The organism is Balneola vulgaris DSM 17893, from assembly GCF_000375465.1.
Classification (GTDB): domain Bacteria; phylum Bacteroidota; class Rhodothermia; order Balneolales; family Balneolaceae; genus Balneola; species Balneola vulgaris.
Genome location: NZ_AQXH01000001.1, coordinates 1,095,757 through 1,211,099, shown reverse-complemented (window position 1 = coordinate 1,211,099; position 115,343 = coordinate 1,095,757). Strand labels below are relative to the sequence as shown.

95 protein-coding genes (2 of these 95 only partly in view) are annotated in these 115,343 nt (G+C 38.7%); 49 read left to right on the top strand and 46 right to left on the bottom strand.

Annotated features, from left to right (window positions below; all coding sequences use genetic code 11):
* Positions 1 to 1,014: the 3' portion of a sodium:solute symporter gene (locus B155_RS0105205; RefSeq protein ID WP_018127190.1), read on the top strand. Its footprint begins 543 nt before the window's first position; 1,014 of the gene's 1,557 nt are visible here — the last part of the coding sequence; the start codon falls outside the window, past its left edge; the stop codon is at positions 1,012 to 1,014.
* A gap of 55 nt (positions 1,015 to 1,069) precedes the next feature.
* On the opposite strand, the gene clpB is transcribed toward B155_RS0105205, so the two are convergent.
* Positions 1,070 to 3,715 (bottom strand): ATP-dependent chaperone ClpB, encoded by a 2,646-nt coding sequence (clpB, locus tag B155_RS0105200; protein ID WP_018127189.1) that lies wholly within the window; start codon positions 3,713 to 3,715, stop codon positions 1,070 to 1,072.
* Between the two features lie 170 nt (positions 3,716 to 3,885).
* On the opposite strand from clpB, the gene B155_RS0105195 reads away from it, so the two are divergent.
* Positions 3,886 to 5,313, top strand: a complete 1,428-nt coding sequence (locus B155_RS0105195; RefSeq protein ID WP_018127188.1) for a hypothetical protein — start codon at positions 3,886 to 3,888, stop codon at positions 5,311 to 5,313.
* 342 nt (positions 5,314 to 5,655) lie between these two features.
* Here the strand turns inward: B155_RS0105195 and B155_RS0105190 are convergent, their stop codons facing one another.
* The 3 genes from B155_RS0105190 to B155_RS0105180 form a co-directional block, all read right to left on the bottom strand.
* The gene (locus B155_RS0105190; protein ID WP_040368243.1) at positions 5,656 to 7,140 is read right to left on the bottom strand and encodes a Do family serine endopeptidase; all 1,485 of its coding nucleotides are present in this window, start codon (positions 7,138 to 7,140) and stop codon (positions 5,656 to 5,658) included.
* Positions 7,141 to 7,290: 150 nt separating this feature from the next.
* Positions 7,291 to 7,719: an Hsp20/alpha crystallin family protein gene (locus tag B155_RS0105185; protein ID WP_018127186.1), complete on the bottom strand. Its 429-nt coding sequence runs from the start codon at positions 7,717 to 7,719 to the stop codon at positions 7,291 to 7,293.
* Between the two features lie 264 nt (positions 7,720 to 7,983).
* The gene (locus B155_RS0105180; RefSeq protein ID WP_018127185.1) at positions 7,984 to 9,342 is read right to left on the bottom strand and encodes a 3-deoxy-7-phosphoheptulonate synthase class II; all 1,359 of its coding nucleotides are present in this window, start codon (positions 9,340 to 9,342) and stop codon (positions 7,984 to 7,986) included.
* 123 nt (positions 9,343 to 9,465) lie between these two features.
* Here B155_RS0105180 and B155_RS0105175 point away from each other — a divergent pair, with 123 nt between their 5' ends.
* The 8 genes from B155_RS0105175 to B155_RS0105140 all read left to right on the top strand — a co-directional run bounded on the left by B155_RS0105175 (position 9,466) and on the right by B155_RS0105140 (position 20,695).
* On the top strand, positions 9,466 to 10,770 hold the full coding sequence (locus B155_RS0105175; protein ID WP_018127184.1) for an adenylate/guanylate cyclase domain-containing protein: 1,305 nt from the start codon (positions 9,466 to 9,468) through the stop codon (positions 10,768 to 10,770).
* A 76-nt stretch (positions 10,771 to 10,846) separates the two neighbouring features.
* The gene (gene uvrA / locus B155_RS0105170; RefSeq protein WP_018127183.1) at positions 10,847 to 13,699 is read left to right on the top strand and encodes an excinuclease ABC subunit UvrA; all 2,853 of its coding nucleotides are present in this window, start codon (positions 10,847 to 10,849) and stop codon (positions 13,697 to 13,699) included.
* A gap of 69 nt (positions 13,700 to 13,768) precedes the next feature.
* Positions 13,769 to 14,314: a hypothetical protein gene (locus B155_RS0105165; RefSeq protein ID WP_018127182.1), complete on the top strand. Its 546-nt coding sequence runs from the start codon at positions 13,769 to 13,771 to the stop codon at positions 14,312 to 14,314.
* A 67-nt stretch (positions 14,315 to 14,381) separates the two neighbouring features.
* Positions 14,382 to 16,259, top strand: coding sequence for a protein translocase subunit SecD (gene secD / locus B155_RS0105160; RefSeq protein ID WP_240386248.1), 1,878 nt, complete (start codon positions 14,382 to 14,384; stop codon positions 16,257 to 16,259).
* A gap of 36 nt (positions 16,260 to 16,295) precedes the next feature.
* Entirely contained in the window at positions 16,296 to 17,204 is a 909-nt protein-coding gene (gene secF, locus B155_RS0105155) for a protein translocase subunit SecF (RefSeq protein ID WP_018127180.1), read from the top strand.
* Positions 17,205 to 17,225: 21 nt separating this feature from the next.
* Complete coding sequence (locus tag B155_RS0105150) at positions 17,226 to 17,570, top strand: STAS domain-containing protein (protein WP_018127179.1); 345 nt, start codon at positions 17,226 to 17,228, stop codon at positions 17,568 to 17,570.
* 78 nt (positions 17,571 to 17,648) lie between these two features.
* Positions 17,649 to 18,923, top strand: a complete 1,275-nt coding sequence (locus B155_RS0105145; protein WP_018127178.1) for an adenylosuccinate synthase — start codon at positions 17,649 to 17,651, stop codon at positions 18,921 to 18,923.
* A gap of 158 nt (positions 18,924 to 19,081) precedes the next feature.
* A complete protein-coding gene (locus B155_RS0105140) occupies positions 19,082 to 20,695 on the top strand; it encodes a M14 family metallopeptidase (protein WP_169331275.1) in 1,614 nt (537 codons plus the stop codon).
* Positions 20,696 to 20,743: 48 nt separating this feature from the next.
* Here the strand turns inward: B155_RS0105140 and B155_RS0105135 are convergent, their stop codons facing one another.
* From B155_RS0105135 to B155_RS0105110, 6 genes are all read right to left on the bottom strand, one after another.
* Positions 20,744 to 21,172: a VOC family protein gene (locus B155_RS0105135; protein WP_018127176.1), complete on the bottom strand. Its 429-nt coding sequence runs from the start codon at positions 21,170 to 21,172 to the stop codon at positions 20,744 to 20,746.
* A gap of 16 nt (positions 21,173 to 21,188) precedes the next feature.
* Positions 21,189 to 21,533: a VOC family protein gene (locus tag B155_RS0105130; protein WP_018127175.1), complete on the bottom strand. Its 345-nt coding sequence runs from the start codon at positions 21,531 to 21,533 to the stop codon at positions 21,189 to 21,191.
* Between the two features lie 2 nt (positions 21,534 to 21,535).
* Positions 21,536 to 22,075 carry a DUF4199 domain-containing protein gene (locus B155_RS0105125; protein WP_018127174.1) on the bottom strand — a complete coding sequence of 180 codons (540 nt, stop codon included), beginning with the start codon at positions 22,073 to 22,075 and terminating at the stop codon, positions 21,536 to 21,538.
* A gap of 115 nt (positions 22,076 to 22,190) precedes the next feature.
* Positions 22,191 to 22,607, bottom strand: a complete 417-nt coding sequence (locus B155_RS0105120; RefSeq protein WP_018127173.1) for a response regulator transcription factor — start codon at positions 22,605 to 22,607, stop codon at positions 22,191 to 22,193.
* A 73-nt stretch (positions 22,608 to 22,680) separates the two neighbouring features.
* Positions 22,681 to 23,781, bottom strand: coding sequence for an aminopeptidase (locus tag B155_RS0105115; protein ID WP_018127172.1), 1,101 nt, complete (start codon positions 23,779 to 23,781; stop codon positions 22,681 to 22,683).
* Between the two features lie 99 nt (positions 23,782 to 23,880).
* Entirely contained in the window at positions 23,881 to 24,495 is a 615-nt protein-coding gene (locus tag B155_RS0105110; protein WP_018127171.1) for an ABC transporter ATP-binding protein, read from the bottom strand.
* 107 nt (positions 24,496 to 24,602) lie between these two features.
* Here B155_RS0105110 and B155_RS0105105 point away from each other — a divergent pair, with 107 nt between their 5' ends.
* Together B155_RS0105105 and B155_RS0105100 are read left to right on the top strand one after the other, a co-directional pair.
* Positions 24,603 to 26,498 carry a hypothetical protein gene (locus B155_RS0105105; protein WP_018127170.1) on the top strand — a complete coding sequence of 632 codons (1,896 nt, stop codon included), beginning with the start codon at positions 24,603 to 24,605 and terminating at the stop codon, positions 26,496 to 26,498.
* A 7-nt stretch (positions 26,499 to 26,505) separates the two neighbouring features.
* Complete coding sequence (locus B155_RS0105100; RefSeq protein WP_018127169.1) at positions 26,506 to 28,056, top strand: acyl-CoA carboxylase subunit beta; 1,551 nt, start codon at positions 26,506 to 26,508, stop codon at positions 28,054 to 28,056.
* A 74-nt stretch (positions 28,057 to 28,130) separates the two neighbouring features.
* Here B155_RS0105100 and B155_RS0105095 read toward each other — a convergent pair whose 3' ends face one another.
* The 14 genes from B155_RS0105095 to B155_RS0105030 form a co-directional block, all read right to left on the bottom strand.
* Entirely contained in the window at positions 28,131 to 28,967 is an 837-nt protein-coding gene (locus tag B155_RS0105095) for a purine-nucleoside phosphorylase (RefSeq protein ID WP_240386247.1), read from the bottom strand.
* Complete coding sequence (locus tag B155_RS0105090; protein WP_018127167.1) at positions 28,912 to 29,721, bottom strand: MBL fold metallo-hydrolase; 810 nt, start codon at positions 29,719 to 29,721, stop codon at positions 28,912 to 28,914. Before B155_RS0105090 ends, B155_RS0105095 begins: the two co-directional genes overlap by 56 nt.
* Positions 29,722 to 29,747: 26 nt before the next feature.
* Positions 29,748 to 30,734 carry a PhoH family protein gene (locus B155_RS0105085; protein WP_040368054.1) on the bottom strand — a complete coding sequence of 329 codons (987 nt, stop codon included), beginning with the start codon at positions 30,732 to 30,734 and terminating at the stop codon, positions 29,748 to 29,750.
* A gap of 65 nt (positions 30,735 to 30,799) precedes the next feature.
* The gene (gene rpe / locus B155_RS0105080) at positions 30,800 to 31,468 is read right to left on the bottom strand and encodes a ribulose-phosphate 3-epimerase (protein WP_018127165.1); all 669 of its coding nucleotides are present in this window, start codon (positions 31,466 to 31,468) and stop codon (positions 30,800 to 30,802) included.
* Positions 31,468 to 32,292 carry a PASTA domain-containing protein gene (locus B155_RS0105075; protein ID WP_018127164.1) on the bottom strand — a complete coding sequence of 275 codons (825 nt, stop codon included), beginning with the start codon at positions 32,290 to 32,292 and terminating at the stop codon, positions 31,468 to 31,470. The genes rpe and B155_RS0105075 overlap by 1 nt, the downstream gene beginning before the upstream one ends.
* 29 nt (positions 32,293 to 32,321) lie before the next feature.
* Positions 32,322 to 33,095, bottom strand: coding sequence for a hypothetical protein (locus B155_RS0105070; protein ID WP_169331274.1), 774 nt, complete (start codon positions 33,093 to 33,095; stop codon positions 32,322 to 32,324).
* A 176-nt stretch (positions 33,096 to 33,271) separates the two neighbouring features.
* A complete protein-coding gene (locus tag B155_RS0105065) occupies positions 33,272 to 36,616 on the bottom strand; it encodes an LpqB family beta-propeller domain-containing protein (RefSeq protein WP_018127162.1) in 3,345 nt (1,114 codons plus the stop codon).
* Positions 36,616 to 39,744, bottom strand: a complete 3,129-nt coding sequence (locus B155_RS0105060) for a T9SS-dependent M6-like inactivated metalloprotease (RefSeq protein ID WP_018127161.1) — start codon at positions 39,742 to 39,744, stop codon at positions 36,616 to 36,618. The genes B155_RS0105065 and B155_RS0105060 overlap by 1 nt, the downstream gene beginning before the upstream one ends.
* Positions 39,745 to 39,782: 38 nt before the next feature.
* Complete coding sequence (porV, locus tag B155_RS0105055; protein WP_018127160.1) at positions 39,783 to 40,931, bottom strand: type IX secretion system outer membrane channel protein PorV; 1,149 nt, start codon at positions 40,929 to 40,931, stop codon at positions 39,783 to 39,785.
* A gap of 53 nt (positions 40,932 to 40,984) precedes the next feature.
* Positions 40,985 to 44,911 (bottom strand): type IX secretion system sortase PorU, encoded by a 3,927-nt coding sequence (porU, locus tag B155_RS0105050; protein ID WP_018127159.1) that lies wholly within the window; start codon positions 44,909 to 44,911, stop codon positions 40,985 to 40,987.
* Between the two features lie 276 nt (positions 44,912 to 45,187).
* Positions 45,188 to 46,366 (bottom strand): acetyl-CoA C-acyltransferase, encoded by a 1,179-nt coding sequence (locus B155_RS0105045; protein WP_018127158.1) that lies wholly within the window; start codon positions 46,364 to 46,366, stop codon positions 45,188 to 45,190.
* A gap of 75 nt (positions 46,367 to 46,441) precedes the next feature.
* Entirely contained in the window at positions 46,442 to 47,578 is a 1,137-nt protein-coding gene (locus B155_RS0105040) for a cystathionine gamma-synthase (RefSeq protein ID WP_018127157.1), read from the bottom strand.
* Complete coding sequence (locus B155_RS0105035) at positions 47,578 to 48,756, bottom strand: tetratricopeptide repeat protein (RefSeq protein ID WP_018127156.1); 1,179 nt, start codon at positions 48,754 to 48,756, stop codon at positions 47,578 to 47,580. Before B155_RS0105035 ends, B155_RS0105040 begins: the two co-directional genes overlap by 1 nt.
* Positions 48,757 to 48,774: 18 nt before the next feature.
* Positions 48,775 to 50,094 (bottom strand): tetratricopeptide repeat protein, encoded by a 1,320-nt coding sequence (locus B155_RS0105030; protein WP_169331273.1) that lies wholly within the window; start codon positions 50,092 to 50,094, stop codon positions 48,775 to 48,777.
* A 134-nt stretch (positions 50,095 to 50,228) separates the two neighbouring features.
* Here B155_RS0105030 and B155_RS0105025 point away from each other — a divergent pair, with 134 nt between their 5' ends.
* Positions 50,229 to 50,606 carry a RidA family protein gene (locus B155_RS0105025; protein WP_018127154.1) on the top strand — a complete coding sequence of 126 codons (378 nt, stop codon included), beginning with the start codon at positions 50,229 to 50,231 and terminating at the stop codon, positions 50,604 to 50,606.
* On the opposite strand, the gene B155_RS0105020 is transcribed toward B155_RS0105025, so the two are convergent.
* From B155_RS0105020 to rplU, 4 genes are all read right to left on the bottom strand, one after another.
* Positions 50,603 to 52,384: a M23 family metallopeptidase gene (locus tag B155_RS0105020; protein ID WP_018127153.1), complete on the bottom strand. Its 1,782-nt coding sequence runs from the start codon at positions 52,382 to 52,384 to the stop codon at positions 50,603 to 50,605. The two genes, B155_RS0105025 and B155_RS0105020, sit on opposite strands and share 4 nt — an antisense overlap.
* Positions 52,385 to 52,387: 3 nt before the next feature.
* Positions 52,388 to 53,038: a fumarylacetoacetate hydrolase family protein gene (locus B155_RS0105015; RefSeq protein WP_018127152.1), complete on the bottom strand. Its 651-nt coding sequence runs from the start codon at positions 53,036 to 53,038 to the stop codon at positions 52,388 to 52,390.
* Between the two features lie 64 nt (positions 53,039 to 53,102).
* The gene (rpmA, locus tag B155_RS0105010) at positions 53,103 to 53,360 is read right to left on the bottom strand and encodes a 50S ribosomal protein L27 (protein ID WP_018127151.1); all 258 of its coding nucleotides are present in this window, start codon (positions 53,358 to 53,360) and stop codon (positions 53,103 to 53,105) included.
* A 25-nt stretch (positions 53,361 to 53,385) separates the two neighbouring features.
* Entirely contained in the window at positions 53,386 to 53,880 is a 495-nt protein-coding gene (gene rplU, locus B155_RS0105005) for a 50S ribosomal protein L21 (RefSeq protein ID WP_018127150.1), read from the bottom strand.
* Positions 53,881 to 54,018: 138 nt separating this feature from the next.
* Between rplU and B155_RS13865 the strand changes: the two genes are divergently transcribed.
* Together B155_RS13865 and B155_RS0104995 are read left to right on the top strand one after the other, a co-directional pair.
* Positions 54,019 to 54,177, top strand: coding sequence for a hypothetical protein (locus tag B155_RS13865; RefSeq protein ID WP_018127149.1), 159 nt, complete (start codon positions 54,019 to 54,021; stop codon positions 54,175 to 54,177).
* A 1-nt stretch (position 54,178) separates the two neighbouring features.
* Positions 54,179 to 54,703 (top strand): hypothetical protein, encoded by a 525-nt coding sequence (locus B155_RS0104995; RefSeq protein ID WP_040368053.1) that lies wholly within the window; start codon positions 54,179 to 54,181, stop codon positions 54,701 to 54,703.
* A gap of 7 nt (positions 54,704 to 54,710) precedes the next feature.
* Here the strand turns inward: B155_RS0104995 and B155_RS0104990 are convergent, their stop codons facing one another.
* Together B155_RS0104990 and lexA are read right to left on the bottom strand one after the other, a co-directional pair.
* On the bottom strand, positions 54,711 to 55,265 hold the full coding sequence (locus tag B155_RS0104990; protein ID WP_018127147.1) for a dihydrofolate reductase family protein: 555 nt from the start codon (positions 55,263 to 55,265) through the stop codon (positions 54,711 to 54,713).
* A 9-nt stretch (positions 55,266 to 55,274) separates the two neighbouring features.
* Positions 55,275 to 55,934, bottom strand: a complete 660-nt coding sequence (lexA, locus tag B155_RS0104985; protein ID WP_018127146.1) for a transcriptional repressor LexA — start codon at positions 55,932 to 55,934, stop codon at positions 55,275 to 55,277.
* A 48-nt stretch (positions 55,935 to 55,982) separates the two neighbouring features.
* Between lexA and B155_RS13815 the strand changes: the two genes are divergently transcribed.
* Complete coding sequence (locus B155_RS13815; protein WP_169331272.1) at positions 55,983 to 58,007, top strand: peptidylprolyl isomerase; 2,025 nt, start codon at positions 55,983 to 55,985, stop codon at positions 58,005 to 58,007.
* 3 nt (positions 58,008 to 58,010) lie between these two features.
* Here B155_RS13815 and B155_RS0104975 read toward each other — a convergent pair whose 3' ends face one another.
* The 7 genes from B155_RS0104975 to B155_RS0104945 all read right to left on the bottom strand — a co-directional run bounded on the left by B155_RS0104975 (position 58,011) and on the right by B155_RS0104945 (position 64,612).
* A complete protein-coding gene (locus tag B155_RS0104975) occupies positions 58,011 to 58,910 on the bottom strand; it encodes a carbon-nitrogen hydrolase family protein (protein ID WP_018127144.1) in 900 nt (299 codons plus the stop codon).
* A gap of 28 nt (positions 58,911 to 58,938) precedes the next feature.
* Positions 58,939 to 59,475: a GNAT family N-acetyltransferase gene (locus tag B155_RS0104970; RefSeq protein ID WP_018127143.1), complete on the bottom strand. Its 537-nt coding sequence runs from the start codon at positions 59,473 to 59,475 to the stop codon at positions 58,939 to 58,941.
* A 132-nt stretch (positions 59,476 to 59,607) separates the two neighbouring features.
* A complete protein-coding gene (locus tag B155_RS0104965) occupies positions 59,608 to 60,552 on the bottom strand; it encodes an alpha/beta hydrolase family protein (protein WP_018127142.1) in 945 nt (314 codons plus the stop codon).
* A gap of 83 nt (positions 60,553 to 60,635) precedes the next feature.
* A complete protein-coding gene (locus B155_RS0104960) occupies positions 60,636 to 61,127 on the bottom strand; it encodes a DinB family protein (protein ID WP_169331271.1) in 492 nt (163 codons plus the stop codon).
* Between the two features lie 336 nt (positions 61,128 to 61,463).
* Positions 61,464 to 61,943 (bottom strand): heme-binding domain-containing protein, encoded by a 480-nt coding sequence (locus B155_RS13005; RefSeq protein WP_040368238.1) that lies wholly within the window; start codon positions 61,941 to 61,943, stop codon positions 61,464 to 61,466.
* Positions 61,944 to 62,013: 70 nt separating this feature from the next.
* Entirely contained in the window at positions 62,014 to 63,216 is a 1,203-nt protein-coding gene (locus B155_RS0104950; protein WP_018127139.1) for an acyl-CoA dehydrogenase, read from the bottom strand.
* 223 nt (positions 63,217 to 63,439) lie between these two features.
* On the bottom strand, positions 63,440 to 64,612 hold the full coding sequence (locus B155_RS0104945; protein ID WP_018127138.1) for an acyl-CoA dehydrogenase family protein: 1,173 nt from the start codon (positions 64,610 to 64,612) through the stop codon (positions 63,440 to 63,442).
* A 272-nt stretch (positions 64,613 to 64,884) separates the two neighbouring features.
* On the opposite strand from B155_RS0104945, the gene B155_RS0104940 reads away from it, so the two are divergent.
* Entirely contained in the window at positions 64,885 to 65,271 is a 387-nt protein-coding gene (locus B155_RS0104940) for a carboxypeptidase-like regulatory domain-containing protein (protein WP_018127137.1), read from the top strand.
* Positions 65,272 to 65,335: 64 nt separating this feature from the next.
* Here B155_RS0104940 and B155_RS0104935 read toward each other — a convergent pair whose 3' ends face one another.
* The 5 genes from B155_RS0104935 to porD form a co-directional block, all read right to left on the bottom strand.
* Positions 65,336 to 65,638 carry a ferredoxin family protein gene (locus B155_RS0104935; RefSeq protein WP_018127136.1) on the bottom strand — a complete coding sequence of 101 codons (303 nt, stop codon included), beginning with the start codon at positions 65,636 to 65,638 and terminating at the stop codon, positions 65,336 to 65,338.
* A gap of 83 nt (positions 65,639 to 65,721) precedes the next feature.
* The gene (locus B155_RS0104930) at positions 65,722 to 67,047 is read right to left on the bottom strand and encodes an FAD-dependent oxidoreductase (protein WP_018127135.1); all 1,326 of its coding nucleotides are present in this window, start codon (positions 67,045 to 67,047) and stop codon (positions 65,722 to 65,724) included.
* Between the two features lie 82 nt (positions 67,048 to 67,129).
* Positions 67,130 to 68,104 (bottom strand): electron transfer flavoprotein subunit alpha/FixB family protein, encoded by a 975-nt coding sequence (locus B155_RS0104925; RefSeq protein ID WP_018127134.1) that lies wholly within the window; start codon positions 68,102 to 68,104, stop codon positions 67,130 to 67,132.
* Between the two features lie 61 nt (positions 68,105 to 68,165).
* Complete coding sequence (locus B155_RS0104920; protein ID WP_040368051.1) at positions 68,166 to 68,936, bottom strand: electron transfer flavoprotein subunit beta/FixA family protein; 771 nt, start codon at positions 68,934 to 68,936, stop codon at positions 68,166 to 68,168.
* 80 nt (positions 68,937 to 69,016) lie between these two features.
* Positions 69,017 to 69,916 carry a type IX secretion system protein PorD gene (gene porD, locus B155_RS0104915; RefSeq protein WP_018127132.1) on the bottom strand — a complete coding sequence of 300 codons (900 nt, stop codon included), beginning with the start codon at positions 69,914 to 69,916 and terminating at the stop codon, positions 69,017 to 69,019.
* Positions 69,917 to 70,118: 202 nt separating this feature from the next.
* Between porD and B155_RS0104910 the strand changes: the two genes are divergently transcribed.
* The 27 genes from B155_RS0104910 (at position 70,119) to B155_RS0104775 (ending at position 103,569) form a co-directional block, all read left to right on the top strand.
* Entirely contained in the window at positions 70,119 to 70,982 is an 864-nt protein-coding gene (locus B155_RS0104910; protein WP_018127131.1) for an N-acetylneuraminate synthase family protein, read from the top strand.
* A gap of 3 nt (positions 70,983 to 70,985) precedes the next feature.
* Positions 70,986 to 72,158: an N-acylneuraminate cytidylyltransferase gene (locus B155_RS0104905; protein ID WP_026167204.1), complete on the top strand. Its 1,173-nt coding sequence runs from the start codon at positions 70,986 to 70,988 to the stop codon at positions 72,156 to 72,158.
* Between the two features lie 109 nt (positions 72,159 to 72,267).
* A complete protein-coding gene (locus B155_RS0104900) occupies positions 72,268 to 73,092 on the top strand; it encodes a PorV/PorQ family protein (RefSeq protein ID WP_018127129.1) in 825 nt (274 codons plus the stop codon).
* 50 nt (positions 73,093 to 73,142) lie between these two features.
* Entirely contained in the window at positions 73,143 to 75,158 is a 2,016-nt protein-coding gene (locus tag B155_RS0104895) for a ComEA family DNA-binding protein (RefSeq protein ID WP_018127128.1), read from the top strand.
* A gap of 103 nt (positions 75,159 to 75,261) precedes the next feature.
* Positions 75,262 to 77,718: an SLBB domain-containing protein gene (locus B155_RS0104890; protein WP_018127127.1), complete on the top strand. Its 2,457-nt coding sequence runs from the start codon at positions 75,262 to 75,264 to the stop codon at positions 77,716 to 77,718.
* 68 nt (positions 77,719 to 77,786) lie between these two features.
* Entirely contained in the window at positions 77,787 to 78,965 is a 1,179-nt protein-coding gene (locus B155_RS0104885) for a Wzz/FepE/Etk N-terminal domain-containing protein (protein WP_018127126.1), read from the top strand.
* Position 78,966: 1 nt separating this feature from the next.
* Positions 78,967 to 80,268 carry a phosphoenolpyruvate mutase gene (gene aepX, locus B155_RS0104880; RefSeq protein WP_018127125.1) on the top strand — a complete coding sequence of 434 codons (1,302 nt, stop codon included), beginning with the start codon at positions 78,967 to 78,969 and terminating at the stop codon, positions 80,266 to 80,268.
* Positions 80,268 to 81,392 carry a phosphonopyruvate decarboxylase gene (gene aepY, locus B155_RS0104875; protein ID WP_018127124.1) on the top strand — a complete coding sequence of 375 codons (1,125 nt, stop codon included), beginning with the start codon at positions 80,268 to 80,270 and terminating at the stop codon, positions 81,390 to 81,392. Before aepX ends, aepY begins: the two co-directional genes overlap by 1 nt.
* Before the next feature lie 2 nt (positions 81,393 to 81,394).
* Complete coding sequence (locus B155_RS13000) at positions 81,395 to 82,513, top strand: phosphonoacetaldehyde reductase (RefSeq protein ID WP_018127123.1); 1,119 nt, start codon at positions 81,395 to 81,397, stop codon at positions 82,511 to 82,513.
* A complete protein-coding gene (locus B155_RS0104865) occupies positions 82,510 to 83,517 on the top strand; it encodes a Gfo/Idh/MocA family protein (RefSeq protein ID WP_018127122.1) in 1,008 nt (335 codons plus the stop codon). The genes B155_RS13000 and B155_RS0104865 overlap by 4 nt, the downstream gene beginning before the upstream one ends.
* Positions 83,518 to 83,522: 5 nt before the next feature.
* A complete protein-coding gene (locus B155_RS0104860) occupies positions 83,523 to 83,978 on the top strand; it encodes an acyltransferase (RefSeq protein ID WP_018127121.1) in 456 nt (151 codons plus the stop codon).
* 1 nt (position 83,979) lies between these two features.
* A complete protein-coding gene (locus B155_RS0104855) occupies positions 83,980 to 85,083 on the top strand; it encodes a DegT/DnrJ/EryC1/StrS family aminotransferase (protein ID WP_018127120.1) in 1,104 nt (367 codons plus the stop codon).
* Entirely contained in the window at positions 85,080 to 86,579 is a 1,500-nt protein-coding gene (locus B155_RS0104850; RefSeq protein WP_018127119.1) for a lipopolysaccharide biosynthesis protein, read from the top strand. The genes B155_RS0104855 and B155_RS0104850 overlap by 4 nt, the downstream gene beginning before the upstream one ends.
* Entirely contained in the window at positions 86,572 to 87,558 is a 987-nt protein-coding gene (locus B155_RS0104845; RefSeq protein WP_018127118.1) for a hypothetical protein, read from the top strand. The genes B155_RS0104850 and B155_RS0104845 overlap by 8 nt, the downstream gene beginning before the upstream one ends.
* Positions 87,555 to 88,442: a glycosyltransferase family 2 protein gene (locus B155_RS0104840; RefSeq protein ID WP_018127117.1), complete on the top strand. Its 888-nt coding sequence runs from the start codon at positions 87,555 to 87,557 to the stop codon at positions 88,440 to 88,442. Before B155_RS0104845 ends, B155_RS0104840 begins: the two co-directional genes overlap by 4 nt.
* A gap of 3 nt (positions 88,443 to 88,445) precedes the next feature.
* On the top strand, positions 88,446 to 89,615 hold the full coding sequence (locus B155_RS0104835; protein ID WP_083902102.1) for an O-antigen ligase family protein: 1,170 nt from the start codon (positions 88,446 to 88,448) through the stop codon (positions 89,613 to 89,615).
* 484 nt (positions 89,616 to 90,099) lie between these two features.
* The gene (locus B155_RS0104825) at positions 90,100 to 91,245 is read left to right on the top strand and encodes an N-acetyl sugar amidotransferase (RefSeq protein ID WP_026167201.1); all 1,146 of its coding nucleotides are present in this window, start codon (positions 90,100 to 90,102) and stop codon (positions 91,243 to 91,245) included.
* Positions 91,242 to 91,856 carry an imidazole glycerol phosphate synthase subunit HisH gene (gene hisH / locus B155_RS0104820; RefSeq protein ID WP_018127114.1) on the top strand — a complete coding sequence of 205 codons (615 nt, stop codon included), beginning with the start codon at positions 91,242 to 91,244 and terminating at the stop codon, positions 91,854 to 91,856. Before B155_RS0104825 ends, hisH begins: the two co-directional genes overlap by 4 nt.
* Before the next feature lies 1 nt (position 91,857).
* A complete protein-coding gene (locus B155_RS0104815) occupies positions 91,858 to 92,631 on the top strand; it encodes an AglZ/HisF2 family acetamidino modification protein (protein WP_018127113.1) in 774 nt (257 codons plus the stop codon).
* A 25-nt stretch (positions 92,632 to 92,656) separates the two neighbouring features.
* A complete protein-coding gene (locus B155_RS0104810) occupies positions 92,657 to 93,769 on the top strand; it encodes a Gfo/Idh/MocA family oxidoreductase (RefSeq protein WP_018127112.1) in 1,113 nt (370 codons plus the stop codon).
* Positions 93,770 to 95,896, top strand: a complete 2,127-nt coding sequence (locus B155_RS0104805) for a bi-domain-containing oxidoreductase (RefSeq protein WP_018127111.1) — start codon at positions 93,770 to 93,772, stop codon at positions 95,894 to 95,896. It abuts the gene before it with no gap.
* Complete coding sequence (gene wecB, locus B155_RS0104800) at positions 95,877 to 96,989, top strand: non-hydrolyzing UDP-N-acetylglucosamine 2-epimerase (RefSeq protein WP_018127110.1); 1,113 nt, start codon at positions 95,877 to 95,879, stop codon at positions 96,987 to 96,989. Before B155_RS0104805 ends, wecB begins: the two co-directional genes overlap by 20 nt.
* A gap of 231 nt (positions 96,990 to 97,220) precedes the next feature.
* Entirely contained in the window at positions 97,221 to 98,585 is a 1,365-nt protein-coding gene (locus B155_RS0104795; RefSeq protein ID WP_157464728.1) for a heparinase II/III family protein, read from the top strand.
* Positions 98,578 to 99,789, top strand: coding sequence for a glycosyltransferase family 4 protein (locus B155_RS0104790; RefSeq protein WP_018127108.1), 1,212 nt, complete (start codon positions 98,578 to 98,580; stop codon positions 99,787 to 99,789). The genes B155_RS0104795 and B155_RS0104790 overlap by 8 nt, the downstream gene beginning before the upstream one ends.
* A gap of 1 nt (position 99,790) precedes the next feature.
* On the top strand, positions 99,791 to 101,107 hold the full coding sequence (locus tag B155_RS0104785; RefSeq protein ID WP_018127107.1) for a nucleotide sugar dehydrogenase: 1,317 nt from the start codon (positions 99,791 to 99,793) through the stop codon (positions 101,105 to 101,107).
* Positions 101,095 to 102,369 (top strand): MraY family glycosyltransferase, encoded by a 1,275-nt coding sequence (locus B155_RS12995; RefSeq protein ID WP_018127106.1) that lies wholly within the window; start codon positions 101,095 to 101,097, stop codon positions 102,367 to 102,369. The genes B155_RS0104785 and B155_RS12995 overlap by 13 nt, the downstream gene beginning before the upstream one ends.
* Positions 102,370 to 102,396: 27 nt before the next feature.
* Positions 102,397 to 103,569 (top strand): nucleotide sugar dehydrogenase, encoded by a 1,173-nt coding sequence (locus tag B155_RS0104775; RefSeq protein WP_018127105.1) that lies wholly within the window; start codon positions 102,397 to 102,399, stop codon positions 103,567 to 103,569.
* Positions 103,570 to 103,881: 312 nt separating this feature from the next.
* Here the strand turns inward: B155_RS0104775 and B155_RS0104770 are convergent, their stop codons facing one another.
* The 3 genes from B155_RS0104770 to B155_RS0104755 form a co-directional block, all read right to left on the bottom strand.
* A complete protein-coding gene (locus B155_RS0104770) occupies positions 103,882 to 104,553 on the bottom strand; it encodes a hypothetical protein (protein ID WP_018127103.1) in 672 nt (223 codons plus the stop codon).
* Positions 104,554 to 105,456: 903 nt separating this feature from the next.
* Positions 105,457 to 105,675, bottom strand: coding sequence for a hypothetical protein (locus B155_RS13905; RefSeq protein ID WP_018127101.1), 219 nt, complete (start codon positions 105,673 to 105,675; stop codon positions 105,457 to 105,459).
* 699 nt (positions 105,676 to 106,374) lie between these two features.
* Positions 106,375 to 108,738, bottom strand: a complete 2,364-nt coding sequence (locus B155_RS0104755) for a polysaccharide biosynthesis/export family protein (RefSeq protein ID WP_018127100.1) — start codon at positions 108,736 to 108,738, stop codon at positions 106,375 to 106,377.
* Positions 108,739 to 108,838: 100 nt separating this feature from the next.
* Between B155_RS0104755 and xrtX the strand changes: the two genes are divergently transcribed.
* The 5 genes from xrtX to B155_RS0104730 all read left to right on the top strand — a co-directional run bounded on the left by xrtX (position 108,839) and on the right by B155_RS0104730 (position 112,967).
* On the top strand, positions 108,839 to 109,345 hold the full coding sequence (gene xrtX / locus B155_RS0104750; RefSeq protein WP_018127099.1) for an exosortase X: 507 nt from the start codon (positions 108,839 to 108,841) through the stop codon (positions 109,343 to 109,345).
* The gene (locus tag B155_RS0104745) at positions 109,338 to 109,835 is read left to right on the top strand and encodes a hypothetical protein (RefSeq protein ID WP_018127098.1); all 498 of its coding nucleotides are present in this window, start codon (positions 109,338 to 109,340) and stop codon (positions 109,833 to 109,835) included. The genes xrtX and B155_RS0104745 overlap by 8 nt, the downstream gene beginning before the upstream one ends.
* On the top strand, positions 109,807 to 111,090 hold the full coding sequence (locus tag B155_RS0104740; protein ID WP_018127097.1) for a glycerate kinase type-2 family protein: 1,284 nt from the start codon (positions 109,807 to 109,809) through the stop codon (positions 111,088 to 111,090). The genes B155_RS0104745 and B155_RS0104740 overlap by 29 nt, the downstream gene beginning before the upstream one ends.
* 112 nt (positions 111,091 to 111,202) lie before the next feature.
* Complete coding sequence (locus B155_RS12990) at positions 111,203 to 112,228, top strand: vWA domain-containing protein (RefSeq protein WP_051069960.1); 1,026 nt, start codon at positions 111,203 to 111,205, stop codon at positions 112,226 to 112,228.
* Complete coding sequence (locus B155_RS0104730; protein WP_018127096.1) at positions 112,221 to 112,967, top strand: HAD hydrolase family protein; 747 nt, start codon at positions 112,221 to 112,223, stop codon at positions 112,965 to 112,967. Before B155_RS12990 ends, B155_RS0104730 begins: the two co-directional genes overlap by 8 nt.
* A gap of 22 nt (positions 112,968 to 112,989) precedes the next feature.
* Here B155_RS0104730 and B155_RS0104725 read toward each other — a convergent pair whose 3' ends face one another.
* Positions 112,990 to 115,343, bottom strand: partial view of a hypothetical protein gene (locus tag B155_RS0104725; RefSeq protein ID WP_018127095.1) — the 3' portion only. Its footprint extends 1,000 nt past the window's final position; only the last 2,354 of its 3,354 coding nucleotides appear in the window; the start codon falls outside the window, past its right edge — the gene reads right to left on this strand; it ends in the stop codon at positions 112,990 to 112,992.

Sequence of the window (115,343 nt, the reverse complement as noted above, 5' to 3'; positions counted from 1 at the left end):
TTTGGGGGAATTAAAGCAGTTGTATGGATGGATGTAGTTCAGATGGGAATATACTTAGGGGGTGCAGTAATCGCGATGTTTGTGTTACTCAATAAACTACCTGATGGTTGGAATACCGTAAGTGCCTTCGCAGAGGAAGGGAATAAATTCCAGATTTTTAGAACCGGCTTTGACTTAAGTTTTGCCGATTTCATCGCGCAGCCATATACGATAATAACGGCTGTGATAGGGGGCGCGGTGTTCTCGTTAGCTTCGCATGGAACCGATCAGTTATTAGTTCAGCGATTACTGGCGACGGGTAATTTAAAGTCAGGCCAAAAGGCATTGATGTGGAGCGGATTGGTAGTGATGTTTCAATTTGCGCTATTTTTAGTAGTAGGTTTAATGCTATTCGCTTTCTATGAAGGCGTGACATTTACCGAGCTTGGCTTGGCTACCAATGATGAGATTTTCGCGAAATTTATAGTAGAGCAGCTTCCCGCAGGTATTTCTGGCTTAATCGTAGCGGCACTCTTTGCTGCAGCCATGAGTAGCCTTAGTTCATCGTTAAATTCGTTAGCATCTGCAACTACCTACGACCTGTATAAGCCGTACTTCGGTAAACAGAACACCGATGCGGATGATTTAAAGACGTCTCGTATTATCACATTAGTTTGGGGCGTAATCTTAACAGGTTCTGCATTTCTATTTGCGGTACTTCAACTGCAAGCGGGTGAGAGGCCAACGGTAGTTGAGCTCGGGTTAGGTATTGCTTCGTACACCTATGGTGGGTTATTAGGAGCTTTTGGTTTAGGGATGCTGTCCTCAAAAGCTAACTCGAAAGATGCTGTGATTGGTTTTTTTACTGGCTTAGTGGTGCTACTCTTCTTAGTAAAAGGGCCAGTACAGAATATTCTTCCAGGCGAAGGTCTCGCAATCGCATGGCCTCTATATACCCTAGTAGGAAGTTTGGTTGTAATTGGGGTAGGGATGACTTCTTCTAAGTTATTTGGGCAATCATCGACAAAAAAATAGGGATAGAAACGAAATTTCTATCCCTTTAAAGCTTTACTCAAAGTAAAATATCAGCTCATTTTGATTTTTCTTCTGCCCACTTCTCCGGATCATTCACCACTTCTGCGAAATCAATTCCGTCTTTTGCCGCATTAATGGTAGCTTCATATTCTATGGGTTCATCTGAATCACGCATAATTAGCTGTGTGGCTAGTTTATTGGTGATGTTCTGTTGAATCACACGTTTTAGAGGACGAGCACCGTATACAGGATCGTAACCTCTTATAGCTAACCAATCCTTTACCCCTTCAGGTATATGAAGCGTCACTTTATTCTTGGCTAAAAGTTGATGCACACGTCTTAATTGTATGTCTACAATTGATCGAATATGCGACTTTCCAAGGGGGTGGAATACAATCGTATCATCCACACGGTTTAGGAACTCTGGACGTATAGTTTTCTTGAGTTGGTCTATTAACTGCTCTTGTAGTTTTGCATACTGTTCCTCATCAAGCTCACCACCTGATTTCTCCATTTCATTCACAATGAGATGTGAACCGATATTACTAGTCATGATGATTATAGTATTCTTGAAGTCGACCGTAACGCCTTTGTTGTCGGTTAATCGGCCTTCATCTAATACTTGTAGTAGGATGTTAAACACATCTGGATGTGCCTTTTCAATTTCATCAAGTAGCACAACAGAATATGGATGACGGCGCACAGCTTCGGTTAACTGTCCACCTTCATCATAGCCTACATAGCCTGGAGGCGCTCCAACCAATCGGCTTACACTATGCTTTTCCATGTATTCACTCATATCGATGCGAATCATCGCATTCTGATCATTGAATAAGAATTCTGCTAATGAACGGGCTAACTCAGTTTTACCAACACCTGTAGATCCCAAGAAAAAGAAAGAGCCTATGGGTCGTTCTTCATCTTGTAAACCAGCGCGTGAGCGGCGCACGGCGTTTGATACTGCTTCAATAGCGTTATCTTGGCCTATTACTCGTTTGTGTAACTCTTCTTCAAGAAGGAGTAATTTTTGGCGTTCACTTTGAAGCATGCGTTTAACTGGGATACCCGTCCAGCGTGCCACGATGTCTGCGATATCTTCAGCATCTACCTCTTCTTTGAGTAGTGCTTTGGAATTTTGCATTTCGTCGAGCTTTGCTTTGGTTTGCTCGAGGTCTTTTTCCAATTGTGTGATGGTGCCATATCGTAACTCAGCTACTTTTTCATAATTGCCTTGGCGTTCCGCTTTATCGGCTTCGTTACGGCTGGTTTCGATGGCTTGCTTAAGTTCACGTGCTCTTTGAATAGTATCTCTTTCCTGTTCCCATTGAACACGCATAGTACTTCGTTGCTCTTCAAGGTCCGCAAGCTCTTTCTCAATCCCTTTAATTTTGCCCTTATCTTTTTCACGCTTTAAAGCCTCACGCTCAATTTCGAGCTGCCTAATTTGGCGTTCGATGCCATCTAGCTCTTCAGGAAGAGAATCAATTTGCAGCCTTAACCGTGATGCTGATTCGTCTATTAAATCGATAGCTTTATCGGGTAAAAAACGATCAGCTATATATCGATGAGAGAGTTCAGCAGCAGCTACAATAGCGGAATCAGTAATACGAACCCCATGATGAACTTCGTAGCGCTCTTGAAGTCCACGAAGAATAGAAACGGTGTCTTCAATGGAAGGCTCACCAACTAAAACGGTTTGTAAGCGGCGTTCAAGAGCTTTGTCTTTCTCAATGTACTTTCGATACTCATCTAAGGTAGTAGCACCGATGGCATGCATTTCTCCACGAGCAAGAGCTGGCTTTAGAATATTAGCCGCATCCATGGCACCTTCTGTAGCACCTGCACCAACTAAGGTGTGAATCTCGTCAATAAAGAGAATGAGTTCACCATCCGAATCAGTGACTTCCTTTACTACTGCTTTGAGTCGCTCTTCAAATTCGCCTCTAAACTTTGTTCCTGCCACCAACGCGCCCATATCTAAGGCTACAATTCGTTTAGATTTTAAGCCTTCAGGTACATCTCCTCGTACAATTCGCAACGCCATACCTTCGGCAATTGCTGTTTTACCAACACCAGGTTCACCAATTAAAACCGGGTTATTCTTTGTGCGGCGAGTAAGAATTTGCATCACTCTCCGTATTTCTTGGTCGCGACCAATTACAGGGTCTAATTTGTTCTTTTCAGCCAGTTCGTTTAAATCACGAGCATATTTTTTTAGAGCAGCATATCTACTTTCAGCGTTGGGATCATCTACGGTCTGATTTCCCCTAACTTCTTTTAGAACCTTCAGGATGTTTTCTTTTGTACAGCCTTGGTCTTTTAAGAGCGAGCCAATAGCTGATTTTGTCTCAGACATCCCTATTAGAATGTGTTCAGAGCTAATATATTCATCGCCTAATGCTGTAGCTTCTTTTTGAGCTTTATCAAAAGCTTCTTTAGAAGTAACTGATAAGTACTGCCCTGATACTGATGCACCTTGAACTTTGGGAAGTCGTTGTAACTCAGCATCTACAACTTGCTCCACGCTAGTTACATTAGCTCCTAGCTTATTTAGAAGTGTAACCACAACATTGTCGTTGTCTACCAAAAAGGCTTTTAAAATATGAGCCGGTTCGAGGGCTTGATTATTCAAAGATTGAGCAAGTTCCAAGGCTTGCTGAATAGTCTCTTGAGCTTTTAATGTGTATTTGTTCAAATTCATAATCCGTCCTTTATATTAATTCCATAAGGCTTAAGTCCAAAATCGTGCCAAAAAAATGGGCTGACTTAATAGCAGATGGGGAAGGATTTTTATCACATTGATATGCTATAAAATGTTAGAACGTGTAAAATCATATTTGTTTAAATCGTTAATAAAAGGGGACACATAGCATGTATAAAAAGCTACTATCAATCATTGGGTTAGTAATTATAAGTTCAATTCCAATCAAAGCTCAAGTAAGTACGGGCTTTACAAATCCGGATGACTTTCAATATTTGCTGGATTATAGGCTTCCAGATTGGGGGTATACAAATTTTTCTATTAGAACGGGTAGTATAGGCACAAATGGAAGGTATAGTTGGAGCAAGGAAATAAATGATAATCCTACCATTTCAAATAATGAGAATGATGTTTCAAATCGAATTTTCAACCTCAATGTAATTCCAACTTTCCAACTCTATAAAGAAAGTGAACAAAGAGTCTTTTCGCTAAATACATTTACAGAGCTTTCTCGCAATACGTTAAGGTATAAGCAAGAAAGTGAGAATATGAGCGGTGGCATAGAGCAAAGCCGTTTAAACAAAAATAACGCTATAAGAACGGTATTAGCTGCTGAAAATAATTATTACCTATCAAGTAATTCGTTTCTAATCACTAATCTATATTCAGAAATCCAATGGTCTAAACAAGTTCAAGATATAGACAGCAACGGTAGTTCAACTATTGATGAGGAAGAGTTAAATAGAACTATCATAGTAAGGCCACAAATAGGAATTGGCGTTGGAAGAATTCGAAATGTAACACCCGTAATTCGAGCCTTAAGGATGAATGAAAGGTTTAAAGCGTTGGGTAATGAATCATTTGCTCGAGAAGAGATTTTAAATTCAGCGGAATACTTCGCAAGGTTTCAAGGGTATCAGGTTACAAAAGATCGCTTTCTGAAATCATTTTGGGGTGACATGAATAGAGCAACTAATGGGAAGCTCGATCAAGTAGGGGCATTCGATATATTTTATCTAAATGATGTATTTAATGAGAGTTTAGGCAATCGTTTCGAAGGATATGAAGCATATTTAAGTCTTGATTACTCTTATATGAATCAACTATCCAAAGAAAATGATGAGATAGCTAATATTGAAAATAGGGTGTCTACTACAAGTCGTTCAGCTTCAGTAAATCTAAATTATGATTGGTATAAAAACCTCGATTTATATCATCAATTCGCCTTACATGCAAAGAATGTATGGATGTTTCCCTTAGAGGAATCTGATGTATATAACTGGATGAATGAAACAGCCGTTGAAGCAGAATGGCTTTGGAATTTCGCCGATAGATTTCAGCTTAATTCATCATTAGTGAATAGCGTGACTTTGGCAAACCAAAAGGATACTAGTGTGAACAAAGATTATATTTATGCTTCACGACTTAATTCCAATTTCTATTATTTCATTGAGAATAAAGTGGCCTTAAATGTGGGGGTGTCTCTGTTGTATAGAAATGATAATACTGATTATGACACTCGTGAGTTATCCCTGAAAAATTTTAATTGGGGTATCAATGCAGGGATAAGCTATTATTTCAATCAGAATTTGTTTTAATAAAAAAACCCAGGCCGTATCAGGGACTGGGTTTTGGTTTTTCGGGGTACAATAATTGGGTCATTCTTTTATAGTTCATCGGGTTTTATTTGTTTCCGATTCTTATAAAAAACTCCAATTCACTATTACTACTATATGCCTTATTAGGCGACATAGCTCTCAAAAACTTGTACTAAAGAGCATATTAAACTTCAGTAATTACTCTTTTCGTTGTAATGATTTGTAAAGAGAAGGGTTTTAGTGTTTTTTTAAGCATAAGGTTCTGAAATAGTTAAAAAATAAAGCCTCTTTTATTCCTAAAAGAGGCTTTATGGTATGGAGTTATATTAGAGTTAGGGGATCTTACAGTTCAAAGGCTATATACTGCTTAACACCTCTTTGCATAACTGTGAGTAGCACAACTTCGTCGCCACTTTTCGAGATCTTCTCTAACTCATCAAAGAATTCAGTTTCCGTTTTAACTTTGTTTCTCTTTACAGCAGTAATAACGTCTCCTTTTCGGAGTCCACGCTCATATGCGTTACTACTTTGTTTGATATTAGTAACCACAATTCCATCAACATCTGAATCTAATTGGAGCTGACGACGGAAGTTGTCTGTTAGGTCGCTAACATTAAACCCAATTTTTTCTTCCATCGACTCAACCTTTGCAGGCTCAGTAGTTGCAAACATCTCTTCTTCACGTTCACCAAGAGTAACTTGAATAGTTTTGGAATCTTCATCACGAAGGATGCCTAGTTCTACTTTCTCACCTGGTTTCATAGTTCCAATTTTGGATCTAAACATGGTCCAGTTGGTTACTTTCTCACCGTCTATTGAAACCACTACGTCTTGCTCTTGTAATCCAGCTTTTGCTGCAGGGCCGTCTTCTTCTACTCGAGCTACAATAAACCCGCGAGCGTCATCGATGCCAAGTGCTTTTGCCATGGTGCGATCAACTTCGCCACCAAAGTATAATCCTAGGTAACCTCTTGATACTTCACCGTCATCAACAAGATCATCCATAATTCGTTTGGCTAAATTAATTGGGATGGCGAAGCCGATACCGTCGTTTCCACCAGATCGTGAGGCTATAGCAGAATTTATGCCGACAAGCTCTCCATTCATATCAATGAGTGCACCACCAGAATTCCCAGGGTTGATAGCTGCATCTGTTTGAATGAAATCTTCAAAGCCAGTGCCTTGTCCAATTAAACCAATGGAACGTTGTTTCGCAGATACAATTCCAAATGAAACGGTATGAGCTAGGTTTTCACTCAGTGGGCTACCAATTGCCAACACAAATGAACCAACTTTTAAGTCATCGCTATTTCCAAGTTTAACGGTGGGCAAATTTTCTATATCAACCTTTAAAACAGCGATATCGGTTGCCGGATCAGCTCCCACAAGTTCTGCCTTTATAGATTCACCATTATAAAGTTGTACCTCTATTTCATCTACATCGGCAATTACATGGTTGTTGGTGATGATATAGCCCTCATCAGATACAATCACACCAGAACCTAGCCCGCGTTGAGTGTATTCACGAGTCTCTGAATCTCCACCATAGGGGTTCCCAAAGAATTGTGAAAATGGGTTTTGCATAACTCTTCGCTGCTGCACCTTTTCAGTGGTTATCATCACAACAGCAGGGTTGGTCTTCTCAGCGATGTCCACAATTGCATCGTTGAAATCTTTAAATGAGTTAACCGGGCGGTTTTCTGCAGAAGTGACATCGGTATCATAACTGGGTAGCTTTATGGTATTACTGTCGGTGATCTCATTAACTCCAAGCATCACCAATATGGCGGCTGCTACTCCAAAAATGTTTCTTATTGTATTATTCATAGGTCTATTCTTGATGTTCGATTGAATTACTGTTGCTACAACGAAAGCAGCTTTGAATATTGTATGTTGATACAATTTGGAATTAAAAAAGCCGGAGTTGCTTTCACACAACTCCGACATCACTAACTAATATTTATGGGATTTGAAGGGTTAGTTTATTTGAATCTTCTTCTTAACCTTTTCTTCTTTTTTCTCGATGGTGATATTTAATAAGCCATCTTCATATTGGGCATTAATGCTCTCTTCGTTTATACTATCTGGGAGATAGAATGAACGGGAGAACTTGCCGTATTTGGTTTCTACACGGTGGTAGTTTTTAGCGTTTTCTTCATTCTGAAATTTACGCTCACCGCTTATGGTTAAACGACCATTATCTAATTCGATATTTATATCATCTTTCTTAATACCTGGTAGTTCAGCTGAAATTTCAAACGAAGCGTCATTTTCAGCTACATCAACATTAGGCATGAATGAATCAGATTTATAGTTCAAACTTCCGTTGAACATTTCATCTACGATGTCATTAAAGTTTTTGGAGAATAGATCTGTGTTTGGTCTCTGATATTTAATAAGTGCCATAATTGGAACCTCTCTGATTTGATTTTGTTTATTTGATCATCAATTTCAGTTCCATTTTTACAAGCTTAATGCCAATTGAATTTTTGCGAAAGTATCTGTCAGCTTTGCAAAAGTAGCGTGAATTTTTTTCAGCCTGTTATGAATGTGGCATTAAGAATGACAGAGCAGAGTTGACGAGGAGTCAGAGCCGTTGACAAAATTGACAGATAAAAAAAAGCCCCATACAATTGTAAGGGGCTTTGATCAAAATATGGATGGTGAAAATCAGAAATAACTTTGTTTCCACTCTTTGGCAATAAGAAATGCGAGCTCTAAACTCTGCTCATAATTCAAACGAGGATCACAGAATGTTTCGTAGTTCGTAGATAGTCCAGATTCATTCAAACCTTTGGCTCCTCCTACACATTCAGTTACATTATCCCCTGTCATTTCTAAATGAACTCCACCTAAGTAGCTTCCCTCTGCACGGTGAATGGCAAAGGCCGACTTAATCTCTTCAAGAATATGGTCAAAGTTGCGAGTTTTTAGAGATGTATCCGTAGCGAAAGTATTTCCATGCATAGGATCAGAACTCCAAACCACTGGGAGTCCTTCTTTTCGAACGGCTTGAATAAGTGGAGGAAGTCCATTTTCAATCTCTTCTTTTCCAAAACGGGTAATAAGAACAATCTTACCACTTTCATGGGTAGGGTTTAAGGTCTCGATTAACCTGATGGTTTCATCAACTTCGAATGGAGTCCCTACCTTGATGCCAATTGGATTTTGAATGCCTCGTAGATATTCCACATGAGCCCCTTCAAGTTCACGCGTTCGGTTACCCACCCAAACCATATGTGCACTCAGATTAAAGAATCCCGTTTTTCTAGGAACTTCACGCGTTTGAGCAGCATCGTAATATAAGTTCAATGCTTCATGTGAAGTGTAAAAATCAGCTTTTTGCAAGCTATTTACGCGAGTTGGGGCTATCGATTCCATAAAACGCACAGCTTTTGTAATCGATTCTACCATAGCCTCGTATTCAGCGTAATATTTATTATTCAGCATGAAATCGAGTTCCCATTGCTCTGGATGGCGTAAATCAGCAAAGCCTTCATCGGCAAGAGCACGCAAGAAATTTATAGTAAGCCCTGCTTTATGATATCCTTCTATTAAGCGTTCTGGGTCTGGGATTCGGGCTTCTTCAGTAGCTTCGTAACGGTTGATAAGATCCCCACGGTAACTGTATATCTTTTTGTCGCCTACTTGCTCAAAATCGCTTGATCGGGGCTTAGCATACTGCCCGGCAATACGTCCAATTCTATGTACAGGCACTCCCATCTCATGAATCAATATGAAACTCATCTGGAGCATCACCTTCAACATGTTCACAATTTTAGGGGAGGTAGTAGCATCAAAACTCTCTGCACAATCTCCACCTTGGAGTAAAAAGCTTTTACCCATTGAGACTTCAGCTAACTTGCTCTTAAGGGCCTCAATTTCCCATGAAGTTACAAGAGGGGGGAGTTTTGTTAGCTTATTATAACTTTCGGTTAAGTGTTCCTGATTAGGGTATTCAGGAAGTTGCTTAATCGGCTTGTCTTTCCAAGAAGTTGGGTTCCAGTGCTGTTTCAAAGTGTTTTGCATGCTATGAGAGTTTGAGGCGGCATAAGTTATAAGAATTTATGGGAGGATGCTCTCTAAAAATTCCCTAATTATAGGATATATAATATATAGGTATATTAGCAGCGCAATAAATCAGTAGACAATATGCTTGGTACAAAATCAAAAATTTTGGTGGTCGATGATTACCCTGCATTGGTTACTCTTACCCGCCATAAGTTGATACATAAAGGGTTTGATGTTATCACGGCACCAAATGGAGAGGAAGCCCTATCATTAGTTCGTTCTGAATATCCCGATCTTGTGATTAGTGATGTTGAGATGCCACTAATGGATGGCTATGAGCTGTGTAGTAAAATCAAGAATGACAGCCGTTTACACCAGATTCCAGTGATTTTGGTTACCTCTATGGTTACCACCGATTCTTTAATGAAAGGAATATCGGCTGGAGCTGATAACTATCTTACCAAGCCCTATGATGATGAAACGTTATTTAGCAAAATTGATGAATTGCTAAATAACCCAGTAAAGCCCTTTACTGACCGAGAAATGATCAATGTAGCCATTGATAATAAAAATTATAACATCAAGGCTGATTACACGCATTTAGTTAATTTATTAGTATCCACCTACAAAAATACTTTAGCACAAAACAGAGAACTTGAGAATATTAAGCAGCAGCTTAGATCTATAAATCAAGAATTGGAGCTCTCGAAAAACGAGCATGAAGATCTGCTTCAAAATGTATTTCCGAAAAAGATTGCGGATAGTTTATTAGCCTATGGTACGGTTACGCCAGAGCGATATGAAGATGTAACTATAATGTTCACTGATTTTGACGGCTTCAGTAAAGTAGTACCAGATTTAAGTCCTGAAAAATTGATCAATAGCTTAACACATTACTTTGATCAATTCGATAATTATGCGGAAGAGCACAATTTGATTAAGATTAAGACCATTGGCGATAGCTATATGGCGGTAGGGGGACTTCCTGATCGTAATGAAACCCATCCTATTGATGTTGTTCTAGCTGCTTTGAAGATGAAATACTTTATGGATAATGCGAAGCATAGTCTCAATTCATCAATTCCTCATTTCCCACTTCGTATTGGTATTCATACTGGTGAGTCGGTAGTTGGTGTGATTGGTAAGAAAAGATTCGCATACGACATCTGGGGTTCAGCCGTAAATTTAGCTTCCAGAATGGAGCAAAATGCAGATACTAATTACATCAATATTTCTGAAGCTACATACGAGCGTGTGAAAGAATTCTTTGAATGCGAAACGCGTGGTGAAATTGAAGCTAAGAACATGGGCAAAGTACCTATGTATTACCTAAAGAGAATTAAGGAAGAATATTCTGAAGATGTAGATGGCGTATTCCCTAATCGTTTATTCGTTCGCCAATATAATATGATGACTAGAACTAGCAACTCTCAGGTTGGTTCGTAGAATTAATTTGAATGAAGGTTTTGTGTAATCTGTTGCTTATACTTTAAGTTGGCTTGAACCTCAAATAAACAGACCATTGCAGCAGAATATTGTAGTTCGTGGCGCTCGAGAACACAACCTCAAAAACTTTGATATAGATATACCTCGTGATGAATTAGTGGTTATCACAGGCTTATCAGGTTCGGGAAAATCCTCATTAGCATTCGATACTATTTACGCTGAAGGCCAACGCCGTTTTTTGGAGTCCCTTTCGGCCTATGCTCGCCAGTTCCTTGGAATGATGGAACGACCAGCCGTTGATTTCATCGATGGACTCTCACCTGTTATTTCCATTGATCAAAAAACCACCAATCGAAATCCACGTTCTACGGTTGGAACCGTTACTGAAATCTATGACTTCCTTCGATTGCTCTATGCACGTGTAGGTGTGCCATACTCGTATGTTTCGGGAAATGTGATGGAGAAACAATCGGCGGAACAAGTGGTAGCTGCCGTAATGGCCATGCCTGAAGGAACCAAAGCATACTGTTTAGCCCCGGTAGTAAGAGGTAGAAAAGGGCATTACCGCGAGTTATTTGAGCAAACTATAAAGCAAGGCTTTTTAAGTGCGCGTGTTGACGGAGAGCTAGTTGAGCTTGAAAAAGGGATGAAACTAGATCGATATAAAACCCACAATATAGAAGTGGTGGTAGATCGATTCGTGATTTCACCGAAAAGTGAGAAGAGAATTTCAGAAAGTATTCGCTTAGCGCTTGAAATGGCGGATGGAAATGTAATACTCGCCGTTAAAGACAAAGAAGGATTTAACGATCGGCTATTCTCTCAAAAGTTATTTGATGCTGAAAGTGGGTTAGCCTACGAAGACCCTGCACCCAATCTTTTTTCTTTCAACTCACCATATGGTGCCTGTTCTAGTTGTGATGGTTTAGGCCATACGTATGATGTGAGTTGGGACCTCCTAGTTCCAAATCGGGATCAATCGGTTGCAGAAGGCGGAATTCGGTTTCTTGGAGCACCCCGTGATGTATTCGTATTCAAGCAATTGAAAGCAGTTCTAGAATCAGTTAATCTAGACTTTGAAACTCCTCTAAAAAAATACCCCGAGGAAGTATTTGACTTACTGATGAATGGTGGTGGTGATACCAAATTCTCAGTGAGCTACGATTTTAAAGACAATAGTGTAACCTATAAACATAAGTTTGAAGGTTTGCGCAAAATGATTGTCGATCAATACGAGAATAGTAAGTCGCCCAAGCAACGGGAGAAAGCAAAAGCATACATGAGTAAAGTAGTATGCCCTAGTTGCAATGGTGGTAGGTTAAATAAAGAAGCTCTTTCCTACAAAATTGATGATTACAATATCCATGACCTAGTGAAAATGGACATTGATGGGCTTCGAAATACCCTATACAATATCAATTTAACAGAGCGTCAGCAGCTTATTGGTAGCCAAGTATTAAAAGAAGTACGAGACCGTCTCGACTTTTTGCTGAATGTGGGGCTTGATTACCTGAATTTAGATCGAGAAGCACAGACATTGAGTGGTGGAGAAGCGCAACGTATTCGATTAGCTACTCAAATTGGTACACAGCTAGTAGGCGTACTTTACATTTTAGATGAACCAAGTATAGGGCTGCATCAGCGAGATAATATTAAGCTCATCAAATCACTGGAAATGCTTCGTGACTTAGGCAACAGTGTATTGGTAGTGGAGCATGATAGAGAAACCATTGAGCATGCTGATTTTGTGATTGATTTAGGGCCTGGAGCTGGTGTTAACGGAGGTCATATTGTATCAGCTGGGAAGCCAGAAGAATTGACTGAAGATTCAATGACGGCTCGTTTCTTGAAGGACTTGGAACTCATTGAAGTTCCAAATGAATACAGAAAAGGAAGTGGTAAGAAGCTAAGTATTAAGAATGCTCGAGGTCATAATCTGAAGAATGTAGATCTTGAGATTCCATTGGGTACATTCATTTCAGTAACAGGTGTAAGTGGTAGCGGCAAGAGTTCACTTATCAATCAAACGTTGGTGCCAACGCTATCGAATCATTTCTATAAATCGAAAAGTGTACCACTTCCATTCGACACGATTGAAGGTTTAGATAACATAGATAAGATTATTTCAATTGATCAGAGTCCTATTGGTAGAACTCCTCGTTCAAATCCAGGGACCTATACTAAAGTGTTTGATCACATAAGAAGATTGTTTGCCGAACTACCGGAGGCAAAGATTCGTGGATATGATCAAGGTCGTTTTTCGTTTAATGTGAAAGGCGGTAGGTGTGAGACCTGCCAAGGCGATGGTGTTCGTAAAATTGAAATGAATTTCTTGCCAGATGTTTATGTGACGTGTGAAACTTGTAATGGGAAGCGCTATAACCGTGAAACTCTGGAAATCTATTACAAGAGTAAAAACATTTCAGATGTACTTGAAATGCCTGTGTCTGATGCTGCTGAATTCTTCAGTGCACAACCAACTATTAGTCGAATATTAAAAACATTAACCTCTGTAGGCTTAGGGTATTTAACCTTAGGGCAGTCGAGTACGACCTTAAGTGGTGGGGAAGCACAGCGCATTAAGTTAGCTAGAGAGTTATCAAAAATTGGTACAGGAGATACACTGTATGTAATGGATGAGCCTACTACAGGGCTTCATTTCCAAGATGTTCGAATGTTGGTGAATGTGATACAACAGCTTGTGGATAAGGGAAACACCGTGATGGTGATAGAGCATAACTTAGACCTTATTAAAGCCTCAGACTGGGTAATTGATTTAGGTCCTGAAGGAGGCCGAGGTGGTGGTGAAATCATCGCGGAAGGTACTCCTAAAGAGGTGTCGAACATTGAGCATTCTCACACAGGAAGGTTCTTAAAGCAAGAATTCGATCGTTTAGAAAAAGCGAGTGAGCTTGTAGAGACGGATTAAAAGTCTGCATTTGTTAGAATGCAAAACTTAATTGATTGAGTAGATCATAGTTTTATATATTGATGCTCTGTGAAATCATTCAGAATCCATATTACTCAAGTATATACCATAGCAATTCTGCTATTAAGTATATCTCTTCACCTCGTTGAGCCTATTCAGCAGAAGGAGATGCATAATGTATTTACTTCATGGCTAGATGCTAAGGTTATTAGCGAGCAGAATAGTGACGTAAAAAGATTAATTGGTGACCTAAGTTCTGATACTTCAGAGCTCGAAGAAGTAATTCGTAAAGCATCTGAGATTATTTCTGAAAACCCAGATGATTTTGAATTTCCACTCTCGGATGATTCACATTCTGATATCTTTGATGTACTTATCAAAGAATGGGAAGACTATCAGAATTCAAACGCAGGCATGGGTAAGGCCGTATTGTTGGAGCCAGCCAAAACTGGAGCTATTCAGCAATCAGAGGCTAAAAACCTATCTAAGTCTGTTAAAACGGTAGCCGCTTCATGCTTAAATAACTTAGTTAAAGTTGAAGCAGGATGGGAAACATTTACCTCTACCACTTCCCAAACTCCTCATCTCTCAGGGGTAGCTATAAACGCACCCTAGGTTTAATAAACCATTGTAAGCCAATCATTTTCAGGCTTTAATACTTCAAAAGTTTTTTTAAAAAAAGTTGAGTGCTCGCCTGGCGAACACACTCATTCCATTAATATTCAACACTTATAATCTTACAACCATGCAAGGAAACGGATTAAAAATCGGTCTCATAGCTGCTTTTTTAGCAATGACGCTTTGGTACCTATTTCCAACCATCCAGTACAATCTGGAGCAAAAACAAATTAGCGAGTTATCTCCATCTGATAGTCTTCAGTATGTAGATGAAAACCGCGAAAAATTAGCCAGTATAAAAGAACGTACTCTAAACTTAGGTCTTGACCTCCAAGGTGGAATGTACGTTATGCTAGAAGTGGGAACTCCACAGTTGATTCTAGAATTAGCGGGCGAAAATTTAGATGAAAATCTAGAGCAAGTAGTAGCTACAGCGCGTGAGCGTGCTTTAGAAAACGACACTGATTTCATCGATGAAATGCAGGCTGAGTTTGAAGCTACTGCTGAAGGTGCTCGTTTAAGCAGATATTTCAGAAACGATGCTGCTGACATCACTCGCCGCTCTACAAACCAAGAAATTGTGACTTTCCTAAAAGCACAAAGAACGGAAGCTTTAGACAGAGCTATCGAAATTATCCGTACTCGTGTGGATAGATTCGGTGTAACGGAGCCTTCTATCATCAAACAGGGAACCGACCGTATTGTAGTTGAGCTTCCTGGTGTAGACGACAAACAGCGTGTTAGAAACCTTCTGAAGGGAACTGCTCGCCTTGAATTTAGAGTGGCGGCAAATGCCAACGAGTTTAGCTCATTCATTCAGCAGGTATACAACTACTTCGATGAGAAAGCCGCTGGAGATGAAGGTGATAGCTTAAATACTATTCAGCCTAATGCACTTCTTGAAGTTCTTAGCCCTGGTCAAAGTCCTTATGTTCTTGGGTACGCAGCCGAGCAAGACACTGCAGAAGTAAACGCATTACTAGCAGACGAAAACATCCAGCGCATGATGCCTCGTAACACTACTGTGTTATGGAGTGCAAACTCACTTCCATTTGGAGTGAATGGTGAAGAAGTATTCTCGCTATACGGTGTTAAAGAAGATGTTGAGTTAACAGGTGAAGTTATTGAAGAAGCTACGGTTCAATTCGACCCAGCTACAAACATCCCTGAAGTTTCAATGACTATGAACGCTGAAGGCGCTAGAGATTGGGCTCGTATTACAGGTGCTAATATCAATAAGCCGGTAGCTATCGTACTCGACGGTTATGTATATACCTTCCCTAATGTAATTAGTAAAATTAGCAACGGTCGTTCTTCTATTACGGGCGTTGAAAATGTTGGCGAAGCCGATGACTTAGTGAACATTCTACTTTCTGGTGCATTACCTGCTCCACTTGAGATTGTTGAAGAGCGTACGGTTGGGGCTTCTCTTGGACAAGCTTCTATTGATGCGAGTTTAAATTCTGTACTTATCGGTTTAGGAATCGTTGCCATCTTTATGATTGTATACTACCGAACAGGTGGTGCAGTAGCAGATTTAGCACTACTACTAAACATTATATTTATTCTTGGAATTTTAGCTGGTTTCAAAGCAACACTTACACTGCCTGGTATGGCGGGTATCGTGTTAACCATAGGTATGGCCGTGGATGCCAATGTTCTGATCTTTGATCGTATTCGTGAAGAGCAAAGAACGGGTAAAACTATCAAAGCAGCTATTTCAGCAGGTTACTCTAACGCAATGAGTGCCATTATTGATGCCAACATCACTACTGGATTTGTTGCTTTAGTACTATTGAGTTTTGGTGTTGGACCGATTAAAGGTTTCGCAGTAACTCTATTAGCAGGTATCTGTTGTTCGCTATTTAGTGCGATCATTATCACACGTGTTGTGATTGATTACCTGACTCGTGCTAAGTCTGATTCAGTAAACTTTGGATAATCCACACAAAAATTTTAAGAGAAAAAGGAAAACATTATGAGATGGTTTGAAACACCAAATTTTGATTTCGTTTCAAAACGAAAAGTGGCCTATGTGATCTCTGGTATTCTATTGGTTTTATCCATTGCTACCATTTTCACGAAAGGTCTTCAGTATGGCATCGACTTTAAAGGCGGTAAGGAATTCGTTTTAAAGTTTGAGCAACCTGTAAATGTATCGGAACTAAGAAGTGCCTTAACCGATCCTCTAGGATCAAGCCCAGAAGTAAAGCTTTTTGGTTCTGAAACTGAGATTCTAGTTCGTACCGATAATGAAAGTGCAATCAACGATGTAGAAAACATCATCACTTCAACGGTAAGCCAAACGTACCCATCAAACAGCGCATTTGTTGAGAAATCGGACAGTGTAGGTCCAAGAGTAGCCGAAGATTTAAAATCTGGTGGACTTCAGTCTATCATTTACTCTATGGCTATTATCTTCGTTTATATTCTGATTCGTTTTAGAAGATGGACATTCTCTGCTGGGGCCGTTGCCGCATTATTCCATGATGTAATTATTACTTTAGGTATTTTTACATTGATGAATGATTGGGTAAACTTTAGCTTATTGATTGATCAAAATATTATCGCAGCATTCTTAACCATTGTTGGTTATTCATTGAATGATACTGTGGTTGTATTTGACCGTATTCGTGAGAATAGCATTGTTCATAAAGGCATGGAATACATCCCTATGGTGAACAAAAGTTTGAACGATACATTAAGCCGAACAGTAATCACTTCAATTACGACCTTGTTTGTGGTTGTTGTGCTGTTTATTTTCGGCGGTGAAGTGTTAAAAGGATTTTCTTTTGCACTATTAATTGGTATTGTGTTAGGTACGTACAGTTCGCTGTTTGTAGCTAGTGCTTTGGTGGTTGAACTGGAAGCCAAAACCAAAAAATAAAAAGTTTAAAATAGAGTAGTTATGAGCTTTAATACATCAGAACGCTACAATAGCGTAGTTATCGAATTTAAGGGTAACGTAATGGGTGGACCCGATGCGGTTAGCCTGAACGAAAAACTTCATGAGCTAATTGACGCAGGGAAAAACAATATTGTAGTAGACCTTGGTAAAGTAAAGTTCATGAACTCTTCGGGTCTAGGTATGCTAATTGGCGGCCTAACCACTATGCGCAAAGCTGGTGGAGACCTTCGCATTGCTAACGCAACCGATAAAATTGAAAGTTTGTTAATCGTGACGAAATTGATCACGGTGTTCAAACACTACAAATCGGTTGAAGAAGCGGCAGAATCTTTCAACGAAGGATAGTTGAAAACTGTATTCAAATAGAACTCAAAAGGGGTGTAGATTACTACACCCCTTTTTTATTGCAAATCATTTTTAAATATGTCAGTTAGAGTAGTTATTGGAGCCCAGTGGGGTGATGAAGGTAAAGGTAAGATCGTTGATCTTTTGAGCGATAAGGCCGAATACGTAGTTCGGTACCAAGGAGGGGCAAATGCAGGGCATACCCTTAAGTTCGATGATAAAACGGTTGTACTTCACCTTATTCCATCAGGTATATTCAACGGAGATGCCCATTGTGTAATAGGCAACGGTGTTGTTATTGATCCAATAGCATTAGTAAAAGAAATTGAAGGCGTGAAGGAAATGGGCTTCCAACTTGAAGGTCGATTTCACATCAGTCAAACAGCTCATGTTATTCTACCTTACCATAAATTGCTCGACCAACTCAAGGAAAAGCGTAGAGCAGGCAACGCAATTGGTACAACAGGCCGTGGTATTGGTCCGGCTTATGTAAGTAAAGTATCACGCGTAGGCATTAGAATGGTAGACCTTCTAGATAAAGAAGTGCTTAAATCTAAGATTGAACAGAATATTGCTGATATCAACTTTGCATTAGAGAACTTATACAAAGAGCCTACACTTTCAGCAGATGATTTAATGGCTGAACTTGATGACTCAATCAATACACTCTCTCCATTTATTTGTAACACCACAAATATGTTACATGAAGGACTTGAAGCTAATAAGTCGATTCTATTGGAAGGAGCACAAGGTAGTTTACTTGATGTAGATCATGGTACCTATCCTTATGTAACTTCTTCGTCACCAACATCGGGTGGTGCTTGTACTGGATCTGGAGTGCCTCCAACGGCGCTTACCCATGTGATGGGAATCACTAAAGCGTATTGTACTCGCGTAGGTAATGGTCCATTTCCAACCGAGCTTCACGACGATATGGGTGAAGAGCTTCGTAAAAAAGGGCATGAGTTTGGTGCTACCACAGGTCGCCCACGTAGATGTGGTTGGTTAGATTTAGTAGCATTGAAATATGCATGCAGAATCAATGGTATCAATGAACTTACCCTCACAAAAATGGATGTGATGGATGGTTTCGATGAAATCCAAGTGTGCACGAGCTATATAATTGACGGCAAGGAAACCAAAGTATTTCCACTTTCCTTGACTGAAATTGAAAAAATTGAGCCCGTATATACTGCACTTCCAGGTTGGGATAAAGATATCTCTGGGATGACGAAATGGGATGAACTTCCAGAAGCAGCTAAATCTTACATTAATTATGTAGAAGAATATTTAGGTGTGAAATTCACAATCATTTCAACGGGCCCAAAAAGAACTGAAACTATCATCAGATAGTGTTCGGCTTCTAAATATTTTCAAACCGCCTTTCTATCTAGAATGGCGGTTTTTTTATGGCTTTGAATCAAGCTGTAATAACACGAAAAAATTGCATTCGAAATATGGTTGAATGCATGGTTTTGCCTATTATCTACTTCAATAAAATTTCAGGATTTATGAAAAGAACATTTCTACTACTTACTCTATTAACGATATCAAATGTGGCTTGGGCACAATGGGATCAAGCACTCATAACCACACCAGAAAAAACGAATTACCAAGCTACATCTACTTATGCGGATGTGATGGCTTTTATAAACACCATCCAAAGTAAAAGTGACTTAGTTCATTTAGAGTATATGGGTACGAGTTTAGAAGGCAAAGATATTCCTGTAGTGGTTCTCGCAAACCCAGCAGTTAGCAGTGTACAGGAAGCAAAGGAATCAGGTAAAGCCATCGTATACTTTCAAGGCAATATCCACTCGGGTGAAGTAGAAGGCAAAGAAGTACTTCAGATCTTAATGAGAGAAATTCTTTTAGGGGATAAAAAGTATTTATTAGATAATCAGATTATTGTTTTCGCTCCTATCTACAATTCCGATTCAAATGATAAGATGAAGCAAGGTCGTCGTCCTTCACAAGAAGACAGCCCAGTGGAAGTTGGTTTACGACCAAATAGTCAAGGTTGGGATTTAAACCGTGATGGTATTAAAATGGATGCCATCGAAACCGCAGCCTTGATGGAGAATGTGATTTTAAAGTGGGATCCAGAGGTATTTGTGGATCTACATACAACGAATGGTACATGGCATGGCTATTCACTTACGTGGGCGCCAAGTTATCATTATGCAGGTGAGAAAGCGCCTTACGACTTAACTTGGAATGAATTACTTCCAGAGGTTACACGAAAGGTAAAAGAGAAATATGGTATCTACTTAGGACCTTACGGTGGGTATAGCCTACGTCAAGGATGGCCGCCAAAAGCGATTTATACATATAATCACCACCCACGATATCTTGTAAATCAGATGGGACTTAGAAATAAGATTGGGATTCTAAGTGAAGCATTTGCTCATGAGCGTTTCTATCAGCGTATAAACTCTACCAAGGCTTTTGTTGAAGAAATTCTTGAGTACACCAATAAGAATGGTGATAAGATTATGGCAACGAATGCAGCGGCTGAAAAAGCAGCAATTGAGAATGTGTTGGAAAATGCTGGTGAAGTGAAGAAAGGGGTTCGCTATAAAATGATTCCAACGGATGAGAATTTTACGTTGAGAACATACAACTACATTCCATATAAAGACGATGAAGGCCGTGAGCGATATGTTCGATCAGGCGAGATTATCGATGTACCTAATGTTCAAAACTACAGCAAGTTTGAAGCTACAGTTGAAGCAACACTACCAAGAGCATATATCATCCCAAAAGAGATGAAGCATATTGTAGACCACCTAGAAAAGCAGGGTGTAATTGTTGAAGAACTCGGTAGAAGAAAGAAATATAGCGGTGAAGTTTTCACAGTAACCAACTTTACGCAAAACGAACGTGCGTTTGAGAAGCATAATATGGTTCAAATAGAAGGTGATTTTAAATCTGCTTCAAAGCGCTACGGTAAAGGAGATTACTATGTGGATATGGCCCAGCCATTAACTAATCTCATATTCTATATGTTAGAACCACAGTCGGATGATGGCTTAGTTACATGGAATTTCTTCGATGAATATTTTAAATCGAATGGGGTAGACAGCAAGCCAGTTGAATATCCAATATTTAAAGTATTGAAATAAATGGGAAGAGAGATGTAGCTCCAGCGAAGGAGCTACATCAACTCCACTTTAATTCATTTGGTTGAGAGCGTCGTCGGTACTCAGCTTTTCATACTCTTCATCGTTAGGCTCCCAAAGTTCGATTTTATATCCATTTGGGTCCATAATCCAACCAAATTTTCCATATTCAAAGGATTCCATTTCACCGATTACCTCAACGCCTTCCTCCTTTAAGGTTTTCAGTAAACTTTCTAAATCTTCCACTCTATAATTTATCATAGCATCTTTAGTGCTAGGATTAGTGTACTCGGTATCACTTTTAAAAATACTCCAAGCGGTATAGCCATTTTGAGAAGGGTTATTTGATTTCTTCCATTGGAAGGTGCCACCCCATTGTCCCGATTTAATGCCAAGGTGTTTCTTATACCATTCGCTTGTTGCTTTAGGGTCGTCGGCTTTTAGAAATACGCCGCCAATGCCTTTTACTCGATTCTTCATTGTAGTGCTTTATAAATTAAAATTGATCAAATAGAATTTGGTTGCCGTCTGGATCTGCAATGCAAAAATGACAAGGACCTTCTTTTTCTTGAATACTCTCTGACTCCATTAAAAAAGGAATGTCTTTATTCTTTAAATCTTTATAGATACTTCTTGCATCCTGTGGGTTAAAGGTGATGATGTTTTCTTCAAACATGTCTTGGAATAAACCAATTTTGGTGCTCCCATTCTGCATGATCAACCATTTATCTGAAATGGACCCAGCTCCGTTAACGGCTTTAAATCCTAATTTTTCATAAAACGACACAGAGGCTTTGATGTCTTTTACAGCTAATGAAAGTGAGTGTGAACGAATATCCATAATTATGAGCTTTCAGTGTTTAAGAAGGAGGTGTTTTTTAATAAGGCAGCACTAAGTAAACTGATGAGTAAGGCAACGGGTAGTATTTCAGAATAAGTAATGAGAATTCTAAAAAACACATTGGAATACATTTCTTTATAGTATTCGTTTTTCTCCATTTGTTCAGTTAATTTAGCTTCACTTGCGCCATTTTCTTTCATCTGTTCCATTACACTGCTCTGGTAATTTTCGATGAAAGCATCACTGCCTGATGTCTGCATATATACTTCCCAGTTCGCAACATAAACCGTAGACGCTACAATCGAGATATATAGACCTAGTAAGAAGGCGGTTTTAAATTTAATGACCCCACCCAGTTTTTTGTCGCGATACTGTTTAACTGCCACAAAAATAATTGAAAGCGAAAGTATCATGATCAGATACCCGAAAATCTCATTATTCAAATGAGAGAAGGCATCTCCTAAGCCCACAAATATAAATGCGGCTAAACCAATGTTGAGGCCTCCAGCAATTAAGCCATAAATCAGAGCGTATTTTTTCATAGTAACAAAGAGTGAGTTGAGTTTTGATGTGCCTCAAGCTTAAGCAATAAACAGAAACATGGAATCACCCGAAAGTATGAATGTAGTAGTTTGGTACTTTTGGATGAGGTTTGGTTTAAGAAATGATATTCAATTCTTTCGCTTTCATGATTGCTTCTGTTCTGCGCTTCACCTCTAACTTCTCATATACATTAGAGAGATGTGTTTTTACAGTATGAATGGAAAGAAATAAAGATTCGGCAATCTGTTGGTTGGATTTACCGGTCGCTGCTTCTTGAAGTACTTCGAGTTCACGATCACTAAGCTGAAGATGTGCAATGGCGGCATGATTGATTTCATGACTGTTGGTGGGGAGTGAAGGGGTGGTAAGTTTTCTGCCCAGCCAAACACCAAATATTAGAAACCCGATAGCTACAATAGTCACGAATATTTCGGTTGAAGCATCTTTAATGAGTAATTGATACTCAATAGCTTTTAAAGCAAAAGCGAGCAGAGCCAACGAGAGTGCATAAATAGCAACGGTTTTCTTCATGCTCGAATATAGTAGAATTCAAAAAAAATGCGGAACTGAATTAGCCCCGCATTAAAATCATAGCTTTAACAGCTTATCGAAGGTTTTCGGGGTTTAACCCTTTCAAGTCATCAACAACAAACTCACGTCCTTTTCTGATGAGCTCACCGTCGAGATACACATCGGCACCTATGCACACTAAGTCCCAGTGGATGTTACTTGAATTGCCATTGGGTGCAATTTCGTAATCCTTACCAAGGGTTAAGTGGTTAGACCCATATATCTTCTCATCAAAAAGGATGTCGTACATAGGACTTTCAATAACTGGATTCGTACCAAAACTGAATTCACCAAACCTGCGAGCTCCTTTATCGGTATCAAGGATGTCTTTTAGCGCATCATTGTTTGAAGAGTCGAAATCTACAACAACTCCGTTTTCAACCACTAGCTTCACAAACTCAAATGGCTTGCCTTGATATACAGATGGAGCATATGTGATATGACCATTTACAGAATCAAGAATAGGGGAAGTGAATATTTCACCGTCAGGGATGTTATGAGCTCCATAGCAAGGCACCCAATTCTGACCCTTCACCGAGAATTGAATATCCGTTCCTTCACCTTTTAAGTGAATAATATCTGTTTTTCTAAGGCGAGCCTCGAGTGGCTCCATCGCTTTTTTGAGTTTGGCATAATCTACCAAACAAGCGTCATAATAAAATTCGGTGAACTCACGAGTTGGTAATTTTGCATTCATAGCAAATGCAGGAGAAGGATAACGCATAATACACCACTTGGTGTTATTTACACGTTCTTCAAAGTGTACTGGGTGTAAGAAATGTTCACTATAGGCTTTGTTCGCGTCTTTAGTAGCCTGCGAGTTTTCATAAATATTTTCTGAGGCACGAATACCAATGAATACATCCATCTGTTTCATGAGAGGAAGTTGATCAACGCTTGCCTGATTCTTCCAAAAATTCTCATCCCCATTCTCAATGAGTAATCGTTGGGTTTCAGTGTCTTCAATTTGAACAAAAGGATGTGCTCCATGCTCTCTTATTTGTTCTACTAATGCTCTCAGCAAATTTATACCATTCAGCCCAATTAGTTGGACCATGACGTTTTCATCTTTCTGTAATTGAGTGCTATGCTCAAGGATTAGCGTGGCTAATTTTTGGTCGTTTTGTGAAATCACGGTATGGTATTTATAAGTTCAAAATGGAGGTGAAACATACTTAGAACTAAAGGCAAAGTCACCCATTCCCTAATTCTCAGCCATAGATTTTAAAGATGATTAGGATAGGGATATGACTTGATTACATAAAGCCATTTCAGTGGCATCGTTCGAGGCAATGATCACTAGAGTATCATTCTGCACTTCTGATTGAACCAAATCGGCAACCAGCTGATGTCCATCTTTGTCTAAGTTCGAGCCGGGTTCATCTAATAACAATATTGAAGGTTCTTTTACTAGAGAGGCGGCCAATTTAACACGTTGCCGTTGCCCTGTAGATAAAGTCTTGAAGAGCTTGTTTTGAAGTTCTAGAATATGAGTTCGGCTTAATAGCTCTTGAATAGAATCGTGAGTTCGTAAAGGATTACTCAGGTTGGCTAAAAACTCAATATTCTCAAAAACGGTGAGTTCATCATACAAGTTTAAGTAAGGAGCTGCATAACCTAACTGCTTTATCACTTCAGATTGATCAAGTTCTTCACCTTGATCAACCCAGCGTATTGCTCCATCAGTAGGTTTTAAAAGCTTAGCTAAACATTTTAGTAAAGTTGATTTACCACTGCCATTGGCCCCTGAAATACCTAATATTCCTTGGCTATGTGAAAAGCTGAGTGCTTTTAGGACTGTTTTTCCTGTATACTTTTTAGATAAATTTTCGACTTCTAGGCTAATCATATCAGAAGGTAGAAAGTATAAAGCAAAAATATACTATCAGAGTAAGATTCGTGTTGTAATGCCAGCCCTAAGGCATTATTTTCGTATTCTAAACTTCATCGGATTACATGCAAAAGGTCATTGACCAAATTACGGATCATCTGGTTGGGTTAATAAAGAACGATCAACCCTCGTATACTCCTAAAGAGTTATTGAAGGCCGGAATACCCCTATATATAGTGGAGCGAATACGTCTCACACTAGAAGATCGTATTGCCGATGATTTACGAAAACCAGACTCTAAATGGTTCTCATTTGAAAATGAATTGGTACAGCATTCCTGGGATGATTTTGTAATCTCTGCAACCAGTAGTTCTACCGTACCCCATGATCAATTATATAATGTGCTGCATCATGTAATTGGTGAAATCATATCAGTCTTTTTAGAGCCACGAAAAAAAATGGCGTCTTATCTTTTTCGAGAAGACCGAGTTTTAGATGTTGAAGAAGCTACAAAGCGAAGTGCTCGACTTACAATTTATAAGCACTTTGGGAAAGCGCTGCCTTTATATATGCAGAAGAAAGGCTTGCAGGAAATTAGCATTGAGCGTTGCGAACAACTCATCAAGAATTTAGATGAGCGATTAGTGGCTAACTATACAGCAGAAGATTGGGCTCAGAAACTAGAGTTATTATTTACTTTATTTGGGGGGAAAGTAGAGCCCTATCTGCTCAGAATCTTTTTCGAGGATAAAGGCCTTTATAAAGCAGCTGAAGCTTTTTCTCATATTGACGTGCCACTTACAAAAAGCACCTTTATAGAAATTTTGTCTTCTAAAGACTTGGTAGATTTAACCGGCTCTGCTCCTAAGAAAAGTACATCCGAATCTTCTTCAGTTCCAAAAACATCAAAGCCTGCTAAGAAGTCTGCGGCGAAAAGCTCAAAAGCGAAGGGAAAGAAAGAGGAAGTAGAAGAAGAGCGCCCCATGAATTTGGCTGATATTTATGCGACGGAAGCAGGTATTAGTGATGACGAAATGAATGATATCCTAAGCGATATTGCGTTAGGGGGAGTGATTGAAGTAGATAATATTGAACAAGCTGAATCACTCAATGCATTGTTCGAATCTACGGAGTCAGAAACAGAATCTGAGGAAGTTGAGTCTACGGAATCGGGTGTTCAAAATGAGGAGATGAAGGAATTCCGAGATAACCTCACGTTGATACTCGATCAAGCAAAGCATTCATTCGAGAATGTAGTTAATGATTCATCCGAAGAAGAAGATGAAGAAGGGATTGATGTTTCGGTTACTGATGATGACATTTTTGGGGATGAGGAAAAGCTATTTGATCCTGCTCAGGTTGAGACTGCTCCGGATAATGAAGTTGAAGAGGATAAGTCTGCAGAAATAGAGGAAGAGTCGAAAACGGGGGGCGAAGGGGAAGAAAAACCAATGTGGGCTCAGTTCTTAAACGAAGATCAGATGGCCGTATTGATGGGCAAGCGATCAGGTGCAGAAGAAGAAGAAAGTGGCGAGAGCAACGGAAAAGATAAAGCCGAAACACCAGAAGTAAAGGAAGAAAAGGAAAAGCCTAAGCCTGCTAAGAAAACGACAGCAACAAAAAAGGATAAGCCTGCTACAAAAGCACCGAAAAAAGTTGCTAAAAAGGAAGTTGTTGAAGAGGAGGATGAAGGCTTATTAGTTGAGGATGAAGACGATGAGTTATTTATGGATCCATCGGATTCAATTTTAGATAGATTCGCCGAATCTCGTTCTTCCTATGTATCTTTACCCGATTTCTTAGAACCGAGGTTCAAGGAATGGAAAAAAGAAATTTTTAAGGGGTCGAAATCTAAGCTCGAAAAAGCCTTAAACCAACTAGAAGAAATGAACACATGGGATGAAGCGAGTGCGTTTCTCCAAAATGATGTGTTTGAAAAAAATAGTGTAGATATGTTTTCAGAAATAGCGATCGACTTTACAGATCGCTTACATACCTACTTTAAAGAGTACAAATCTTAACATAACTATGGAAAAAAACGACAAAATTAAACGTTTAGAAAAACTACGCGAAGAAGCTTTACAAGGTGGAGGAAAGGCGCGCATTGAAAAACAGCATGAGAAAGGAAAGCTGAGTGCACGTGAGCGCATTGATCTACTTTTAGATAAAGGTTCATTTGAAGAAATTGATGCTTTCGTAACTCATAGAAGTACCGCTTTTGGGCTAGATAAGCAGAAGTTCTTAGGTGACGGCGTAGTAACTGGTTATGGTAAGATTCACGGCAAACCAGTGTACGTTTTTAGTCAAGATTTCACCGTGTTTGGTGGTTCACTATCCGAAACACACGCAGAAAAAATCTGCAAGATTATGGATTTGGCTATAAAGAATGGCGTGCCTGTAATTGGCTTGAACGACTCGGGTGGAGCACGTATTCAAGAAGGTGTTTCTTCTTTAGGGGGCTATGCAGAAGTATTCTGGAGAAATAGTATGGCTTCAGGTGTGGTGCCTCAGATTTCAGCAATTATGGGGCCATGTGCAGGTGGAGCGGTTTATTCGCCAGCACTTACCGATTTCATTTTTATGGTTGAAAATACAAGCTACATGTTTGTAACCGGACCAAATGTTGTAAAGACGGTTACTCATGAAGAAGTGACTTCCGAAGAGTTAGGTGGAGCGATGACTCATAACTCTAAATCAGGTGTAGCGCACTTTGCTACTCCTAATGATGCAGTTTGTTTGCAAGATATCAGAACTTTGATGTCGTATGTGCCTCAAAACTGTGAGGAAAAAGTGCCAATGATTGAGTCGAAAGAACCTGACTCTGCAAAAGCTAAAGCTCTTGAAAATATCGTGCCTTTGAATCCTAACAAGCCTTATGATATTAAGGATGTAATTGAAGGTGTAGTAGATAAAGAGTCGTTTTTTGAAGTACACAAAGAGTATGCAGAAAATATTGTGGTAGGCTTTGCTCGTTTGGGTGGCCGTAGTGTAGGTATTGTAGCTAATCAGCCGCTATCGATGGCAGGGGTGTTAGATATTCGCTCTTCTAAAAAAGGAGCGCGTTTCGTTCGTTTCTGTGATGCATTCAATATTCCTCTTGTGGTATTTGAAGATGTGCCAGGCTTCTTACCAGGTACAGACCAAGAGTGGGGCGGAATCATCAAAGATGGTGCTAAGCTATTATATGCTTTCTGTGAAGCTACTGTACCTAAGATGACGGTTATCACTAGAAAAGCTTACGGTGGTGCTTATGACGTAATGAACTCAAAGCATATCCGTGCCGATTACAACGTAGCTTGGCCAACAGCTGAAATCGCAGTGATGGGTTCTAAAGGTGCTGTAGAAATTATCTTTAGAAAGGAAATTGCTAATGCTGACGATCCTGAAGCGAAGCAGAAAGAATTAGAAGCACAATATGCAGAAGAATTCGCACATCCATACCGTGCCGCAGCTCGTGGATTTATCGACAATGTGATTCTTCCATCAGAAACACGTGAGAAGCTTATAAAAGCTTTAGAAATTGCTGAGCACAAAGTAGATACAGTGCCAAAGAAAAAGCATGATAACTTACCGCTGTAATAAAGTTGCTGTAAGTAGATATTTAAAGCCTGAATTATTCTATAGTTCAGGCTTTTTTTATAGTTGAGAGGAGCTTAAAAAGCTTGAATGAGGCCTTTAACTAATTGGGCGAATTCATTCTTTTTCATCTCAGCGGCTTCTTTAACTTCCGCATGATCGAGCTTCTGGTCGGTTACACCAGCCGCGGCATTGGTTATGAGCGAAATTGCAGCCGATTTTACGCCTAGTCGAGCGGCTTCCATAAGTTCAGGAACCGTACTCATACCAACTGCATCGCCACCCATTATTCTAAAAGCCTTGATCTCCGCTTTAGTCTCGTAATTAGGCCCCTTAACATATAAGTAGGTACCTCGTTTGGTATTTACCCCCACGGATGTGGCTATATTTTGAACTTGATCAGCAATTGGGTTGAGATCTAAACTCCATAACCCTTTCGATGGGGCTGCTTTTAGATCAAAATTTTGGCGAATGATATCTTCAATAACCATTAAATCGCCTACTCTAAAATCTAGATTGATTCCACCGGCAGCATTTGACACAATCAATTTTTCTGAATCGAATGCCTTTGCTAAATGCACAGGTATTACTGTAGTTGAAAAATCATAGCCTTCATAAAAGTGGAATCGGCCCGAAAAAGCGAGCGTCTTTTTCCCATCTACATGTCCACATATAAGTGCTCCAGAATGCCCTTGAACGGTCGATTGAGGGAAGTTTGGGATGTGACCATAGGGAATAGTAATAGCGTCCTCTATCTGGCTTCCAAAGTCGCCTAAGCCAGACCCGAGAATGACAGTAGCATCAAGCTTTTCTGGAAAACCCTGATCTAGTAAAAAGTCCCTAATTTCTAATATATACTCAGGAAGCGCCATTGCCTTCGACTGCTTCTGTGATGTATCCAGTTCTGTCGTCATATCCCGTTAGTTTTATGATAGGCGTGCTATCATCATGATACCCTAATATTGTATATCCTTCATCGAAAGCAAGTTTAGCTAATCGTTCTCGTTGCTTCTGACTTTCTTTCGGATCAAAATCATATTTAGCGGCAAACTTTCTATTCACCTGCCCACGTGTAGCGATGACATCTCCAGCCATCATAAATTTATAAGCCCCATCATTATATAACAATACTTGATGAAATTCTGTATGTCCACCAATTTTTTCAACCTTTAATTCTGCATATGGCTGATCTTCTTGTTCTAGAAAATGGAGGTCAGCTTTTGCATCGATGAAAGATATGAATTCAGTTTTTTCTTCATCATACCACACCTTTTTACTCATCACCTTTTCCCATCCTTTCTTGGAGACCCAAATTTTAGCGTCAGGAAAGGTTAGCTCCCAGTATCCATTCTCTTTATGGGCGAGTCCACCGATATGGTCATAATGTAGGTGGCTACATACAACATCGGTTATATCGAATTCAGTGAGGTCGAATCGTTCTAAGTTTTCACGAATGAAATGAGGTCCAGTATCTTCACCAAATTCGCCAATGCCACAATCAAAAAGATAATTGCGTTCTTCATTGGCAATTAAAAAGGGATTGAGCGAAATTTTAAGCGCTCCTTTAGCAGGCTTGTCCTCTCGGGATATGCGATTAAATTTTTTATCGAGCCCTACGGAGAATGTGCCCTCATATAGTGCGGCACAAATCGTGTTAGTTTTAGTCATGGAATGGATTACAGAAGTATGTTGGGTTACTTCGTCTCTTCAAATTTTTCGTATGCTTTAATGATGTCTTTCACCAATTTATGACGCACTACATCTTCTTCACTTAAATACACAAAGTCGATACCATCTACATCTTTAAGAATATTTTGAACTGTGATAAGTCCAGATTCTTGTTTTCGAGGTAAGTCAGTTTGTGTAACGTCACCGGTAATAATGGCTCTACTGTTGAAGCCAATACGAGTTAAAAACATCTTCATCTGTGCATTCGTTGCATTCTGCGCTTCATCCAGAATTACGAAAGCATTATTCAATGTACGCCCACGCATATAAGCCAATGGAGCAATCTCAATGATGTTCTTTGTTAAGTATAGTTCAAGTTTATCTGGCTCTATCATGTCCTCTAAGGCATCGTATAGCGGGCGTAGATAAGGGTCAATTTTCTCTTTTAAGTCGCCAGGAAGAAATCCTAAACTTTCACCCGCTTCCACAGCTGGCCGAGCTAAGATAATCTTTTTAACACGTCGCTCTTTTAAGGCTTTTACCGCAAGGGCAACCGATGTATAGGTTTTACCTGTTCCAGCTGGACCAACAGAGAATAAAATATCATTTTGATTGGAAGCAGTGATGATACGCTTCTGGCCTGGAGTCTTGGCGTAGATAGCTTCACCATCATGGGTATAGATGATGATTTCGCCATCCCCTACGTTCATTGGGCGGGGTTCACGAGCTCTTTGTTCTCCACTTTTTAGGGTGATAAGAGTTTTGACTTCATTTTCTGAAATGGAACCTTTGCGAACAGCCACCTCAATCATCCCTTCAATAATCTTTTGTACTAGGGCTACTTGCCTACTAGGCCCTGTAACTTTTACACGGTCGCCACGAGCATTAATTCGAGTTTCAGGAAATGCCTTATCTAAAACTTGGATATTCTTATCGTGTAAACCGAATAGTGAAATTGGGTCGGTTTCGGAAATATTGATGACTTGCTCTAAAAGCGTGCGTTCGTCTTCGATAGCGATATTAAATTGAATTCAAAATTACGGCCTAAAGATACGCAAATAATGGCGAAAGAGATACCTTACTGTAGCTTGTCTGTAAGTTCTTTAACTCGAGCGGTGATATCCTCAGCACTGAATACACTACTTCCAGCAACTAAAATATCTGCACCAGCTTCAGCAACTGCTTCAATGTTTTTTAAGCTTACCCCACCATCTATTTCAATCAGGAAACTATGGTCGCCCGCTTCTCTTAGATCAGCCAACTCGCGGAGCTTGTCATAGCTACTTTCGATGAAGCTTTGGCCACCGAAGCCTGGATTTACGCTCATGATGAGTACAAGATCAACATACTCTAGGATAGGCTCTATGTTGTACAAAGAAGTGGCGGGGTTTACTACTACACCGGCCATTGCGCCGTGTTTCTTTATGTTCTGAATTGAGCGATGTAAGTGTGGACAAGCTTCATAATGCACAGAAATTAAATCGGCCCCTGCATTGATGTAATCTTCCACATACTTGTCTGGATCTTCAATCATTAAGTGAACATCCATAAAAGCTTCGGGAGCGGATTTTTTTGCTGCTTTTACAATACTTGGACCATAGCTAATGTTTGGTACAAAGTGCCCGTCCATAATATCACAATGGATCCAAGTAACACCTCCTTCAATACAGTCATTAATGTCTTTACCGAGTTGAGTGAAATCGGCGGCTAAAATTGAAGGTGCTAGAATCGGTAGTTGGAAATCCATTACTTATTATTGGGTATAATTGGTTTTTTACTTTTGTTTCCAGTTGAATCGATGTTAACGACTCCACCTTCCACTTGCTCAATGGCGTCAAAACGTTCTGAGATTACAAGGTCTAAGCTTTCGCCTTCTATGATTTCAGTAACTTTCGGGGTAAAATCTAATACGGTATTCGGCACTACTTCTTTTGATGGTCTAAATAGAATCTCGCCGATGTTAAGACCTGCTTCTCTAAGCTTTAACTGTGCTTGTGGAAGTCGTAATCCTATGATTTCTGGTATCTGAACAATCTTATCACCAAGGCCATCACTCACCACTAAGTCTACTAATGTACCCTTGGACACGGTAGTCCCTTCAGGGATTGATTGACGGAGTACAGAGTTTTTAAACCTAGATGATTCATAGCTCACAGAACCTACATCTAAGCCATAATTTTGTAGCTGAATCTTAGCATTACGGAATGAAAGACTCGTTACGTTAGGTACAATAACCTGTGGTTTTACCTCAGTGTTTACTGTGAGATAGATTTTACGATTGGGCTTAACAATGGTGGTTGCAGCAGGCTGTTGGTCGATTACATAGTTCGCTGGAAAGGCAGAATTAGCTCGGCGATCAGCCACTTCATATCGAAGTCCAATATTAGTGAGTTTAACCTCTGCTTCCTCTAAAGAAACACGTGTTAAATCAGGTACAGTAACCCCTTCATAATAATTGGTGTAGGATGGCATGATCACTTTATCGAGTAACAATAAAGAGCAGGCCCCAAATAGGATTACACCTAGAATGGTGAGGTAGAATTTTTTACTTGTCAGAATTCGCTTGAGCATACTCGAAAAATACGGCATGTAGCAGGATGTTAAAAGTGTAAGATTACAGAAAAAGTCTCGGCACCTAACAAATCAGTTCGGGCTTCCAAACGGCTATTATTGAGCTTTACAGTAAATAAACCATCAATAGCAGAGACTACATGGTTTATAACTAAAAGATTCAAAATGTTCCCTGCGCGTCTGTAGTTGTTATTAAATGCTTTGGCATCATTTGCTCCTTCAATAAAAAGTGGGGAGGCAAAGGAGCCATTCAAATCATACTGGTAATTATAGTTGGGGTTATTCTGTGCTACATTCTGTTGATAGAAATCAGCCCAACCTGCTTCAAATTGGTAGTATTTACTAATCAGTTCGTAGTACTGTTGGGAGCCATATGCCGGCAAAGTATGAGAGAAATTTCCCGGACTACAAGTTCCACATACAAGAGGCGTTTCTTTTTCAATTTGTTGAAGTAAGCGAATATCAACTACCGACCAGTCTGCTTGAGTATTCCCAAAATTTGGGTCTTGGCCAGCAACCATATTCCTGAGCTCATCAATTCTTGGGTTTGAAATGCCTGCGTTGTTATCATAATAACCAACTAACCATTGCGCATAGGCAACCACACTCCATTTGCTATTCGCCATTTTCTGATAATTACGTTCTTGACGCTTAGCTGTATTATTGCGGTCGATGTAATACAGAATGCTAAATAATTCAGTGGCAAAATAGGCCCCAGCACGAACCCACTTCCCATTAGCAGCTTGAGCAGTACCCGGTAAAATAGCCGAGGATAGGAAAGCTAAGCCAGCGTGCCTTTGCAATATATTTCTTTGATCTATTGATGTATTAGATGCTTGATACTCAAACTTTTGAAAGTGCAGCGGGATTTGAGTCTCAGTTGGAAGCTTTATGATAGCCCCTTGAAAATCGTTTTTAACCTGCGACCTAGCTATAGTAGGCACCAAAATGTAGACACAAACTGTAAGAATCAGCGCTTTCATAGAAGTTCAAAGTCGAAGGTTAGTCCAAAGTGGAAGATAAACTCTCTTCCGTATGTTACTCTATTTGATTGAGAACCGGTTACAAATTCTGGAGGTAAAGTAATATCAAATTCGTTTAAACCGTATGAGGTACTAATAAAGAATTTCAAAGGAAATAAGTAATACCCATTCATCGCTAAACGTAACTCTGCACCAACGCCCGACTTCAATGAACTATTGTCGCTGAAGGGGGAGTTCCACACATTTCCAGTTTCAAAAAAGAGACGCGCGTATAATTTATCTATGGTATACGGCCCTGCTTGCTTAGTAATATTTTTAATAAGTGGTGCAAAATAGGATAGAGAGGTAAACACCGTTCTATCGCCACCTAATGCAAAATATGGATAACTCCTCATCCCCATAAAGCCGCCAATATAATCGGTATAGAATGAGTCTTCTGGGGTATTGAAATAAGCGAAGCCTCGAGTTCGAGCTTGGAATGCTTGCCCTGATGCTAACTTGAAACCATAGCGAAGATGGAGTTCCGCAGAATGGTTTTTTGTAGTAGAGTAAATAGGGAGTAGTGCACCGTCTTTGATCTCGTACTCATCCAAAAGCTTACTAGGCTGATACTGGTAGCGTAAATATCCCTTTAAGCCTACAGGAGCAATATCAGCATCAGTGGTGAACTCGTAGTAATTAAAAGTATAGGCAGCGGATAGGGTAGTTCCTTTGAAATACTGAGACGAACTACCGCTTACTAGTGCATTTAATTCTTTAGAAAAGAAGTTGTCCGTTTCAACGGTATATGGGCTATAGCCTATCCCGAATTCAAGCAATGAACGCCTACTAAGTTTACTTCTGAGAAATAAATTGGCTTCCCAAATTTGGTAAGCGATGTCGACATTCGACGTATCTTTTTGAACACAGGATGTGCATTTGAATTCTTCTATTTGAAGTCCATTCGACACATTACGGCGTAAATTGTACAGCTCAATAGAAACAGTGGGAGACCAACTAGCTTCGATAAATGGTAATCCACGATGTTCTGCAATTAGAAATAAATCCCTATCCAGCTCAAGAATGCGGTCGGGTTTAAAGAACCCACCGATACTTTCGGCAGGTCGAGATGCCACTCCAAGCATAGCTCCACCGAAGATGGTGAGTTTGTCGAGTACATCACGAGTACTGAAATAAAAACCCGGTTTGAAATCACGTAATAGGTTTTCACCTAAATCACCAACTCGACCTTCTTTAAGCAAAGTACCATTGTTGCCATTTTTCTTGGTGTAGTTATCAAAGCGGATGACGGGGAAGAAAGAGAAATCGGTAAAGGTGTCTTCATATTTCCGAATAGTTGCCGATTCATTTGAAGCCTTGGCAGAATTAAATGTTAATTCCATAGGCTCTCTTTTCAATTGAGAAAGGGTTGAATCGGATATGGGGCTCAAGTCACGATCATCAAATTCATTTAAACGCTGAATATCTTCTGCAGGTGGAGCATAGGCTAAAGCAGTTGACGTAAACTGAGGTTGGTAACCCGAGCTTTGTGTTGGAGTAAGATCAGTACGTTTAATTTTATATCCATCGGCTTCATACTCAGCGTAAAGCAGGTGATTGCCCCCAAGGATATTTGGCATAAAAGCGCCCCCAAGTACATTGGTAATCTGTTCACTGCTACCTTTTTCAAAGTGATATCTATAGATATTGAAGATGCCATCTTCATCCGCCGCATAGTATAAATACTGCCCATCAGGGGAAGTTTGAGGATCTCTAAAGTCTATATCCACGTGTTTTAAAACAGACCGAATATCTCCTGTTGCGACGTCCATCACATAAATGGATCTATTACCGTGATCAGCCTTCGCAAAGTAAATCTGTTCACCATCAGGATGCCAACTAGGAGTGTAAATAGTCTCGCCATTTTGGAAGTCGGTAAGGGGTGTGATTTCTGAATTATCTGGATTAATAAATACAAGATTTTGTGTGCCTTTATGGTATTGCACAGCGGCTATAAGCTTACCGTTTGGCGACCAAGCAGGAGATTCTATTCTCGCTCCCTTCGTGAGTCGTTTCGTTTCATCCGTGTTCAAGTTGTAAGTAAATAAATCACGGAAAGACTCGCCATATTTTGTGGCTTTGTTAACAGAATAAACGATTTGTGAGCCATCAGGCGAGAATGATAAAGAGGTGCCTAAGTACGCTATAACTGGGTTTTCGAAGAGTGCGGTATGATCCCATGCTGGAATATCTGGGATACGTGCAACCATGCCTAATTCTTTAAGCTCATCACGGTGTTTAATATACAGTGAAACAAGGCTGTGGTCGCGCCCTTTATTAGATAAGTAAGCAATGGTATTTCCGTCTGCGGTACTTTTAGGGTAGAAGTTGAAAAAGCCCTCACTTTCAATGTAGGAAGATGGGGAAGGGGTAAGTTTAGACGTTGCTTCGGTATAAAAGGCTGTGCGGTCACGAATCCAATCCTCAAAAACAACATGACCATCAATGCCCGTTGCACTTTCAATAGCAGTGGCCACATCGTAGGTGCCTTTGTTCGCTAATGCTTCTGATATGCTTCTTAACACGTCTTCGCCAAAACGGTTAACTAGATATATAACGAAGGCATAGCCTTGATTGTAGACGGTTTCTCGTTCCAATGAGTTCTTAGAAGAAAAGGTACCCATTTCAGTGAGCGAGAAATATGAATCAGAGAGAATTCGAGTACGCAGTATCATATCTCGGTGAGCATCCCAGGTTTCGTAGTATAGCCCCGTTCGTTGATATTGCGCTGTACCTTCCGCTAACCAAGCTGGTACGTTTATAGAGACAAATGGATGAGTAATGATACCATTTGGGAAACCGTATAGAACATCAGGCCGACGAACATCTTCATAAGAGAGCCATTGAAAATAGGTAACAGGAAACGAACGGTCTCTTTTCATGGCCGTTTGAATCTGCACGATATGTGTAAATTCGTGCGTAATTACATTTCGAAGCCAATTATGAGTACCCCTTAAAGGAGAGTCTAAAGCGGGTAGCCAAATATCAATTTTATTATCAAAGAAGTAAGCAGCACCATTACTGTAATCCTCACGGTCTTTGAGCACTATACTCACTTTGCCATCCGGTTCGTATTGATAAAGGTCAGTGATGGGGGTATAAATTTCTTCTGCAACGCGAGCGGTTACTTGAGCTGAACGGCTGTTTCCTTCTTGAAAGTGAATGAGGAAGTGTGTGGTTTCAATAGTGAACCACTTTAAGTGATTTTGGGGGTAATCATAGAATTGAGGGTCAGTTTGCGCTTGAACAGTTTGAACAAAACCAAAGCACCCCAATAGTAAGAATAGATAATATAAACGCATCAGTGAATCACCGCTATTTTGATGAGTTTCGATTCCTTCTTACCGTTCACGGTAGCCTGCACCATAGCATAGTACGCACCGTTTCCCCAACTAGAGGTATTAATTTCTATTTCTTCGGGAGCCCCACCAAGCGTTTTTATTTTTTGTGAAAAAACACGTTGCCCAGTTTGGTTGATGATGTTGATTTCCACTTCACCCATATCTTTGGTTTCATATCGGATATGAGTGAATTCATTAGCTGGATTTGGCCAGTTATACGTTTCAGCTTTGTTCAGAACATTAAATACAGTGCTCGGTTCATCTGAAATGGTAGCCGTAGCGGAGACTTTATTAAAGCGATTCTTACCATACATAGATGACCATTCTGAGGTAGTTAACGAAGTAAACTCCCATCCTTTAATATCACCATCTTCACTTATGGCATATAGTGTATTGTCAACTATGATAGGATGGAGAGGTGTTTGTTTAGAATTAATTTCTCCTACATATAATGGAAATCCTTCGAGCATATCTCCAGATTTTGAGTAGGCTAGAATATTCAATGAATAATCATCAGTAGCTGTTACTAACAACTCTTGTTCATTATCTCCATTCAGGTCTGCAAGTAATGGGGTACCTGTAAATTTAAAGGTCTTCGGCGCAGTGATGGGGAAGTGATCTAAAATGGCACCATTCTTATTTATTCCAATCAATGCATTGGATTGTTGATCAACAAGAAAAAATTCGAGGTCTTCACTGATGGCAGGCCAATTGATTGTATCAGATTCAAAAATGGATACGAAGGGATCCGATAACAAAGGATTCACCAAGGTTAATCGCTCGTCGGTTAAGATGTAATAGAAATTACTGCCGTTTGTTTTGATAGTACCAACATAATTCCGGTTGATGCCATTGTGTAAATAGGTTGGCAGGGCTGGGCTACTGAAACGTACCTCAGGTCCCTGAATAAAAGCATACTCATTTTGGTGAACTTCAGACTTGAAAGTAGGTGATACACTATTACTTAGAATGCTACCATCATTGAAATCGAAGGCATTGGAAGTGAAATCTAAAAAGAGTGAGTCTCCGTTCTGGCTACTCATGAATCCAAAATTTGGTGCAGATGTATTTGTCCAAACTTCATCAAATGATGGGGTTATCGGATTCCAATCATAAGCGGATATTGAAATAGGCGAAAAGAGGGAGGGGTCTTGTGCTACAATAAGCTGTTGCCCAGTTAAAACCTGCTGAGTGGAACCAATTGGTATGGAATATACCTCTTGGTTTACATCATTCAGATGAAGTAACTCTATTGATGAGGTACTATTCAGTACAAGAAATGAATCGGTTTGAGTAATATATAGGCTTACGCTTAATGGATATGATTCGGTATGTAGGGAACGCTTTGCTCTAAAATTCGCGTCGATTTGTGGGAGTTCTAAATGAGTATATAAAAGGTCATCGAGGTTTTGCTCTTCAATGTGGAAGGTGGCAATAGCTTGGTTCTCGGAAAAGTTAGTGAGTTTAAATGGCTGAATAGCCCCAGTGTTGCTTGCATTACTAGGTGTACTCGTTCGGCTAAATTCATTTTTATACAGCTGAATGGTATTTCCTTGATTGACGACTCGTGCATCATTTCCATCCCACCAAAAATCAAATGGGGAACCAAACGCAGCACTATTATCGAGGGCTCCATCTAAAGGCTTACCAATATCTTGCGAACCATCTGCTTCTTCTAAATCAACACCTCTACGACTGTCATTTTGGTTTACACCAAGGTCTTGTGCTAAATTTGTATTCAATACGGCTTCATCGATATGCCAAATAAGTATCCCACCATTGAGGTTTCGATCATCTGCAGTTCCTGCTTCATTATCGCTGCCAATGTCTAAACCTCCAGGTAATGCCCAGTCAAAATTGTCAACATCAATCACTACCCCTGATTCAAATTGGGCGTCAAATTCGGAGGTCTGAAATACAAAGTCTTCATTTTGGTTGGTAAAGCTTTGTTGAATGATGGCACCGGAGGGCTTTTGGATAGTTATAACTACGCCATCCTCTTCGGGGTCACGGTGTCGGTTTTCAACTAAGAAGTATTCAGAAGAGGAAAGTTCAAGTTTAGCAATACTGTTTGGTTGAGCTAAACTTGCAGCTGGAAGTGAAATGGGATTTGGGGTTGACGTATTAATTAGAAATGGAGTTTCCCATCCTAAATATGTTTTTTCCCAAGCGGATGGTGCAGGAGGAAAAAGACCATTGTAGGCAAAAATGCTTGCACCGTCCATTAAGCCAAAACGACCAATTCCAGATTCCCCATTTTCAATGTTGAATAAATCGGGTAGCCCAAGATGACTTCCAATGGATGCACATAACAACCCATTTATTGACAGTGGTAGCACTACTTCGTTCTCTTGAATGTCTTCACCTCGGCGTGATTCAGTACGGGGTAGAATAAGTGAGTTGGTGATTCTAAAGGAACCTCCATTTACAGGAATGCCCTCGAAATTTGGGTCATCAAAAAGTTGCCCTAAGTCTTCTTTACGTAGGGTGATAGAAGGGATGTCTTGTGGTGTGATATCTAGGGAAGTTCCAATAAGTTCAATATCACGACCTACACCAGCATGGAATATGATAAATGCGGTTTCATCAGGATCTAAACCTGTAGCATCAAATCCACCTTCTGCTTCAACAGCATTCCAAGTGTCTAAGGTAAGCTGAGCTAATTTGTGATAAGTAAATGTCTCACCGGTCGGTGAATACTCTTCCATTTTCTTATCCAATGTGTAGACTTGAGGAAGTACCTGGTAGTTAATCGAAAGCTGCCCATCTGATACACGATTAAAGTAGTTGGCCGCAAAAGCGAGATGAGCCTCAAAATAGGATTGATTATGGGGAAGGGGATCAATATTTGTTGGGCTACTTTCTAAATAGGGGATTCCACCCGGCCCAAAAGTTCCAATTCCCGAGGTCAATTCGTTGGAGTCGGGCTGAAATTCAACCATCACAGCAACTACGTTTAAGGTGCCTGTAGTAGGGATTGATGTAGTGGCTGGTTTAGAAAATGGTTGTAATGAATGACTTCGTTGAATAGAAGAATTCTGCCCCACAGTAGATGCAGTAAATAAAAAGAGCATGCCTATTACTAACATGCTCCTATTAAAAATTCTCCTATAAGTGGCCATATAGATTAATAATTCAAGAGTACACTAAAGCGAAGTGTGTTTGCCAAAGGATGTTCAGATTCAAGGGTTTTTATATAACTGAAATCGACCCCAAATTTATTAATCCTTAAACCAGCACCAAAGGTGATATACTCACGATCACCATTGTTTGGATCTTCGTAGTAGTAACCACCTCGGAGTGAGAAACGCTTATCATACCAGTACTCCATCCCAGCACCAATCATAAACTGCTGAAGTAAAGTAACCGTAGTAGTTTGCCCCGAATTAGGATCAATTGGTTTGTACGTACTCCATGATTCAACTAGTGCTTTTAAAGGACCAACAGAGCGGTATTCCGTTACTGTCGAATCTCCACTTTGTACTTCATAAGCCTCTTTTCGAGCCATTACTTTCGTGATATCAACTGCTACGGTTATCTCGTTAATACGGTCTTCGTCTAGTCCAATATTTATGGCAGGTCCGAAGCGCAACAGTGTTGGAATTGGATCCTTTTGAGCGTTGTCGGAGTACTGAATTCCAGGGCCTAAATTTGAAAGGTTGATACCGAAACTTGCAATGGCATCAGAAGACCCTAAATCAAATGGGTTTGACTTATAGAGCATGGCAATGTCTACACCCACACTAGAACCTGGATTCACTTCTTGTTGAGAAACCGTGGTTCCACTGGCTAAACTTGAATAAATGAGGCGTAAACTACCTCCTAACGCAAGGTTTTTATTTACCTCAGTACCATAAGAGAGGCCTAATGCGAGTTCATAACTGTTGAATCGAGAAATCACATCAGGACTTTCACCAGTTTGAGCTTGTTCACCTAAGTTCAAATAGGTTAGATGAGCACCTATGGTTCCGATTCCTTCTACATACTGCTTAACTACTACATAATCGTAGAAGAGATCGCTTACGTTAAAATTTGCGAGCCAATTTGAGTGAGTGATGCTTGCTTGGTTATCACGTTGAAAGGCGAGTCCTGCTGGGTTCCAGAAAAGAGCGGCTGCATTATCAGCAATACCCACTCCTGTGTTACCCATACCAGCACCTCTTGAATCGGGTTCAATTTGAAGAAAGGGAACCCCTGTGATACCTACTTGTGAAAAAACAGTAGCTGGAAATATTACCAACAGGGCTACTGCTAATCCGATTAAAGTCTTTTTCATATAACGTCCGTTTTTTGAATGAATATAAAGTATAAAATTGTATTAAAGCTTGCCTACCTAATGATTACAAGCTTTTCGATTTTTTCGATTGATTTTCTTCCTTGAGGGGTGTCTGCCGTAACTTTAAGCACATAAATATAAGTACCGTTACCCAGGCGATCATAATCCCTGTCAAGGCCATTCCATGGAATACTGGCATAAGAACTGGATGTAATAATTGATTCTTGCTGGATATGCTGTACTGGGCGCCCACTAAGGGTGTAAATTTTTATGGATACATCCATTGGCGTTCCAGGAGCATTATGTTCGAACGTAAACAAGGTTTTATTATTCATCGGATTCGGATAGTTGTATACGTTCCTAACCGATAGAATATTTTGAGAGGCTACCTCAAAGAAAATTTCCTTTTCATTTGAGTTGTTATGCACATCCCAAGCTCGAACTTTAAGTGTGTAATTACCTTCTGGAAGTTCATCCAAAGGGTACTCGATACGTCCCCCAGTGAAATCATCTAAGTTCCCTTCGTAAAATTCGTTGAGAACTATAGTTTGTTCGGGATTAGTATCGATAGTAGCAATTATTTCATGTCCTACTCCTGTTCCTGTAGTATTTATTCCTGATTCATCTTCAAGTTCAATAATAAGTGTAGGGCTATCATTGACTAGATTTCCATTTACAAATTTCTCATCGTTGAGATAAACATCTAATTCTGGACCCTTGCCATCATTTACAGCATTAGGGTTTTCACCCATAAGCTTAATGGAAGTAAAAGCCCCACCCGCGTAACTATTCTCATTTTCATGTTGAGTATAAAGCACAAGGCGCCCAGCTGAGTCGGCATTACTGATATCCTTAGGGATAATCATCGATATATTTAATAGGCCATTGCTCACTGTCGATTTACCTTTGAATAACAGGTCTCTCTCTACTTCATAGCTACAATCAGAATTCAATGTGCAATTCCATTCACGTTCAGGTAGTTGAACTTTGCGTGGTGCATCAAATATTGAAACCGTGCTAATTCCATTGTAATTGCTGTCGATATTTCCATTTTCATCATAAACAGCCCCAGTAATTGAAACTTGATCAAGAGCCCTTAAAGTGATGGTTGTATCATTAGATACGACATCAACCCCATTTACGGATTGGGCAACAGCTTTCTTCGATGGCAGTTTGAAAGGGATGGCTGGGTCACCTAGTAATACAAATTTTTTGTTATTGAGTGATGACCCAATGCGTGAGCCTCCTGAGCTAAGAACAGAATTCTTAGTTTGAGCCATCAAATCTCCCAGTCTTTTTGGGCTTCCGTCTACATTCCGTTCAGCCATTCGTTGCGAGAGTGCAATATTTAATCCAAAGTTATTTGATGAACTGATTGTTGAGCTGGTATATACAATTCGGGTAGTTGTAAAGGCGGCTATAGCCCCGCCGTTGGTGGCTAATACAAATTTTTCGGCACCTGATTGGCTATTTGTAGCATCATACCTTCCGAATTGGCAGGTGGCTGTAACCAAAATGCATAATTTGTTTTTATTGGTGAACTCAGAAATGGATTGTGACACAAAAAGCTCTTCATCCGATAAAGTCTGCTCATTTCCATGGCCCGAGTAATTGAGTACCAATGTACCTTCATTAACTGCATCCATGAAGGCTTTGCTTGCTTCAGGTACTTGGCGACCTGCACCCGTTAGCTCTACAGGATAAGAGAATTCATAAATCTTATTTATTCGGATGCCTTCCTCTTCACTTTCCATCATTTGTGCCGACACATCCGCATTGATGGTATGTAAGTCTCGATTTATTTCTGGTTCTGGGAAATCATCGTCTGCTGCGAACGTAAACAGGTTTTGCCAATCACCAGAGTGAGTACGGCTTTCATAATCTTTAATTTTTTGAATGTAAGCTCGGGCTTCAGCACTTGTTTGAACCGGAATCCTTCCCACACCTAAATCCATGATGTAAGAATTAGGAGTAGATCCATTCCGCAAATCACCTTCATTGTCATCCATATATGCGAAGTAATCATCCGTGCCTAGGGTGCTAGTTCTACTTATAGATTCTACACTTTGATAAGTAACTACATGGTTACGGAGTGCGCCTTGTTCTATAGATTTGGTGTCATAAGAGGTATCACCGAATAGTAGTACATATTTCGGAAGCTCTTCATTAGCCATTAGTGCGCGTTCCCAAAGAAATTTTAGGAAATCCCGAATAGCAGTTGGGTCGGTAACTCCGCTTGAAAACTCATTGAAAATCTGTTCTTGAGTTACCAAAAGGGTAGGCAGGCCTTGCTGAATTCGATATTGAGCTAAGTCTGATGCAGCACCTAGTAATGCTCTGGAGGTGATAATGATGTTTTCTGGGTAGCTCGTGATTCCCATTAAATTTTGATCAGGAATTTCTTCTCCCATAATAGGAGTCGGAAAGTCTGATTGTGCAATGATAGTCAGCCCTGTATTCTGATGATAATTGAGGCTATAACTCGAACCATTTTCTTGTACTTCTAAAAGCTTAGGTGCGTCGGGATCACTAACGTCAAAAACTAAGGGAGTACTTGTGAAGCCTTGAAGTTGAAAAGTCACAACCGTTGCAGGATCCGAACTTGAAGTGGTATAAAATAAAAGTCTATTGTCTTCAGCTATCAATGCACGATTGAATGTTAATCGAACAAAGTCTACAAATGCTTCGCTTTGAGAATCTCTATGGGTTACTTCCACACTTAAGTTTAATCGACCATCACTAGTATTAACGGTTGCTGTTTCATCAAACTGAACAGCTTGGGCAGCGATTCCTTCGTTACCGTTATATCCTCGGGAAGAGTTGGATGATGATAAACTCGCCGTAGTTCTATTAAATATATCTGTAGAGTTTAAGGCGACATCAAACGTTGTAAGCCGTTCGGAGCGGGCATATAATCGACCTTCGGCTTTTACAGTGGTAGAATTTGCTAAGCCAGGAATAGTGCGATCCAAAATACTCACGGAGGTATTATTCTGACTAAATGGAATAACCTGCCCTAACCAATAACGCCCTGATTTAAATTTAGATTCTGCTTTACGAAGTTCTTCTTCCAACCAGATGAAATCAGTGAATTCAGATACGGTAGCTGTAGGAGATAAAGTTGTATTGATGGCACTCAATCTTTGCCCATCATCATTTCCAATAGTTAGAAAAACATAGTTGGTATCTGAATATGCATGAATGGAATGTGAAAACTCACCATTCTCTAACTGTACTTGATGGGGGCTATTCCCATAGAAAAGAATTCTATCAGAGGCATCAAAGCGGTTATCGCTTTCACCTTCTACTATTATTGGAATTTGTTGAAGTGTAGGTCGGCTAGCACCAACAAGTTCAGCTAATTGATAACCATCGGTTCCCCAGAGCTGAATTTTCTTTGGATCGATGGTAGAAAGAGAAACGCCCAGCTCTTCTAGATAGTCGGCATCGATCTGGTAGATGTTGTTTTCAGTAATAGGGATTTTATACCAGATACCTTGGTTGAATGGAGCGTCGGGGAGGTAACGATTTAATTTAGAATTGCTCTGACTTTGATTCCGTGTTGTTGGAGCGTTGAATACACGAATTTTAATACGATCGGTTACTGAAGTGTTCTCAGTTCCTACACGTGCACGATGGATGAGTAACTGTGTAACTTGTTGCCCTCTATACCATCCCGGCGTACTTACTTCAACAATTGAAGATGAGTCACTAGCCAACGACATCGCTAATTTTTCTTTGTTGCTTACAACTCTGTCAACTCTACGGGCAGATTGCTCAATGATTTTATAAGCCGGACTTCCATTGATGATAGGTACCTGAATTTGGAAGGGAGGCAGAATAGAATAACCCTCGTTTACCATTTCATAGTCGGTAAACGATGGCGTTGTTGCGGTAACTTTTACCTGTTGGGCGAAAGCTGGTAGGCTCCACGTTAACACAACAAACAAGCTACAAATATGTAGATGTCTGATTCTCATCTATGCAATTATTCTGATTTAAAAAACTAACGTAAAATACGTTGGAATAGTAGCTCTTGATTTATAGAAGTATACGTTGTTGTGTTAGACTTTTGAGTGAATAGGTTTCCCTAACTAGCTGTTTTATTGGATTTAAATAAATGGTAGCGGTATAGCCGATGTACATAGGGTTAATTAAAAGTCTGAGGTGATAATATATCAGAGCGGCTATAATGTCAAACAAAAAAAAGGAGCTTTTCGAAAAAAAGCTCCTTTTAGAATTGGGAAATAATGGTCTTAGATCATTTCGATAACCATAGCGGAAGCACCGCCACCACCATTACAAATACCTGCACAACCATACTTGCCACCAGTTTTCTTGAGTGCGTGTACTAGAGTAACCATGATTCTAGCACCAGAGCATCCGATTGGGTGACCGATACTTACAGCACCACCGTGGATATTCACTTTTGCTGGGTCTAGTTCAAGAATTTGGTTGTTAGCTAATGATACAACTGAAAATGCTTCGTTGATTTCAAAAAGATCTACATCGTCTTTTGAGATCCCAGCTTTTTTCAATGCAATTGGAATTGCATCCGCAGGTGCTGTTGTGAACCACTCTGGAGCTTTAGCTGCATTGGCGTGGCTAACTACTTTAGCTAATGGCTTAAGACCAAGCTCTTCAGCTTTTTCAGCGCTCATAAGAAGTAGAGCAGCAGCACCGTCATTGATACTAGAAGCATTAGCAGCTGTTACTGTACCTTCTTTATCGAATACAGGGCGTAGAGAAGGAATCTTTTCAAACTTAACTCTAGAAACTTCTTCATCTTTATCTACGATGGTAACATTACCACGACGATCTGTGATTTTAATTGAAATCAATTCGTCATCAAATGAACCGTCTTCCTGAGCCTTTTGTGCTCTTTTGTACGACTCAATAGCAAACTCATCTTGTTGCTCTCGGCTGATGTTACATTCTTTAGCACAGATTTCAGCAGCATTACCCATTGCGAAGTCATTGTAAACATCCCAAAGGCCATCTTTTAGAATACCATCTTCTGTTTGAACGTGGCCATATTTTGAGCCATAACGTTGCTTAGGTAGGTAGTAAGGCACATTACTCATGCTTTCCATACCACCAGCCACAACGACATCAGCATCGCCTAAACGAATTTGATCAGCCGCCATCATGATAGCCTTCATACCAGAAGCACATACTTTATTGATAGTAGTACTTGGAGTTTTTTCAGAAAGGCCTGCTTTTAGTGCAGCTTGGCGTGCTGGAGCTTGGCCAATACCTGCTGTTAGCACATTACCCATCACTACTTCTTGTACAGTGTCGGGGGTAATTCCTGTGCTCTTAATAAGTTCAATAATCGTCGTGCTACCTAGTTCAGGAGCAGTAAAAGAAGCGAGACTCCCACCAAATGATCCAATTGGAGTTCTCTTTGCTTCAACTATTACAACATCACGCATGATAAAATAAATTTTTAAAGGTTTGTAAGCGCTTTTCTAGCGCTGTAAGATATATAATTCGAAATAGAAGTCGTATTAAAATGCCTGCTCTAGATCTGCAATTAGATCGTCTGCATCTTCAATACCAACAGATAAACGGATTAGTGAATCCTTGAGTCCTGCTTTCTCACGTACTTCTTTTGGAATAGAGCCATGAGTCATAGAAGCCGGGTGGCTTATAAGTGATTCTACACCACCTAAACTCTCAGCGAGCGTAAAATAGTGTGTGTTACTCATGAACTTGTTAGCGGCATCCATAGAATCATCTTTTAAGGAAAATGATACCATTGCGCCAAAGTCATCCATTTGTTTTTTAGCAAGCTCATGCTGTGGATGTGAGCTTAAGCCAGGATAATGCACCATGCCTACTTTTGGATGATTATCTAAATACTCAGCCACTTTCTTAGCATTGCTTACGGCGCGTTCTACACGAACAGCTAAGGTTTTGATACCTCTTAAAACAAGGTAGCAATCCATAGGTCCAGGAACAGCACCCCCCGATTTAATCTGGAATCGTAAGTTCTCCATAATCTTCTCGTTCGAAGATGCTACCGCACCGTGAATTACATCAGAGTGACCCGCTAGATATTTAGTAGCGGAATGTAATACGGCATCCGCTCCAAGTTCTAATGGGCGTTGTAAATATGGAGAGGCGAAAGTGTTATCAACAATTGCTAAAGCACCAGCATCATGGGCGATATCTGAAAGAGCTTTTATATCAACTACCCGAAGAAGTGGGTTGGTTGGTGTTTCAATCCAAAGCATTTTAGTATGATCAGTAAATGCTTCTTTAACCAAATTTAGATCGGTCATATCAATAAATGAGAATTTGATGCCAAAGGGCTCAAATACTTGAGTAAATAAACGATATGAACCACCGTATAAGTCGTTTGAAGCGATGATATGATCGCCCGGTCTAAACATCTTTAAAAGACCATCCATAGCTGCTACACCACTAGCAAAACACGCGCATTCATCAGCGCCTTCTAATCCAGCAATCATGTTCTCGAGAGCGGTTCTTGTAGGGTTACCTACTCGAGCGTAATCATATCCTTGATGTACGTTCGGTGCCTCTTGAGCATAAGTGGAGGTTTGAAAGATTGGGGGCATTACGGCGCCGGTTGTTTCTTCTAACTTCTGTCCGGCATGAATTGCTTTGGTGTTGAAACGCATTATTTGTTGTTCCAGCTATTTTTTAAGGTGTTCAGATTGGTAATTTTGGTAGTAATTCGGTCATTATTCGCTTCCATTTCAAGCATCTCGTTGTAATAACGGATGGCAAAATCTGTAAGCGTGAGAGCTCTGTTTTTGATAGCCTCTTTATCATCCTCAAATGCCTGTGGATGTAATGAGAAATAATTACCTGCCATGTTGTTGTAGAACACAGCTAAGCTCTCAATAAATTCCATGTTATTGGAATCAGTTTTATAAGCTTCAATAAGTTGTTGCTCAGCTTTTTCCGAAAGCCCTTCGATTTCAACTCTTAGCGTTGTTACTTCAGCTTCATCAGCATTTGTGTAAGCATCTTTAAGTTGTGGAAACAACGTACTTACTTGATTGAAGAGTTGTGTTCCATATACATTATGGATCTTGCCATTGTTAGGGTACACATTCACTAATTGGTCGAGCAACTTAATAGCTTCAACATCATTGCCTTCGCTGATATAAGCGTTCACTAAACCAAATGCGATGTTTTTATCCTTTAACGGATCTTTATTCGCGAGCTTGTAATAATAGGCTGATTGCTGAGCATTTCCTGTTTCTAAATAAAGAAAGCCAAGGTTTTCGTAGATCTCTGAATCTTCTTGATCTAGTGAACTAGCGATATTTAGGGTGCTAATCGCTTCTTCGATATTGCCAAAGTTATAGTGAGCGATGGCTAAGGACTTATAAGTCTCTACATTTTCACTATCAATGATTAATGCATTTTGAAAATGTAAGATAGATCGGCGTTGTACTTGTTCGTTATCACTTTCATACGCCTGTAAACCAGATTGATGCTCAATATTCCAGTATTTAGTGGAAATGCTATCAATTTTCTGGCTAATTAAAGCACTTGAATCTAGGTTATTATCCGTCGCGTTCTCAAGTGCGATATCAAATTCATTATATAGTGAGTCTCTATTTTCTGCCTCTCTAGTTACGGCAATTTTTCCTAAGACTTCCGCTTTCTGAATGTATAATTCAGCAGTTGGATTCTTTGTTAACTCTTGATCGATTTGTTCAAGCGCTAACGCATAATTTTCCTGTTCGATTAAATTATCGACAGTGAATTGTGAGCTAGTACAAGAAACAAAAAACCCGACAGCAAGCACAAAACTTGCTAGTCGGGTTAGTTTTGAAATATTCATAGAAATCATGATGGCTGCTTACATTCCAGCTTTTTTCATGGCTTCTTCTGCTTTTTCATTCATTCCTAAAGCAGTGTACACTCTGAATAAAGACTCCCAGTAACCAGTGTTATCTGGCTCAATTTCTGCAGCCTTTTCATAGCTAACCATAGCTTCTGTTAAGTACGATTTTGCTTCTTCGTAAATCTCAGCAGCTTTGTCGTTATCAACAGTGTTAGTACGCTTTTCGAATAGTAGAGAAGCTCTGTTCTGGTTAAGAATGCCTAAGATGTTGTATGCTCTTGCATCATCAGGTAGTAATTCAGTAACAAGCGTTAACTCTTCAGATGCCTGATCTGTAAGCTCAGATGAACGCATTTCTAAAGCAGAAATGTTTTTGTTTAATTCATCTAAACGCTGCTGAGCTTGTGCTTTGTCGTTACCTCTTAGGCGTTCGATGTCTTTTTCAAGATCGTAAGCCTGAGCGTATAATGGCTCAATTTCTTCATTGATATCACTTGCAATGATATAAATCTGAGTTCCAAGTACTAAGTGGTACTGTGGGTTCTGAGGATCGTTAGAAATTAAAGTCTCAAGAACGCGAATAGACTCGTCACTCTGACCTGAGTTCATGTACGCATCAGCTAGCTTTTGGTAAATGCTCACTGAATCAGGGTACATTTCAGCAGCTTCCTCGAGTACACGAGTAGCATTGTCGTAGTCTTCATTTAATAAGTAAAATCCACCTAAACGATCGTAGTCGTAAGCATCTGGAGTTTCTTTACGCTCAACAATCATTTCCATTGTCTCAACAGCCTTAGGGATGTTGTTGTTTAAACGGTGTACTTCAGCAAGCACATCGTAAGAAAGAAGACTGTCTGGGTTGATGATGATAGCGTTTTCTAAGTGATCAACAGCAACATCTAATGGGTTAGCTACTTGTGGAGCAGCACTGTCGCCAGTAGCGTACTGAACAGCAGCGTTATGTTCTAGTCCCCATTTTCTGTCAATAAGTAATTCAGCTTCAACCGACTCTACACTTTGAATACCTTGCTCAGCGTATAATTTTTGAGCAGTTAATAAGTTTTCACGCATTTTGCCATAAGGATCTTTACGTGCACTTACATTAGAGTTGTTTGTAGCCATTTCAGCATATGCTAGCCCTTTGTAGTAGTGAGCAATTGCATTAGAAGGGTCTTGTGCAATAGCACTATCCAAAGTAGCGATAGCAGCCATGTAGTTCTGCGATTGGATACCATCTTTCGCTTCTTTGATGATTGGGTCTCCACCGCCGCCGCAGTTCACTAATAGTGTAGTGAATAGAGCAATTCCGAAGAGACTTTGTAATATCTTTTTCATGTCAGTCTTAAAATTGATAGTGGTTGATTTCATGTGGATTTAATAAGTTGCGTAAAGTAACCATAAGTCAAGCTTTCCGCAAAAAATGAAGGCTTCACACGAGTAATAAGTTTAAAACAAAAAAACCTTAGTTCATGAAAAAAATTATCTCTACTGATAGTGCACCAGCAGCTATCGGTCCATATAGCCAAGCAGTACTTCATAATGGCCTTTTATATTGTTCAGGGCAGATTCCATTAAACCCAGAAACAATGGAAATTGTGGGCGACAATGCAGCGGATCAAGCCAAGCAAGTAATGAAGAATTTGAAGGAAGTATTAACTGCTGCGGGCACTGATTTTTCTAAAGTTATTAAGTGTTCAATCTTCTTAGATGATATGAACGACTTTGCTGCTGTGAACGAAGTTTATGGTAGCTACTTTGAGTCGGAGCCACCAGCGCGTGAGACGGTAGCAGTTCAAACACTACCTAAAAGCGTACTTGTTGAAATAAGCTGTATCGCTTACGTTTAATTTTTAAGCAGGAAGCTTTTCGTGGAAAGGTTTCCTGCTTTATCTCTCACTTCGAAATAAACATTATTCTCTTTTTTGAGCACAATGTTTGGAAGGTAGAATGTAAAATAATCTCCTTCATAGTCGTACTCAGCTATTCCTTGTGCGTCGTTTATCTTAAAAATAGCCGACTTAAAATCTACGCCCGATAAGTTGTCGCTAGTTTGAATGCTATAACTTTCCTGTCCATCACCTAAAGTCACTTTCTCGATACTCTGTATGGATGGTGCCGTAGTATCGTTGAGTATAACAAAAGTGCCAAAAGAATTAGGGTAGGCTCTTAGGCTATGGCCTTGTACTTTCGAATCTATATAGTCGAATTCCTCATCGTCAATTTCATATAGTCGTAAGGTGGAATCAGATTGCATTCCTTCCAAATAGAATAGGATATCATATCCATTTTTAAGGGGTATTTGAGGATTACCTACCTCAATGAATGTAGTGTCATTTTTGAGATAATAGTCGAAAGTGAAGCTGGTAGTATCAAAAAGACTTTCTGTGTCAAAATGGAGGCTAAGATTTCGATCTGGTGTAGAAAGCCAACTGTTTGTTGAAGGAGCTAGGCGGGCTATACTTTTGTTTAGGTCGTGCGGGAATTCAATAAGCCTTTGTTGATTCTGTGAGTCCCAAATCACGCCCTGATCAAAGTTTCTAAAATTAACAATTCTGTTGTGCTCTGCCTTCCAGTTGAATGTCCAATAATCACCTTGTGAATGAGTGGTCGTATTGAAATCAACTGCTTGCTCTTGAACAAGGATGCGAGTTGATGATGAGTTGCCGAAAAAATCTTTCGCTGTTAAGGTTAGCGTGTCTTGTGCTGCAAGGGTTGTCTCTTTTGTTTTATCGATGATGATAAAAGGGTGATCAATGTTTTCATGTTTATATAAACGCTGAAAATTTCTTCGGTCACTTTTAAAGTCAGGTACACGGTCTAGAAACATCAAGGGCGCTTGATGAAAACTAAACTCATCCTTTCGCTGATAAAAAAGTGTATCCGTTTTTGAGGTCAGGATCAGTTCATATACCGCATATTTATTATACACTTCATCGGCAGGATCATATACATTCACGGCCAAGCCAACGGGACCATTTGCATACACATTTAATGTCTCATCTTCATCTAGGGCAAATGATTTGGGATAAGGAGCGCCTTCGATAAGTGTATTTTTATTCAGGGGCTCAACAAGTACCGATCTAAAAACAGGAGGTTTCGTGTCTTTAATGGGGAAATCTGCGAACAGCGGATTGGTCGGTTCATTTAAAACATCACGGATTTCATAATGTAGGTGGGGTGGACCTATCCCTGTTGAACCGGTATAGGCGATCACATCCCCTTGCTCGATATAAACGGAATCTTGATCTAAATACAGGTCCATTTCATAACTGTAATCTTTCAGTCGAGCTGAGTCGGCGATAGCCTGTATGCGACTATTGAATCGTTGAAGGTGAGCATATACCGTATACGTTCCGTCGTTGTGCTTTAGGTAAAGCGCCTTGCCATAGCCTTTGTTAGTAATAAGTATGCGGTGTAAGGTGCCAGATTTAGTTGCATACACCTTGTATCCTTCTCGACCCCAAGTCTTAATGTCTAAACCAGCATGGAAGTGAGCAGCTCTAGTTTCACCAAAGGTAGAGCTTAAATGCCGGCTAGCATTGGTGGGCCAAATGTGTTGTTCTGATTGTGCAAAAGATTGCAGGCTGCTAAAACAGAGTAAAAGAAATAGGGTTAAACGTAGCAATGGCTAGGATACTTGAACGTCTAAGGTTATTTGAGAATCGTTAAGTGATGCTTTAAGTACATCTCCACTTTTGATAGCCGCAACACCCGCAGGAGTTCCTGTAAAAATGAGATCTCCTTCATTTAAGGTGAAGATAGTAGACAAATAGGCTATCAACTTCGGGATAGAGAAAAGCATATCACTGGTATTTCCACTTTGCCTAGTGCTTCCATTAACACTTAGTTGAATGTCAGAATTTGAGAAATCAATTTCCTGAGATGGAATGAAATTGCTTACTGGCGCAAATGTATCAAAGCCTTTAGCTACGCTCCAAGGGTGACCTTTTTCTTTGGCTTTTTGCTGAATATCTCTTGCCGTAAAATCTATCCCAAGTCCTACACTATGTATAAAATCTTGAGCGTCCTCTTCCTTAATGTTTTTACCCGTCTTGCCAATGGCTAGTACTAGCTCAACTTCATGGTGAACATCAGAGCTTACAGAAGGAAGCACGATGGGAGTATCTTGAGTGCAGAGGCTACTATTCGGTTTAAGAAACACAATAGGTGCGGAGGGCACGGGATTGTTTAATTCTTTTGCATGATCCGCATAGTTTCTGCCAATGCAGAATACGTTGTTTGCAGATAAAGTAGTGCCGGGGAGGATAAATTTACTCATGCATAGAAGGTATAAAAAAAGCCCCGAACATTGAATGCGCGGGGCTTAAATCTTTTCGACCGGGTTATCCGGCTGGCTCTACATTTACAAACTTACGTCCACCAGCTTTTACGCTGAAGTTAACGTGACCGTCAGAAACTGCAAAGAGAGTATCGTCTCCGCCTCTCATTACGTTTTTGCCTGGGTGGAACTTAGTTCCTCTTTGGCGAACGATGATATTACCAGAACGAACTAGCTCACCGCCAAATTTCTTAACGCCTAAGCGTTTACTTTCTGAATCACGACCGTTACGGGTAGAACCTTGACCTTTCTTATGTGCCATTATACGTAGGTATTATAGGTTGAAATTAACTTAACGCTTCGATAAGCTCAGCCTTCTTCATGCTAGAGTATCCAGTAAGACCTCTTTCAGAAGCAAGTGCTTTAAGCTCAGCTACGGTTAATGATTTAAGATCAGAAGTTTCTGCTTTGGCTTCTGCTTCTTCTTTCTTAGGAGCTGCTTTTTTGGAAGCCGCTTTCTTAGATGAACCTGAAGCTGAAATAGCATCAATCTGGATCTGAGACATTACCTGTCTGTGTCCGTTCAGTTTTTGATAACCTTTTCTTCTTTTCTTCTTGAAAACAAGAACTTTATCAGCTTTAACGGTGTCAACGATGGTGGCGGTAACAGAAGCTCCTTCAACAACCGGAGTTCCAATTTTTACAGCACCTTTTTCGTCTTTCAATAAAAGAACACTATCAAAAGTAACTGTTTTGTCGTCAGTGTTTTGCTTATCAACAAAAAGCACATCATTCTCAGCTACTTTGTATTGATGTCCGCCGATTTGGACTATAGCGTACATAATGGTATCTAATTTCTTTTTTGGATTTTTCTAGAGCTTGCAAAGATAAGCGATAGTTAAGATAAAACAAAGTAAAAAAGACACTGTTCTTTATATTTTGAAGCATTAAATTCTCCATGAACTTAAAAAACTATCCCTATGAAGAAATTACCAAGCTTACACGAACAAGCGTTCAAATATAAGAATACTAAAAGACTTCAGCATGATGGCGGAAGAGCATGGATTAAGGACTCGCAATTGCACAACGCTCGCAAAGATGCCAATGGTAAATTAATTACCGTTAAAGAACAGAAATAGAATGAGACTCCTCCTTTCCATAGCCCTATTTTTTTTGATGAGTTTCCATTCATTACAGGGTTATGGTCAGGGCTCAAATAATGCTTGTAACACTCCTGAACATCGACAATTCGATTTCTGGGTGGGTGATTGGAATGTACTTGATGCTAACGGTACACAACTTGGTACCAGTAAAGTAGAATTGATCTTGAATGATTGCGTAATTTTTGAAAACTGGACAAGTAACAACCCGGGATATGCAGGTAAAAGTTTTAACTACTACAATCCTTTCACAGCCAAGTGGAATCAAAAATGGATTGATACGAATGGTCTTCCGATAGAATTCGAAGGCTCTTTTGACCCTGAGGCTCAAGCGCTAATCTATTCTGCTACTACGCTCAACCAAAACGGGCAACTGGTTCAAAATAAACTAAGCTTTTACAAGAAATCGGAAGACTATGTAAACCAAGTGTGGGAACAGTCAACTGATGCAGGGAATACTTGGCGCGTAGTTTTTGATGGCCATTACTACCGTAAATCCGATTAATATCGCCTTAAGTACTTATTATTTGGTAATGGCTTTGTACAAATCCATTCTCATAACTTTGAGAGGATAAGTGCTTCAATGGGATATCCTTACCAAGATCGCTATCACCAAAAAGAGATATACCCTGCCCAATGAGTACTGGAACTTTAGTAAGGATGAGTTCACTAATTAGATTTGCTTTTAAAAATTGCTGAATGGTATCGCCGCCATCAATGTATAAATGCTGATGCCCTTTTTGTTGGATTTGTTCCACTACATCAGAAGGGGAGCCTTGCACGGCATAAATATTGGTTACCCCGTCGGGTAGCTTGTCCAACGGTCGGTTTGTAAGTACAAAAACATCCATGGGATAAGGCCAGCTACCAAAGGATTGAATCATTTCAAAGGTGTTACGGCCCATCACTAAAGCATCTACACTTTGTATAAAAGCATGGTAGCCGTAGTCTTCAGCAGGAGTATTTGATTGTTCATTGGGGTCGGCACCAGGAAGCCAATCAAGGCTTCCATCTTTTCGAGCTATATACCCATCAACAGATACAGCGATGTATACACTACATTTCATGGGGTATGATTAAGCTACTTTTGCCGTAGCCCGTTGGAAACCTTGCTTATTGATATGACCAATATACTTACCAATGATGCGTACTTCTTCAAATACATCAGGCTCAACGATGATATCGTCATAGTCTTCATTAGCTGCTTCAAGGCGAAGTCCATTTTGATCCCAAAAGATCTTTTTTAAGCTCGTTTCGCCATCGTAAAGTACGGCTCCGATGTCTCCATTTTTTACATCGTCATCCATCAATAGCACTAAGTCGCCATCATAGATATTCACATCCTTCATGCTGAAACCAGACACACGCAAGGCGAATAACTTGTCGAGATTTGGGAATAAAGACTCCATAGTGATACTCCCTAGATCTGCTTCTACAGCTTCTTGGAGATAACCAGCTGCAATAAGCCCCCGAATTGGGATTCCATCTTTTTCTTCAGATTCATTCAGTAATGTTTTTTTCTTTTCAGATGGAAGGTCGTATTCTTCGTCGTTACGTTTGATTAGGTAGCCTTTCTTCAAAAGGGCCTGAATATTTTGAGTAACACTATTAGGGGAGCGATATCCGAAATGATCGGCTATCTCTCTATAAGTGGGCCATACATCGTATTCTTTTTTATAGTCTACAATGTACTCGAAGAATTCTTTTTGCTTTCTAGTCAGATGCGCATTATCCATAATCAATAGCTTAATGTATAAAGTATGTGCAATAAAAGAAGATATTTCATGAAGGTCAATACAAAATGTGTACAAAATATGTATAAACTTTTTGTGCTCCTTTTTAGCGTAACAATGGCAGGAGCTTGTACTTCAAATCCTGAATTCGAACGAATTATCACAGAGGAATATCCGGCGTTATATGAGGCCGTGTATGCACGTGACGCGGAAAAGATTTTGAGTTTTGCATCACATCCAGATGAAGAGGTTGTGACTCAAGCTTGGAATGCAATGATTAATACTCCAGTAGAAGATGTAAGCGCTTATGTATCTCAAGTGGCAGAAGCGAACCATAAAACAGCTTGGGCTTCGCTATGGAATAAAGAATTATCTGAGGATGATGTTGAGCGTTTAAATAATTGGTTTGCGGAATCGGATACACTGAATGTGGGATTGATGTCGGCATTAGCGGTGCATGGAAATAAAAGATCACTAGATTTTTTGATGCAACGGCAGCCACCTATGGTAGAAGAAATACACTTAGAGTTAGCTTATGCAATAGGCCGCATTTCTATGAACGTAGAACTGGACGATACTTATAAAATCAAGATTATTGATCGTGCATTAAGGTATCCGAGATCAAGTATAAGTCAGGCGTATTTGTATGGATTCTATAGAAGTGATGAAGAGTTAAGTAAAGAAGTTCAACAACACATAATAGATTCATGGATTAACTTTTACCCTGATGAAGCTGGGGCTAACCGTTATTTAACCAAAATGTTGATGAAAGATAATGCCACAATGGTATTTCATCATTTTGTTAAAGATGAATTCAATACGATGGATATTGAATTGGCCTTGGAGATGCTGCGAGGTATACAAAGACATGAGCCTGTGAAATATACTACGGTTGCGCTCAATGGATTTGTACAACATTCAAATCCATTGGTTGTTGAGCAGGCGCTTATTGCACTAGCTGCAAATGATACAATCTCTGAGCGTATTGAAAACTCTACTCTAAACTATACAGCCTTAAATACGGAAGTAGATGCTCGTTTAAGACTATATGGCTGGAATTCTATTGTAAGGCCAGAGCGCTATACCGACCGTATGAAAGATGTTGGTAAATCAGATCCATACTTGCAGAATATTCGATATAGAGTATTAAAAAAGGTTTGGAGTGACGAAGAAGTTTTTAATCAATTAGTATCTGAGATTGAAGCATCCAACGGCTTGCTTTTAAGCATGTTGATGTCTGAATTGAATGCTTTTTGGGCAAATGTAGAGGATGATTTCAAAACTGATGAACGAGCTGACATAGTTAAAGATCAGTTGTTTCAAGCCTTAAATAATGGAGATCGTGCATATATGTTAAGAGCGCTCATTACTGACGAGGCTGTACTTACGGAAGAGGATTTTGATGCCTTAATAGTGCTGTTGGATGATAAAGCAGTGGGTGATCATCTTAGCATGTATAGCTCAGTAACATTCATCCTAAAAGAGCGATATGAAGAGAGAGCTAATGAATTTATTAATGAGCTGTTTGCTCAAAATAACACAGACTTAAATGATGTGTTATTGAGACAAGAATGGGAAGGGCTAACGGGTTCGCCAAGTGTGGTAAGTTTTAGAAAAATTGATTGGGAAAGATTAGCTGAATTAGGTCCTAATCCGATTTTAATTCTGGATACCAACAAAGGCACCATCAAAATTAAAATGGATGTGTATACAGCACCCGCTACCATTTCAGGAATGGATAGTTTAATCACTTCCGATAGCTATGACAGTGTTGCATTCCATCGAGTGGTGCCCAACTTTGTAATTCAAGGTGGAGATGTTGAAACGGGTCGAGGTTTTGGTGGCCCTGGATATACCGTGCCAACCGAAGGAAGTGCACAGCATTATTTTAGAGGAAAAGCAGGCGTGGCAAGTTCGGGTGTCGACACAGAGGGTAGTCAATATTTTGTGATGCACACTTGGGCTCCTCACTTAAATGGGAGTTACACTATTTATGGAGAAGTCATCTCAGGTATGGAAGTCGTAGATCGAATCACGGTGGGTGACACGGTTATTTATGCATATTGGGAAGAGTAGGGACTAACGAAGTTTTTCTAAACGGAATACATCATCTCTGGAATAGTGGCCAACAGGATCAAAATCGAGCTTAGCACGAGGGATGTCAGAAAGGTCTAGGTCCGCTATCAATAATCCTTCTTGATCCCATAGCGGTTCAGCGATGGTGTTACCAAGCGGATCAATGATAGTACTTCCTCCTCTGCATGGAATGTCGGGTAGATGTGAAATATCTTCTACGGGCATTTCTGGATAATCAGCTTTGGTAACGTATTGATTGCATCCTATTACAAAGCAACGTCCTTCAAGTGCTATATGCTTGAGGGTATGTTGCCAGCCATCGCGTTGGTCGGCCGTAGGCGCTAAATAAATCTGCACTCCTTGTTGATATAAGTAAGTTCGAGCTAAGGGCATATAGTTTTCCCAACAAATGAGCCCTCCAATTATTCCAAAATCAGTGTGTATAGTTTGAAGATCGGATCCATCGCCTTCCGCCCAAATAACTCGTTCGGCAGCTGTAGGTTTTAGTTTTCGATGGCTATGCACTAACTCACCGCTAGTATTGAAATATAAAAGTGTGCAATAGAGTGAACCTGAATGGCTCCGTTCAACAACTCCTATAACAATCCAGCTATTTACTTTTTTTGCGATCTCACCCAGCACTTTGATTTCCTTGCCGTCTAAAGAAATACTGTTCTCCCAATAAGTAAGCCATGTATCTCTACCTGATTCCGAACGATCACCAACTTTAGTTCCAAAGTCATATCCCCGTGGGTAGCCCGGTAAAAAAGCTTCTGGGAATACAATAATATCAGGTGAATGCTGAGCTGCTTTTTGAGCCCACTGGTCTACAAGTTGTAGGCCTTTTTGGAGGTCAAATAAAGCGGGGGTGGCTTGAACCACGACTATTTTCGAATTCTTCATTGCTGAAGGTATGAAAACAGGGCAAGAATTAAAGCCCCCAAATTTCAGGATACTGTACAGTACCTTTGATATTGGATAAGCCATTTGGTACTAACTCAATGCCCATAAAAGCTTCCTCAGGCACGTCGAAAGGAGGAGAGATATTCCAAGTACTGGTAGGTTCGAAACCAAATTTCGGATAGTATGCGGGATGCCCCAAAAGGATTACAGAAGTGTATCCTAAGGTGGGAGCTACTTCGAGCCCTTTCATAATAAGTTGAGTGCCGATGCCCTTAGCTTGATAAGCTGGAAGTACACTCACTGGTGCAAGTGCAAGTGTTTCGGATGTCGAATCATTTTCTTCATCAAAGATGTGAATCTTAGTGAATAAAATATGCCCAACTATATCATGCTCTTTTTCAGCCACTAATGATAACTCTGGGATGTAATATTCGGATTGTCTCAACGTATTCACCAATTCTGCTTCATCTTTTTGCCCAAATGCACTGTGGTGAATATGGTAAATTGCATCCAAATCATGGGATGATTCAGGACGAATATGTAGGTGGGTAGAAAACTGATTCATGTGCTAAATCTATAAACCACATCCACTTATGCGAATATAAATGAGTAAATGGGTTGTTTGAATGAGTAAATCGGTCTAAAAGTTAGCTCTGGTGGCTTACTCTGATTTTAAAGATGGATTCGGCCTAGGCAATTATAGATTGCGAAGTATCCAAGACTTGAATGTGGTTTTGAAATAGTCTGAATACAAAGCTGAATCAACATCTTCTTGACTGGCACACATCCCTATGTTTTTAAAATCATGGTTCGCATTAGGCACCACCGAAATAGTAAAGTGACTCGGGATGTTATTATCGAAGATTTCATTCATGCTATTTAACGCCCAGCCGGGGTACACCATATGATCGTTATCTGCAAAAACGAACAAAGATGGAATACTCAAACGTCTTAATGAACTAGATGGGTCAAATTCAGAGATTTCTCTTAAGTGCCTCCATGCTTTTTTAAGAGGGAACCAAGTAACCCAATTGATATCAGATTTGGCTTTTTTGGTAGCTTTATCGAATGCTTTGTCTTCCGATTCCCCTTCACAGATATATTCGCTGTAGTAAATATTAGTGAGGTGTAACTCGGTATCAAAAACAGGAGCTGCAAGGGAGGCAATGGCTTTAACATCTTGAGCATAGAGCGACCCTACAACTTGAGCCACCCATCCTCCTTGGCTATGCCCTACAATGCCAATGCGGTTAGGGTCTACTACATCAAGGCTCTTTAAATAATTGACAGCTGCTTTCGTGTCATCTGCTCGATCATAAATACCTGATCGTTGCCATTTACCATCAGACTCGCCAATCCCACGTTTGTCGAAGTACAAGATGCCATAACCCTCTTCAATGAATAAGGCTTCTATATTCTGCTCTACAAACTCTTTGTACAGCGTACGATGAGAAGAATTTTCGCCAGCACCCACCAAGAATATAATCATAGGGATATTACTCCTGTTTACAGGCAGTAGCAGTTCCCCATGCATCGTATACTCACCACTTTCGAAAGTGATATTCGTTCTTAATTGCTCTTGTGCTGAAACCGAAAATGTGAGTAGTGAGAGTATTACTAAAAGTGCAGAAAATAGTCTCATTATTAATTTTTTGAATGTTTTCCCAACGTGTGGATTGAGAATAAAGCTTAATATTGAAATTAAAAATTTGGAATATACTTGGTTTATACTGCTTCCAATATTTCTTTCATTTGTGCTTCGTGCCTTTGGGCGTGGGCCATGTTTGCATGTAACCATTCAGCGCGGGTAAGGAAACCAAATGCTGGGTGCTTGAATAGAGTGCACACTTCAGTCATATCTAAAGTATGAATGAGTGGGTAGAGCTCTTCTCTTTGTTTTAGAAACGTGGCGGATAAATCGTCCATAGTTTTTTTCTCGCCCTGAGGTTTAACCATCTCTGGTGCCTTGGCCTTAACCGTTCGATCCGAAAAATAAGCCCATATTTTATCGATGCCGGCTACCACATCACGTCCCTCTGCAGGCTCAGAAGGTCCGTTAAATAAACGCACGATGGCAAACTCAGATCGGTTAATGTGCTCAACGTTTTCAGCGGCCGACCACGACTCAGCGTTCGGCTTGAGATAAAAATTCTCTTCGTTAAACAGTTGAATAGTATTTAAAAAAGCTTCGGTATTATTCTTATAACGTTCTTTCACAAAGTGCAGATTTAGATAAAAATTTGGGCTTGAATCTACAGGAAATTGAGCAAAAAAAAATAGATACACACCTTCCGGCATGTACCTATTCATTTATCTATTAGGGAAAGTAGAATCTTAAATATATTCTATTCAGATATCTAAGGGTTGCTTGACCAACCAAAATATTCTCTCAACAATTCATTAGGCGAGAACGACTTGCTTTCATTTCGTTCTCTGTTGTAAAGATATGTAAACCGGAAATGACCTGTTGTTAGAATTTCTTTATGTACAGGCATTGTAATTCTTTAATAATTTAAGCGATTGGATGTAGATGCACCGCCAAGCCAAATGGTTTTAATCTACTTCGGGTAATGGGTTAGATTTATCAGTGTTCGTAGTTAGCTGTGATTCAAACCAGCTTATTAATGCACTCCGCTCTTCAGCTGATAGTCTTGCTTCCGAATGCATCCATGTATACTTGGGAAGGGGCATCTCCTTTTTTTCTATAAGTTCTGCCGATTCTTCCAACTTACGTTCTTTTTTGCGGGAGGAGTAAGTTGCCCATTGGTTAAAGTTTAGCTCGCCTCGTGCATGATCGATATGCCCTTGGGTCCACCACGAAATAGGTGATACATATCCATACCATGGGTATTGTGTTTCGAACGAGTGGCAATCGTAGCAAGCATTTCGAATGGTTGTTGCTATTTCTGCAGGTGGGTTTAGTATCGTTAGCATATTATCTGCAGGATTCACTTCTAGCGTAGAGCGGTCGGGTTGATAATTTTGCAGGACGATAAGAAAGGCGGCTACACCAACTAAAATCTTCTTAATCATATTGAGCTCCATAATGTTATGAAGCTCAATATAATAGAATGATAAAAAGGAACAAGTAGTAGGTAAAGGATTAACCTTTTGGTGTGAAAGCTTGAATCCCAGTAATTTCGCGACCTAAAATGAGGCCATGAATATCGTAAGTACCTTCGTAAGTATTTACTGACTCCAAATTCATTACATGATGAATGATTCTATAATCACCCACGATACCATTACCCCCATGCATATCACGTGAGATACGTGCAATTTCAAGGGCTTTACCACAGTTATTACGTTTTGCAAGTGAGGTCATTGAAGGATGATCACGACCTTCATCTTTTAAGGTGCCAAGACGTAATACCAACATTTGCATCGAGGTGATGTCGGTAAGCATGTTCGCGAGCTTAGTCTGAATTAATTGATTAGCTGCTAAAGGCTTTCCGAATTGCTTACGGTCTAACACATACTGTCGTGCTTTTTGGTAACAAAATTCTGCGGCACCTACGGTACCCCAAGCTATTCCATACCTAGCACTGTTTAAGCACATGAAAGGCCCTTTAAGTCCACGGATGTCTGGAAATACATTTTCTTCGGGGATGAACACGTCATCGAATACAAGCTCACCAGTTTCTGATGCACGTAACGACATTTTAAACTTAGTATGTGGGGCTGTAAACCCTTTCATTCCTTTTTCCACAAGGAAGCCTCTTATCACACCTTCGTCGTCTTTACTTTCTTTTGCCTTCGCCCATACCACAGCCACATCCGCGATGGGAGAATTGGTGATCCACATTTTGGCCCCATTTAGAACCCAGCCACCATCTGTTTTAACGGCTGTTGTAACCATAGAACCCGGGTCAGAACCGTGATCTGGTTCCGTTAAACCGAAACATCCAATCATTTCACCGGTTGCTAGTTTTGGCAAGAATCGCTGCTTTTGTTCTTCTGTACCAAATACTGAAATAGGGTACATCACTAGAGAAGACTGCACACTCATAAATGATCGGTAACCTGAATCAACCCGTTCCACTTCGCGAGCAATTAATCCATAGGCGGTATAACTGGCATCCGAGCCTCCATACGCTTCAGGTACCGTTACTCCTAACAACCCCATTTCACCCATTTCGAGGGCGATATCACGGTCGAAATACTCTTCTGTATTACCTTTTAGTGCACGGGGTTCAAGTTTAGACTGTGCATAATCACGCGCTGTTTCCATGATTAGTCGATCTTCTTCCTGAAGTTCAGATTCGAATAGAAATGCGTCGTCGATATTGAAGAGATTCTTAGCCATCGGGTGAAAAGCCTTTGTTTTGAATTAGTAAACTATATGCCTGCTGATAGTAAGAAAAAAAAATCATAGGGTGAACTTGAACTCAGTATATAATTCAACTTTATGGATCACTGAATGTTAAGGGGCAAGGCATTCAACCATGAAAGGGTAGGAGGCATAATTGGTAGGCATAAAAAAAGCCCGTAACTGATTAGCTACGGGCTCTCAAGTTGCTTGAATTTTATCAAGCTAGCGTCTTCTTAAGTTCGCGTGCAATCACCAATCGTTGTACTTCAGAAGTACCTTCACCGATGGTCATTAGCTTTGAGTCACGTAAAAATCTTTCCACGTGGTACTCTTTGGTGTATCCATATCCACCATGAATTTGAACAGCTTCAAGTGAAGCTTTTACTGAAAGTTCAGAAGCGAATAGTTTCGCCATTGAAGCTTCAACCGTATAAGGTTTGCCATTGTCTTTTAACCAAGCCGCTCTTTGAACGAGTAAACGAGCCGCATCGATTTCAGTAGCCATATCTACAATTTTGCCTTCCATATACTGGAAGTTGCCGATAGCTGTACCGAACTGCTTACGTTCCATAGCGTAACGTAATGATTCTTCGTAAGCACCACGAGCAATACCAACAGAAAGTGAAGCGATACCAACGCGGCCACCATCTAATACTTTCATGGTATCAATAAAACCACGGCCTTCTTCGCCTAATAAGTTTTCAGCAGGAACACGTACGTTTTCAAAAACAACTTCGGTAGTATCAGATGAGTTCATACCTAATTTGTGCATTCCTGGTCCTGGCTGTACACCATCCATTTCACGTTCCACGATGAATGCAGAAATGCCTTTGGTTCCTTTGGTTGGATCTGTTTTTGCAAGTACAACATACACATCACCAACCGACCCTTGAGTAATGAAAATCTTAGAGCCGTTAATTACATATTCATCACCGTCTTTAATAGCGGTTGTTTTCATTCCAGATGCATCCGATCCAGAACCCGGCTCTGTTAAACACCAAGCAGCAAGTTTTTCGCCTGAAGTAAGTGTAGGCATGTACTTCATCTTTTGCTCATGCGAGCCAGCAATAGCAATATGGCCAGTACCGAGAGAAGTATGAGAAGCTACCGTTAAAGCAAGAGAGGCATCCCAACGAGCAATTTCTTCAAGTACTAAACAAAAACTCACTACATCGAAGCCACCACCGCCATATTGTTCTTCGTGGTAGATGCCTAACATTCCTAATTCTCCGAGCTGCTTTACAATATCGTGCGGAAATTCTTTGCTGTTATCTCTCTCCATCACTGTTGGTGCAACAGTTCTCTCAACAAAATCTTTGATACTGTTTCGTATCATTTTTTGATCTTCTGTCAGTTCAAACGACAGAGCATTTTCAATTGTAGTGTCCATATGAATAGGTGTAAATAAGTCTAAATTTCATTTTCGTGGAAACGCTTCCATAAGATACTATTTTAACCCAAAAATGTAAGCCATCGTTTGTAAAAGATTCATTTTAAGTACTTATAAATAGATAAGTAGCTCTCGTTAATTGGCCAAGTAGTTGCGGCAAAAGGATTAGAAAAAAGAACCCTTAATCTTATAGGGTGTTGAAACGGGCAACTGAAGCAATTCAGTATTCATTTATCTATTAAAATAAAAATTAAACCAAGAGAGGTTTAGTCATGTTTAAGAATAAAAAAATGCCAACCATTTTAACTGTTATGCTATTCGGCTTAGTAAGTATAGCAGCGGTAAATAAAGAAAATAATCACCCAATCAATCCTACTGCCTACATCCTTCAACAACAAAATGTATTGTTAACTGGCGAGGTAGTGGACTCTGAAACCGAAGAAGCTTTAGCTGAGGTAACTATAAAAGTGAGTGAGCTCAATGTTTCTGTTGAAACCAACAAGGAAGGTGAGTACAGCGTTAAAAACTTAGTTGCTGGCGAAACTTATACAATCATCGTAGAACATGATGGGTATAAGAAATATGAAAGTGATATTGAGATAGATGCTCAATCACCCAAAGTAAGCAAAACTATTAAGTTAGAACCTGAAGATTCTTAATTATAAAAATTATAGATCTCCAAAAGCCCAGTGTTAAACCTGGGCTTTTTTTTTGAACAAAGAATTACCCAAAATTCCAAGTAACGCCGCGACCAATCTCAGGATCGGGATAATTCCAGTCTACCGCTCCTTGATCACATGCATACATACAAGTACCACATTCAATACAATCTTCAACCTGAAAGTGAACTAGGCCTTCATCATCCATGGTATAGCAATTAGCTGGGCACACCCATGTAGTACATTTATGCGGACAGCCTGAATTACATATGTCTGTATCAACAATGATATGGGGCTTGATTTCAGACTTCGCCTGATTTCTGTAACTCACTAATCCTAATCGTTCTGGTAAACTCAATAATTTCATAATATTCTATTCAGTAAGTGATTTATGGTTAAGCTTTATCACACTTTTTCTGTTTCACATTTCCCATTGCTCATTCATTAAGTTTATAAAGACTTCCGTGCTTTAAAACCTAATTTAGCAAGCTCCCATAGAGAGGAATGTCTCTTGATAGCTCCCAGTAACATTTTTTCTGATTTTGGAGTCGGTTCATTTTTAATCGTAAAGAACTGACGACCGAAATCGCATACTAAATTTGGTACCTTATTTTGCATAGTGTCGGTATGCAATAAGTGAACCGCATCTTGGAATCCTTTGATATCCTTCATGATGTAACTCTCGTCCATCACTCGTCTATATTCTTTTAAAGTGGCTGAGCTGTAATCGCCTTTTTCTTTAGCTTTCACAATAGTTTCAGCAGCAAGAATACCTGAACGCATAGCATAATCCATTCCTTGAATAGCCTTACCAGCGTTCATCAATAAGTTTGCCGCTTCACCTACAAGTAAGATGCCATCTTTATATAGCTCTTTTGGCATCACACGCGAATCGCCCGATGACACAACATGTGCTGAATACTCTACAACTTCCCCGCCTTTGATAGCATTGGCAATGGTAGGGTGTTTTTTGAAGTGGTTGAGTACATCATAAGGCTTTTGCTTCTTTTCACGAAGATCTTTTAGTCCAAGAACCAATCCTAAGCTAATGGTATCACGGTTGGTATATAAAAACCCACCACCTTCGATACCATTCGTAGCCCAACCTACAAATTCGTTACTCATACCGCTGAGGCCATCCAGCTGAAAGCGGTCTTCTAAAACTTTTTGGTCGAAACGAATAATCTCTTTTACTCCTGTAAGCATATGATCGGCAGGAACATATTTATCCTGAAGACCCACTTGGCGGGTAAGTAGATTGTTAACGCCTTCAGCGATAATTACAGAGTCAGCATGGAATTCATCTTCGCCTGTTCTAATACCTACGGCTTTATCATTTTCCATGATTACTTCATCCACTTTGATGTCGGTGGCAATGAATGAATCCATCGCATAATCACTCGCATCAATAGCTTCTTGTACTTTTGAAGACAACCAGTTATCAAATTTCGAACGAAGTACTACTACACCAGTGTATGGCTTTTCTTCGAAATGAGATGATTTAAAGTCTAATGAAAAGGTTGACTGCTCGTCCATGAAAGTAAGACGGCGGTGGTTAATGAAACGCTCCCAGCCTCCGTTTTCATCTTCCCAATAATTAGGCACGAGTTTATGAAGATCTGAACCCCATAGCACTCCACCTGATACGTTCTTTGAACCCGCAAATTCACCGCGTTCAATGAGCAGGAATTTCATGTTGTTTTTGGCAAGCGTCATTGCTGCTGCTAAGCCAGCAACACCACCACCAATTACGATACAGTCAAATTTATCTTCCATAAGCTTAGGTTACATAGCGAAGCAATCTTCAGAAGATTGCAAAAGGCCCAGTTTAAAACTGAACCTTCGCGCATGCATTTAATTAGTTTTTAATTTTTTTGATCTCTTCAATGAACGGAGGAAGTACTTTGTATAAGTCTCCAACGATTCCATAATCTGCTACTTCAAAGATTGGAGCATCAGGGTCTTTGTTGATAGCCACAATTACTTTACTGTTTGCCATACCAGCAACGTGCTGTATAGCTCCAGAAATACCTACGGCAATGTATAATTGAGGAGATACCACTTTACCTGTTTGTCCAATTTGTAAACTTGGATCGTATACACCAGATTCAGTTAAAGCACGAGATGCTCCGATACCTGCATTAAGGATGCTTGCGAGCTCAGCTATTAAAGCTTTACCATCTTCATCCTTTATTCCACGACCCGCTGCAACAATAGCTTCGGCTTCGTTTAAGTCAACAGTATCGCCGGTAGCCGAGATAATTTCTTTAAGAGTCGCTTTCATAGTCGACTCATCGAAACTGAAGTCAACATTAACTACTTCTGAATCAGCTGGTGATTCGTTCAGGTCGTATGAACCAGAGCGAACAGAAACAATAACTTTATCAGCTGTAGCGGAAGTGTTAGCCATAATTTTTGCAGCCATAACTGGGCGCTTAGCTTCCACACCATCGTTGGTTAGGCTGAATGAAGAAACATCGGCAATTACAGCAGCATCTTGGTTTGCCGCAAGAGCTCCAAGCACATCTTTAGTGCCTTCCGTTGAAGCAAAAGCAAATACAGCTGGGTTCACTTGGCTCATTACATTAGCCAATGCTTTTAGTAATGGAGCATTCATGTGATTTTTGAAGATTGGATCTTCGATTACATGAATTTTAGAGGGTCCGTACTGCTTGATACCGTCTACATAATTTGAAGCGTTCGCATCAATAACAACAGCTTCAACAGAATGACCTGCTGCATCAGCAAGGCTTTTACAATGGGATAATACTTCTAGTGACGAACGTTTGATTTTGCCGTCGGCAATAGCAATGTAGGTTAAAATCGTACTCATTGAGAAAATGGTTTAATAATTAGATGCTCATCAATGTAGAGCATTCAAAAAATTTGAAATGTTAAAGAACGTTGGCTTCTGTGTCCAACAGTTGTGCAACCTGGCGAGCTACTTCTTCTGCTTCGCCTTCGTATTTCTTACCAGCCTGTCGTGCAGGTTTCTCTTCATAAGAAGTTACTTTTGTACTTGCTGTAAGTGAAGCTTCGTCTACGCCCAATGCTGAAATCTCAACTTGATCGATAGGCTTACGCTTTGAAGCCATAATTCCTTTTAAGTTTGGAATACGAGGGTCGTTCATATCATTAGAGCAGGTAACAGCACATGGTGTTGGCAGTGCAATCATTTCCTGCCCAGTATCACCTTGGCGTTTAACCACGAGCTGATCGCCTTCAACCTCAAGTCCTACAGCATTTGTAGTGTATGGTAGGTCTAAGATTTCAGCAACCATACTACCGGTTAAGCCTGAATCTGTATCCTGCGATTGCTTACCAAGAGCAAGAATGTCGTATTCTTTGTCTTTGAAGAACGCACCTAAAATTTTTGCGTAACTAGCCGAGTCATACTCTTCATCACCAGAAGCAAGAATATGAGTAGCGCGATCGGCACCCATAGCTAAAGCTTTACGAATGGTTTCAGAGGCTTTTGCTGGGCCAATGCACACAACTTCAACTTCGCCACCATGTTTTTCTTTTAAGACTAAAGCTTCTTCAACTGCCGAAGCATCGTAGGCATTTAATACCATACGATCGGCATCCATAATTAGCTCGCCTTCTTTGATCTGAAGTGGTGCATATACATCAGGCACCATTTTAATACATATATAGAATTTCATTCGCTTCTGTTGCTTTAAGTGATTTTTTGTGGAACCGCTTTTTTAGGGTCGCCAATATACAAAACCAAAACTAAAATGTTTTAATTCTGCAGATTGTTATAGTCTGATAAATGTCCAGGATCCGTCTCCACCAAGAGGTTGTAAGCCTGTCGCCTTATTTGAGGCGTTGCCTCATTGAAAATACCAGAAATTTCTCTCGATTTCGTATCGAAGAATAAATCATATAAATAGTTGCTGGTTGCTCGCCGCTTAGAGTCTCGAATATCGGTGAGCGCTTGAAGAACCACGGTTCGGGCAGCTATGGCATCGGCTGTAAAGGCATCTAATCCTAATCGGTGATATTGGTAATAAGCCACGCGCAAAGGGCGGTAACTTGGATTGAGCAGATCAGCAATCAAATTGAATTTATTTCGACGATTGTTCGCAGCCCTCGTCCAACCAATAGCTGAGGTCGTTTGTGCCAAATCAACAATCTGTTGTGCTTTCTGAAAATAAGCCTCGCCACCCAACTCGCTAAAACTATCAAAGTCGTAGCCTAATAACACATTCATATAAAAGTCGAGTGTTCCCGTTAAGTTGTCAAACTGTAGTTCATCATGAATCAAGGTTCGCCCTTGTGGGTAATTAAACTGCCAATTGTCATCACTTAAAATAATGGATGTAGTAAGTGTGGTAGTGCCATAGATAGGTCGGCGAGCACTCATAATAATACGAGAACCAAAGTCGTAATTTGAATTGGCGGACTCCAAAATGATTTGAATTTGGCATTCAATGCGTTCCTCTTCCTCAAATTCAACTTCAGTCCAACGGTGGTCGTTTATGTATTCTTCAACACGAGGTTTAAGCTCAGATATATAGGTGTATGAATTTCCTTCTAATTGGGCATCGTTTACAGTAACGGTGCAATTCAATTCTTGAGCTTGTGCTTCGCTAAAGAAAAAAAGGAGTAGAATAAAAAGTGTAAAGTTGATTCTATGCAATGTAGAAGCGATTTAATCTATTAATTGAAATCATGCATACTTCATTGAAGAATACGAAAACAGAAGCAGAAAATTCTATGCGCTCTTAAGTTCTACTAAGAATTCTTAATAGGCATCTTATATACTCACTTTATACCTTAGGCAGAGATGCATGGGTGATGTACATCTAGTGTGATCAAAATAATAAATCAAATTTTTTAACATGAAAGCTCCAAAGGTAATTGCTGAAATCGGTTGTAATCATAAAGGTCAGATGGAGATCGCCGAAGAAATGATCATGATGATCGCTAAATTCTGTAAGGCCGATTATGCTAAGTTTCAAAAGAGAAACCCTAAGGAAGTTCTTACCCCCGAGCAATACAATATGCCCCACCCCGTTGAGGCCAACTCATATGGTACAACCTATGGAGAGCATCGCGAGTTTTTAGAATTTGATTTAGATCAGCATAAACAGCTTAAAGCATGGTGTGAAGAACAAGGAATAGGTTACTCTACATCAGTGTGGGATTTAACCTCGGCCGAAGAGATTACATCGCTGAATCCTGACTTCATCAAAATACCATCGGGCACAAATCAGCACTATGAAGTACTGAACTATCTTTGCGAACAATTTGCAGGTGATATCCATGTGTCGGTTGGGATGACTACTCATGAAGAAGAACGTAAGCTCATCGATTTCTTTAAAGAACGTGGACGAAATAAAAGTTTGGTGCTATACAGTTGCACATCTGGATACCCCGTTCCTTTTGAAGATATTGGACTCTATGAAATCACCCGACTTATTGAAAACTATGGCGAAGAGGTAAAGCAAATAGGCTTTTCAGGGCACCATTTGGGCATTGCCGCTGATATTGCAGCTATGACTTTGGGGGCTGAATGGGTTGAGCGCCATTTCACCTTAGATCGAACATGGAAAGGCACCGATCACGCTGCATCATTAGAACCCGAAGGAATGCGTAAGTTAGTGCGTGATTTGAGAAATGTATCAAAAGCACTTAATTATAAAGAAAGTGAAATCCTAGAGATAGAAAAGCCACAAAGGGATAAACTTAAGTGGGGGATTTAAACCGTGCGAGTTGCATTCATACCTGTAAGAGGGGGTAGCAAAAGTATCCCCTTAAAGAATATAAGGCCTTTAGCGGGGAAGCCACTAATCTATTGGACGATGGAGGCGGCTTTGCATAGCGGAGTGTTTGACCACATCTATATCTCCACGGATTCCCCAGAAATTGAAGAAGTAGTAGTGAAGCATCAGCAAGCTTTGGCGTTTACGCTGATAAAGCGAAGTGCGGAAACAGCAACAGATAAGGCAAGTACAGAATCTGCAATGTTAGAATTCGCTGAGCAGTTTGACTTCGATGAAATAGCGTTGATACAAGCTACTTCACCACTATTAAAGAGTGAGCATATCCGAGAAGCTTTTGAGCAAAAGAAGCACACGAATGTAGATAGCCTTCTCACTGTATGTGTGCAAGAACGGTTTATTTGGGAAGAAGGAACAGATGGTAGAGCAAAGCCCATTAACTATGACCCATTGAATCGCCCACGTCGACAAGATTTTGAGGGTTTACTGGTTGAAAACGGCGCTATGTATATCACTTCAAAGGAATCATTACTCGCAACCAAATGTCGTATTTCGGGCACCATGGGTGTGTATAAAATGCCCCCTGAAAGTTATTTCGAAATCGACGAGCCTTCCGATTGGCAAATTGCCGAAGCACTTCTGAAAAAAGATCAAAGTAAAAATACCCCTTTCACCGAAGTGGCTGCATCCATAAAACTATTTTTAAGTGATGTGGATGGTGTGTTGACCGATGCAGGCATGTATTACACAGAATTTGGGGATGAGTTGAAGAAATTCAACACTCGAGATGGAATGGGTTTCCAATTGATTAGAGAACAAGGCATAAAAACAGGCTTAGTTACTAGCGAAATCACCAATATTGTAAAGCAACGAGCCAAAAAGTTGAAAATCGATTTTCTGCATCAAGGCAAACGTGATCATGGGAAACTTGAGGTAGCTCAACAAATGTGCGAGAAGCTTGGAATTACTTTACAAGAAGTGGCTTATATAGGGGATGACATCAATTGTCTAGAACTCATAAAAGCTGCTGGGCTTTCAGCTTGTCCAGCCGATGCCGTTGATGTAATCAAAGAAGCCGCAATGGTGGTTTGCAACAAGAAAGGTGGGGAAGGTTGTGTGCGGGAATTTGCCGAGATGATTTTGGCCGTTAGAAACTAAAGCCAAAGATTACTTCCATTCCTTTTTGGTAAAAGTTTGCACTATTCATAAATAATGCTAGAATGTAAAGGTTTGATCTTGCATTCTTTAGCGTTGAAAAGAGAGTATTATGAAAGTGCGATGGTATTCAAAATTATACCTACTAGCTGTTTTGGGCTTGATCCTAGTGCCGAACCTTAAAGCACAAACAATTATTGGTGCTCGATCGATGGCAGTAGGCGGCGCCCAAACCGCACTGGCTAATAACGAGTGGGCATTATTTGGGAATCCTTCCTCTCTATATTCAAACCCTGACGGGGTGGCTTTTTACAGCTTACGGAATTACGGAATATCCGAACTTACTGACATTGCCTTTTCTGGCAGTTATGCTATAAAAGATGGAACGTTAAGCGCAGGCATACACCGCTATGGGGATGATTTATACCACGAAACAAACATAAAACTTGGTTACGCGTTTGAGTGGCAACAAGTGCAGTGGGGAGTGTCAACGGGTTTACATGTACTCGGGTTTGGGGGAGATTATGGCTCAGGTTCTGCATTCACACTCGATGTTGGAGGGAGCATCCCAATTCAAGATAAATGGGTTCTTGCCGCTACAGCAACGAACCTATTTAATGGTGCCTATCACTTTGAAGAATCGGATGAAGAACTCTCTAGTGCAATATCCGTGGGTATTCAGTATTCACTTGAAGAGCGAGCCTTATTTCTGTTTGATGTAGTAAAAGACGTGCAATTTCCATTAGCCATCAGGGCTGGGGTAGAAATGGATATTGTTTCAAACTTTGTTGGGAGAGTGGGGGTGTCTACAGAGCCTAATACCTATTCAGGGGGGCTAGGATATCAGGCTCAGCGATATTCTTTTAACTTCGTAGTTCAACATCATCAGATATTGGGGACAAGCCCCGGTTTAGATATGAAAATATATCTGAAATAATGAAGCGTAATAGTACCCTAATAGCGTGTAGTGTGATAGTCGTCGGCTTCATGACCCCTGTTCATTTAATAGCTCAACAGCAGGATTCAACACGCACTAAAATCAGAAGTCAAATTGAGCGCTCTTTTAATGAAGTTGAGTTAGGTGAAGATGACAACGGGGAACAGTTATTACTATTTCTGGAAGAACTAGCGGCAAATCCTGTGAATGTAAATTCAGCTTCTATCGATAGACTATTACAGGTACCCGGCTTCAATCTAAAGCTTGCACAGGCACTCATTCGGTATCGATCGGCTCAGCCATTAGAACAGATTACAGACCTTATGAAGGTGCCGGGAATAGGAAGAGTAACCTTCGAACGCATGAGTGCTTTTGTAACCATTGGTGGTTCAACTGAGCGATTTCGGGCGCTTTATTTAAATCCAGATTATTGGACACAAAACTTAAAGCCTGAATACTTGATACGCTATCAACAGGTGTTGGAAGAGCAGGAGGGGTATAAAAGAAGAGAAAGTGAAGGAGGATATATTGGGAGTGCTGCTAAAGTATATCAACGTATACGAGTGGCAGGGAAACATCTTCAGTTTAATATGACCCAAGAAAAAGATGCCGGTGAGCCATGGGGTGGAGGACTCGGTTTCGATTACACTTCAGCACATTTGGCTCTAAAAGACAATGGCTGGCTCAAAGATTTTGTGATAGGGGATTTTGCCCTGAATATGGGCCAAGGTTTGGTAATGTGGAATGGCGGCGCTTTTGGAAAAGGCAGAGAAGTAGTGGGAACGGTAGGTAAAAATGAACGTGGGGTTCGAGGCTATAGCTCTGCTCAAGAAAGTGGTGCCTTTCGAGGTGTCGCCTTTACCTATGGCGGCGATGTAGAACTGACGGGGTTTTATTCTCGACGTAATTTCACGGCCTCAATTGTTGGGGAAGATTCTACAAGGTTTCCATCTTCAGCTGGATTTCATCGAACACAAAGTGAACGTGATAGAAGATACAATACGGGCCACACGCTGTGGGGAGGGCGGGTGCGTGCAGTTCATCCATATGGAATTTTTGGAGCAACTTACTACGGCACCCGTTTTGATGATTATATCGTAAAAGGAAGCGCGCTTTCGGCTAGATACTATTTTGAAGGTAAAAACCATTCCGTTGCAGGTCTAGATTATAAAGGCATATTTGGGCAAGTACTATTCTTTGGGGAAGTAGCCCGTTCTGAAAATGGAGGAATTGGATGGGTGAGTGGGCTCGAAACGAGCTTAGGTAGTGCCACAGATTTAAGTTTACTCTACAGAGATTATGCCAAAGACTTCCAATCTATTTACGGGGCCGGATTTGGGGAGCAGTCTTCCGCGCCTCAGAATGAAGAAGGGTTTTATATCGGGTTAAGACATGTATTGAATAGAAAAACAGTCATTGGGCTATATGCCGATCAATATCAGTTTGAAGCTCCAATATCGGGCATAGATCAACCCTCACAAGGATTCGATATATTAGCCGATATAGAATGGAACCCTACTCAAAGTATGAATACCCTCGTCTTGTTTCGGATGGAGACGAAGGATAAAGAAGAGATATTTACCAATAATGAGGGGAGGGATGAGTCGAGAGTGTATAATTCCAAACGGATAAGTGCTCGCATTCAATTGGCATATCAACAAACAAGAAGTTTGAGATGGCGCACTCGATTTGAACAGGTCTGGGTTCCAGCAGCGGGAGGGGAAGAACAGCAGCGCGGAGTATTACTTTATCAAGATCTTCGCATTCAGCCCAATACGAAATTAAAAATCGATGTGAGAGTGACTTTATTTGATACCGACTCATTTGATGCGAGAGTCTATCAATTTGAAAATGATTTGTTATACGTGCTAAGCAACAAAGCACTCAGTGATACAGGAAAGCGCATGTATGCCGTTGTGAATTACGAGTGGAGTGAAAATGTAGAGTTCTGGTTGAAATACAGTATTACCCAATTTCAGAATAAGCAAGTCATAAGTACTGGCTTAAACCAAATAATTGGAGATACAAGAAGTGATATTGGAGCGCAAATGCGCTTGAAATTTTGAATAAAACATTAATTTAACTTCTAATTGAGAAATAAAATGCTATCTTTTTAGCTTCCCAAAAAAAGGGATTCTACGGAGTAACATTATATAATAGAAGAAGAGAATGGTTCGAAGATTTAGCTTAGGTGCATTTCTGGGGATTTTACTGTCTGTTTTAGCTTATCAGGCACCTACCTCGAAAGTGGTGGCACAGTCTTCTGTGCAAGAAGAACTATCCAAAAGAAATTTAACCTTATCACAGGCACGTGCTATGGCACGCCAAGCAGGTATCAATCCTGATAACCCCGCTGAGTTATCACGTTTTGCAAAAGCCAATGGTGTTCCGCAAGCACAAATAGACGCTTGGTTACAAGAAATGGGTATGTCTACATCAAGCGTAGGTGCTTCTAGTGGGATGGTGCAAGATCTTAGAGATACAGGTGTAGGTGTGGAAGATATCAACGAAGTTGAACCGACAGGCGCCTTAAATCAAGCTCCAAGAATAACAACTCCTACAAGAGATGGACTACCCTATTTCGGGTATAGTATTTTTAGCAATGTACCCGACGCCTTCAAACCTAGTAATGTTGGGCCGGTAGATGAGGGGTATATTATTGGTCCTGAAGATGAAATGCGTTTAGCACTTTGGGGAGCCACAGAATTTCAATACGAATTAGCCGTAGATGCCGAAGGTCGAATTTTTATTCCAAGCATTGGCCAAATTACCGTAGCAGGACAAACGCTCAAAGAACTTCGTAGTTATTTAAAAACACGATTATCGCAAAGCTACTCAGGGCTAGTAAAAGATCCTCCAACTATCTTTTTAGATGTGACTCTTACTCGCTTACGCCCTATTCGCGTATTCGTAATTGGTGAGTTAAACAACCCTGGGGGGTATACTTTCAGCAGTTACTCAACCTTGTTTAATGTGCTTTATGGAGTAGGTGGACCAACCGTAAACGGTTCCTTGCGTGATATTCAATTGATTCGTGATGGGGAAGTAATCACGTCTTTTGATTTGTACGATTTCCTACTAAAAGGCTTAGATACGGGTTCTATAAGGCTACAAAACAACGATAGAATTTTTATACCACGCCGTAAGAATGAAGTAACCATTACCGGTCCTATAGGTCGACCTGCTATCTATGAACTTAAAGAAGGAGAAAGTTTAAACGATCTGTTAACTTTTGCAGGTAATCTTAAGCCTCAAGCTTATGGAAAACGATTTCATGTAAACAGGATAATCCCTCTTAACGAACGTCAAGACCCAAGTGTAGCTCGAACTGTACTTGATTATAATCTTGAAAAAGTATTAGCGGGTGAAGTGAGCTATGTACCAGAAAATGGTGATCGTGTTCAGATATTGAATATTTCAGATCGCCTTGAAAACATCGTGTACATCCAAGGAGCGGTGTACCAACCAGGTTCTTATGAAATCAATGGCGATATTCAAACCGTCAAAGATCTTATTGCTGCCGCTGATGGTATAAGAGGAGATGCTTTTACTAAACGTCTAGAATTAGTTAGAACCAATGAAGATCTTACTAAAGATTTTTTCTCGCTCAACTTTGAAGCAGTAATGAATGAGAATGCTACGGTAAATATGAAGCTACAAAGATTAGATCGAATTCAGGTTTATTCTAATTCTGTAGAACGTATAACCAATAAATTTGTGCAAATATTTGGTGCGGTGCAGAAGCCCGGTACCTATGAGTTCAGCGATGGAATGAACTTGAGCGATGTGATATTGAACGCAGGTGGCTTTACCGAAGGAGCGTATTTAGGGGAAGTGGAAGTGTCACGATTAGAAAAACCCGAAGACAGAAATAGCAAATCCATTCAGCTTTTTAAAGAACTCATTACTGACGATGCGAACAAAGATGCATTTTACCATCCTACCTTAATGGATGGGTTGATGGACGAAGCAAAGACTTTTGGTCTAATGCATCGAGATAAAATTTATGTAAGAAATAATCCTCGTTTTGAACAACAAGCCACCATTACGATCCGTGGAGAAGTGGTATTTCCAGGTACATACACCTTGTTAAGCGAAAACGAAAAATTGACCGATGTGTTTAGAAGAGCAGGGGGCCTTACGGTTGAAGGTTATGCCAAAGGTGCCAAACTCTACAGAAATGACCGTCAAGTAATTATTGATATTAGTGAAGCACTAATTGGGCGTTCCATGAGTGATATGGAGTTACTCCCAGGAGATGAAATTGTAGTTCCAAGAGTACCGAATACCGTAGCGGTTTCAGGAAATGTTGGAGTACAAGGTTTAGTGAAATTTGTACCCGGTAAAAAAGTGTCCTACTACTTAGAACGGGTTGGCGGGATGCAAAAAGAAAGTGAAAAACGCGTACTATTAACTCAGCCAGATGGAACTACTTATTCTGTGAAAAGAAAAGGGTGGTTTAGGAAAAACCCAGAAGTGTACGACGGCGCTCAGATTATTGTGCAACGTAAACCAGTAGAAACTCAAAAAGAGAAAATGACACCTCGAGAATTTCTTCAGGAAACAACGGCTATTTTGACCAGTACTCTTACCGTGATTCTACTCATAGATCGACTCGGAAACTAAAATTTACAGGAAAAGAAGTTTATGGGGATTGAATAAATCCCTATTATTCAGCTTAAAACAAGGGAACATTGAGTACAGACGATTCAAAACCACCGAAGACACCAAATAATCCAACGGATTTTCCAATTCAGGAATACCGACTGGTACCCGCTGATCAGTATCATGAAATCGATAGTGAAGATGAGATTGATTTAATAGAACTAGCAAAGACGCTGTGGGATAACCGAACCACTATCTATAAGTTCTTAGCCGTAGGGTTTGTGCTTGGAATTTTGGTAGCCCTTTTAAGTCCAAAAGAATACAAAGCTTACGCAACCTTGATGCCTGAGTATAGTACCGAAGGCGGAGGAAGTGCTTCTGGTTTACTTAAACAATACGGAGGCTTACTTGGGTTAAGTGGGGGAAGTTATAGTTCTAACAGCAATGCCATTCGAGTGGAGCTATATCCTGAAATCGTAAATAGTTTAACATTTCAATATAGTCTGGCGAATCAGGTGTTCTACTATAACGATTATGATACTTCAGCACCATTAATAGATTATTATACAGAAATTAGAGAACCTGGCCTTCTACCTACAGTAAAAGAGTATACAATAGGTTTGCCAGGAAAATTAATCGAGTCTTTATTTGGTGAAGAAAAATTAGTTGATAAATCAGAGGCTAATATTGATTCATCGTTTATTTTAAGTTTAACGAAAAATGAAGTTGGATTTATTGAGTTTCTGAGGAGTAAAACGGGAGCAAGCCTAAATGATGAGTCAGGCATTATTTCCGTAAGTGCAACGATGCCAAACCCAGAATTAGCCGCAGAAGTAGCTCAATTTACTATTCAAGAATTGACTACTTATCTCACAGAATACAGGATTGAAAAAGTACAAAGAGATTTAGGATTTATAAAAGAACAATTGAATAAAGCTGAAGAAAGGTTTGAGGAAGCACAATTGGCCTTAGCAGAGTTTGTAGATAGTAATCAAGGAAGTCTATCAGCACGAGCACAAATCGAACAGCAGAATTTGAATTCAGAATACAATCTCGCATTTGATTTGTACAATACACTCACTCAACAGTATGAAGAAGCGAAACTGAAAGTGCAAGAAGAAACCCCTATGTTCAAAGTTCTACAGCCCGTTAGTGTTCCTGTGGAAAAAAGCAGCCCTAAGTCACTGATTATTATATCATCATTTATGGTTCTTGGAACGGTGTTAGGCGCCTTTTGGATATTAATTATAACGATCAAAAACAAGTAGAATGAATAAGAAAGTTTATGTTGGCATGAGTGCTGACTTGGTTCACCCAGGACACCTAAATATTATTGAACAAGCTAAAAAGTTAGGTGATGTTGTTGTTGGTTTGCTGACTGATGAAGCAATTGCAAGTTATAAGAGATTACCTCATATGGAATATGAGTATCGTAAACGAGTTGTGGAGAATATAAAAGGAGTATTAGAAGTAATTCCTCAAAATACGCTCGATTATAGACCAAATCTGAAAAAAATTAAACCAGATTATGTTGTACATGGTGACGATTGGAAAGAGGGAATTCAGAAAGAAACAAGACAACAAGTAATTGACACATTGAAAGTATGGGGGGGAGAGTTAGTCGAAGTTCCATATACAAATGGAATATCTTCAACTCAGTTAAATCAAGCTTTAAAAGAAATAGGTATAACACCAGATCAAAGAGTTAAGCGACTTAGAAGATTAATTGCGGCAAAGAAACCAGTTAGGATTATTGAAGCACACTCAGGATTAACGGGATTAATAGTAGAAAACCTTAAAGTTGAGATTAACGGTGAATCAAGGGAATTTGACGGTATGTGGGCAAGCTCACTTACAGATTCAACTAGTAAAGGTAAACCGGATATTGAAGCTGTTGATATAACTGCAAGAACAGAAAACATCAATGATCTCGTTGAAGTCACCACAAAGCCGATAATTTTCGATGGTGACACTGGAGGTAAAATCGAACATTTCGTTTTCACAGTTAGAACACTGGAAAGACTGGGTGTTTCTGCTATAATAATTGAAGACAAAGTGGGACTTAAAAAGAATTCACTATTTGGAACAGAAGTCCCGCAGCAACAAGATTCAATTGAAGGATTTTGTGAAAAAATTAAAGCAGGAAAAAATGCACAAGTAGGGCAAGATTTCATGATTATTTCAAGAATTGAAAGCCTTATCTTAAAACAGGGGCAAGAGGATGCGATTAAAAGAGCAAAAGCTTATATAAATGCAGGTGTCGATGCTGTAATGATTCACTCAAAGGAAAGTTCGCCAAATGAAATTCTAGATTTTTGTAAAGAATACAAAAAATTTGACCGTAAAGTACCTTTAGTAGCAGTACCATCGTCTTATGATTCTGTGTATGAAGATGAGCTTGCAGAAGCAGGGGTAAATGTCGTGATTTATGCAAATCAATTATTAAGAAGTGCTTATCCTGCAATGGTTGATACTGCTAAGAAAATCCTGACTTATAAAAGAGCTTATGAAGCTAGAGAGAATTTGATGTCTATTAAAGACATACTAACATTAATTCCCGGAGGGAAATAATGGTGAAGAATGAGTTGTTATTTGAAGCATTAAAAAAATCTGGAATTGAATTTTATTGCGGGGTTCCTGACTCACTTCTCAAAGATTTTTGTGCGTTCCTTACAGATAACACAAGCTCCAAAGAACATATTATTACGGCGAATGAAGGTGGTGCAATTGCATTAGCAAGTGGTTACCATATGGCAACAAGTAAAGTACCATTAGTTTATCTTCAAAACTCGGGTTTGGGAAATATTGTAAACCCAATATTATCACTTGCAGATAAAGAGGTATATGGAATACCGATGTTGATAATGATAGGCTGGAGAGGAGAGCCTGGTGTACATGATGAACCTCAACATAAAAAACAGGGCAGAGTTCAGAATGATCTTTTAGACTGTATGGAAATACCCTACATGGTACTAGATGAAAGTACTTCAGATGTATCTCAATTTGTAAAAAAAGCTATATCTAAAACTGTTAACTTAAGTACACCTGTTGCTATTGTAGTGCGTAAAAATACTTTTGAGCCTTATCAGTTAAAATCCAGCGTTGCTTCAGATTATATGTTGTCAAGAGAGTCCGCGATTCAGCAAGTTCTTGAACAATTAGAAATTGACGACATCGTCGTTTCTACAACTGGAAAGCCATCCAGAGAAGTTTTTGAGTTTAGGGTATCTCAAAATTTTGGAAATCAGAACGACTTTTTAACGGTAGGATCAATGGGGCATTGCTCACAAATTGCACTTGGTATAGCTCTTCATACTGATCGAAATGTGTTCTGTATTGATGGAGATGGTTCTGTGATTATGCATATGGGAGGTTTAAGCATTACTGGACAATCAGGAGCAAAAAACTTTCGACATATTGTTCTGAATAATGGCGCTCACGATTCTGTAGGTGGTCAACCTACAGTTGGATTTGAGATTTCTATTTCTGAAATAGCATTAGCGAATGGATATAAAAAAGTCTTTAAAGCTAAGGATTCAGATAGTTTGAAATCAAGCTTGGAAAGATTCCTAAAGGAAGATGGTCCTGTTCTACTGGAAGTTTGTATAAAGAAAGGAGCAAGAAAAGATTTGGGTCGACCTACATCAACTCCTGAAGAGAATAAAAAAGCCTTGATGAAGCTTCTAAATTCTTAACTATGCAAACTGAATACTTTGGAAACGGAGCTTTAGATAATCTGAAGTCAGTTATTGCTAATCATTCTCCTTCAAAAGTATTTGTTGTTACGGGTGGTAAATCGTATAGACAATCTGGCGCTGAGAGTATTATTGATACAACATTAAAGGGTATTAATACCTTTAGATATTTTGGATTCGAAGAGAACCCTAAAATTGAGGATTTACTGGAAGGTGCTTCACTAATAAATGATTTTGATCCAGATCTGATAATTGCAGTAGGCGGGGGCAGTGTAATTGACACAGCAAAAATTATATCCGTACTTCCAGATAAGGCCGACGAAGCTACAAATATGATAAAAGGAGATTATTTACAATTAAATAAATTAGCTCCTATTGTTGCTATTCCAACAACGTCGGGTTCAGGTAGCGAAGCTACTCATTTTGCAGTGGCTTATATCCAATCAATAAAATATTCTGTAGCACACTCTGATATATTACCAGATTACTCAATAATTGATCCTACACTCACCTATTCAATGTCACCATATCAGACAGCAGTTTCTGGTCTCGATGCCTTAAGCCAAGCCATAGAATCAGGTTGGGCAAATGGCACAACAGAACTGAGTAAAAAATATTCATTAGAGGCGATTGATCTAATTTTAGATAATATTAAAAATGCGGTTCATAATCCATGTCCTGATTCTAGGCTTAAGATGGCAAAAGGGTCTAATTTAGCAGGAAAGGCTATAAATATATCTAAAACAACAGCTCCACATGCTATGTCTTATGGGTTAACATCTAAATATCAAATACCTCATGGGCATGCAGTAGCAGTAACTTTAGGTCATTTTTTTGTATTGAACAAAAAATTGGCATTGGTTCAGGAAAATATTGAGCTTGATAAATATATGAATCAGTTAGTTCAAAAATTTGGAACTAATGATGTGGAATTAGCGAAAAATAGATTTTATGGGTTGGTGGAAAGTCTTGGATTAAAGCTAAGACTTAAGGAGATTGGTTTACATGATGAAGAAGATTTAGATGATCTGGTTAAGAGTGTTAACGTTGAGAGATTGCAAAATCACCCAATTAAACTAGATAAGAATATGTTACTTGAAATTTTAAAGAAAGCGTTATGAGTAAAATTAGATTTGCAATAATTGGTTGCGGTAGAATTGCACAAAGACATGCAGAGCATATTTCAAATTTTGCAAAGCTTGAAGCTGTTTGTGATATAATACCCGAAAAAGCAGAATCGCTGGGTAAAGAATATGCTGCTTCTTCTTATAAAGATATTGATGATCTTTTAAAAAATGAAAAGAATGTTGATGTGGTATCGATTTGTTCTCCAAACGGGCTTCATGCTGAGCATTCCATTAAGGCACTTAATGCAGGTTTTCATGTTTTATGTGAAAAACCAATGGCAATTAATGTTCATGATTGTGGTTTAATGATTCAGGCAGCAGAAAAAAATAACAAAAGGCTTTTTGCCATAAAACAAAATAGATTCAATCCACCCGTATCAGCAGTAAAAAAAGCAATCGATGAAGGAGTATTTGGAAAAATATACAGCATCCAGTTAAGTTGTTTCTGGAATAGAAATGAAGATTACTACACAAATTCTTGGAAGGGAAGTAAGGATTTGGATGGGGGTACTTTATTTACTCAATTTAGCCACTTTATTGATTTGTTGTATTGGATGATTGGAGATGTTAAAAGTGCTCAAGCTATTACTAGAAATTTTCATCATCAAAATATCATCGAGTTTGAAGATAGTGGAGTTGTGACACTTGAATTTTATAATGGGGCTATTGGAGCGATAAACTATACCGTAAATAGTTATGGTGGGAATATGGAAGGTTCATTAACTATATTTGGCGAAAAAGGTACAGTAAAAATAGGTGGCCAGTATCTCAATGAGTTAGAATACCAGAATATCAAGGACTTTAAATTTGAGGACTTACCTGAGGGAAATAAAGCGAATAATTACGGACACTATCAGGGATCCATGTCTAATCATGACGAGGTATACAAGAACGTTGTAGATGTCTTACAAAACGGGGGTTCTATATCAACCAATTCGTTTGAAGGTCTGAAAACCGTTGAGATTATTGACAAGATTTATGAAGCTGCATCAAAATAAATGATATGGAACCTAAGAAGTTAAAAACCGGGATAAAAAATGTTGAGTTTGGCTCAGAAGTAACTCTTGTTGAGCCAACTAATTTGTACGGTTGTATAATTGGAGATAATTGCTTTATCGGGCCGTTTGTTGAAATTCAAAAAGATGTGACAATAGGTGCTCGTTGTCGAATACAATCGCACAGTTTCGTATGCGAGCTGGTGACTATTGGAGAGGATTGTTTTATTGGGCATGGGGTTATGTTCATAAACGATGTTTTTAGCGGAGGAGGCCCCGCAAGAGGCGATAAAGAAAAGTGGAAGAAAACAAATATTGGAAATAATGTCAGTATTGGAAGCAATGCTACAATATTGCCTGTTACTATTTGTGATAATGTAGTGATAGGAGCCGGTGCAGTAGTTACGAAAAATATAAATAGTGAAGGAGTATATGTCGGTAATCCGGCAAGAAAACTTAAATAATATGAAAATCCCATTTGTTGATCTTAAATCCCAATACGAATCCATTAAACCTGAAATGGATAATGCTATAAATAGAATTATTTCTAACACAGCGTTTATTGGCGGAAATGAGGTGTCAGAATTTGAAGAAAATTTTTCTAAGAAATACGGAGTAAAACACTGTATTTCAGTCGGAAACGGAACTGATTCTTTGTACATCATCATGAAGATGCTGGGCATAGGGAATGGTGATGAAGTAATTACTCCTGCTAATAGTTGGATATCATCTTCAGAGACTATTTCTCAGGCAGGAGCTAATCCGGTATTTGTTGACATTGAACCGGAGTATTATACAATGGATCCGGATAAGCTGGAATCGCTTATTAATGAGAATACTAAAGCGATAATGCCTGTTCATTTATATGGTCAAATGTGTGATATGGATCATATTATGGCTATAGCAAAAAAACACAATTTATTTGTGATCGAAGATTGTGCACAGTCTCATTTTTCTGAATTCAATAATCAAAGAGCAGGGTTGATAGGTATAGCAGGTTCATTCAGTTTCTACCCGGGCAAGAATCTTGGGGCATACGGAGATGCAGGTGCTATTATAACGAATGATGATGAATTAGCTGAAAAGTGCAGAATGTATGCCAGACATGGTGCATTAGTAAAACATGAACATAAGATGGAAGGTATCAATAGCCGTCTTGATGGAATACAAGCTGCTGTCTTAAATGTGAAGCTCAAGCACATACTGAAATGGACTGACGATCGTATCAATAATGCTTCAAAATACGACCTCCATCTAAGGGATATTGAAGAAATCCGGATTCCGAAAATCAGGCCTAACACAAAGCATTCTTTTCATCTATATGTAATTAGAGCGGAAAAGAGAGATAAGCTTGCAGATTTTCTAAATGAGAACGGAATTCAGACATCAGTACATTATCCAACAATATTGCCTTTACTTCCGGCATACAACCATTTAGGATTTTCGGAGAAAGATTTTTCGAACTCGTTCGAAGCTCAAAACGAAATACTTTCTTTACCTTTATACCCTGAATTACAAGAAGAGCAAATTAAATATGTAGCAGAGAAAATCTGTGATTTTTTCAAATGATAAAATTCACAAAAGCTTACATACTCAATAAGCTGAATTTAGGTGGTTTTGTTAAAGGGGCTTTAACTTTATCATTTGGTACGTTTATAGGGCAGTTGCTTGTTGTGGCTACTTCACCTTTTCTAACAAGGATATACTCGCCCGAAGAATTTGGAATCTTTGGCCTGTTGCTTTCTGTTGTAGCTTCTTTTGCATTAATCTCTGCGCTAAGATATGAACTAGCTATTATTCTTCCAGAGAATGACATTCTCGCAATGAGTTTACTGTTGATTTCTATTGTTTTTGTTAGCTCTATATCACTTTCTTTGTTCTTTTTGATCCTGATATTTCAAGATTTCTTAGTTCAATTACCCAATGGAAAAGAATTGATAACTTTTTCTTGGTTAATCCCATGTTTAATTTTTTTAGCAGGCACTATAAAAGTATTTGTTTTTTGGAATCTGAGAATAAATAAGCCGTCTAAAATTGCTTATGCAAGAATGACTCAAGACTCAATAATGGTAGGTTATCAAAGTTCAACAGGATACTTTTTTTTTAATAATTTTATGGGGTTAAGTTTAGGATATGGTTTGGGACTATTATTAGGGTTAATAGTAATAGCTAAGCAATCAATTAAAAGGAATATAGTTTTGCTCAAGCTGATAAGAGCTAAACATATCAAGTACGTTTTATATAGGTATAAAAGATTTCCTTTATTTACTGTGTGGGCAGATCTAGCAAATGTTCTCTCCAAGCAACTACCAATGGTTATAATTGCGAGCCTGTTTAGTCCTGCGATAGCCGGTTTTTATTTAATGGCTAACCGAGTAGCTAACTCTCCAGTTGGGTTGATATCTGAGGGAACGGGCAAATCTTTCATGTCCATTGCTTCTAAACTTACTACAAGTGATGATCTGGGTAATCTTTCGATTAAAGTTTTTGATTTGCTTATCAAAATGTCAGTAATTCCTCTGGTTTTTGTCGCGGCTTTTGGCCCTGAATTATTCGGTTTACTTTTTGGAGATGAATGGTCCGGAGGTGGGAGATATTTTCAAGCTCTTATCGTACAGTCAATAGCAGTTTTTATATTTGTTCCTATCCTAACATTACTAGCAGTGTTAGAAAAGCAAGAACTTGGCTTATACTTCCAGATTAGTATGTTAATATTTACATTGATATCATTATATATGGGTTATTTATATCAAGATTCTCTTTTAGCAATTATGTTGTATTCATTCACTACTGCCTTTTCTTATTTCTATTTTGGAATATTGCTGCTATTTCATGCAGGTGTAAAAGTGAAAATGAGCTTGAAAAAAATTCTTCCTGAGATTGCTATTGGGTTAATAATTTTTTCAATAATTGAATTATATAAATCAAATGTAAATCAATTTTTTGATGGCAGTATTTTAATGTTTCTATTCATTACTTTTGTGTTAGCAGTATTAACCTGGATTATTTTTAGATGCTATAAATCGTTTGTAGAGCTTAACACACTAGATAGACACTATGCCTAAAATATCATTTGAAATAATATCAGTTTCAGGGGGCTTTTGGACAGGATCAGGAGCACTTATTGATTTAATAAAGGAAAGTGATGATTGCATAATTGTTCCAACAGAGTTCACTTTATTTACTCATGGTCAATTCTTTGATACTCTTGACAAAGTACTTGAATCAGGCAACCTAGAGCAACACCGATCACGTTTGGAAAATGATATTTATCGTTTTACTAAGTTTAATAAAAGTGAAGTTCCAAAAGTATATTCAACTTTAAGGTATGGACTTGACAAATTAAACTTATATCCCAAATCTCTGGTAGTCAGGAGAGCAGGTTTTGGAAAAAGATTTGGAAAAGCTTATTCACAATCTTGTGAGAAGCTATCGGTTTATTTGGAGGATGTTTTATCAAATAAAAAGTCTATCTCAGAATCAAAAATCCGAGAAATTCTCGAAGAAATATTTAATACAATTGCTGAGTATTATACAAGTAAAAATGGGAAAGATGGATTCAAGTTGGTATTTGACCAAATGATTGCTCCAGCATATATAAATTCATTTAATAGATTCATGCCAAGAGCAAAAGTTCTAGTCGTAGATCGAAATTGGAAAGATCAATACATAGAAATAAGAAATGAATTAAAAAGAATGGTCAATACAAAAATAGCTTTGGACGTTGAGGCAAATGGTCTAGAGCTAGAATCCAAACATTTGAAAGCCTCTGAATTTATTATTGGCATAAGAGAGCTGTTATTAGCCCAAAAAATTCAACTTTCTAAAATGAGTTATGTGCATTGGCTAAGCTTTGAAGAATTAATCGGAAATTATGAAGATGAAGTAAAAAGGGTGAAGAAGTTTTTGGGAATAGATATAAGCAATGAAAAGAGGCAGTCGAGATTCAAGCCCCATATATCAAAAAAGAATATAGGTAAATGGAAAGAAAGTCCATTTAGGGATGAAATCGAGAAATTAGAACCAATTTTAGAAAAGCTATGAAAGATGTATCAGTTGTACTAGCTGTTTACAACGAAGAGAAATATGTTTCTGAAACCTTGGAAAGCATATTAAGTCAAACAGGATTAGATTTCGAAGTCTTAGTTGTCGACGATAATTCTACAGATAGTACTGCAGAAATTATCAAATCATATGAGAATAATCATGAAAATATAAGATATATAAAAAATACTTCGAAGGGTAAAGTATCTGCCTTTAACCTCGGTGTTTTGCTAGCAGAGGGAAAGTATAAGTGTTTATTTGCAGGTGACGATATAATGCCTGAAGGTAGTCTTTTAAATAGATTAAAAGTTGCCAAAAGATTAAATGAGAACACTCCTGGAACAGGGCTGTATAAAATTAAAACATTTTCAGAAGATCCGAAATTTGATGGAAAAGTTGTACCTAAAAGAAAAGGTAAAGGAAATCCAAGTGGACAATCTCCTTTAATGAATGAGAAACTTGTAGAATTACTTTTTCCTGTTCCGGAAGAACTTCCTAACGAAGATACTTGGTTAGAAATAGCATTTTCGCACTTAAATCAAATACAAATTATTCATTCTGATGTAATCTGTTGCTTTTGGAGAGTTCATGAAGGTAATACGTATAACCTGAATATGAGTGTTTACGATTATAAAGAAAGGTTATTAAAAAGGTGGTATGCATTTGAAATATTTTATGAGAATTTTAGTGAGCAATTGAGCGAATCTGGAAAAGAAATGATAAAAGAGAGAATCAAATGCAACGCATATTATGAAAATGGAAAGTTTTTGAAAATTTTGTTTTCTAAGTTAGCCTTTATAGAAAAGCTTAGAATGATTTCTACGATCAATCCCTTCTTTTTTGGTCTTAGAAAAGGTTTTTATGGTATTCTTTCAGGTTGGTAACATATGAAATATCTTTACTATTTAAATGGTTTAGTTCTGTCAATTTTAATGTATTCGAGTACCATTGAAAGGTTTACAAAAATAAAAAGCGTAACTATACTAGCTATAGTTGGCTCAATATATATTTTAATAACATTTTTTTCAGTAAAATTAAAAAAACCAAATAAATTAGATTTAATTTTCATTTTCTCAAGTCTTTCACTTCCTACTTATTATTATTTCCATTTTTTGATTTTTGGTTCATTAAATGTTGAAATGTTTATTATGCTAAATTCATCAATTATTATTGGTCTTATTACATTAATAAATAATCATGATTACTTTATTAATGGCCTAATAAAAGGCTTGCTGTTAAATGGGTTTATTGTTTCTATCTTACTAATTGTAGGCTCGATAATTAGTGGAGATTATCGAAATTTTTTCAATATTGTTGATTATCTAGCTCTCGGTTATAATTTATCTTTATCATTTTTAATACTAGTTCCTGCTTTTGCAGCAAAAAGAATTTCAAAAACTAAAGCTATTTTGATTGTAGTTATATTGTTTGGGATATTTTTATCGAATTCAAGAGGTGCGGTTATTTTTTCACTGCTTGTCCCTGTTTATTATATAATATTTATTTACAATAATGAATTTAATAAAGGTAAATTGATTTTAATCGCACTGTTTGTTGTAGGTGGATTAACTGGTATATATAATTTATTTAATATTGAATCAGGATTAAATCGTTTATTCGAATTTAATTTTGTCAATGTTAAAGATGATGTATCGACATTCACCCGTATCTTGATTTGGGAGGATACTATTCAAGAGATTGCCGTACATCCAATTGTAGGTTGGGGATTAGGTAATGATTTGCCCAACCCGTACCATCCTCATAATTTCATTTTGCAAATATTATATGATGGAGGAATTATTGCTTTTATGATTTGGGCGATTATTTTATATCAACCCATCAGGATACTCAAAAAAACAAAAAATTATTTAAGTAGAGTGGTGATTTTAGGTCTATATTTATGTTTTATATACATGATAATGGAATATTCTAAGAGTCATGTAATCTATTCTGCACGCAATTTATTTATAGTAATTGCTTTGCTTATTGGTGTTTTTCGGACAAAAATTCGTGAAAAAAATAAATATCGATTATTGAAAACTATCAAATACGTTTAGTTCAATTAAAATAGATTCATCTTTGTCTGGAATTATAAATGAATGTTTATAAATAATCCATTGGGAGGTATTGTAGGTTTTAGGTATTTTACACCCATGAAATAGTTTGGTTCTCAGATTGGTGGAATACTACTTTAGGTATTTTGCCAGGTGTGAGAGGTAATGCTATTTCTTATTTTATATTTAAGCTAATTTATGGGACTGACAGGGGCATAGCTCCACCAACATTCCTTGGTTCTACATATTATAATGGAGGACTTATTGGTATCTTTGTTGTATATAGTATCAAAGGATTCTTATACGCTTATTTATACAAAAGAATGTTAACTAAATAGAGAACTGTAGTACGTTGCTTAACCTATGGTTATATATTTTTCTATTTGTCCATATTTGTAAACGGATCGCCAGTAAGCATAATAAATAATGGCATTTTTACATTATTTGGAGTCTTATTATTAAGAAAAATAATTATAAAAATTGATTTATGAGTAGTCGAAAATATCAGATATGTACTAAAACTATTATGGATACTTCTGATCCTAATATCAAATTTGATGAAAATGGTGTGTGTGACTATTATCATCATTTTAAAGAAGTTATAGAGCCTTCTTGGTTGCCAAATAAAGAAGGTCTAAACAAGTTAGAAGTGATAGCTGATAGAATAAAGAAGAATCGTAAGAATAAAGAATTCGACTGTATCATTGGTTTAAGCGGAAGCTTGGATAGTTCATATACTGTTTATGTTGCAAAAGAGATAATGGGTTTGAATCCATTGGTATATCATGTTGATGCAGGATGGAATACTCAACAAGCAGTTAGCAATATCGAAAAATTACTTAACGGCCTGAATCTCGAGCTCTTCACAGATGTTATAGATTGGTCAGAAATGCGCGATGTACAACTTGCTTTCTTTAAATCAGGGATATCTGATCAGGATTTACCTCAAGATTATGCCTTTTTCTCATCTATGTACAAGTTTGCATGGAAAAATAATATAAATTATATATTAACCGGTTCGAATATCTCTACTGAATGTTGTAGAGAACCTATGGAGTGGGGAGGATACGGCCCAGGTGTAGATTCAACATTATTTAAAGACATATACCAAAAATTTGGAGGAAAAAAGCTTAATACTTATCCATTGGTAGATATCATAAGGTATCGAGTTTTCTATATGGGTTTATTAGGAATGGAAGTTGTAAAGCCTTTAGATTTGGTTCCTTTCTATAAAAAAGAAGCTGAAGACTTTTTAGAATCAAAATTCGGATGGGAACGTTTTCAACATAAACATCATGAGTCAAGATTTACTAGGTTTTATGAAGATTATTGGCTTCCAAGACGCTTTGGTTATGAGAAAAGGAGAGCTCATTTTTCTTCATTAATTCTTACCGGTCAGATGAGCAGAGAAGCTGCTTTGGAAAGAATTTCAAAGCCCGAACTTGATGAAAAAACATTAAAAAATGAATTTGAATACGTAGCAAATAAACTGAATATAACTACTCAAGAGCTAGAAGGTTATTTTAATCTACCCAAAAAGACTTATAAAGATTACAAGAATAAAAAGTGGATAATAAACCTTGGAACAAAGGTTTTATCATTGGTAGGTAAAGAAAAAAGGCTATTTAGATGATCGGTATTATAGATTATGGAGTCGGTAATATCAAAGCATTTGAGAATATTTATAAAAGGCTTGGAATTTCTTGTATTAGAGTGAATTCCGTATGTGATATAAATAGTGAAATTAAAAAATACATATTACCTGGTGTAGGCTCTTTTGACCATGCAATGAACAAATTGCGTGCATCAGGTTTACTCCCCACATTAGAAGTTGAAATCATTAACAAAAAGAAGGATGTTTTAGGCATTTGTGTAGGAATGCAAATGTTAGCTCATTCTAGTGAAGAAGGAAATTCCCCGGGTTTAGGCTGGATTGAAGGAGAGGTAAAAAAATTAGATGTAAATAAATTAAATCAAAAGACCCATTTGCCTCATATGGGTTGGAACTCAATTAATAAAATTGAAGACCCTCTGTTTCATAATATTCCTGAAGAAGCGCGCTTTTATTTTTTACACTCCTATTACTTTGAAAACAAAGTAAATTCAAATTGTATGGCAAGTGTGGTTTATGGAGATAAATTTTGTTGTGCAGTTAATACAAATAACATTTACGGAGTACAATTTCATCCTGAGAAAAGCCATGATAATGGGATTCAATTGTTAAAAAATTATTCAAATATTTAGAATGCTTAACCCAAGAATTATACCTACTCTTCTAATTCATAATGAAGGTGTATATAAAACCACACGCTTTAAAGATCCAAAATATATTGGTGATCCGATAAATGTTGTAAGGATATTCAATGAAAAGTATGTGGATGAGATCATGGTCCTAGATATCGATGCCACAGTAAAAGGTAAGGAACCTAATTATGGATTAATCGAGAAAATTGCATCTGAATGTCGTATGCCGCTTTGTTATGGGGGGGGCATTAAGAATAAAGATCAGGCAAGCCGAATATTTGATCTAGGTGTTGAAAAAGTTGCTTTTGGATCTCTAACACTAGAAAGCCCTGAAATACTGTCTGAAGTATCTGAAGAAGTAGGAAGTCAAAGCGTTGTAGCAGTTCTTGATGTGAAAAAATCAACATTCTCTGGATACCATTTAAGAACTTGTAATGGAGAAAAGAAATCCAATATTGATATTTTTAAATTTGTTGCAGGTTTAAAAGATATAGGTGTTGGTGAGCTTGTGATAAATTCAATTGATAAGGAAGGAACTATGTCTGGTTATGATTTAGATCTGGTAAGGAAAATTAGAGAGAATACTAATTTACCTTTAACAATTATTGGTGGAGCAGGTTCTTATAATGACATTAAAGAACTAATAAATGAATTTGGCATTATTGGTGTTGCTGCAGGAAGTCTTTTTGTATTTAGAGGCAAATTCAGGGCAGTGTTAATTAATTATCCGACTATTGAACAGAAGAGAGAGATATTTCAGCAATTAACAAAGTAAATTATCTAATAAATGAGTTTTTTGAATGAAATCAAATCTTATATATTTAAAAAAATTAATTAGATATACTGGTATATATGGAGCTACACGCACATTTTATAAATTAGTCGGGAGATTAAGAACAAAGTATTTTAGATCCTTTTATTTTTTAAATAAACCTGATATAGGTTTAATTGGATGCGGTCAATTTCAATTTTCTACCATAGCATTTTTTCTTTCAAGATCATTTGTAAACCGGTTACTATTTTGTTTTGATATTGATGAAAACAAAACTAATACTTTAAGCTATGTCTATAGGGTAAAAAATACAGTTTTAACTAAAAGCCAAATTTATAGCTATAATCCTAAAATTGTTTATATCGCATCAAATCATTTTTCACATACTGAATATGCAATAAATTATTTAAACAAAGACATCAATGTCTATTGTGAAAAACCAATATCAGTAAATTTTTCTCAGTTTGATGCGTTAATTCAAAGCATTAAGTGCAGCAAAGGTAAATTTTACGCAGGTTATAATAGACCTTACTCATCAGCTGTACAGACAATAAAAAATCAGGTTTTGGGTAAACAAAATAATAAAGAAAAATTTTCTATAAATTGTTTTGTTTCAGCTCATGACATACCGGGAAATCATTGGTATCGAAACAAGGAAGAAGGTACTAGGATATGCGGCAATGTGGGCCACTGGTTAGATTTAATGATTAATATGTATAATTGGAGAGGATATATTCCTAAAAATTATAAGGTACAAATTGCCTATTCCAATAATGAAGAACCAGATGATAATATTACTATTTCAATAACAACTCTCGAGGGAGATTTAACATCCATTACCATTACTGCGCGATCTGAGCCATTTGAAGGGATTAATGAGACAATTAATTTTCAATATGATACAATAATTGCAAAGATTGATGACTTCAGAAAACTTACTATTTGGGATGAGGAAAATTTGTATAAAAAGAGATATTGGCCAAAAGATGTAGGTCATAAACGTTCAGTAATGCAACCTTTTGAGGAAGATAACAGAGATCTAAGTGAAGTTATAGCATCCACTGAGCTTATGTTATACATCACAGAAATGGTAAATAATCAAGTCACAGAAAAAGAAATTGAACTATCAAGAAATTTATAAATGAAACAAATCATTCAAGACCTCAAATCCGGTGACACGATTTTAGAAGAAGTACCGGTCCCTCGTGTAGGCTCTGGTAAGGTACTAATAAAAACTCACCGTAGTTTAGTTTCTCTTGGTACAGAGAAAATGCTAGTCAATTTTGGTCAAGCAAATTTAATTGATAAAGCACGTCAACAGCCTGATCGTGTTAAAGATGTTATCAATAAAATGAAAACGGATGGAATTCAACCCACAGTGGAAGCCGTTTTTAGAAAATTAGGAACTCCACTACCATTGGGATACAGTCAGGCAGGAACTGTTGTTGAAGTAGGAAATGGAGTAACAGAATTCAAAGTTGGTGATAGAGTTGTTTCTAATGGTAATCATGCCGAGTTTGTGGCCGTTCCTAAGAACTTAGTAGCAAAAATTCCTGATAATGTTAGTTTTGATGAAGCCTCTTTTACAGTTGTTGGAGCTATTGGTTTACAAGGGGTTAGATTAGTAAGGCCTACATTCGGTGAAACCATTGTAGTAATTGGATTGGGTTTGATAGGACTTATAACTGTTCAATTGTTAAAAGCTAATGGCTGTAATGTTATTGGTATAGATCTTGATCAGGATAAAGTTGATAGAGCCAAAAGCTATGGAGTTGAAGCATTGAACCCTTTAAATTCTGACCCTGTAAATTCGGTAAATGAACTTACAGGTCAAATTGGTTGTGATGGAGTAATAATCACTGCTTCTGCTCCATCAAATCAGATCATTAAGCAAGCTGCGAATATGTCTCGTAAGCGAGGCCGTATTGTATTGGTGGGTGTAATTGGATTAAATATAGAAAGGGCTGATTTTTATGAAAAAGAGCTCACCTTTCAAGTAAGTTGTTCTTATGGCCCAGGCAGGTATGATTCTAATTATGAGCAAAGTGGGCATGATTATCCGCTTCCATTTGTTCGATGGACAGAAAATAGAAATTTTCAGGCTATTCTTGAGGCAATTGAAAATGGAAATCTTGATGTAAAGTCTCTTATTACTGAAGAAGTAGTATTAGAAGACTATTTATCAATTTATGGTGATATGAATGCAAAAGGTTCGATTGCCTCAATATTACAATATCCAGTTGAAAGTGTAGAGATTAATCGGTCTGTAAAAGTCTCTTTAACTAATACAGAAAAATCTTCAGGTAAAATCGCTGTAATAGGTGCTGGAAATTTTACACAAGCTATGATAATGCCTGCATTGAAAAATACAAATGCAGACATTAAATATGTTTTAAGTTCTGGAGGCCTATCATCTACATCTCTTGCAAAAAAATATAATGTACCTATTAGTTCAACATCGTTTGATGAGGTTTTAGCAGATAGTGAGGTGAATCATGTTGTTATTACAACTCAGCATAATTTACACGCTGGAATGACCATTCAGGCATTAAATGCGGGGAAAGATGTTTTTGTTGAAAAACCATTGGCATTAAAATCAGATGAACTTAACGAGATCATTTCTGCAGTAGAAAAAAACAACAAATCTGTAATAGTTGGATTCAATAGACGATTTTCGCCTCATATCTTAAAGATGAAAAAACTCTTAGGTAATGAGCCGGGTCCAATGAATGTAATCGCAACAATGAATGCAGGATTTATTCCTCCAGAAGTATGGGTACATGATATGAATTCTGGTGGGGGAAGAATTATTGGTGAAGCTTGTCATTATATAGACTTGATAACTTGTTTAACGGGGTCAAAAATAGTAGAAGTTAATATGAAGGCTTTGGGTGTTGATCCAAAAATAAATACTGACAATGCCTCTATTCATTTAAAGTATGAAAATGGCTCACTAGGAGTAATAAATTACTTTGCCAATGGTCATAAGTCATATTCTAAAGAAAGGGTTGAGGTTTATTATCAAAATAAGAACCTCATTTTAGATAACTTCCGACGACTTGATGGTTATGGGTACTCTAAGGGACTGAGTTCTAAATTACTTAAAACTAAACAGGATAAAGGTCATTTTAATCAGTTTAATTTGTTAATAGAACAATGGGAAAAAGGACTGGCACCAATAATACCTTTTGATGAGATTGTGAATACTACAAAGGCATCTTTTGCTGCAATAGATTCATTACTCACTAATGAAACCAAAAAAGTATAACATGTTAATAGATTTAATAGCTGGAGCTAGACCAAACTTTATGAAGATTGCTCCGATTATAGATGCCATTAAGGAAGAACAAAAAAAGGATGTTAAGATCAGTTTCAGATTAATCCATACTGGTCAACATTATGATAAAAATATGAGTGGTTCCTTTTTTGAACAACTCGGTATTCCTGCACCCAACGAAAATCTTGGTGCCGGAGGCGGTACTCAGGCTGAGCAAACTGCATCCATTATGATTGGATATGAGAAATTGCTTATGGATAAACCGTCTGATCTATGCTTAGTTGTGGGGGATGTAACCTCTACTATGGCCTGTGCAATTACAGCACAAAAAATGCATATTCCTGTAGCTCATGTGGAAGCAGGAATTCGATCGGGTGATTGGAAGATGCCTGAGGAAATTAATCGGTTGGCTACGGACGCAGTGACTAATTATTTTTTCACCACTTCAGATGTGGCAAATTCCAACTTGAAAAATAGCGGTGTGGAAGATGAGCGTATTTTCTTCGTAGGGAATGTAATGATTGATACATTACTAAAGCACCGGCCAAGGTTTCAGAAACCTTCGGTATGGAATGAAGTTGGTCTTGAAAAAGGTAAATATATAGTAATGACACTTCATCGTCCTTCGAATGTAGATGAAGAAGAAATTCTGAAGTCGTTGATGGATGAAATCATGAATAATACTCAAGATATACCACTGGTATTTCCTGTTCATCCTCGAACGGCAAAGATTTTAAAAAATCTTGGAATTAGTTATGATCGACTACATATGGTCGAGCCCTTAGGTTACCTAGAATTCAATTATTTAGTAGAGAATTCTCTGGCAGTTATCACAGATTCTGGTGGAATTACAGAAGAAACTACGGTAATGGGAATCCCATGTATGACTTTAAGAGATAGTACTGAAAGGCCAGAAACAGTTACTCTAGGAACGAACGAGTTATTAGGAGTAAATCCGAAAGCAATTAAACCTGCCATGGAGAAATTATTTTCAGGAAACTGGAAAAGTGGAAGTATTCCAGAACTATGGGATGGAAAAACGTCAACTAGAATTGTAAATCAATTATTAACTTTGTTTGCATGATTGTTGCAGAAAAATAATTGAAATGTGATACACAAACTATTAAGGTACTATTTTACTCTAAAAGAGCTAAAGTTTATTCAAATACGATATCAAGTATGGTATAGGCTTAAAAATAAATTTTTCCCTACGCAGTATCCTGATGGAATTAAGGCACCAAAGTATCAGAAAATACAGCTTTGCTCGTTTCCTGAGCAATACGTTCATTACCTAGGCAAAAATCAGTTCCAATTTTTGAATCTAAATCAAATGTTTAAAAGTAAGATCGATTGGAATTATTCAGATTATGGAAAACTTTGGGCCTATCATCTGAATTATTTTGATTTCCTGCATCAACCTGAAATGGATTGGAAAACCGGGAAGCAATTGATTGATGATTTCAATGATCAGCCTCATTCTCGTTCAGAAGGATTAGATCCCTATCCAATTTCCCTTCGAACAATTAATTGGATCAAATTTCTTGCAGTCGAAGATAAATACCCTATAGATGTAGTTAATTCGATTTATGCTCAGTACCAAGTGCTCACTAAAAAAATAGAGTATCATTTGTTAGGGAATCATTTACTTGAAAACGGGTTTTCGTTGCTTTTTGGTGCTGTTTTTTTTCAAGACAAAAAATTGATAAAGCTTGCTAGAAAAATACTTATGGCTGAGTTAGAGGAACAGATACTGGAGGATGGGGCACATTTCGAACTCTCGCCCATGTATCATTTAATTATCTTACAACGAGCTTTAGACAGCTATAATTTACTACGGAATAATGAGCATAAACTTCAGGATGTTGAACAGAAGTTAAAAAGTGTAATTCAAAAAATGGTGAATTGGCTGTATACATTAATGTTTGGTAATGGAGATATACCAATGTTTAACGATAGTGTAAGCGGTCAAGCTCTTTCGCCTACCATTATAATGGAGTATGCAAAACAACAAGGTTTTACTCCAAGTAAAATAACTCTATCAGATTCAGGCTATAGAAAATTAGTGTCTGATAATTTTGAACTTATTGCAGATGTGGGGAATATTGCTCCTACCTATCAACCAGGGCACGCACACGCAGATGCTTTATCATATGTTATGTATTACCAAGGCGAACCAATGATAGTAGATTGCGGTATATCTACTTATGAAAAAAATAATCAGAGGAGAATTGAGAGAAGTACCGCTTTTCATAATACAGTAGTAATTAGAGATACCAATCAAAGTGATATTTGGGGTGGTTTTCGAGTGGGAAAAAGAGCAAAAACTACAATTAATATAGATGCAGAAAATAAGATTTTAGCTAGTAATGATGGTTATGCTAGATTTGGTGTAATTCATAAAAGGTCATGGGAGACTATTAATAACACAATCAAAATTTGTGATAGTATTGGAAAAAATAAAACGGGGACCTCATATATACATTTTCATCCTGATACAACTATAAGTATTAAAGGAACAGAGATAGTATTAAATGATATAGTAAAAATTTTATTAGAGGGGAAGAATATTAAATTAAATATGGAAGACTACCAGTTTTGTGAAGGATTTAATCTAAGAACTACTTCAAAAAAAGTATGTATAAATTTTGAAGATGATTTGACATGTGAGTTTTATGAATAAAATTTTATTTATTACGGATAATTTCCCCCCAGAAGTCAACGCCCCTGCAACTCGAACCTATGAGCATGCAAAGGAGTGGGTAAAATTAGGTTTAGATGTAACAATTATAACATGTGCTCCAAATTTCCCGCAAGGAAAAGTATATAAAGGGTATAAAAATAAATTTCGTGAAACCGAGGTTGTTGATGGTATAAAAGTGATTAGGGTTTGGAGTTATATAACAACAAACGCCGGTTTTGTAAAACGCACATTAGATTATTTGAGTTTTGCATTTATGGCCACATTACATGGTTTATTTGAAAAAGCAGATATAATTGTAGCTACTTCGCCTCAATTTTTTACTACTTGGTGTGGTTATACTTTGAGTATCCTAAAAAGAAGGCCTTGGGTTTTTGAGTTGAGAGATCTTTGGCCAGAATCTATTGTATCAGTTGGTGCAATGGGAAAAGGTAAGTTGTACGACTTTCTCGAACGAATTGAGCTGTTTCTTTACAAAAAAGCAACAATCGTGATCCCCAATACAGATGCATTTAAAGAAAATCTTATAAAAAGGGCGATTGATCCTGCAAAAATTCATGTAATACAAAATGGGGCCAATTTAGAATTGTTTGATACTAGTGTTCGATGCAAAGGGCTTAAAAAAGATATAGGATTTGATGATAGGCCTGTTGTTGGGTATATCGGGACTCACGGAATGGCACACGGTTTAGATTTCATTATTGAATCTATAAATAGTGAAAATCTAGATTACGCTAATTTTCTATTTATTGGTGATGGAGCTGAAAAAGAAAAAGTAATGTCGTTGGCAAAAAAATATGAATTGAAAAACATAGTTTTTCATGATCCTATACCTAAAGAAGAAATTCCAAAATATTTATCAATTGTGGATGTTTCTTTAATTCCCCTTAAAAAATCTGATACATTTAAAACAGTAATTCCTTCTAAAATTTATGAAACTTGCGCAATGAATAAGCCGATACTATTGGGGGTTGAAGGTGAAGCTAAAAAGCTTATTGATGAGTATGAAGTGGGGTTATGTTTTGAGCCTGAGAATGCTGTTGATTTTGCACATAAATTAAATCGACTACTAACTAATTCTGCCTTATATTCGAAGCTTGAAAAAAATACAGCTACGCTTGCATCAGATTTTGATAGAAAAGTTATGGCTAAGAAAATGATGGATTTATTAATAAATAGTCAATAGAATGAGTGTAATTGAGCAATTAAATAAGATTGAAAAGAGATCGTATAAAGTTGGGATTGTTGGTTTAGGTTATGTAGGCTTGCCACTTATGTGGACATTTCATCAAAATGGATTAACAGTAAAGGGTTTTGATATAGATGAGCATAAAATTCACTGTTTAGAGCATGGTATATCTTATATCAAACATTTAGGTGAAGAAATGATGGGGATACTTGCAAAATCGGATAGGTGCTCGTCAACTACTAATTTTGATGAACTAAAAGAAGTTGATGCAATTATAATGTGCGTTCCAACTCCTCTAGATCACCATAGAGAGCCTGATATGAGTTACGTTGTAGAAACTACCAAAGTAATAAGTAATCATTTACAATCAGGACAATTAGTTATATTAGAGTCGACGACCTATCCTGGTACAACTGAGGAGGTTATGATTCCTATTTTAGAAAAAAGTGGATTAAAGGCTGGAGAAGATTTTTATGTTGCTTATAGCCCAGAGAGAGAAGATCCAGGTAACCCTAACTTTAATACGGCTAAAATTCCTAAAGTAGTTGGTGGGCATGGTGATGATGCATTAAAAATTGCATTAGCACTATATGATACATCTATCATTAAAACAGTTCCTGTTACAGATACGAAGACAGCAGAAGCTGTTAAAATTACAGAAAATGTATTCAGGTCTATAAATATAGCATTAGTCAATGAGCTCAAAGTAGTATTTGAGAAAATGAACATCGATGTTCATGAAGTGCTAGATGCTGCAGATACCAAACCGTTTGGGTTTATGAAATTTACACCTGGTCCAGGATTAGGTGGACATTGTATACCAATAGATCCATTCTATTTAACATGGAAAGCACGTGAGTTTGAACAGAATACTAGATTTATTGAACTAGCTGGGGAAATTAATACAGCAATGCCTCAATATGTAGTAGATAGAAGTATCTTAGCATTGAACTCTCAGAAAAAAGCATTGAATGGAAGTAAAGTTTTATTACTCGGATTAGCTTATAAGCCTAATGTAGATGATATGCGTGAGTCTCCAACTTTTAAATTGCTAGATTTATATAAAAATTTAGGTGCAGACGTTGATTACTTTGACCCATATATTCCAGTTATTTCACCGACTAGAGAACATGCTGAATGGACAGGGACGAAATCAATCAATTGGTCAGAGGAAATAATTAGAGAGTACGATATTGTAGTAATTTCTACAGATCATAATAATGTTGATTATGAGGCACTATTTGATTGGTCGTCACTCATAGTGGATACTCGAAATGTATTTAAAGGTAAGCATGAAAAAGTTTGGAAAGCTTAATTAAAATTCTTCCGTTAGAGCTTTTAGATAATATTCTTATATTCATGCCTCTAAAGAGGGAGACTATGTTTTATTTAATCACCGGCGGATCTATGTTACAGCTTATAGGTGCAGCTATTAGCGCTTTTCTTATTGTGTACGCTACCGTTCCAGTTCTTATAAAGGTCGCTTATTTAAAAGAACTATACGACAAACCGGATGGAGAGCGTAAACTTCATACTGATTATATACCAACCTTAGGCGGAATCGCAATATTTATAGCATTTCTATTATCTTTTTCATTTAGTGGTTTTGCGGATTCAATAAATGGCTTAGCGTATTTTATTGGAGCTATAACCGCCTTGTTTTTCTGCGGACTTAAAGATGACTTGGTTGGACTATCACCCAATAAAAAACTTCTCGTAGAATGTATTGCCATTGCTGCAATAATGTTTGGTGGGGGAGCTTTAATTAGTAGTTTTGGTGGAGTGTTTGGAATCAATGAGATTCCATTTTGGTTAAGTGTTCCAATTTCACTTTTTACAGCTATTGTGGTAATTAACGCCTATAACTTAATTGATGGTATAGATGGATTAGCGGGTGGAGTAGGAGCATTAGCAGCTATATGTTTTTCCATAGTGTTTTTTGTTTCTGGGTATGTGCCTCTTGCGGTAATGAGTATTTTATTAGCAATAACATTGGTGGGTTATCTATTCCATAATTTTCACCCTGCTAATATATTTATGGGAGACACTGGATCATTGATTATCGGTTTCGCTCTTTCATTTTTAGCTATACATACACTTTCATTAAATACAGTCGAAGGATTTAATACTTATTTTTCTGGTTCAGCAGCACCTCTAGTAATCTCTTTCTTAGCCTTACCGTTATATGATACACTTAGAGTTTTTATGAGAAGAATAAAAAAGGGTGAATCTCCATTTAGTGCAGACTCTGATCATATTCACCATGCATTACTTAAAATGGGATGTGGGCAAAAAAGAACCGTTTTATATCTATATGCATCTGCCATGGTAATAGTAGGAGTTGGATTTCTAACTACAAGCCTAAATGTAAATTTTTCACTCGGATTAGTAGTTCTATCTTGCCTGTTGGTTTTCCCTACGGGTGGTTGGAAACGAAAAATCGCCTCAGTATTAGGATTAGATATCACCAAGCTTATACGTCCAAAAAAGAAGGTGGATTTATATGCTCATCTTGAGGTTACTAATAAAAAGAAAAAAAGCTCCAATAAATTATCTGAAGCCAGTCTATTAGATTAGTATCTTTATCTAAAAATTAAATTAATTATGAAAATTGCAGTAGCAGGGACAGGCTATGTGGGGCTGTCTTTAGCAGTATTATTAGCCCGTCATCATGAAGTGACAGCTGTAGATATTATTCAAGAAAAGGTAAATCAAATTAACCGAGGTATTTCACCTATTAGTGATGCCGAGATTGAAAAATTTTTAAAGGAAGAAAAGCTTTCTTTAAAAGCTACACTGGATGCGAAAGAGGCTTATGGAAATGCGGATTATGTGATAATTGCTACTCCAACCAATTATGATCCTGAGACCAATCACTTTGATACTTCATCGGTAGAAGCCGTTATTCAACAAGTGCTGGATATTAATCCAACTACGGTAATGGTCATTAAGTCGACCGTACCAGTGGGTTATGCAGAATCAGCAAAAGCTAAATTTAATACAGAGAATATCATTTTCTCCCCAGAGTTTCTACGTGAAGGTAAAGCATTGTACGATAATCTTTACCCATCAAGAATAGTAGTAGGAGAGCGTTCTAAAAGAGCGGAAATCTTTGCAGAAATGCTCATTGAAGGGGCAGAAAAGCCTCGTGAGGAGATTCCCGTTCTGTATACCGATGCAACCGAAGCTGAGGCCATTAAGTTATTTTCGAATACCTATTTAGCGATGCGTGTGGCCTACTTTAATGAATTGGATTCTTATTGTGAGACCCATGATCTAAGTACGGTGCAAGTGATAGAGGGAGTGGGACTAGATCCTCGAATTGGGGATCATTATAACAACCCATCATTTGGATACGGGGGCTATTGCTTACCAAAAGATACCAAGCAGCTATTGGCTAATTTTAAGGATGTTCCAAATAATCTGATTCGGGCTATTGTAGATGCGAATAGAACTCGGAAAGATTTTGTAGCAGAGCAGATTATAAAGAAAAGCCCAAATGTAGTTGGTATCTATAGATTGGTGATGAAGCAGGGTTCGGACAATTTCAGAGCCAGTGCCATACAAGGTATCATGAAGCGTATTAAAGCCAAGGGTATTGAAGTGGTGGTGTTTGAGCCTTACTTAAAAGAGGATGAGTTTTATCATTCTAGAGTGATTAGAGATTTAGAGGCTTTTAAGGAAATGTCGGACGTGATTGTTGCCAACCGTATGGTGGATGAAATCGAAGATGTGGAATCTAAGGTGTATACCCGAGATCTTTTTGGTAAGGATTGATTGAGGTAGGTTATTTGATATGAAAAGTCCTGTAGCATAGCTGCAGGACTTTTTTTGTTTTATTGAAGGGGATTAGTGTTTGCTAGAGTGGGAGTACCAGTAATTCAACTGATGAATTCAGTACAAGAATTGTTGTGATTAGGTCATTCTGAACACAATCACATATGTGATTGTTGCGATGACAATTAATGATAATTGTAAATCTTGTGAACTAACATTTTTATTCTTTTTTGAATTGAAATATTCAATAATTGAATAAACTAGAAGCACACCCAAGAATATGTTTCCTACCATATTATTCACCATTATTTATTAATCAAAAAACATACAGTCAACAAAATCATAGGTAGCAATTCCAACGCCAATCCATCCTAGGTACCGAGCACCTATTTTGGTAAATGTTTTTATTAGCAATTTTCTTCCACTGATAGTGGCCATACTTCTATGTCTTAATAGTTCTATAGCTATTTCAATTCCTATAGCTCGCTTAGCGCAGTCCCAAAATTCTGATGCATATGCATCAGTGGCACAAAGGCTGCTAAATACGCTGCCGAATGATTGATTGGATTTAAGATAATTTTCCATTTCAACAATAGTAAATGCCATATAAATTATTCGGGGATCATTAATTTTGAAATTTTCATCTTCAAAATCTTTATCTGTAAAACCATAAGTATGTAATAATTCTATACTACTTTGATATATAGGCTTTAAAGTACTTTCCATTTCAAAATTTAACGCAGGATCTGCACGATAGTTTATATCCTTAGATTCAAAATCTAGGATTTTATGATTTAATTGTTCTAGTTGATTTCTGTTTTGCTCTATGTGGTATGTGAAATTTTCAATAGCTAAATTTTTATTAGTATTAGAGTCAGATAAGTTATTAGTACATGACTGAAATGTAAATATTGTCAAACTAACTAATAAAATTGTAGAGAATAATCCCACAAACCCTTTAATGAGTTTTATAATGATAGACATGATTTCTCCTGATTTAATTAAACCGCTTATTGCGGTTAATTAAATTTGTAAGGCATTTTGTATATAAAAGCAAGAAATTTTATACTTAAAAAGTATAAATACTGATATTTACGAATAAAATTATAAGTATAAATACGTATAAATTTATCAATTTAGATTCGTATCGATGGGGGATCTTTGACACGAGGAAAGGGATAATGAAGATTTTAACCTATTAATTAAACTCCTAAGAAGTTCGTTATCCTGAACGGCGATCCGCCAGCTGGCGGACAGGATTTTAAATTGGCTATGATTGTGTAAAATGGTTGTTGCACGAAGCGTTGAGAAAAGCCTAAACATTTCAAAGAGGTTTCCATTACAGATCCTGAATCAAGTTCAGGATGACGAAATTATTAAAAGTGTCATCCTAAGCGGAGCGAAGGATCTTAGGGGGTAGGTGATTAGGTTGTCCATTCACTGTATAGTTTTATACCAAGGGACATGGGGATGTTGTTTGCGGCACTTGGTAGATTGTTAAACTGGTGCTATTATCCCACAAGATTCTTCTCCATCTACCGGCGGATCAGGATGACCAATAAATTTATGGTGGAATTTTGCAATAAACTTTGTCACTTCGTGTGAAACGAGAAGTCTAGAGATCGAAATTAAAGCTGTCATCCTGAGTAGGAAAGGCTGTGATGAGGATCAAGGGTGCAAACGCGAAGGATCTCAAGTTAACACACTAGCCAAAGCTAGTTCAGGGTTTGAGACCCTTCGCAACCAACCAAGAGGCATTGTTAGAATTCCTCGGCTCAGGGTGACAGCTCCTTTTTATGTCTACTCTGCCAACCAAACAACCAACAACGACGTCATCCTGAACAGCAGAACGAAGTGTAGCGTGATTCAGGATCTTTCTTAGGCTTCTTAGCCACAATAACTTTCCCTCTTCCCCTTTTGTTTGGACAAAAGGGGAGCAAAAACCACCGCCAGGAATTGCTTCGGGCCTTCCTTAGCCGCGCCAGGCACAACATACAATTCCTCATCCGCCAACTGGCTGACTTGGCGCATGTTCTGCTTCTCTGACGCTGTGCAAAATGAAGGCGATTCCTGCTCAATTCCAACGGCGGAGATCGTTGGAGCCATTTAGTATTATCTATTAATTACCAGTTTACTCTTTTCTGAGACCCAACACCCAACACCCAACAACGTCGTCATCCTAAACATCGGAATAAAGAGAAAGAATAAGAGATATCTATATTTGCCTTAAAGTGATGACACTTTTGGCTTGACCCAAAAGTGCCCAAAAAGTCAATAAGATTCCAAACTCCTCCCATCGGATTCTGATTTCAACGTTGATATGTATCCATGCCGATGGTTCGTCAGACAGGGAATCTTAGGTTATTCTTCTCTTTTTCTAGAGATGATTAACAACGTATCTATTTAACTTATATAACCAACCAAACAAAATAGCTGTCATCCTGAGTAGGAAAGGCTGTGATGAGGATCAAGGGTGCAAACGCGAAGGATCTCAAGTTAACACACTAGCCAAAGCTAGTTCAGGGTTTGAGACCCTTCGCAACCAACCAAGAGGCATTGTTAGAATTCCTCGGCTCAGGGTGACAGCTTCTTTTTATGTCTACTCTGCCACCCAAATACCCATCAAAGACGTCATCGAATTACCTAACATCTACAAGGATGACCTAGTCTTGTATCGAAGGATGGCCATAGATACGAGGAAGAGGTTGTTTAATGCTACTAAGACCAAGGATAACAAATGCCAGGGGCTTTTACCATTGGTGCCGACGGCTAAACCGTCGGACCAATTAGCTTAGAGTCAATAAATCAATTTCGCCTAATTTGGAAAATCGTGTTGGTTACAATAGCTGCTAGTGAAACAATGGTTGAGTAAATAGCGACTCGTTCACCAGTCGTCATCTTATCAACCACAGGTTTTTTAGGAACGATGATTTTACTACCCGGCTCTACATTAGGATATTTTTTGAAGAACAAAAACTTCCTCATACGCTTTACTTCACCATTGGCATACACAATGTATGATTTCTTCGTATTTGCAGAATCTGATACTCCACCTGCAGAGTTGATATAGCTTCTAAATGATTTATTGTCGTCGAATCGAATGTTAGAAGGGAAGAGTACCTCTCCATCCACTAAGACAGTTTCAAGCTTTTTAGGGATACGTAAAATATCTCCTGGTTGTAGAAGGAGATCTTGTTCGCCATCTGGATTGGCTAAAATCTCTTCTAAGCGAATTGCCACTACTGATGTACTATCATTCACTCGAGGTCGGTTTAGGGTAGCTCCAGGGATATACCCAAATTCAGTGATCCCACCACTGCTTTCAATCAAATCAGATACACGATATTCTCTATTTTTAAGAGCGTATGAACCTGGGAATACTACTTCACCAAGAATGGTTGCACTTTGTTGTTTTACATAGGTAGGTGAGCTACGCACAAATACCTGATCATAAGGCTGTAAACTAAATTCAGGATTGGAAGAGGAGAGAATAAGTCCTTCTCTTACTTCAATAATAAAGATTTCAGCAAGCTCATTACGTACTTGTCCAGATCCATCGTCAAGAATACGTCGTGCGACTTCGATATTATAATTGGCAGCCCCTTCTGTAAATCCTTTTGCTTGGAAGATGAGATCTTTTAAAGTCATATTTTTGATGAAGGGGAAGGTACCGGTTTCGTTTACTTCACCAGAAATGGTAATAGTCTCTTCTTCTCTGAGGTCAAAGATGGAGGCGATATTTACGATGTCATCTTTCTGAAGGTCAATATCATAAGCTTCTGGTTCATTCATCAACTTACTGAGGTTAACTGGGATACTTTCAACGGTAAGATCGTTGCGCGTTCTATACACGATGGCACGCTCCATATATGCGTCACCCATCAAACCATCTGCGTTTTGAATAAGAGTGTATAAAGTTGGGTTTTCTTCTAGTTGGTATTCCCCTTCACGGTACACCGCACCTTGGATTTCAACACGGTTACTGTAACGCTCTAGGATTTCACCAACCGTAACTTGATCCCCGGTCTTAAGTGGAGTATCGGCTTCATTTGGGTATTCAAGCTCAATGATACTTCGTTCCGTAGGAGTGTTTCTTCGGATTTTGATTCGCTGTGTATAGGCTTGTTGGCCAAATCCTCCGGCAAAAGACAATAGGTCTGCAAATGTCTCATCAGGCAGTGTTTCGAATAAACCTGTTCGTTTAGTTTCACCATTTAGTGCCACTCTATATACATAGGGATCCACTTTGACGATATCCTGATCTTGAAGAACAATATTAGACGTTTGATTTCCATCCACGAGAAAGTCGTAAAGATCCACTTCTTGAATTACTTTACCGCCTCGAATTACTTTTATACTTCTATAAGTCCCGTTTTTTGAAGGTCCACCCGCAGCATATAGGGCGTTAAACACGGTAGAAAGGGAGGAAATGCTATAAGTGCCTGGTACTTGGAGGTTTCCTACCATATGCACTTTAATGGTGCGAACTTTTCCTAAACTGATTTGAGCATAGGTATCTTTTTTCGATCCTTTTAATCCGGAATAGATAGAGGATAAACGTGATTTTATCACATTCGAAGCCTCTTCAATACTCAACCCACTCAGAGCAATAGGTCCAATGCTTGGGATGTAAATGGTGCCTTCTGGAGATATGGTAAGCGCATAGTTGTTTTGAGCAGCCCCATAGATATCAATAATGAGTTCATCTCCTGCGCCTAATACATAATTTTTTGGAGTCGGAATGTTTTGAGATGGCTCAAAGGTCAATCGACTATTATTAAACAGGTCTGAACCAAAGATTTTATTCGAATTTGGGTCGGAAAGGTCGGTACTATCACGTTGTATGAGAGTATCGTCGTCGGTATCTCGAAGTCGGTCTTCGCTTTGGTTTAATTCCGTGGAAGGCGCATTAATGCCTGATTGGAGCCCCAAAAATCGAGCTCGTAGCTTAGCTACTTCCACCGACGACATACCACGAGCCATTGCCATAGCTTCTACTTCTTGAATAGATAAGCCTTGAGTTTGCGCACGTTCATAGATCTGCTGTATCTGCTGATCACTTAAATCATCGGCTTTTAAATTCTTGAAATCTATGCTAGATATATCCTGAGCTAATAGAGTAAATGAAAATATGATTGTGAAAAATAATAGTGCGAGTGTTCTGATCATTAAATGAGTCCTAGTTTTTCCAAAGCCTAAAAAATACATGATTTTCCTTTGAATAATAAACTGTTATTATAGGTAAGTTATTTTTTAAAATTGAGTATTTATGAAGCTTTCACCACTAACTTTATTCATCTTAAAAGCGGTCGGCTTTTTTATTATATGGTACATCATCTATGAGCTATGGCTACTGCCTGATGGTCGGTTAGATGAATGGCTTTCGTTGAATGTAATCGGCATAAGTAAAGGACTCCTTCAGTCGTTTGGTTATGATATCATCAGCTATAATAGAGTAGTGGGTATTTTTGGTACCCCCGGTGTTGAAATTGTAGATGGATGTAACGGAATAGCTCCAATGGGATTATTCCTAGGGTTTATGGTGGCCTTCCCTGGTGATGCGATTAAAAAACTGAGTTATGTAATACTGGGTGTTTTAGCCATCTATGTTTCAAATATAGTTCGCATAACCGTTTTGGTTATCACTCAGGAAGAGTGGCCTCAAGTTTTTGATTTCTTTCACGATTACACTACAACGGCCATATTCTATTTTATCATTTTTGGATTATGGATGATTTGGGTGAATTTCAATGAGCAGGCATTTAAAAATGCTTAAACGCTGGTTATTCAAATTACTTAAGCTCATTGCCTTTGTAGCTCTGTATTTTACCGTGCTCATTCCTGTAAGAGAAACGACCATGACATTCATTACAAAGAATTCCTTAGAAGTGATAAAACAACCTATTTCGGTATATGAACAGGGAAATAGAGGGATAACCGTAATAAACACCACCAACGGTGAACGCGCCAAAGCCCGTGTACCTTTTGGGATGAATTTCTTTATTGGAGTGATTGGGTTGATACTCATTGATGCGACAAGAAAGTTTTATTTCATAGAATCTGCGGTACAGATATTCTTTGGGGTAATCATTGCAAGTGCCTTTTATTTCGGAGTGCAAGGGCATCCCATGGCCCTCCAAATTGCTGATATGTCGAGTATATATTTTCTTCCACTTTCTTCTCTTTTTATGGTAGTTTTAGCCTTTATTGAAAAGAAACAGCGCACTACCGATCAGCATGAAGGAAACTCTCTCCAAGCAACATAAAATTCTTAGCCAAACCGCAGACCTAATTGCAGATAGCAATGTGGATTTTGATCCTACAACTTTGGGATTGGAGAAGTATTCGACTTTTAAAATAGTGGGTGTTGGTAAGGCAGCTGAGGCTTTAGTTCAAAGTATCTATCAGGCTTATCCAAAGCAGATTATAGATGGATTGGTGATTGGACATAAGGACGGAATGATCGGTCCAAACATTCAATGCTTCCAAGGTGCTCACCCATATCCCAATGATGAGACGGTGGCGGCCTCATATGAGGTACAACAGTTTGTGAAAGAAGTAGCTCCTCATGAACACCTTGTGGTTTGTGTAACCGGTGGCGCCTCATCCATGTTCACGATTCCTCCGTTTGGAATCGAACTTGAAGAGATTCAAAAACTGTATGCCTTGCTCTTACAATCAGGGATGAATATTCATGAAATGAATACCGTTCGTAAGCACGTGTGTGATGTGAAAGGGGGAAAGTTACTCGAGGTTTTTCAAGGTGCATACATTACCACTATTCTTGATTCTGATGTGCCTGATCATGATCACTCTACCATAGGCAGTGGCCCAACCATAGTTGATACTACTAGTTATATAGATGCCATTCAGTTGCTGAAGCAACATGAGATTTGGGAAGAGGTACCCGTTTGTATTCAAGAGCATCTGATTTGTGGAGTGGAAGGGATTATCCCGGAGAACCCGAAGATTATGAACGCGTTTAGGTTTATGAACACGGTTCATCTCATCAACGAGAGGGATATGAGTATTGCTAGCATCACTCAATTCCTAAAAAAGCAGGGTTATACTACTTGGGTAAATAGCGAACCGTATGAAGGATCAGTGATGGCGGTGTCTAAAAAAATATGTAGCAGAGCAATTCAGGTTTTGAGCGGTAACGATCTTTTGAAAAAACCGGTCGCACTCATATTTAATGGCGAATGTACCGTGAAGGTGAAAGGTGATGGTAAAGGTGGGCGGAATCAAGAATTGGCATTAATGGCGGCACTTTCGGTGGAAGGTCAACATGCAATTTCATTGTTAAGCATGGATACTGATGGCATTGACGGACCAACGGAGGTATCGGGTGCTATCATTAATAGCTTTACCATTTTGGAGGCTCGAAAGAAAAAGATTGAGCCAGAGCGTTATCTTCAAAACAACGATTCCTATCACTTCCACAAAGCATTAAATACGCACATACAGGTAGGTGCTACGGGCAAAAACTGGATGGATGTTCAAGTGGTGCTTATTGAGTGAATGCCTTCTTAGTTAACATTAATTGATGTAAGTTTATCCCTGCAGTGTTGCGTTGCGATAAATAGAATACTAACATCCCGATGAAGCATTAATCTACAGCTGAAACCACATTATGATCTGGCAATCTCCCCATTATTTATGGCTTTTATTATTGATCCCTGTATTCGTTGTAGGAATCTGGTTGCGCCTACGTGCATTAGAGAAAAAGAGAGCACGTTTCTTCAACGAGGAATTATTCAATAAGCTACGTTTAGGCTATTGGAAGCCGTCTGATCCACTTAAAAATACCTTTTTTATCGTCGGTTTTGCTTTTTTAGTACTTGCTATGGCAGGACCAAAAATTGGTACCGAAGTACGTGAAGTAAAACGACAAGGGGTGGATATGTTAATCGCATTAGATCTATCGGCCAGTATGAATGCTGAGGATGTGCGCCCTAGTAGGTTGGAGAAAGCCAAGTTTGAAATTGGCAGGTTGATTGAACGCTTGAAAGGCGACCGGGTAGGACTCGTGGTTTTTACAGGTGAAGCCTATCTTCAAAGTCCAATGACCTTAGACTACTCAGCCTTAAAACTCTTCCTTGAGATTGCGGATACCGACCAAATGCCTAGTTCAGCTACTGATTTCAACTCGGCTATGGAAACGGCACTCACGGCATTTCAGTCGTTAGAAGAGAATACCGAAGAAGCAGCCAAGGTGTTATTAATCATCTCAGATGGGGAAGACCACGGTCAGGCTTTTGATGAGTCTTTAGAGCAATTGATTGATAACAACATCTTAGTTTACACTTTAGGCATCGGGACGAATGAAGGAACAACCATTCCATTGTATGAAAACAGTACAGGGAAGCTGATTGGGTATAAAAGAGATCGAGAAGGTAAAATTGTAACGACTTCACTTCAAAGCGATGTGTTACGTCAGATTGCGAATCGTTCGAACGGTACTTATTACGCAATTGAACGCGGGAATGATGGCATTGATGCTTTTTTGGCACGAGTGGATGAACTGGAAAAGGGAGAGTTTTCAAGCCAGGAGTATGCCGACTATAAAAATCAGTACCAATGGATGGCGGCCTTAGCGCTCTGTTGTTTTGCCGTTTCTTACATCATTCCTACTTACCGAAAAAACGGGCATGATTAAATTATTTATTACTGATTTAGATGGCTGCATGAGTATACCCTTTGAACTTCCTAATTGGGATGCACTCAATGAGATAAGAGCCCTCAATGAGCTCAGCCAATCTGATCCGACCGTTCCTCCTATCACCATTTGTACGGGACGCCCATTGCCTTATGCTGAAGCCATTCATCAATGGATGGGGATGAGATTGCCGTTTTTGTTTGAAAGTGGTGGAGGGATGTATGATGCGCAGTCGAATTCCTTAACTTGGCATTCTTTATTTACGAAAAAGCGCCTTGCAGACATCCAATCCGTTAAAGAGTTCCTTCAAAAGGAGTGTGTTTCTAAGTTTGATGAGACCATTCCTGAATTTGCTAAGCACACGGATGCAGGATTAATCAATCCAGACCCTAAGAAGATTGAAGCCATGCTGCCATTAGTGGAAAGCTTTGTTCAAGAAAAATACCCTAATCTAGAAGTACATTATACCGATGTATCGATTAATGTGATCTCGAAAGCCACAAATAAAGGCGAGGGCATTAAAATGTTGTGCAAGCAGTTGGGATTAGGCTTACAAGAGACTGCTTACATTGGGGATACGGGGGGCGATGTACCGGCATTGAAAATTGTTGGTAAAGCCTTTGCTCCATCCAATGCTAAAGAAGTGGCTAAGCATGTAGCTGAAGTTGCGCCATTTGAAGCAACCGAAGCCGTTTTATATGCTTATAAAAAGGTAATTGAATTCAATAGAACCGTGTAGCTTTTCACGGCTACTGATCAATTTAGAATTGAATATTTTGGTCTCGCAGTTTCTTCAATAATTCAAAATATCGCTCGATAAGTCGTTGATAATCGGGTGCGTACTTTGTGAAGTTCGGATCGTTTAAGCGAGATCGAATTTGCTTCTCCAGTTCCTCTAAGGTCATTTCGGGGGGAGTTGCACGTTGGAGGTTGGTAGGGTTGGTTCCCTCGCGTTCGTCGTCTTCCTCTTCACGTTCTTGCAACGCTTTTTCGGATTCAAGCATTTTGTTAAGGATATTCTGCTGTCGCTTCACAAGAGTTGGATCGGCCGCACCTCCTCTTAAATCATTGATCGTGTCTTCCATTTCTTCAATCATGCGCTGTAAATCACTTCCAATTTTGTCGCCCTGTAAGTCGCCTTGTTGAAGCATTTGCTGTAACTGCTTTCGGATTTCATTCTGCTGACGAGCTATTTGGTCTAAGCGATCCATCTGCTCGTTTGATAATCGATCACCTTGAATATCATTGATGAGGTCTTGAATCTGCTGATTTAGTTGTTGCTGATTCCCTTTCATTTCACCCATCTGTTCCAGCAATTGTTGCATATTTTGGGGTGAACCAGATCCTGAGCCTTCCCCTCCATTTTGCTGATTCTGCAATTGTTCAAGCAGTTGCGCAATCAGTGTAGCTATTTCATTAATTCCAGCATACGCTTGCCTAGAGGCTACCGATGAATTTCGTTGATTTCGTTCAGCCATTTGTTTTAATGAGCGATCTAATTCGCCCTTCAACTCAATTGCTTTCTGGTTGATTTGATTAGAGAATTGAGGGATGGCTTTGGATACTTCAAATAAGGAGTCGGCAAGTACTTCAAAGATATCAGCTACATTTCGTTGTTCCCGTGCAAACTCTACATAGGCCAAGCTACGATCTTCCGCTTCTTGCGCCATCAACACCAAGTCTTCTTGCTCTAATGACAGATTAAGGAGCGAATACAAAAGGTACTGTAGGGCCGCTACATTAACTTCTTCTTCCTCTTTGTTGAGTAATTCTATAAGAGCGGTGGTTTTAGCCGCTAAGCTATCATAGGGTTCCTGATATGAGAAAGGTGAATCCTTTAGTTCTGTATTTTCGAACTCTTGAATTTCCTTTTGAATGGGTTGAGCTACTTCTTGATCTAAGGTGTTAGTGGTAGCTTGCTGGTAATCACTAACCACACTTTCGTTTTGCTTGGAGGTATAATCGCCTAACTTTTGTATAGCCTCCTGAAGTTTCTCAATCTGATTTAGATCCGCTTTTCTTTTATTGAAGTAATCGTCATTGGCTGATTGAGTGTCATCCAACTCACTTTCTTGGCGAGCTTGATCCTCAAACGATTTCTTAAGTTTCTCTAAGTCGGCTAGAAGCTTTAATCGCTTAAAGAGTTCCATGGTTCGTTGAAGGCGTTTCTTATAATCTTCTTCATTGAACTCCACTTCCTCCATTGCTCTACGAAGTTGATCCGGCGTCATTTGGGATAGATTTTCCCTCAATTTCTCCAAAGCTTCTCGAAGAGCAGGATCATCAATTTCTTCCATAAGATTCTTGAGTTCATCATAGGCCTTTTGAGTTTCCTCTGAAAGCATATTGTTTTCACTCAGTTCATCTTTGATTTGCTCAAAGGCTTTGTTCAAATCATCGATTTTCTTCTGTAATTCTTCCTGTTTCTCCTGGGCTTTCTGAAGCTGTTCTTCTTCTTGATAATTAGCTTGAGCATCTTCTTTCAAGCTTTCTTTAAACTCTTCATAGATATCACTTACCTCTTGAAACGACTCACTGATATCTTCTAAATCTGATTGTATATCCTCTTCTTTTTCATCCAACGACTCAAAGTAATCAATAACAGAGGGTACTTTTAAAGTGATAGTGCGAGAGCGTGATGTTTTGTAGCCAGCGTATCCATCATTGTCGGTTACTTCAATCCATAAAGTGAGTTCATCTAAGGGGCTTAAATTTAAGCTTGAAAGGTCCCAATTATAGTTTTGAAGTACAGCGTTCTTTGGGCGAGTTAAAGGAATCTTCTGCGTGTTTATAGCTTCTACATAGGCCTTCTTAACCTGATAGTGTAGTTCAGCTTGTGATAGGTCAAAGTCATCGCTCGCTTTGTATAACAAAGGTAATTCTTTAGGGTCTACGACTTCAATATCGGTAGCAGGATCAATAATTTCGGCTATAGGATATTGGTCAATCAGTGGATCAATGATAAATCGAAATTCATTTTTATTGGTGAGCCCATCTACATCCTTCATCTTAAAAAAGAGGGTGTCAGGCTCTGCTACTGCTATAGTGTGAGAAAAGGAATTACCATCTAGTTCTTTTAGCAGTTCATCTTTTGTATTTCGTAATTGAACCTGGT

Excerpts from the sequence above, each read along its gene's own strand:
- clpB (WP_018127189.1), bottom strand. The coding sequence starts at position 3,715 with ATGAATTTGAACAAATACACATTAAAAGCTCAAGAGACTATTCAGCAA.
- B155_RS0105195 (WP_018127188.1), top strand. The coding sequence starts at position 3,886 with ATGTATAAAAAGCTACTATCAATCATTGGGTTAGTAATTATAAGTTCA.
- B155_RS0105190 (WP_040368243.1), bottom strand. The coding sequence starts at position 7,140 with ATGAATAATACAATAAGAAACATTTTTGGAGTAGCAGCCGCCATATTG.
- B155_RS0105185 (WP_018127186.1), bottom strand. The coding sequence starts at position 7,719 with ATGGCACTTATTAAATATCAGAGACCAAACACAGATCTATTCTCCAAA.
- B155_RS0105180 (WP_018127185.1), bottom strand. The coding sequence starts at position 9,342 with ATGCAAAACACTTTGAAACAGCACTGGAACCCAACTTCTTGGAAAGAC.
- B155_RS0105175 (WP_018127184.1), top strand. The coding sequence starts at position 9,466 with ATGCTTGGTACAAAATCAAAAATTTTGGTGGTCGATGATTACCCTGCA.
- secF (WP_018127180.1), top strand. The coding sequence starts at position 16,296 with ATGAGATGGTTTGAAACACCAAATTTTGATTTCGTTTCAAAACGAAAA.
- B155_RS0105150 (WP_018127179.1), top strand. The coding sequence starts at position 17,226 with ATGAGCTTTAATACATCAGAACGCTACAATAGCGTAGTTATCGAATTT.
- B155_RS0105145 (WP_018127178.1), top strand. The coding sequence starts at position 17,649 with ATGTCAGTTAGAGTAGTTATTGGAGCCCAGTGGGGTGATGAAGGTAAA.
- B155_RS0105140 (WP_169331275.1), top strand. The coding sequence starts at position 19,082 with ATGAAAAGAACATTTCTACTACTTACTCTATTAACGATATCAAATGTG.
- B155_RS0105135 (WP_018127176.1), bottom strand. The coding sequence starts at position 21,172 with ATGAAGAATCGAGTAAAAGGCATTGGCGGCGTATTTCTAAAAGCCGAC.
- B155_RS0105130 (WP_018127175.1), bottom strand. The coding sequence starts at position 21,533 with ATGGATATTCGTTCACACTCACTTTCATTAGCTGTAAAAGACATCAAA.
- B155_RS0105125 (WP_018127174.1), bottom strand. The coding sequence starts at position 22,075 with ATGAAAAAATACGCTCTGATTTATGGCTTAATTGCTGGAGGCCTCAAC.
- B155_RS0105120 (WP_018127173.1), bottom strand. The coding sequence starts at position 22,607 with ATGAAGAAAACCGTTGCTATTTATGCACTCTCGTTGGCTCTGCTCGCT.
- B155_RS0105110 (WP_018127171.1), bottom strand. The coding sequence starts at position 24,495 with ATGATTAGCCTAGAAGTCGAAAATTTATCTAAAAAGTATACAGGAAAA.
- B155_RS0105105 (WP_018127170.1), top strand. The coding sequence starts at position 24,603 with ATGCAAAAGGTCATTGACCAAATTACGGATCATCTGGTTGGGTTAATA.
- B155_RS0105100 (WP_018127169.1), top strand. The coding sequence starts at position 26,506 with ATGGAAAAAAACGACAAAATTAAACGTTTAGAAAAACTACGCGAAGAA.
- B155_RS0105095 (WP_240386247.1), bottom strand. The coding sequence starts at position 28,967 with ATGACGACAGAACTGGATACATCACAGAAGCAGTCGAAGGCAATGGCG.
- B155_RS0105090 (WP_018127167.1), bottom strand. The coding sequence starts at position 29,721 with ATGACTAAAACTAACACGATTTGTGCCGCACTATATGAGGGCACATTC.
- rpe (WP_018127165.1), bottom strand. The coding sequence starts at position 31,468 with ATGGATTTCCAACTACCGATTCTAGCACCTTCAATTTTAGCCGCCGAT.
- B155_RS0105075 (WP_018127164.1), bottom strand. The coding sequence starts at position 32,292 with ATGCTCAAGCGAATTCTGACAAGTAAAAAATTCTACCTCACCATTCTA.
- B155_RS0105065 (WP_018127162.1), bottom strand. The coding sequence starts at position 36,616 with ATGCGTTTATATTATCTATTCTTACTATTGGGGTGCTTTGGTTTTGTT.
- B155_RS0105060 (WP_018127161.1), bottom strand. The coding sequence starts at position 39,744 with ATGTTAGTAATAGGCATGCTCTTTTTATTTACTGCATCTACTGTGGGG.
- porV (WP_018127160.1), bottom strand. The coding sequence starts at position 40,931 with ATGAAAAAGACTTTAATCGGATTAGCAGTAGCCCTGTTGGTAATATTT.
- porU (WP_018127159.1), bottom strand. The coding sequence starts at position 44,911 with ATGAGAATCAGACATCTACATATTTGTAGCTTGTTTGTTGTGTTAACG.
- B155_RS0105045 (WP_018127158.1), bottom strand. The coding sequence starts at position 46,366 with ATGCGTGATGTTGTAATAGTTGAAGCAAAGAGAACTCCAATTGGATCA.
- B155_RS0105040 (WP_018127157.1), bottom strand. The coding sequence starts at position 47,578 with ATGCGTTTCAACACCAAAGCAATTCATGCCGGACAGAAGTTAGAAGAA.
- B155_RS0105035 (WP_018127156.1), bottom strand. The coding sequence starts at position 48,756 with ATGAATATTTCAAAACTAACCCGACTAGCAAGTTTTGTGCTTGCTGTC.
- B155_RS0105030 (WP_169331273.1), bottom strand. The coding sequence starts at position 50,094 with ATGAAAAAGATATTACAAAGTCTCTTCGGAATTGCTCTATTCACTACA.
- B155_RS0105025 (WP_018127154.1), top strand. The coding sequence starts at position 50,229 with ATGAAAAAAATTATCTCTACTGATAGTGCACCAGCAGCTATCGGTCCA.
- B155_RS0105015 (WP_018127152.1), bottom strand. The coding sequence starts at position 53,038 with ATGAGTAAATTTATCCTCCCCGGCACTACTTTATCTGCAAACAACGTA.
- rpmA (WP_018127151.1), bottom strand. The coding sequence starts at position 53,360 with ATGGCACATAAGAAAGGTCAAGGTTCTACCCGTAACGGTCGTGATTCA.
- rplU (WP_018127150.1), bottom strand. The coding sequence starts at position 53,880 with ATGTACGCTATAGTCCAAATCGGCGGACATCAATACAAAGTAGCTGAG.
- B155_RS13865 (WP_018127149.1), top strand. The coding sequence starts at position 54,019 with ATGAAGAAATTACCAAGCTTACACGAACAAGCGTTCAAATATAAGAAT.
- B155_RS0104995 (WP_040368053.1), top strand. The coding sequence starts at position 54,179 with ATGAGACTCCTCCTTTCCATAGCCCTATTTTTTTTGATGAGTTTCCAT.
- B155_RS0104990 (WP_018127147.1), bottom strand. The coding sequence starts at position 55,265 with ATGAAATGTAGTGTATACATCGCTGTATCTGTTGATGGGTATATAGCT.
- lexA (WP_018127146.1), bottom strand. The coding sequence starts at position 55,934 with ATGGATAATGCGCATCTGACTAGAAAGCAAAAAGAATTCTTCGAGTAC.
- B155_RS13815 (WP_169331272.1), top strand. The coding sequence starts at position 55,983 with ATGAAGGTCAATACAAAATGTGTACAAAATATGTATAAACTTTTTGTG.
- B155_RS0104975 (WP_018127144.1), bottom strand. The coding sequence starts at position 58,910 with ATGAAGAATTCGAAAATAGTCGTGGTTCAAGCCACCCCCGCTTTATTT.
- B155_RS0104970 (WP_018127143.1), bottom strand. The coding sequence starts at position 59,475 with ATGAATCAGTTTTCTACCCACCTACATATTCGTCCTGAATCATCCCAT.
- B155_RS0104965 (WP_018127142.1), bottom strand. The coding sequence starts at position 60,552 with ATGAGACTATTTTCTGCACTTTTAGTAATACTCTCACTACTCACATTT.
- B155_RS13005 (WP_040368238.1), bottom strand. The coding sequence starts at position 61,943 with ATGATTAAGAAGATTTTAGTTGGTGTAGCCGCCTTTCTTATCGTCCTG.
- B155_RS0104950 (WP_018127139.1), bottom strand. The coding sequence starts at position 63,216 with ATGGCTAAGAATCTCTTCAATATCGACGACGCATTTCTATTCGAATCT.
- B155_RS0104945 (WP_018127138.1), bottom strand. The coding sequence starts at position 64,612 with ATGGACACTACAATTGAAAATGCTCTGTCGTTTGAACTGACAGAAGAT.
- B155_RS0104940 (WP_018127137.1), top strand. The coding sequence starts at position 64,885 with ATGTTTAAGAATAAAAAAATGCCAACCATTTTAACTGTTATGCTATTC.
- B155_RS0104935 (WP_018127136.1), bottom strand. The coding sequence starts at position 65,638 with ATGAAATTATTGAGTTTACCAGAACGATTAGGATTAGTGAGTTACAGA.
- B155_RS0104930 (WP_018127135.1), bottom strand. The coding sequence starts at position 67,047 with ATGGAAGATAAATTTGACTGTATCGTAATTGGTGGTGGTGTTGCTGGC.
- B155_RS0104925 (WP_018127134.1), bottom strand. The coding sequence starts at position 68,104 with ATGAGTACGATTTTAACCTACATTGCTATTGCCGACGGCAAAATCAAA.
- B155_RS0104920 (WP_040368051.1), bottom strand. The coding sequence starts at position 68,936 with ATGAAATTCTATATATGTATTAAAATGGTGCCTGATGTATATGCACCA.
- B155_RS0104910 (WP_018127131.1), top strand. The coding sequence starts at position 70,119 with ATGAAAGCTCCAAAGGTAATTGCTGAAATCGGTTGTAATCATAAAGGT.
- B155_RS0104900 (WP_018127129.1), top strand. The coding sequence starts at position 72,268 with ATGAAAGTGCGATGGTATTCAAAATTATACCTACTAGCTGTTTTGGGC.
- B155_RS0104895 (WP_018127128.1), top strand. The coding sequence starts at position 73,143 with ATGACCCCTGTTCATTTAATAGCTCAACAGCAGGATTCAACACGCACT.
- B155_RS0104890 (WP_018127127.1), top strand. The coding sequence starts at position 75,262 with ATGGTTCGAAGATTTAGCTTAGGTGCATTTCTGGGGATTTTACTGTCT.
- aepX (WP_018127125.1), top strand. The coding sequence starts at position 78,967 with ATGAATAAGAAAGTTTATGTTGGCATGAGTGCTGACTTGGTTCACCCA.
- aepY (WP_018127124.1), top strand. The coding sequence starts at position 80,268 with ATGGTGAAGAATGAGTTGTTATTTGAAGCATTAAAAAAATCTGGAATT.
- B155_RS13000 (WP_018127123.1), top strand. The coding sequence starts at position 81,395 with ATGCAAACTGAATACTTTGGAAACGGAGCTTTAGATAATCTGAAGTCA.
- B155_RS0104865 (WP_018127122.1), top strand. The coding sequence starts at position 82,510 with ATGAGTAAAATTAGATTTGCAATAATTGGTTGCGGTAGAATTGCACAA.
- B155_RS0104860 (WP_018127121.1), top strand. The coding sequence starts at position 83,523 with ATGGAACCTAAGAAGTTAAAAACCGGGATAAAAAATGTTGAGTTTGGC.
- B155_RS0104855 (WP_018127120.1), top strand. The coding sequence starts at position 83,980 with ATGAAAATCCCATTTGTTGATCTTAAATCCCAATACGAATCCATTAAA.
- B155_RS0104850 (WP_018127119.1), top strand. The coding sequence starts at position 85,080 with ATGATAAAATTCACAAAAGCTTACATACTCAATAAGCTGAATTTAGGT.
- B155_RS0104845 (WP_018127118.1), top strand. The coding sequence starts at position 86,572 with ATGCCTAAAATATCATTTGAAATAATATCAGTTTCAGGGGGCTTTTGG.
- B155_RS0104840 (WP_018127117.1), top strand. The coding sequence starts at position 87,555 with ATGAAAGATGTATCAGTTGTACTAGCTGTTTACAACGAAGAGAAATAT.
- B155_RS0104835 (WP_083902102.1), top strand. The coding sequence starts at position 88,446 with ATGAAATATCTTTACTATTTAAATGGTTTAGTTCTGTCAATTTTAATG.
- B155_RS0104825 (WP_026167201.1), top strand. The coding sequence starts at position 90,100 with ATGAGTAGTCGAAAATATCAGATATGTACTAAAACTATTATGGATACT.
- hisH (WP_018127114.1), top strand. The coding sequence starts at position 91,242 with ATGATCGGTATTATAGATTATGGAGTCGGTAATATCAAAGCATTTGAG.
- B155_RS0104815 (WP_018127113.1), top strand. The coding sequence starts at position 91,858 with ATGCTTAACCCAAGAATTATACCTACTCTTCTAATTCATAATGAAGGT.
- B155_RS0104810 (WP_018127112.1), top strand. The coding sequence starts at position 92,657 with ATGAAATCAAATCTTATATATTTAAAAAAATTAATTAGATATACTGGT.
- B155_RS0104805 (WP_018127111.1), top strand. The coding sequence starts at position 93,770 with ATGAAACAAATCATTCAAGACCTCAAATCCGGTGACACGATTTTAGAA.
- wecB (WP_018127110.1), top strand. The coding sequence starts at position 95,877 with ATGAAACCAAAAAAGTATAACATGTTAATAGATTTAATAGCTGGAGCT.
- B155_RS0104790 (WP_018127108.1), top strand. The coding sequence starts at position 98,578 with ATGAATAAAATTTTATTTATTACGGATAATTTCCCCCCAGAAGTCAAC.
- B155_RS0104785 (WP_018127107.1), top strand. The coding sequence starts at position 99,791 with ATGAGTGTAATTGAGCAATTAAATAAGATTGAAAAGAGATCGTATAAA.
- B155_RS0104775 (WP_018127105.1), top strand. The coding sequence starts at position 102,397 with ATGAAAATTGCAGTAGCAGGGACAGGCTATGTGGGGCTGTCTTTAGCA.
- B155_RS0104770 (WP_018127103.1), bottom strand. The coding sequence starts at position 104,553 with ATGTCTATCATTATAAAACTCATTAAAGGGTTTGTGGGATTATTCTCT.
- B155_RS13905 (WP_018127101.1), bottom strand. The coding sequence starts at position 105,675 with ATGGCTCCAACGATCTCCGCCGTTGGAATTGAGCAGGAATCGCCTTCA.
- B155_RS0104755 (WP_018127100.1), bottom strand. The coding sequence starts at position 108,738 with ATGATCAGAACACTCGCACTATTATTTTTCACAATCATATTTTCATTT.
- xrtX (WP_018127099.1), top strand. The coding sequence starts at position 108,839 with ATGAAGCTTTCACCACTAACTTTATTCATCTTAAAAGCGGTCGGCTTT.
- B155_RS0104745 (WP_018127098.1), top strand. The coding sequence starts at position 109,338 with ATGCTTAAACGCTGGTTATTCAAATTACTTAAGCTCATTGCCTTTGTA.
- B155_RS0104740 (WP_018127097.1), top strand. The coding sequence starts at position 109,807 with ATGAAGGAAACTCTCTCCAAGCAACATAAAATTCTTAGCCAAACCGCA.
- B155_RS12990 (WP_051069960.1), top strand. The coding sequence starts at position 111,203 with ATGATCTGGCAATCTCCCCATTATTTATGGCTTTTATTATTGATCCCT.
- B155_RS0104730 (WP_018127096.1), top strand. The coding sequence starts at position 112,221 with ATGATTAAATTATTTATTACTGATTTAGATGGCTGCATGAGTATACCC.